Genomic DNA, 108,476 nt, shown 5'->3' with positions numbered 1-108,476 from the left:
AGGATGCGGCCGCCGGTCTCGCGGTCGCGGCGACCGTGGCCGACGCCCCGCCGCTCGACGCAGCCGAGCTCGCCGCCGCCCAGACCGCCTCGGTACCGGGCGGCACGAGCCCGCGCGTGCAGTTCGAGGTCGAGACCACCGTGCCGACCACGCACGGGCCGCTCCGGATGCGCGCCTACCGCGACCTGGAGACCGGCGCCGACCACGTCGCCATCCTCTCCGGCGACCTGCACGCGACAGGCCCCGACGGCCTCGTGGCGTCCCCGCTCGTGCGCGTGCACTCCGAGTGCCTGACCGGTGAGGCCTTCGGCTCGCTCAAGTGCGAGTGCGGCCCGCAGTTGGACACGGCTCTCGACCTGATCGCCGAGCACGGCGGCGTCGTCGTCTACCTCCGCGGTCACGAGGGACGCGGGATCGGCCTGATCAACAAGCTGCGCGCCTACCGGCTGCAGGAGGACGGGCTGGACACCCTCGACGCCAACGTGGCGCTCGGTCTCCCGGCCGACGCGCGCGACTACGGCGCGGCCGTCGCGATCCTCAACGACCTCGAGGTGCCGGCCATCCGTCTGCTCACCAACAACCCCGAGAAGGTGCGCCAGCTCGAGGAGCACGGCATCGACGTCGCCGAGCGCGTGCCGCTCGTGGTCGGGCTCTCCTCGTTCAACCAGCAGTACCTCGACACCAAGCGCGACCGGATGGGGCACGTGCTGCCCTCGGCGCACTGACGGCCGAGCACCTCCCCCACCATCCATCGCACCACCCCCAACGGAAGGACGGACACGCCATGAGCGGAGCCGGAGCCCCCGCCCTGGACGTCGACCTCGACGGCACGGGCCTGAACATCACCATCGTCGCCGGAACCTGGCACACCGTGATCACCGACGGCCTGATCGCGGGCGCCCAGGCGGCGCTCGACGAGGCCGGCGCGACGAGCACGCTCGTGCGGGTGTCCGGGAGCTTCGAGCTGCCGGTCGTCTCGAAGGCGGCGCTGGAGTCCGGCGCCGACGCGGTCGTCGCCCTCGGCGTGATCATCCGCGGCGGCACCCCGCACTTCGAGTACGTCTCGGATGCGGCCACCTCCGGCCTCACCCAGGTCAGCATCCTCACCGGCAAGCCGGTCGGCTTCGGCGTACTAACCCTCGAGGACGAGCAGCAGGGGCTCGACCGCGCCGGGCTGCCCGGCTCGAAGGAGGACAAGGGCCGTGAGGCCGCCCAGGCCGCGGTCGCCACCGCCGTCACCCTCCGCACCCTCCGAGGCCGCTGAGCACCTGTTGCCGGAGCGCCGCGATCCGGCGTGAATGATCCCAGGACGCCTGCCGCGACGGAGCGGGCCGAAAGGAGATCGTCATGGCCGAGATCACGGCCCACCACGGACTGTTCAAGGACACCAAGCTGCACGTGGACGACACCGGGGGCTCAGGTCGCCCGGTCGTCCTCATCCACGGCTGGCCGCTCTCCGGTGAGTCGTGGAAGGAACAGGTCCCGGTCTTCGAGGCCGCCGGCTACCGCGTCGTCACGTACGACCGCCGGGGTTTCGGACGCAGCGACAAGCCGCTCACGGGTTACGGGTACGACACCCTGACCGAAGACCTCCATACCCTCCTGGTCGAACTCGACCTCCAGGATGCGACCCTGGTCGGCTTCTCGATGGGCGGCGGCGAGGTGGCCCGCTACTTCTCGAAGTACGGGACGGAGCGGGTGCGCAGTGTCGTGTTCGCCTCCGCGGTGACGCCGTACATGCTCACGACCGCGGGCAACCCCGACGGGCCGCTCAGCCCGGCCGAAGCCGCGAAGATGACGGCGGGGCTGACGGCGAACCGGGAGTCGTTCTTCGACGGTTTCACACGCGACTTCTTCTCGGTCGACGGCACACTGGTCGTCAGCGAGGACCAGCGCCAGGAAGCCCTCGCCCTCGCCGCTCAGGCGAGCAAGGAGGCCGCTCTGGCCACGATGGCCTCGTTCGGCACCAGCGATTTCCGCGACGACCTGCCGCTGGTGACCGTGCCGACCCTAGTGATCCACGGCGACGGCGACGCGACCGTGCCGTTCGAGGGCTCGGGAGCCCGCACGCACGCGGCCATCCCGCAGAGCGAGCTGCACGTGGTCGCCGGCGGACCGCACGGAGTGAACGTCAGCCACCCCGAGGAATGGAACCGCGTGGTGCTGGAGTTCCTCGCAGACTGAACGGCCCGGCCCGGCCCTGCGACGGCCGCCGCCGCAGTGACCTGGGGTCAGGGCTGGGCGCCGACCCAGCCGACCGAGAGCGCGGCGGCCGTCGACGCGGCCTGCATCGCATCCGCGTCGCTCAGGCCGGCGGCGAGGCCGGCCGCGAGCGTGCCGCAGTAGCAGTCGCCCGCCCCGGTCGTGTCGACCACCTCGCTCACCACGCCCGCGGGAACGACGTGCTCGCCCCAGCGCGATCCGGCGCCGCCGAGGGTGACGAGCACCGACCGCGGCGTCAGGCCGTCGGCTGCGAGCAGCTCGTTCTCGTGCTCGTTGACGACGACGGGGTCGGCGAGGTCGAGCACGTCACCGGGCAGCGGGGCGAAGGGGGCGAGGTTGAGGATGACGCGGGCTCCGCGGGCGGCCGCGATCCGTGCGGCCTCGGCGATCACGTCCGTGTCGACCTCGAGCGAACCGAGCAGCACGTCTCCGGGCTGCAGCGAGTGGAGCGACGCCAGGTCGGCGACCGTCACGCGGCCGTTGGCCCCCGGCGAGACGATGATCGTGTTCTCGCCGCGGGCATCCACGGCGATCGCGGCGTGCCCGGTGGCGACGCCCGTCGTGCGGGCGATGTGGGTGGTGTCGACGCCGTAGGCCTGCAGGCGGCGGAGGTACGCGTCGCCGTCGGGGTCGTCGCCCACCCGGCCCACGAAGCCCACGCGGGCTCCGGCACGCGCCGCGGCGACGGCCTGGTTCGCCCCCTTGCCGCCGAAGTGCTTGACGAGGTCACCGCCCAGCAGCGTCTCCCCGGGAAGCGGGTGGCGCTCCACGGCGACCACGGAATCGATGTTCAACGAACCGACCACGACAACGGTACCCACGTGCACTCCTTCGAAAACGTCCTTCAGCATCCTACGGGGCGCGTAAACTAGGCGTTCGCGAGCGACCCTCGCCCTCTAGCTGACACCGGTGCCCGCGAAGACGCCCGACCGGCGTCAGCGGCCTTCTCCCGCGGCACCCCGTCCCTTCGACTCCTCGATTCCCTGAAAGCACGAGACGCCATGTCCTCCTCTGTCCTCGACGCGCCCCCCGCCGCACCGGCCAACACCCGCGGGCGCGTCATCCTCGCGAGCCTGATCGGCACCTCGATCGAGTTCTACGACTTCTACGTCTACGCGACCGCCGCCGTCCTGGTCTTCCCGGCGCTGTTCTTCGCGAACTCCGACCCCACGATCTCCCTGTTGCAGTCGTTCGCGGTGTTCGGCGTCGCCTTCGTCGCGCGGCCCGTGGGCAGCATCCTGTTCGGTCACTTCGGCGACCGGATCGGCCGCAAGCGCACCCTCGTGGCCTCGCTGCTCACGATGGGCATCGCGACCGTGCTGATCGGCTGCCTGCCCACCGGTCTCACGCCCGGCTGGGAGATCCTGGCCCCCGGATTCCTCGTGCTGCTGCGTTTCTGCCAGGGCCTCGGGCTCGGCGGCGAGTGGTCGGGTGCGGCGCTGCTCGCGACCGAGAACGCCCCGAAGGGCAAGCGCTCGATCTACGGAACCTTCCCGCAGCTCGGCGCGCCGATCGGGTTCATCATCGCCAACGTCGTGTTCCTCATCCTCAGCACCACCCTCGCGCCGGACGCCTTCCTCGCCTGGGGCTGGCGGGTGCCGTTCCTCGTCTCGGCCGTGCTCGTGATCGTCGGCCTCTACGTGCGGGTGCGCCTGGTCGAGACGCCGGCCTTCCAGAAGGTCGTCGAGAAGGGCGAGGTGGCCAAGCTGCCGCTCGCCCGCGTGTTCAAGACCAGCTGGCGCCCGCTCATCCTCGGCACGTTCATCATGCTGGCCACCTACGTGCTCTTCTACCTGATGACCACGTTCACGCTCACCTTCGGCACCACGGCCTCCTCGGTCGAGGTCGCGCAGGCCGCGGCCGAGAAGGCGGGCAAGGCCTTCGACCCCTCGACCTTCGTGCCGGGGCTCGGCTACGGGCGCAACGACTTCCTGATCATGCTCGTCGTCGGCTGCGTGTTCTTCGGCATCTTCACGCTGGTCTCCGGCCCGCTCGCCGAGAAGGTCGGCCGCCGCAACGCCCTGATCTGGACGACGGTCGGCATCGCCGCGTTCGGCCTGCTCTTCGTGCCGCTGTTCGCCGGCGGCTTCGTGGGCGTCATGGCCCTCCTCATCATCGGCTTCACGCTGATGGGCCTCACCTTCGGCCCGATGGGCTCCGAGCTGCCCGAGCTCTTCCCGGCGAACGTGCGCTACACCGGATCGGCGATCAGCTACAACGTGGCCTCGATCCTCGGTGCGGCCGTCGCGCCGTTCATCGCGGTGGCGCTCTGGCAGGCGGCGGACGGCAGCACGGCCCTCGTCGGCAACTACCTGTCGCTGATGGCCCTGATCACGCTGACCGCACTGCTGATCAGCAAGCCGCAGAAGGCCGACGACGTCGACTTCGCCGACCGGCTGAGCTGACAGGCGCGGGACTTATCCTGGAGGGCGAGCGGATCGGATCCGCTCGCCCTCCGGCGTTCGCGCCCATCGGTATCAGAAAGAAGAGCATGTCCAGTACGACGTCATCAGCCCCGCGGTCGCGGAGCCCGTTCGCGCGCGGCCGCAAGGCCGACGAAGGCCCCCGGGCCAAGTTCAGCCAGCTGCTGCCGTTCCTGTTCGAGCACAAGAAGGTGCTCGCGGTCGTCGTCGCGCTCAGCATCCTCGGGGCGGCCGCGAGCCTCGCCCAGCCACTGCTGGTCAGCCAGGTCATCACCGTCGTCGAAGCCGGCCGCCCGCTCGACATGCTGGTCTGGGCACTCGTCGCCCTGGTCGTCGTCTCCGGCGTGATCAGCGGCTTCCAGCACTACCTGCTGCAGCGCACGGGCACGAGCGTCGTGCTCTCGGCCCGCCGCCAGCTGGTCTACCGGATGCTGCGCCTGCCGATCAGCCAGTTCGACACCCGCCGCACCGGCGACCTCGTCTCGCGGGTCGGCTCGGACACGACGCTGCTCTACGCGGTGATCACCCAAGGGCTCGTCGACGCGATCGGCGGATCCCTGGTCTTCTTCGGCGCGATCGTCGCGATGCTCATCATCGACCCGGTGCTGCTCGGTCTCACGGTGCTCGTGATCGCGGTCTCCGTGGTCACCGTGGTGCTCATCTCCAGCCGGGTGCGCACGGCGAGCCGCCAGCAGCAGGAGAAGGTCGGCGACCTGGCCGCGGCCGTCGAGCGCTCGATCAGCGCGATCCGCACCGTGCGGGCCGCCAACGCGACCGAGCGCGAGACCGCGACCGTCGAGAAGGATGCTCAGGGGGCCTGGGAGGCGGGCGTCAAGGTCGCGAAGATCTCGGCCCTCGTCGTGCCGATCGCCGGCATCGCGCTGCAGGTGTCGCTCCTGGTCGTGCTCGGCGTCGGCGGCTTCCGGGTCGCCTCGGGCGCGATCACGATCGCGAGCCTGGTGTCGTTCATCCTGTTCCTGTTCATGATGATCATGCCGCTCGGGCAGGCCTTCGGCGCCCTCAACTCGGTGAACCAGGCGCTGGGTGCGCTCGGCCGCATCCAGGAGATCATCGACCTGCCGGTCGAGGGCCAGGACGACCGGGAGATCGCAGCCCTCGCCGCCCCCGGCTCGGCCTCGCCCGATGCCCCGGCGGTGGAGTTCGTCGATGTGCACTTCGCCTACGACGAGGTGCGGAAGGCGGGCGACTCCGGCCTGCAGGACGCCCCGGAGGACGAGGTGTCGACCGGCGTGCTGCACGGCGTGAGCTTCACGGCCCCGCGCGGCAAGCGCACGGCGATCGTCGGACCCTCGGGTGCCGGCAAGAGCACGATCCTCGCCCTGATCGAGCGCTTCTACGACCCGACCGCGGGCGCCGTGCGCTTCGGCGGCGTCGACGTGCGCCAGCTCTCCCGCACCGAGCTGCGCTCCCAGATCGGCTACGTCGAGCAGGATGCGCCGGTACTGGCCGGCAGCATCCGCCAGAACCTGCTGCTCGCGAGCCCCGACGCCACCGACGAGGACTGCATCGCGGTGCTGCACGCCGTGAACCTCGGCGAGGTGCTCTCGCGCTCGCCCGAGGGGCTGGATGCGGCGGTCGGCGAGGACGGCGTGATGCTCTCCGGCGGCGAGCGCCAGCGGCTCGCGATCGCGCGGGCGCTGCTCGCGGCGCCCCCGGTGCTGCTGCTGGACGAGTCGACCTCGTCGCTGGACGGCCTCAACGAGCAGATGCTGCGCGGGGCGATCGACGCCGTGGCCGAGAACCGGTCGCTGATCGTGATCGCGCACCGGCTCTCGACCGTGGTCGACTCCGACCAGATCGTCGTGGTCGACCACGGCCGTGTCGTCGGTGTCGGCACCCACTCCGAGCTGGTGGTCTCGACCCCCCTCTACCGAGACCTGGCCAAGCACCAGCTCTTGGTCTAGCGCCCAATGTCCGCGATCCGTCAGTTGTTGTCGCCATCCGAAGGATTTAGCGACAACAAGTGACGGATCGCGGACAGTCTGGGGTCAGCCTCGGGGGGTGGCCCGGCGGAGGACGAGGTAGCCGACGACCGCCGCGACGGCGGTGGGGATGAGGCCCCAGGCCACGACGCCCGCCGCCCCGGTCGACGCGAACCACGCGCCCACCGCCGGCCAGCCGGACCCCAGCGTGATCAGCACGGCCGCTCCCACGAGCACGACACCGAGGGTGGCGAAGAAGGCGAGCATCCCGTTCACGCGCCACCGCTGGTAGATCGTCGCGATCGCCGCGCCCACGAAGAAGAAGAACAGGAACGCCGACGTGAACAGCAACAGCCGCGTGTACCACGGCGCGTCCCAGCCGCCGAAGTAGACGACGGTGAACATCCGCCCGCCGAAGCCCCAGCCCTCGGTCGCCCGCTCGATCGTCGCGAGCACGGTGAACCCGACGCCGTAGAGCACCGAGAGCAGCACGAAGACGAGCGACGTGCCGAACCAGAACTCGCGCCGCGTGGCGCTCAGCCCCAGCGCGAGCGGGAAGTACTGCGCCATCGACAGCACGCCGAGCACGAGCATGTAGACGAAGAAGTAGAACGACGCGCCCGAGTACTGCAGCCCCTCCAAGGCGTCGGTGCGGTCGGCGGGGTCGGCCACCGACTGGTAGATGATCCACCAGATCACGAGGTTGACCAGGAAGATGAAGCCGAGGATCATCCACGGCACCCCGAACACGCTCATCCGGTTCGACAACTGCAGCCGGGAGACCGCGAGGATGCGGTGGGACCGGTGGGGTGCATCGGCGATGCCGGCCGCCGTGGCGGTCGCGGGCGGGCTGTACGAGGTCATGCGCTCTGCTCCTTGTCGAACGAGGTGGATGCGTCGGCCGAGGTGGCTGCGGGGACGCTGCCCGCCGTGGTCCGCACCACGAGCTGCTGCAGCGACACCGGGCCCACTTCGAGCCCGGCCGCGGAGGCCTCCGCCCGCTCGGCGGCGCTCAGGCGTCCGACGGTGGCCGTGGCCAGGCCGCCGAGGCGCTCGCTGTGCAGCACCTCGCGCCCGGCGGTGAAAGCGTCGACCGCGGCAGCGGTGCCGGCGATCGTGCTGGCCGACCCGCGGAGACTCTCCGCATCCTGGTCGATCACGATGGCGCCGTCGTCGATCACGATCACGTGCTCGAGCAGATCGCCGACCTCGTCGATCAGATGCGTCGAGAGCACGACGGTGCGCGGATGCTCGGCGTAGTCCTCGAGGAGGCGGTCGTAGAAGATCTGCCGGGCCACCGCATCCAGCCCCAGGTAGGGCTCGTCGAAGAAGGTCAGCGGCGCCCGGGACGCCAGGCCCGTGATGACGCCGATCGCCGAGAGCTGGCCGCGCGAGAGCTTCTTGATGCGGGTCTTCAGCGGCAGCCGGAAGTCGGCGACCAGGCGGTCGGCGAACTCGGCGTCCCACTCCGGGAAGAACCACGGAGCACTTCTGAGGACGTGCCGCGCCGTGAAGTCCTCCGGGTACTTCTGGCTCTCCTTGATGAAGCTGATCCGGCTGAGCACGCGGGCGTTCTCGACCGGGTCCTCCCCGAAGACGCGGATGCTCCCCGATCCGGCGAACTCCTGGCCGGTGAGCAGTTGCATCAGGGTCGTCTTGCCCGCTCCGTTGCGGCCGAGGAGACCGTAGATCGTGTTCTCCTCGATGGTCAGGTCGACGTGGTCGACGGCGGTGACGTTCTTGTAGCGCTTGGTGAGGCCTCTGGCCTCGACGACGGCGGTCATGCGTCGTTCTCCTCTCGGATCATGTCGACCAGCGCGGCGCCGGAGATGCCGAGCTTGGCGGCCTCCGTGACGAGCGGGCGGACGTACTGGGTCTGGAACTGCTCACGTCTCTTCGAGACCAGGCGCTCGCGCGCCCCCGTTGCGACGAACATGCCGATGCCTCTTCTCTTGTAGAGGATCCCCTCGTCGACGAGCAGGTTCACGCCCTTGCCGGCGGTCGCCGGGTTGATGCGATGGAAGGCCGCGAACTCGTTCGTCGAGGGAACCTGGCTCTCTTCGGGCAGAGTGCCGGCCAGGATGTCGTTCTCGATCAGCTCCGCGATCTGAACGAAGATCGGCCGCGAGTCATCCACGGTCGGCCTCCCTGGTTGGTTCATTAGTCATGTAACTAACCAACCAGGTCGGGCCTTCGGTGTCAAGAGTTTTCTGAATCGCCTAGGGAGCGCAGGAGTAGAGCTCGCTGATGGTCTCGACGGGTGTGCAGTTCGAGGTGACCCAGTCGCGGATCTCGGCGACGTCACCGGTGGAGAGGACGGGGCTCGACGTGCCGGCGCCTGCACCGGGTGCACCCGCGCCTGCGCCACCGCTCCCGCCGAACCCGCCGCCGGTGCTCGACATCAGCACGTACCGGAGCTCGCCCGAGGAGACCAGCGCCGTGAAGGCGTCGAACGACGGCGCCGGGTCGGCCCCGCTGAAGCCTCCGATCGGCAGCACCGCGTCGCCGTCGGTCTCGGTGATGTAGCCGGCGGCCGACTGGGCGCCGAAGGTGGCGAGGAGGTAGCGGGCTCCGTCGCGGTGCGCCTCGACGTAGGCGAGCACGGTGCGGTCGGTCGCGCCGGCGATCGCGCCGGCGGCTCCCCCGCCGCTCGCTCCCCCGTCGGCTGCCGGACGCGTCCCGTCCCGGGGGGCGTCCGTCGCGCCGCCCGGCGCAGCCTGTCCGCCGGTCCGGCCGGAGGCCCCCGCACCGCCGCCGTCGCGCGTACCGAAGCCGCTCGCGGCCGCGCCGGGCCGCCCTCCGCCCCCGAAGCCCGCGCTGAGGCTCGAGCCGCTGCCCGCGATCGGGTTGATCGAGTTCGCGTGGTTCATCACGTCGAGCGACCAGGCGGCAGGGGTCAGCAGCAGCGCGACGCCCGCCAGCACGGGGACGGCCGACCCCGCCACGATCCGCACGAGACGGCCGCGAGGCATCCCAGGATTCGAAGCGCGTGCCCGCCGCCGCTCCCAGACGAGCAGGATGCAGACCACGACCGCGATGACGGCCTGCGCGACCGCGACCGGGTACAGGTAGGTCGGCTGGTAGAGCCCGATGCCGAGAGCGGTGGCCGCCGCGACCAGGATCAGGGCGAGCTGAGGCCAGAGCACTCCCCGCTTTCGCGCCTGGGCGAACGCGAGCCCCACCAGAAGCCCCAGCGGCAGGGCCAGCGACGCCGTGTAGAACTGGTGCATCCCGGCGACCGCCGAGAACATCGCGCCGAAGACGAACAGCCAGCCGCCGAGGAAGACCAGCACCGGCCGGGAGAACCGCAGCACCGCGAGCACCACCACGGCGAGCACCGCGGCGGGGATGAGCCAGGCCCCCTGGGGCCCGACCTCGGCGTTGAACAGCCGGAGCGCCCCGGCGTCACCGGAGAACGGCGGGGTGAACGACCGGTAGGCGTCCGAGGTCGCGGTGGCCGAGAACCGGCCGAGCCCGTTGTAGCCGAACACCATCTCGAACGGGTTGTTGCTGTACGTGCCACCCACGTACGGCCGGCTGCCGGCGGGCACCGCCCAGACCAGGATGATCCAGGCCAGCGACAGCGCCAGGCTCACGACCCCGGCGATCGCCAGATCACGGACCTTCCGCCACCACGACTTCTTCACGCACAGGTACGCGGCGGCGAGTGCCGGCCAGACCGCCCACGCCTCGAGCATGTACATCTGGAAGGCGAGCGCGATGAAGGCTCCGGCCCCGACCAGCCAGCCCGCCGAGCCCCGGGTCAGCGCCTTCGACGCCGCCCAGGCCGCGAGCGCGAGGGCCAGCACGAAGAACGACTCCGGCTGGTTCGTGCGGGCGACGGCGGCCAGGATGGGCGTGGCCGCGACGGCCGCACCGGCGACGAGCCCCGCGGTCGGGGTGAGCAGGCGCTTCGCGGTGACCGCCACGAGCACGACCGTGACGACCGTCGCGATCGCGTTGGGAGCATCTACCGACCAGGTCGAGAACCCGAAGACCTTCACGAACAGCGCCGGCACCCAGTACGAACCGGGGATCTTGTCGAGCGACACCACACCGGTCGGGTCGACCGCCCCGAAGAGGAAGTTCGACCAGTTCTTGCTCATCGAGAGCGCGATCGACGCGTAGTACTCCGAGCGCTGGCCGAGCTCGAGCGCCCAGAGGCTGCTGAACGAGGCGAGGGCGGCGAGCAGCACCAGCCCGGTGTGCCAGGCACCCCAGTGCCGGCGGGTGCGGATGCGCGAGGCCCGGTCGTCGCGGCCGGGCGAGCCGGCGAGGGCGAGCGGTCCGGTGCGAGGGTCGAGGTCTCCAGTGAGTGCGGTCACAGGAGGGAAGCTACGGCCGCATCATGTGCCCCGGCATCGGCGCGGTTATGGGCGGGCTGTGAGGCCCGCCCGCAGCGCGGTCTACGCCTCCGGGATCATCCGCTCGAACATCGCCGGCCGCTCGACGTCCGGGTCGGGGCCGCTCCGCACGCCGGAGTCGAGCGCGTCGATGCTGGCCAGCTCGTCGCCCGAGAGCTCGAAGTCGCCGATGTCGAAATTCTCGGCGATCCGCACGGGGTTCACCGACTTCGGGATCGCCGAACGCCCCTCCTGCACGTGCCACCGCAGCATGACCTGGGCCGGCGTCTTGCCGTGGTCGGCCGCGATCGCCGCCAGGGTCTCGTCCTCCATCACGCTGCGGCGGTGCTCGCCCCAGCCCGGGTAGAAGGTGATGCCGCCGATCGGCGACCAGGCCTGCGTGAGGATGCCGAGGTCGTGATCGACCCCCTGCAACGCGGGCTGCGAGAAGTACGGGTGCAGTTCGACCTGGTTGACCGCCGGAACGACCTCGACCGCCGCGAGAAGCTGGTCGAGATGGGACGGGGTGAAGTTGCTGACGCCGATCGCGCGCACCCTCCCGTCGGCGAGCAGCTCCTCGAGCGCCTGGTAGGCGGCGATGGTCTGGTCGAAGCGGCTGGGTGCGGGCTGGTGCAGGATCAGCAGGTCGATCGTGTCGACGCCGAGCTTGCCGGTCGACTTCTCGAAGGCGTGCAGGGTGCGATCGTGACTGAAGTCGCTGACCCAGACCTTCGTCTCGATGACGACCTCGTCGCGGTCGACACCCGAGGCGCGGAGGCCCTCGCCGACCTGCCGCTCGTTCCCGTAGATGGCCGCCGTGTCGATGTGTCGGTAACCGGTCCGCAGGGCGGACTCGACCGCGGCGGCCGTCTCCTCGGCAGCGCTCTGGTAGACGCCGAGCCCGATCGAGGGGAGCTCGACGCCGTTGTTCAGGGTGAGGGTGGGAATGCTCATACCTGAACGCTACGCCGTCAGTTGGGGATCAGCGTGTACTTGGTCGACAGGTACTCGTGGATGCCCTCCGAGCCGCCCTCGCGGCCGAGCCCGGACTGCTTGATACCGCCGAACGGTGCCGCGGCGTTGGAGATCACGCCGACGTTCAGGCCCATCATGCCGGTGTCGAGCTTGGCGATCATCCGCTGTCCGCGGGCGAGGTTCTCGGTGAAGACGTAGGAGACCAGGCCGTACTCGGTGTCGTTCGCCAGCCGCACGGCCTCGTCCTCGTCGTCGAACTCGACGATCGAGACGACCGGGCCGAAGATCTCCTCGCGGAGGATCTCGCTGCCCGCGGGCACCGCGGTCACGACCGTGGGCTCGTAGAAGCTGCCGGCGCCCTCGACCCGGTGGCCGCCGGCGATCAGGTTCGCGCCGCGGGAGACCGCGTCCTGAACCAGCTCGTCGGCCTTGTCGACGGCGGCGTCGTTGATCAGCGGGCCGATGCCGACGCCTTCCTCGGTGCCGCGGCCGATGCGGAGGGTGCCGACGCGCTCGGCGATCCGGCGGCCGAACTCCGCGGCGACCGAGGAGTGCACGATGAAGCGGTTGGCGGCGGTGCAGGCCTGGCCGATGTTGCGGAACTTCGCCGCCATCGCGCCGTCGACGGCCTTGTCGAGGTCGGCATCGCGGAAGACGACGAACGGGGCGTTGCCGCCGAGCTCCATCGAGGTGCGGAGCACGTTGTCGGCCGCCTGCTTCATCAGCCCGCGCCCCACCGGGGTGGAGCCGGTGAAGCTGAGCTTGCGCAGGCGCGGGTCGGCGATGATCGGATCCGAGACGCCGCGCGAGTCGGAGGTCGTGATCACGTTGAGCACACCGGCCGGAAGGCCCGCCTCTTCGAGGAGGCGCGCGACGAAGAGCGTGGTCAGCGGGGTGAGGGCGGCCGGCTTGACCACGGCGGTGCAGCCCGCGGCCAGCGCCGGTGCGATCTTGCGGGTCGCCATGGCGAGCGGGAAGTTCCACGGCGTGATCAGGTAGCTGGGGCCGACGGGCCGCTGCGAGACGACCATCTGGCCGGTGCCCTCGGGGTTCGAGCCGTAGCGGCCCGAGATGCGGACGGCCTCCTCGGCGAACCAGCGGAGGAACTCGCCGCCGTAGGTGATCTCGCCCTGGGCCTCGGCCAGCGGCTTGCCCATCTCGAGCGTCATCAGCAGGGCGGCCTCGTCGCGCCGCTGCTGCAGCAGGTCGAAGGCGCCGCGGAGGATCTCGCCGCGGGTGCGCGGGGCGGTGGCGGCCCAGGAGTCGGCCGCCGCGACAGCGGCGTCGAGCGCGGCGATGCCGTCGGCCGGAGTGGCGTCGGCGATGGTCTTCAGCCGTTCACCCGTGGCGGGGTCGAAGACGTCGATCGTCGCGCCGGTGGAGCCGTCGACCCAGGCACCGCCGATGAACAGGCGATCGGGGATCGAGGCGAGGAGGTCGGTCTCGGAGACTGCGGTCATGATGAGTCCTTTCACGGCGGCGCACAGGGAGGTCTGACTGCGACACTACCCGCGCGGATCGTCATCGCTCGTGCCGGAGTGGCAGATTCTGCGGACGCCGGTGCCAGGATGTCAGGTTGCCGGGCCTGCTGGCGCCTGGTGGCGGCCTGGTGGTCAGGTGGTCGGCCCCAGATCGGCCGCTGCCAGGAGCGCCCAGAGCTCCGCGCGGTCCTGGAAGCGGTCGAGCTCAAGCCCCAGCACGGATTCGACCGACTGCATCCGGGTGCGCAGGCTGTGCCGGTGGATGCCGAGCTCGCGCGCGGCCGGATCCCACTGGCCGTTGTGCCGGAGCCAGACGCCCGCCTCCCGCAGCCGCTCGCGGCCGTCCTCCCTCAGGAGGAGCGGGTCGAGGCGCGTGCGTGCTACCTCGGCCACCGAGGCCGTGCTGAGGAGCCCGAAGAAGCTCGAGGAGACGAGGGCGGAGAAGTCGGCGATCCGCCCTGCTTCGGCGCGCTCGAGCGAGCGGGCGGCCTGCACGAGCCCCGAGTCCAGCCCGTCCCAGCCGACGACGTCGGAGACGCCCGCGCGTGCGCGCCGCTGTTCGAGCAGGCGCCGGAGCTCGGGCCACTTGGCGGCGTCGGCCAGCAGCACCACGGTCTCCTCGTGCTGCACGAGGAAGAGCCGGTGGCGCCGATCCGCGGCCCGCCGCTCGAGGGTGTCGAGCAGCGCGGAGGAGAGCTCGCCCGCCGGGAGCGCGGCGACCACGAAGCGGGTGCCGGGGAGGCCCGTCGGGATGTCCTTGAGGGCCCGGCGCACCGCATCCACCCGCCCGTCGCGGAGCATGTCGAACAGCTGCACCATCAGGGCGCGGAGGCTGAGCCGCAGCTCGCGGCTGCGCTCGAGCGAGACCTCGGCCAGGGCGACCAGGGTCGTGACCACCGAGAGGTCGGCCGGGTCGAACGGCTCGGCCCTCGCCAGAGCGAGCACGCCGAGCAGGCGCCCGCTGCCGCCGAGCGTCTGGATACTGAGGTGCAGGTCACCGGCCTCGCGGTCGAGCCGTGCGCGGCGCTGCTTGTGCAGGAGCTCGCGCACGTCGTCCTCGGCCCCGGCGAGGGCCGCCCGGGCTCGAGCGCCGACGACGGATTCGGCCGCCGACTGCTCGCCGTCGGGATCGAAGAGCGCGATGTCGCAGCCGAGCCCCGAGGCAGCCGCCCGGACGGCCGCGGCCAGCCCTCCTCCCGCCAGGGCGGCGAGCGAGACGGCGCGCTGGGTTCCGAGCGCCCAGTCGACCCGCGACCGCTCCTCGGCCGCCTGAACCTCGGCGATCCAGCGGGCGATGGCGATGAACGGGGTCGGGTAGGGCACCTCGACGAGCGGGAGGCCGAGCCGGGTGCAGGCGTCGACCAGCTCGGCGGGCACGCCGTGACGGACGACCTCGGTGCCGAAGCCGAGCGCGGCGACGCCCGCGGTGACGAGGCGGTCGACGTAGGCGAGGGCGAAGGCGGCGGGGTCCTTGGTGTCGGCGGAGTTCGGCGCGTCGGCGGCGTTTGGCGAGTCTGACGCGTCTGCGGTGTGGGCAGCACCGTCGGGCCCGTCACCCGGGGCCTCGCCGAACTGGCGGCCCGTGGTCAAGAGCATCTGCCCGGGCACGACGAAGGGGGTCGGATCCTCGAGGTCGGAGGCGTGCGCCCAGAGCAGCGACCGGTCCCCGGCCTCCGGCGTCAGCAGCCGGAGCGCGAACTCACGACGCTCCAGCAGGGCGTCGAGGGTGGCCGGCACGGTCAGCGGTCGACGTGGTCGGAGGTGATCAGGTCGGCGCCGGCGTGCGCGAGCTCGGCGATCGCCGCGCGGGAGGCCTCGGGAGACACGCCGGCGACCAGGTCGGTGATGATCCGCACCCGGCGGCCGTGCTCGAGCGCGTCCAGGGCCGAGGCGCGCACGCAGTAGTCGGTGGCGAGGCCCGCGACGTCGATCCGGGTGATGCCGTTCGCATCCAGCAGCTCGCGCACGGTGCCGCCCTCCTCGGTGACGCCCTCGTAGATCGAGTAGGCGGGCTCGCCCTGGCCCTTCCGCACGTGGTGGTCGATCGCGTTCGTGGTCAGGTCGTCGTGGTACTCGGCTCCCCAGGTGCCGGCGACGCAGTGCACCGGCCAGGTGGTCACGAAGTCGGGTTCGGCATCGCCGGCGAAATGGCCGCCGTTGTCGTTGTCGGGGTCGTGCCAGTCGCGTGAGGCGATCACGAACTCGTACGCATCCGGATGCGCGGCGAGCATCCGCGAGATCCCCTCCGCGACCGCTTCCCCGCCGGTCACACCGAGGGCGCCGCCCTCGATGAAGTCGTTCTGCACGTCGATGATGAACAGGGCCTTGGCCATCTCAATGCTCCATCCGCCGGGCGTCTCGGATCCCGGACATGTCAGTTGTTGGAGAGGTTGTCGCCGCACTCGTAGACCGCGGTGGTCAGGGCGTCGATCGCCGTCTTCGCGCTGTCGCCGACGTCGTCGAGGGCGAAGAAGGCGAAGGTCAGCGGCGTGCCGTCGGCGGAGTCGATGATCCCCGAGAGCGTGTAGCCGGTGTCGATCCAGCCGGTCTTGGCGATCACGCTGCCGGCCGCGGGGGACCCGTTGAACCGCCCGGCGAGCGTTCCGCTCTCGCCGGCGACCGGGAGCCCGTCGCGCACCACGCCGAGCGCGCCCTCGCCGTTGCGGATCTTGATGAACAGCGCGGTCAGGAAGTTCGGCGACACCCCGTTGTCGTCGCTGAGGCCGGAGCCGTCGACGATCGTGAGCCCGGAGGTGTCGAGGCCGTAGGTCGCGAGCGCCTGCGGGATGGCGGTGCGGAGCGCCTCGAACGAGTTGCCCACGCCGAGCTTCACGGCGACCAGCCGGGCCAGCATCTCGGCCTCGGTGTTGTCCGAGCGCAGCAGCGCATCCGGGATCATGGTCGACACCGGCGCCGAGAGCACCTGGCCGAGCTGCGGGGCGCCGGCGGGCGCGACGCCCTCGGCCAGGTCGGCCCCCGGCGTGCCGAGGGCGATGGCGAAGGCCTGTCCGGCACGGAGCACCGCGTTGTCCGACCGCGCGGACACGTTCGCCGAGGGCTCGGCACGGTCGCCGTCGACCTGGAGGCCGGTGACCTCGGAGGAGTAGCCGTCGCGCTGCTCCTTGCGGTTCCACGACGGCTGCCAGCGGTCGCCGGAGAAGACGCTGGCGTCGAGAACGATCGAGGTGATCGGGGTTCCCGCGGTGGAGGGGTCGGCCGCCCAGGCCGCCTTCACCTGGTCGGCCAGTTCGGGCAGGCTCGCGGCGTCGCGGTAGATGTTCGAGCCGCTGCTGGCGAGCGTGATGTCTCCGCCGCCGACCAGCACCACCTGGCCGGGGGCGGAGCCCTTCACGACCGTGGTCGGCACGCGGTGATCCGGGCCCAGCACCGCGAGGGCGGCCGAGCTGCTCAGCACCTTCATCACGCTGGCGGTGCGGGCGAAGGTGCCGGCGGAGCGATCGAAGAGGATGTCACCGGTCGTCGCGTTGCGCACGCTGCCGAGGAAGGTGCCGAGCCGGCCGTCGGTGGCGAGGTCGGCGACCGAGCAGGTGCGGACGGGGGCGGCGGCGGCCGGAGCCGCGGGGACCACGCGGGCGTCGGCGGCGGGGGTGGGCGTCGGGGCCGCTGCGCCGGCGGTGGGCGTCGCCGAGGTGGTGACGGGGGCGACGACGGCTTCGGGGGCGGCCTCGGCGCTGGAACCGACCGCGGCACCCGCGGCGAAGGCACCGCCGCCGAGCACCACGAGGGCGACGGCGGCTGCGGCGGCCGCCCAGGCGCGGGGGTGGCGGGCGAGGGAGAGGCGGAGGGGGGTGGGGCGAGCGGCTGCGGGTGTCACGGCAGACACAGCTGCCACAGTCGCGGCGGCGGGCTCGGCGGCCCGCGCCTCGGCCTCCCGTCGCGCGCGGCGCGAGACGGGCTGATCCTCAGGGGTGGGCGTGTCCGACATCGAGCCCATCGTACCTGCGCCTCCCCCGGGCTACTCGCCCGGGTAGCGGAGCCCGATCTGCTCCCGCACCTCGTCGAGCACGCGCATGATCGCCACCGACTCGGAGACCGGCAGCAGCGGGCTCTCGGTCTCGCCCGCGGTGATGACGCGCTCCAGCTCGATCGCCTGGTACTGCATGCCCCGCGACACGACCGGGTGCTCGAAATGCTCGAGCACCTCGCCGTCCGGAGTCACGACCCGGAACGAGGTGGGGTTGTACCACCAGGGCTCGATCTCGATGCGCGCCTCGGTGCCGATGATCGCGCCGGCGACGGGGCCGGCGGCGTCGATCGCGCTGTGCGACATCGACTGCCGGCCGCCCTCGTGCTCGAAGATGAGCGCGGTCTGACGGTCGACACCCGTGTCCGACATGGTCGCCGAGGCGAGCACTCGGGTCGGGATGCCCAGGATGTCGATCGCGAACGACACGGGGTAGATGGCGAGGTCGAGCAGGCCGCCGCCCCCGAGCTCGGGGTTGTTGATGCGGTGGGCCGGGTCGCTCGGCAGCTTCTGGTCGTGCTCGGCGATCACGGTTCGCACGTCGCCCAGGGTGCCCTCGGCGATGATCTCGCGGATGCGGACCATGTGCGGCAGGAACCGGGTCCACATCGCCTCCATGACGGCGACCCCCGCATCCGCCGCCGCCTCGGCGACCCGGGCGGCCTCGGCCGCGTTCAGCGTGAACGCCTTCTCGACCAGGACGTGCTTGCCGTTCGCGATCGCGAGCAGCGCGTTCTCGGCGTGCATCGGATGCGGGGTGGCCACGTAGATCACGTCGACCTCGGGGTCCGCGGCCAGGGCCTCGTAGCTCCCGTGCGCGCGAGGGATGTCGAAGCGCGCTGCGAAGGCATCGGCCGACTTCTGCGTGCGCGAGCCGACGGCGGCGACCGTGAGGCCCACGGCCTTCAGGTCGGTCACGAACATCTCGGCGATCCAGCCGGTGCCGAGGATCCCCCAGCGGATGGTGTCGGACATCGTCGTCTCCTTGTCGTTGACCGCGCCGTCGTCGACCGCGCTGGTGAAAGCCGAAGTCCCCCAACCCTCGCGGGTGTGGGGGACGAAGCGGGCCGCCTCCGGGAATCGAACCCGGGACCTATTCATTACGAGTGAATCGCTCTGCCGACTGAGCTAAGGCGGCCTGGCCGGCGCTCAGCGCTCGGCACAGCAACAAAGCATAGCCGATCTGCGGAGCACTCGTTCACACCTCGGAGCGGGTGACTCCGAGCAGTTCGCGGAGCCGCCCGTACGACCGGGCGAGCACCTCGGGCAGCGAGCCGAGCTCGGGATGCTCGGTCGAACTCAGCCAGGCGCTCCGAGCGAGGGTCAGCGCGAGCAGGCTGGTGAGGCGGGCGCGCTCGGCCCCCTCGACCGGGTCGTACTCCTCGCCCGTGTCCCGCGCGTCGGCGGCCAGCCGACGCTCGACCGCCGCGGCGATGACCGCCTCGGACTCGCGGAGCCGGTCCATCCGGAGCGCGAAGATCTGCGGGTACGCGACCATCACGCGCCGCCGGAGCTGGTGGAGCTCGGGATCGACCGCCCCCTCCTCGCTGGCCTGGTCACCCATGATGGCGAGCACGTCTTCCAGTGGATCCCCGTGCGGGCCGGCGTGCTCGAACGCCGCCGCCACCTCGTCGGTGAGGACGAAGGGCGGATCCCCGGCGAGCGAGTCCTCCTTGGTCGGGAAGTAGTTGAAGAAGGTGCGCGGCGAGACGTCCGCCTCACGGCTGATGTCGTCGATCGTCACCTGGTCCAGGCCCCGCCGGTCGACCAGGTGCAGCACCGCGAGCTGGATGCGACGCCGGGTCGCGCGCCGCTTGCGCTCCCGGAGGCCGAGCGAGTCGTCGTGGGTGAGGGCGGCCGCGGTCATCCTCAGCTCGTGCAGTTCGGGTCGGAGGCCGGGACGGTGCCCTGCAGGAAGTAGGCGTCCACCGCGGCGTCGACGCAGTCGGACGAGTTGTAGGCCGTGTGGCCGTCGCCCTGGAACGTCACCAGGTGACCGTTCTGCAGCTGGCCGGCCAGTGCCTGCGCCCACTTGTACGGAGTGGCCGGGTCGCCGGTCGTGCCGACCACGATGATCGGTTCGGAGCCGGCCGCGGTCACCGCCGCGGGGACGCGGGTGCTCGGGTAGACCCATTGCGAGCAGGGCACGTCGCTGTAGGTCCAGTAGGGCCCGACCGTCGGCGAGGCGGCGATCAGGTCGGTGTTCTGCTGGGCGATGACGGCCGGATCGGTCGACGCCGGGAAGTCGGCGCAGGAGATCGCATTGAACGACTCGATCAGGTTGTCGGCGTACGTGCCGTCCGGGTTGCGGCTGTTGTACGCATCCGCCAGCTGGAAGGCGTAGTCGGCCTGACCCTGCTCGACCGAGGTGAACAGGTCGTCGAGGTAGGGCCAGTTGCCCTTGTTGTAGAGGGGGTAGAAGACCGCGGTGAGCAGGTTGGCGGCGCCGAGCTGGCGGCCGTCGCTCGAGCGGACCGGGCTTGCCTCGACCTTGGCGAGGAGTGCCTGGATGCGGGTGAGGGCCTCGTCGGCCGAGCCGTCGAACCAGCAGTCGGAGCGGGTCGCGCAGTCGGCGAGGTAGTTCTTCAGCGCCGTCTCGAAGCCCGCGGCCTGGGCGATCGTGATGCCGAAGCCGTTGACCGAGGGGTCCTCGGCGCCGTCGAGGACCATCCGGCCGACCTTGTCGGGGAAGTTGCCGGCGTACTCGGCACCGAGCAGCGTGCCGTAGGAGTAACCGAGGTAGTTGAGCTTCGGGTCGCCCACCAGCGCCCGGAGCATGTCGAGGTCGCGGGTGGTGCTGTCGGTGTCGATGAACTGCAGCAGCGGGCCGGTGTTCGCGGCGCACTTGTCTGCGAAGTCCTTCCAGGCCGCCTGGTACGCCGCCATCCACTCGGCCGAGCCGCGGACCCCGGGGGTGACGTCGTAGAGGAACGCGTCGCGCTCGGAGTCGGTGAGGCAGTGCACGGCGTCGGAGTGGCCGGTGCCGCGGGGGTCGTAACCGATGACGTCGTAGGAGGCCTGGAGCGACGGATGCGCGGCGTAGTCGGCCGATTGCTGCACGAAGTCGTAGGCCGAGCCACCCGGGCCGCCGGGGTTCACGAACAGCGTGCCGAGCTTCTCGCCGGCGCCCGAGGAGGGCTTCTTGATCATCGCGAGCTTCACGGTGTCGCCCGAGGGGTTCGCCCAGTCCAGCGGCGCGGTCGCCTCGGCGCACTGGAAGCCGCCGCCGCAGGAGGACCAGACGAGCGACTGGCCGTAGAACGGCTTGAGCGCGGCCGGCACGTCTTCGGCGAGCGGGGTCGACGTGGCGGCCGGGGCCGAGCTGGCTCCCGGAGCGCCCTGATTGCCGACGAACCAGGTGGTGCAGCCGGAGAGCAGGAGTGTCGCCGCGACGATCGCGGCAGCGGCTCCGGCCAGCCGGGAGCGGCGACTCGGGGTGGGACGGGTCACTGAGGAACCTTTCGTGATGCGGATCGGGCCGCCTCGGCGACCGTGACGAGCATGGCTTCGAGTGCGAGGGCGGGGGCCACGTTAGCCGCTATCCTCCGGCGCGCGACCGCGATCGCGTCCATCGCCGCGAGGGTCGATGACGAATCGTTACTGCTCGCGACCTCCCTCACGCGGGGCGAGATCGACTCGTTGACGAGCTCGACCTGGGAGCCGAGCTGCACGATCAGGATGTCCCGGAAGAGCGAGAGCAGATCGGTCAGGATGCGGTCGATGCCGTCGCGGAGACTGCGGGTCGCCCGGCGCTTCTGATCCTCCTCCAGGCTCTTCATCTGGCCGCGGAGGGCCAGGGGGACGGCCTGGCCGGGCTCCACCCCGAGCGAGCGGAGAGCGGCGGCGCGCTCCTCGGCGTCGCGCTCCTCGGTGATGGCCTGGGCGTCGGCGCCGGCGATCTCGAGCAGGCGCGCGGCCCCCCGGACGGCGTCGCCCACGGTGGAGACGGAGAGCGCGAGGTCGATCGTCTCCTCACGGCGGGCGCGGGCCTCGTCGTTGGTGGCGAGCCGGTGCGCCATGCCGATGTGGCTCTGCGACTCGCGAGCGGCGCGCAGCGCGAGGTCGGGGTCGACCCCGTCGCGCTTGACGAGGAGGGCGGCGACGTCGTCGGTGCTCGGCACGCGGAGGCGCACCGAGCGCACACGGGAGCGGATGGTCGGCAGCAGGTCGGCCTCGCTCGGGGCGCAGAGAATCCACACCGTGCGCTCGGGCGGCTCTTCGAGCGCCTTGAGCAGCACGTTCGAGGTGCGCTCCACCATCCGGTCGGCGTCTTCGATGACGACCACGCGGTAGCGGGAGACCGAGGGCGAGAACTGCGAGGCGCTGACCAGGCGACGCACCTCGTCGATCGAGATGATGACGCGCTCGGTGGCGAGGATCGCGAGATCGGGATGCGTGCGGGCCGCCACCTGGCTGCAGTCGCTGCAGACGCCGCAGCCGCCGAAGCGGCACAGGAGTGCGGAGGCGAAGGCGTAGGCGAGGTTGGAGCGGCCGGAGCCCGGGGGGCCCGTGACGAGCCAGGAGTGGGTCATGGAGTCGGCGGGGGTGCCGGCGCGGGTAGCGGCCGGGGCGCCGCCCGTCGCGGCCGCTGCCGTGGGTGCTACGGCGGCGTCTGAGGCGGGGCTGTGCGACATCGGCGCCGAGTGCGCCGCGCTCTCGGCGGCGGCACGGAACACCTCAATGGCGGCCGATTGCCCCGTCAGGTCGTCCCACACGCTCATGAGATCAATCTATCGTCCGCCCCTGACAGCCGGCCGCCGTGACAGCTTCCTCGGAGCCCCGGTCTGGAGGAGCCCCGCTCCGGAGGAGCCCCGCTCCGGAGGAGCCCCGCTCTAGAGCAGAGGGGCGACGCGCTCCAGGATGACGGCCGCGATCTCGTCCGGGGGCAGCGAGGCGTCGACGACCAGGAAGCGCCCGGGCTCGGCGGCTGCGAGCTCGAGGAAAGCCGCGCGCACCCGCCGGTGGAAGTCGCTCTTCTCGGCTTCGAGACGGTCGAACCGCTTGTTGGCGCTGTCCAGCCGCTCGCGGGCACGGTCCTCGTCGAGGTCGAGCAGCACGGTCAGGTCCGGCAGCAGCCCCTCGGCCGCCCAGAGCGAGAGGTCGCGGATCTCGCCCGCATCCAATACCCGCCCGGCGCCCTGGTAGGCGACCGAGGAGTCGAGATAGCGATCCTGCACCACGATCTCGTCGCGTTCGAGAGCCGGGCGCACCTTCGTCGCGATGTGGTGGGCACGGTCGGCGGCGTAGAGCAGCGCCTCGGCCCGGGGGCTGATGTCGCCGCGGCTGTGCAGCACGATCTCGCGCACCTCGACGCCGAACTCGGTACCGCCGGGCTCGCGGGTGCGCACCACGACACGGCCCTGCTCGATGAGCCAGGCCTCGAGCGCGGAGGCCTGCGTGGTCTTGCCCGCGCCGTCACCGCCCTCGAGGGTGATGAAGAGGCCGGTCACTTCTCGGGAGCGGGTTTCGGTGCGGCGGTCTTGGCGGCCGTGGTCTTGGCGGCCGTGGTCTTCGCCGCGGTCGTCTTGGCTGCAGTCGTCCGGGTCGCCGGCTTCTTGGCCGCGGTCGTCTTCGCCGCGGTCGTCTTGGCCACCGGCTTCTTGGCCGCCGTCGTCTTCGCCGCCGTGGACTTCGCGGCAGGCTTCTTCGCGGCGGGCTTCTTGGCCGTGGGCTTCTTGCCCGTCGCCGGCCCCTTGGCGCGCTTGTCGGCGAGCAGCTGCACGGCACGCTCGAAGTCGACCTCCTCGACGGTCTCGCCGCGCGGGATGGTGGCGTTCGTCACGCCATCCGTCACGTACGGGCCGAAACGGCCGTCCTTCACCCGGATCGGCTTGCCGCTCTCGGGGTCGGCGTCGAACTCCTTGAGCGCCGACGAGGCACGGCGGGCGCCGTACTTCGGCTGCGCGAAGAGCTCGAGCGCTCCGGGGAGGTCGATGTCGAAGATCAGGTCTTCGCTCTCGAGCGAACGGGTGTCGGTACCCTTCTTGAGGTAGGGCCCGAACTTGCCGCCCTGGGCGGTGATCGGCTCACCGGACTCCGGGTCCTCCCCCACCGTGCGCGGCAGGTTCAGCAGGCGCAGAGCGGTGTCGAGGTCGATCGTCGCGAGATCCATCGACTTGAAGAGGGAGGCCGTGCGCGGCTTGACGGCGGCGGCCTTCTTGGCCGGGGCCTTCTTCGCGGGAGCCTTCGTGGCGGTCGCGGTCGCCGTGCCGGTCGCGGTGCTGCCGGCCGATGCCGAGCCCGCCGCATCCGCTTCGGCCTCGGGAACCACCGGGTCGAGCTCGGTGACGTAGGGGCCGAACCGGCCGTCCTTCGCCACGATCTCCTTGCCGTTGTCGGGGTTCACGCCGATGACACGGTCGGTGACGACGGGGGCGTCGACGAGCTCGCGGGCCTTCTCGGGGGTCAGCTCGTCGGGAGCGAGATCCTGCGGCAGGTTGACCCGGCGCGGACTCGCCTCCAGGTCGCCCGAGGGGTCGACGACCTCGAGGTAGGGGCCGTACTTGCCGATGCGCAGCGTGATGTCGTCGGTGATGGCCACGGAGTTGACCGCCTTGGCGTCGATCTCCCCCATGTTGTCGATGACGTTGCGGAGGCCGGGGTGGCCCTCGCTGCCGAAGTAGAAGCCGTTCAGCCAGTCGACGCGATCTTCCTCGCCGTCGGCGATCTTGTCGAGGTCGGCCTCGAGCGCCGCAGTGAAGTCGTAGTCGACGAGTTCGGAGAAGAAGTCCTCGAGCAGGCGCACGACCGAGAAGGCGGTCCAGCTCGGGACCAGCGCCTGGCCGCGCGGGGTGACGTACCCGCGGTCGATGATGGTCGAGATGATGGAGGCGTAGGTCGACGGACGGCCGATGCCGAGCTCGTCCAGCGCCTTGACCAGGCTCGCCTCGGTGTAGCGGGGCGGCGGGGTGGTGTCGTGACCGGCCGCATCCACCTCGACGGCGGCGAGGGCTTGGCCCTCCTTCAGCACGGGCAGCTTGGCCTCGGCGGGCTCGGCCGAAGCGTTGCGCTCCTCGTCACGGCTCTCCTCATAGGCGTGCAGGAAGCCGCGGAAGGTGATGACGGTTCCGGATGCGGAGAACTCGGCCGTCGTGGGGCCGCCGAGCTCGTCGACGGTGACCGGGCCGGCGGCGATGGTGACGGATGCCGTCGACCCCTTCGCGTCGGCCATCTGGGATGCGACGGTGCGCTTCCAGATCAGCTCGTAGAGGCGGAAGTCGTTTCCGCGCAGCACGCCGGACAGCTCGGACGGGGTCTTGAAGACCTCGCCGGCCGGGCGGACGGCCTCGTGGGCCTCCTGCGCGTTCTTGCCCTTGCCGCTGTACAGGCGCGGCTTGTCGGGGATGGTGTCGGCGCCGTAGAGCTTGGTGGCCTGGTTGCGCGCGGCGTTGATCGCCTGCTGCGAGAGCGACGGGGAGTCGGTTCGCATATAGGTGATGTAGCCGTTCTCGTAGAGCGACTGCGCGACGCTCATGGTCTGGCGGGCCGAGAAGCGGAGCTTGCGGGCGGCCTCCTGCTGCAGCGTCGACGTGGTGAACGGCGCGGCGGGGCGACGGGTGTAGGGCTTCGTCTCGAGCGCGGTGACGCGGATGTCGACGCCGTCGGCCTCGAGAGCAGCCTTCAGCGCGGTCGCGGCCGGCTCGCCGAGCGCGACTGCCTTACCCTTCAGCGTGCCGGATTCGTCGTAGTCGCGACCGCTGGCGACGCGCTCGCCGTTCAGGCGCACCAGGCGCGCTTCGAACTTGTCGACATCGGGATGCGCGGCATCCGGGGCGAGCTGGGCCGTCAGGTCCCAGTAATTGGCGCTCGTGAAGGCGAGGCGCTCGCGCTCGCGGTCGACGACCAGGCGGGTCGCGGCGGACTGCACGCGGCCGGCGGACAGGCCGGGGCCGACCTTGCGCCAGAGCACAGGGCTGACCTCGTAGCCGTAGAGGCGGTCGAGGATGCGGCGGGTCTCCTGGGCGTCGACGAGGGCGTCGTCGATCTGCCGGGTGTTGTCGCGGGCGGCCTCGATGGCCTCGCGGGTGATCTCGTGGAAGACCATGCGCTTGACGGGGACCTTGGGCTTCAGCACCTGCAGCAGGTGCCACGCGATGGCCTCGCCCTCGCGGTCTTCATCAGTGGCGAGGTAGAGTTCGTCGGCGCCGGCGAGCGCCTTCTTGAGTTCGGCGACGGTCTTCTTCTTGGCGTCGGAGACGACGTAGTAGGGCTCGAAGCCGTTCTCGACGTCGACGGAGAACTTGCCGAGGGATCCCTTCTTGAGCTCGGCGGGGAGGTTCTTCGGTTCGACCAGATCGCGGATGTGGCCCACGGAGGCAAGCACATCGAAGCCGTCGCCGAGGTACTGGGCGATCGACTTCACCTTCGTCGGTGACTCGACGATGACGAGCTTTCTCGGGCTGGCCAACTTTTCTCCTTATATATGTGGAACCGTTCAGGCACACCATACACACCCCTGACCGGGTGAATGCTAATCGGTCGAAATCGGCGGAAGACGCCCGAAGTCCCCTCCCATTGCGCTCCCGGGGCGGCAGGGCACAATGGGAGCGGAGCATCTGGAACGTCTTCAATGGAGAGGAGCTGATCACGATGACGCCTGTCGACAACGGCAGTTACACCGCGAAGTTCACCGACGGACCCCTGGAGGGCAAGACCCTCCGAACCGACTTCACCGACCAGGGCGAACCCCAGGCCCGGTTGAGCATCCCCGCGTCCTCGAGCGCGAAGAAGTATCTGTACCGGCGGGCCTCGGGCCTCGAGTTCGCCGACTCGGCCCGGCCGAGCGCGGTCGACTACCACTACATCGAGTCCGTCCTCGGCTGAACCCCGTTCTCCGGGCGCTTGTCGGGATGCGGCTGCCGTTCGGGCGACGGCGGGGCCGGCACGGGCGCTCGCGCTGAGCCGGAACCCGAGCGTCTCGGCCTCGACGCTCACCGCGGCCGTGGTCTGCGTGTCGACGGCGCAGGAGGCGAGTCGGGTGTCGAGGGCCTCGGCGACGGAGGCTGCCGCCTCGCACGGCACCCCGGTCAGGCGGCCGGACGCCACATCGGCGGCGGCGAGCGCCGCGGAGTCGGCGGCCCCCTGGAGCCGTTGATGCGCGACCACGACCTGCGCGGCCGCGGCACCCGCTCCGACGAGCATCCCGAGCGCGACGACGAGGAACAGCGCGAGCACGGACCCGGCCCCATCTTCTCTCGCCAGTGCCCTCAGCCGCCGGGGCCGGCGGGCGCTCATGACGTCATCGGGCCGTAGCGTGCTCATGGCGTCGCAGGGAGGGTGTCGTCGTAGGCGCAGCCGCGAGCGCCGAGGTCGATCGCGCCCGCCATCGGGCCCAGCGTCACGGATGCCGTAGCCGTGACGCAGACCAGGAGCCCGTCGCGGCTGACGGCGAGCGCCGCTCCCCCGACGGCATCCTGCAGACGGCTCGCCGCCCTGCTCTCGGACTCGCCCCGCCCCACCAGCCGAGCCGCGTCGGCCGCGGCATCCGTCAGACGCACCTGAGCTGCCCCGACCTGCACGGCGCCGGCGGCGAACGCGAGCACGAGCATCACCGCGGGGAGCACCATCGCGAACTCGGCGGCCACCGACCCCTCGTCGCCCTGCCAGCTATGCGGGCCAGGCGGATCACATCGCCGCGGTGAGCGCACGGTGCACCAGGTCGGTGAGCATCCCTTTGACCTCGTCGCCCCGAAGGATGACGAGCATCAGACCGCCGAACCCGACCGCGGCCAGGAGCACGATCGCATACTCCGCGGTGGCGGCGCCCGTATCGTCCCTGACCGCGAGCCAGAACGGGGCCGGCCGCCGCAGGGCCCGGTCGCCGCCGCGAACCGACCGGCCGGGCCGCGCCCCGGGAGCTGGGCGCGTAGGGAGGGAGAGGAGGGACATAGGACTTTCCTTTCATCGGTGCCGGAGAACGGATGCCCCGCGGCGGGTGGTCTGCATCGTCTTGGGGTTACAGGGGCAGGGCGGTTACGGGGAGGACGGCGGTGGGGAGGATCCCCAGGAGGACGGGCGCGATCGCGAGGAGGATGAAGGCGGGCAGCACGCACGCCCCGAGCGGGATCATCAGCCAGACCTCGAGCGCCGAGGCGCGGCGGAGGGCCGAAGAGACGGCGTCGCGACGGATGCGCGTCGCCTCGCTCCGGAGCAGCTCGACCGGCGGCGCACCCGCCCGCTCGGCCAGGGCTAGGACCTCCCGCGCCTCCTCGAGATCCCGTGTCACGAGCCCCGTGAGGCGATACGCCTCCTCGAGATTCCGCATCACGAGCCCCGTGCGGCGATACGCCTTCTCGACCAGCGCGATCGCGTGCGCCGGCGAGACGCCTCCTGTCGCCGCGACGGCCACGAGGTCGAGCGCGAGCCCGGGGCACGACGGGAGCGAGCGCGCGCGGCGGAGCAGCCGTCTACTCCACAGGTGACCGAGGAGCATGAGCCCGAGCCCCGCCGCGAGGCACGAGAGCCCGGCCGGTGTCTGGAGGAGGATGTGCATGGTATCGAGTCCGAGAAGCGATCCCCCGGCGACCGCCACCACGGGGAGGGCGAGCACCAGTCGCGCAGTCGCCGTCGGCCCGGCGAGGGCGGCCGCGGTCTGGCGTTCGACGGCTCCCGCCATCGACAACGACTCGGCGATGCGGCCGAGGCAGTCGCGGAGCGGGGCTCCCGCTTCCGTCGCCACCGACCAGGCCGCGGCGAGCATCTGCCACGACTCCGCGATCGGTGTCGGCAGGCGACCCGGAGCATGCCGGGCTCTCTGGCGGCTCACGGCGAGCACCGCCTCGATCGCTGCGGCCGGCCCAACGCCGTCCGCGACACGTCCGGCCACGGCGAGCACGACCGGATCGGCGCTCACCTCCCCCACGTACACCCACGCCCGCGCCGGCGTGACCCCCGCGCCCACGAGCGCGGCCAGCCGCTCGACCACCGCGCCCAGCTCCTCGCTGGCCGGCCTCCCCTCACCCCGACGCCCCATCACGCGGCCAGGGGGGTGATGGCGAGGCGGTCGCGGGAGTCGAAGGTCAGGCGGCCGAAGGACTCGATCTCGCGACCCGTCGACGTGCGGCGGAGGTGGCAGACGAGGCCGATCGCACTGACCGCCTGCCGTGCGATCGCCGCGCCGTCGAGGCCGGCGAGCGCACCGAGCGCCTCCAGCCGCGCCGGAACGTCGTCGAGGGTGTTGGCGTGCAAGGTGCCGGCGCCACCGTCGTGGCCGGTGTTGAGGGCCGACAGCAGCTCACGGATCTCGGCGCCACGGCACTCGCCGAGCACCAGCCGATCCGGACGCATCCGCAGCGCCTGGCGCAACAGCTCGGCCAGCCCGACCCCGCCGGCGCCCTCGAGGTTGGGCTGACGGGCCTCAAGCGCCACCACATGGGGATGGGCGATCCGCAGCTCGGTCACGTCCTCGATCACCACGATCCGGTCGGCCGGATCGGCGGAGGCGAGGAGCGCCGAGAGCAGCGTCGTCTTGCCGCTGCCCGCCGCACCCGTCACCAGCACGTTGGTGCGCGCCGCAACGGCTTCGTCGATCAGAGCCCGCCGAGCTCGCGACACCCCGGACGGCCCGGACAGCCCGGTCAGCGCGGGAAGCTCGGCCGGCGATCCTCCCCCGCCCGCCGCCCCGAACATCCCCCGCCGTTCCAGGTCGTCGAGCGAGGGAAAGCCGCGCTGCGGCACCCGCACCGAGAGGTGCGTGCCGCCGACCGCGATCGGGGGAAGCGCGACGTGCACCCGCATCCCCTCCACCCGCACGTCGGTGCAGGGCGACGCCTCGTCGACGTGCCGACCACCGCGCGCGACGAGGCGCACCGCGAAGGCGCGCAGGCTCTCCTCGCTCGGGCACGTCCACGGGGTCTCGCGGCGAGCGCCTCCCCCGCGGTCGACCCAGAGTTCGCGGTGGCCGTTGACGAACACGTCGGTGACGGCGGGATCGGCGAGAGTAGTGGCGAGCGGCCCGAAGACGGCTTCGAGGTGGGCGAGATCACGGAGTGTCGGCGGGTCGGGCAGGGCGGGCGGCGCGGGCGACGGAAGGAGTACCGGAGGCATGGCAGAACGGTACGAAGAAAGACGCGCCACCAGGACGGGCACCATCGATCTGTGGACACGAGCCCGCCACGAGCATCCGGTGCAGAACCCGACGACCGGATGGCCGAACAGCCGGATGGCCGGACAGCCAGATGGCCGAACAGCCAATAAAAGTGCCACGCCACCAGACGCAACGCCGCTTAAAAGAGAAGGGGCGGCACCCAATGGGGGGAAGGGTGCCGCCGCAGCAACGCTGGATTGGGGGGAATCACTATTGCGTTGCATCCGAACACGAGGTCCGGTGAGAACGAGTTTACCCGCTCGTAACATCGGCACAAACCACCCCAGCGAATTCTCAGTGATCTACGGCTGAACCGGGGTCCGCGCATCTTCCAGACTGTGCAACTCGGCGCAACGAAGGCACCCCCGGGCCGACGCGAGGGTGCAGTATCGTCGGGTACCGAGCGATCGCGAAGGAGCGAGTACGAGCATGACAGCCGACGACATCGACAACCTGCTGCACGAGGCCCGGCGGTTCCCGCCCCCCGCCGACTTCAGCCAGAACGCCGTGGCCACGGCCGAGCTCTACGAGAAGGCGCGCTCCGAGGGCGGCCCCGAGTTCTGGGCCGGACAGGCCCGCGACCTCCTGCACTGGCACAAGCCCTTCACGACGGCCCTCGACTGGTCGAACCCGCCCTTCGCGAAGTGGTTCGACGACGGCGAGCTGAACGTGGCCTACAACTGCCTCGACCGGCACGTGCTCGCCGGCAACGGCGACCGGGTCGCCATCCACTGGGAGGGCGAGCCCGGAGACTCGAAGAGCTTCACCTACGCCGAACTCACCGCGGAGGTGAAGAAGGCGGCCAACCTCCTCACCGCGCTCGGGGTCGAGCAGGGCGACCGGGTCGCGATCTACCTCCCGCTGATCCCCGAGGCGGTCATCGCGATGCTCGCCGTGGCCCGCCTCGGCGCTGTGCACTCCGTGATCTTCGGCGGTTTCAGCGCCGAGAGCATCCGTTCGCGGGTGGATGACGCGGGCGCCAAGCTCGTGATCACCGCCGACGGCGGCTACCGCAAGGGCAAGTCCTTCCCGCTGAAGCCCGCCGTCGACAAGGCGCTGGAACCGGACGCGGACGGCGGCACGAGCACCGTCTCGACCGTGCTCGTGGTCAAGCGCACCGGCGGCGACGTCGACTGGCACGACGGCCGCGACCTGTGGTGGGACGAGGAGATCGCCCAGGTCGACGCCGAGCACGAGGCCAAGCCGTTCCCGGCCGAGAATCCGCTCTTCATCCTCTACACCTCCGGCACAACCGGGAAGCCGAAGGGAATCCTCCACAGTTCCGGCGGCTACCTCACCCAGGCCTCGTTCACGCACAAGACTGTGTTCGACCTGAAGCCGGAGGAGGATGTCTATTGGTCGACCGCAGACGTGGGCTGGATCACCGGCCACTCCTATGTCGTGTACGGGCCGCTCGCGAACGGCGCGACCGAGGTCATCTACGAGGGCACGCCGGACACTCCGCATCCGGGGCGCTGGTGGGAGATCGTCGAGAAGTACAAGGTCTCGATCCTGTACGCCGCGCCCACGGCGATCCGCACGTTCATGAAGCTGGGTCGGCAGATCCCGCAGGAGTTCGACCTGTCGAGCCTCCGCCTCCTCGGCAGCGTGGGCGAGCCGATCAACCCCGAGGCGTGGGTCTGGTACCGCGACGTCATCGGGGCCGGCACGACCCCGATCGTCGACACCTGGTGGCAGACCGAGACGGGCGCGATCATGATCAGTGCGCTCCCGGGGGTGACGACGCTGAAGCCCGGCTCCGCCCAGGTCGCGATCCCGGGCATCGCCGTCGATGTCGTCGACGAGCGCCTGCGTTCGGCCGGGCCCGACCAGGGCGGGCTGCTCGTGATCACGCAGCCGTGGCCGAGCATGCTCCGCGGGATCTGGGGCGACCCCGAGCGCTTCATCGAGACCTACTGGTCGAAGTTCGGGCCCACGACCTATTTCGCCGGCGACGGCGCCCGCTTCGACAAAGACGGCGACATCTGGCTGCTGGGCCGGGTCGACGACGTGATGAATGTCTCAGGCCACCGCCTGTCGACGGCCGAGATCGAGTCGAGCCTGGTGTCGCATCCGATGGTCGCCGAGGCGGCAGTCGTGGGCGCATCGGACGAGACGACGGGCCAGGCGGTCGTCGCCTTCGTCATCACGAGGGCCAGCCAAGCGGATGCCGCGGGGGCCGACGACGCCGCAGCGGTGCTGCGGGCTCACGTCGCCGCCCAGATCGGCGCCATCGCGCGCCCGCGCCAGGTGTTCATCGTCAGCGAGCTGCCGAAGACGCGTTCGGGCAAGATCATGCGCCGCCTGCTGCGGGATGTCGCGGAGGGCCGCGAGATCGGCGACACGACGACGCTGGCCGACACGCAGGTGATGACGATCATCAGCCAGACGATGCGCTGACCCGGCGGGGGCGGTGGGGCCGGCGGGAGCCGCCGGTCCCCGCGCCTCAGCGGAACTCGGCGATGATCTCCACCTCGACCGGCGAGTCGAGCGGCAGCACCGCCACGCCCACCGCCGACCGCGCGTGCACCCCGGCGTCGCCGAAGACCTCCATCAAGAACTCCGACGCCCCGTTGATCACGCCGGGCTGGCCGGTGAACGACGGGTCGGACGCGACGAACCCGGTCACCTTGACGATCCGGGTCACCCGGTCGAGCGAGCCGATCGCGCTCTCCACGGCCGCGAGCGCGTTGAGGGCCGCGGTGCGGGCGAACTCCTTCGCCTCGGCCGGGGGCACGAGCGTGTCGGCACCCTCGCCGACCTTGCCCGTGCGGGAGAGGGCACCGCCCACGAAGGGCAGCTGCCCCGCGGTGAAGACGAGCGACCCGCTGACGACGGCCGGCACGTAGGCCCCGGCGGGTGCGGAGACGGTGGGGACGGTGACGCCGAGCTCGCTCAGGCGTGCAGAGATCTGGGACATGCGCCTACGCTAGCGCCCTGCCCCCGGCTACGCCGCGAGCGGCCGCTTGAGGTACGCCACGAGCCCACCCTCGGGCCCGGTCACGATCTGCACCAGCTCCCACCCCTCAGAACCCCAGGTGTTCAGGATTCCGGTGGTGTTGTGGATCATGAGCGGTGTCGTCACGTACTCCCAGTTCGGCACGGGCGGCCCTTCTCTCGGCTATTCCTAGGTTTGTCACTTACCCTTGATCCTATGTCTGCCCCGAAAGCCACGGCTAGCGGTGTGGTCGGAGCCATTCTGGGCATCGTGGGTATGAGCGCAATCGCGGGCATCCTCGTCACAGCCATGGTCACGCCCGCACTCGCTGTCACCGGCATTGCCGCGAACAACTCCATCGGTATGTTCGAGAACCTGCCGAGCTACATCAAGCCCGACGCCCTCGCCGAGAAGACCAACATCTACGCGAAGAAGAGCGACGGCAGCCCCGTGCTGCTCGCGTCGGTCTTCGAGCAGGACCGCGAAGAGGTCGGCTGGAACGACATCTCGCAGTTCGTGAAGGACGCGGTCATCGCGACCGAGGATCCGCGTTTCTACAGCCACGGTGGTGTCGACATCACGTCCACCCTGCGTGCGGCCGCGCAGAACGCCGCCGACACCGGTTCGAGCGGTGCGTCGACGATCTCGATGCAGTACGTGCGCAACATCCAGGTGCAGAAGGCCGAGGCCATCCAGGACGAGGCCGAGCGCGACGCCGCCTACAAGGAGGCGACGAAGACCACCCTCGATCGCAAGCTCAAGGAGATCAAGCTCGCGATCGGTCTGGAGAAGGAGTACTCGAAGGACGACATCCTCCTCGGATACCTCAACATCGCTCCGTTCGGCGGCCGGGTCTACGGCATCCAGTCGGCCGCCCAGTACTACTTCGGCGTCAACGCCTCCGACCTCACCCTCGCGCAGGCCGCGAGCCTCGTGGCCACGGTTAACGAACCCAACGGGCTCCGGATCGACATCCCGGCCGACCAGGGCACGAACATCGCCGACAACCAGGCGCGTCGCGACAAGGACGTCCTGCCGTCGATGCTCAAAGAGCACAAGATCACGCAGGCGCAGTACGACGAGGCGATCGCCACCCCGGTGACGCCGAACATCGTCGAGCCCTCGACCGGCTGCCAGACGGCCAACCCGATCGCGGCCGGCTTCTTCTGCGACTACGTGACGCACATCGTGAAGAACGACCCCGCCTTCGGTGCCGACGAGGACACCCGCTGGAACAACTTCAAGACCGGCGGCTACCAGATCTACACGACCCTCGACGTCGAGCTGCAGGGCGCGGCGATGAGCGCGGTCAACAACTACGTGCCGAAGACCTACGACTTCGACCTCGGCGCCTCGCTGACCACCGTGCAGCCGGGCACCGGCAAGGTGCTCGCCATGGTCCAGAACAAGGACTACAGCGCCGATCCCGAGGTGACCGCCTCGAACGCCGGCGCCTCGGCCATCAACTACAGCACCGACTTCGACTACGGCGGATCGACGGGATTCCAGGTCGGTTCGACCTACAAGATCTTCACCCTCGCGGAGTGGCTGAAGACCGGCCACTCGCTGAACGACATCGTGAACGGCAGTCCGGGCACGCTGAATCTCGCCCAGTTCAAGGACAGCTGCACCGGCGGCAACGGCGGTACCTACTCGGTGAAGAACGACGGCGGGGCGAACCCCGGCAACGTCTCGGTGCTGAACGCGACCCGAGACTCGGTCAACCTCGCCTACCTCCGGATGGCACAGAAGCTCGACCAGTGCGAGATCCGCAAGACCGCCGAGGCCTTCGGCGTGCACCGGGCGGACAACAACCCGCTCGTCGAGCTGCCCTCCGCGGTGCTCGGCACGAACGAGATCGCCCCGCTGACCATGGCCGCCGCCTTCGCTGGCGTCGCCAACGGCGGCGTGTTCTGCACCCCGATCGCGATCGACAAGATCCTCGACTCCTCGGGCAACGAGCTGCCGGTTCCCCAGAGCACCTGCACCCAGGCCGTCGACCCGAACGTCGCAGCCACGATGGCCTACGCCATGGCGACCGTGATCAACTCGGGTACGGCCACCGCGTCGAACCCGAACGACGGCATCCCGCACATCGGTAAGACCGGTACCACCGACTCCGAGAAGGACACCTGGTTCGTCGGAGCGTCGACGACGCTCGCGACCGCGGTCTGGGTCGGCAACGTGGTCGGCACCGTCTCCATCCGTAACACCTCGATCGACGGGGTGAGCGGCGGAAACGTGCGGCACGCGGTGTGGAAGCAGTACATGACGGATGCCGACGGCAAGTTCCCCGGTGGCGCCTTCCCGACGGCCGACACCAAACTGCTGAACGGCGTGCAGGTCCCGATCCCCAACCTCGGTGGGATGACCATCGACGCGGCCAAGGCGGCGCTGACCTCGGCCGGCTTCGACTTCCAGGACGGCGGAGCGATCGACGGAGCGGCAGCGGCCGGCGCGGTCGAGAGCTACTCGCCGAGCGGCACGGCCTCGAAGGGCTCGAGCATCACGGTCTACACCTCGAACGGTCAGCTCCGGACGATCCCGAACATCGTGGGCCTCTCGCCGAACGCGGCGCTGGGTGTGCTCTCCTCCTCCGGGATCGGGCTCAGCCAGGTGCAGTGGGACGGTCCGAGCGACAGCTCGGCGCGGGTCACCGGGACGAACCCCGGCGCCGGCAACCCGATCCGTGCCGGAAGCGACATCCTGCGCATCTCGACCGCCAAGGCCGGTTAGGCCGGACGAGATGCATCACACCGTGAGCACCCGCTCGTGACCACCGGCACACGGGCTGCCGCGACCGCCCTGGGCGTCGTCGCGGCAGCCGGCGCCGCCGCGTTCACCTACGGGGTCGTGGTCGAGCGCACCCAGTACACGCTGCGCACGGCGACGGTGGAGGTGCTGCCAGCCGGATCCACCCCGATCCGGGTGCTGCACCTCTCCGACCTCCACATGGCCCCGTGGCAGGAGGACAAGCAGCAGTGGGTGAGCGAGCTCGCCCGCCTGGCGCCCGACCTCGTGGTCGACACCGGCGACAACCTGGGCCATCGCGACGGCCTCACCGGCATCCGCTCGGCTCTGGATGCCTTCGCCGGCATCCCCGGCGTCTACGTCAACGGCTCGAACGACTACTTCGGACCCACCCTGAAGAACCCGCTGCGGTACTTCATGGGCCCGTCGAAGCACCCGGCGACGGTCGAGCGGCTCGACACCCCGGCTCTGGAGGGCTACTTCGCCTCGTTGGGGTGGAAGAACCTGAACAACCGCGCGGTCACCCTCGAGATCAACGGCACGATCATCGACTTCTTCGGAGTCGACGACCCGCACCGGCATTTCGACCGGCTCGACCGAATCCCGGGAGCACTCGACGAGCTCCGCGAGGAGGACGACCGGGGGCCCCGCGTCACGATCGGTGTCGCCCACGCTCCGTACCAGTACGTGCTCAACTCCTTCGTCACCCACGGGGCCGAGGTGATCTTCGCCGGTCACACGCACGGCGGCCAGGTCTGCGTGCCGGGCTTCGGGGCCCTGGTCACCAATTGCGACATCCCCCGCGACCAGGTCAAGGGGCTGAGCCTCTGGCGACGCGGCTTCCACTCCGCGTACCTCAACGTCTCGGCGGGCCTCGGAACCTCGATCTACGCGCCGTTCCGTTTCGCCTGCCGCCCCGAGGCGACGCTGCTCACGCTCGCGCCCAAGCCCTGACCAGAGGGCCGGCGCGGAGGCGTTCTCGGGACGCCGGATTATCGGCTATCCTTATTGAGGCCTCAGCTGCGGAGACGTAGCGAACCACTTCGGGGTGTGGCGCAGCTTGGTAGCGCGCCTCGTTCGGGACGAGGAGGTCGTGGGTTCGAATCCCGCTACCCCGACAGTAAGAAAACGAGAAACCGGCTGGAGACTGAGTCTCCGGCCGGTTTCTCGTTTCCCGGTCGCCCCGTGTCCGAGGGTGATACGGAGGATGAAAACGAGCTCGAGCATCCGGAGGGATCTTCGGCCCGACGTACTCTCGAACAGTTCCGACCAGCGGAGCGGGAAGTCGGGAGTCGTCGTGGAGCTAGTGACCGTCATCGGGATCATCGCCGCATCCTGGCTCGCCATCGCCACGGCCATCGCCGTCGTCATCGGCAAGTCGATCTCGCTGCGCGACCGCGTGCGCTGACCCGTCAGGTCACGCCCGTCAGGTCACGCCCGTCAGGTCACGCCCGGCCGAGAACCCCGTGCGACTCCTCGAGGTAGCAGGCGCCGCAGAGCGACTCGTACGTCACGTCCTGGCCGTCGATCGCGACCTGCTCGCCGTCGAAGACGTACCGGTCGCCGATCCGCCGGGCGTTGAAGATCGCCTTCCGGCCGCACCGGCAGATCGTCTTCAGTTCTTCGAGGCTGTGCGCCACCTCGAGCAGACGGATGCTGCCCGGGAAGCCGGCGGTCTGGAAATCGCTGCGGATGCCGTAGGCGAGCACAGGGACACCGTCCATGATCGCGATCCGGAGGGCGTCGTCGACCTGGGCCGGAGTGAGGAACTGCGCCTCGTCGATCAGCAGGCAGCTGATGTCGACCCCGGTCTCGCGAAGGGCTCGGGCACGGCGTTCGGCGAACTCGGCGCGCACGTCGGTGTCGGGAGCGATCAGAAAGTCGGCATCCCGCGTCACACCGAGCCGCGAGACGATCCGCATGTCGCCCTTGGTGTCGATGGAGGGCTTCGCGATCAGCACGTGCTGACCGCGCTCCTCGTAATTGTAGGCAGCCTGGAGCATCGCGGTGCTCTTGCCGCTGTTCATCGCCCCGAACCGGAAATACAGTTTCGCCACCCGAATACCCTAGCTCGCGCATCGCACTCGCCGGTCGGGGGTGAGCGTCCGGGTGAATTGCCAGCCGAAATGCAGGGCTCATGGGGAAATCGGGCGCACCATGGTCACATCAGTTCACCCGAATTGGAGACTGGCCGCCGAATCCCCATCCTCGGCCGGTCTCGTGGCCGGTCGTGCGGTTCCCCATCCGCGACCGGCCACTTCTCTGTCCGGCGCCAGAACAGCATCCGGCGTCAGAACAGCATCCGGCGTCAGAACAGCATGGGCTGCGAATCCCCGACGGGCCCGAAGCTCGGCAGCACCGACGCCGGCGCGAACCCCACCGGCGCGAATCCGCCTGGGGCGGATCTCGTCGGCGCGGCCTGCGACCACGAGGGTCCTCCGGTCGTCCCGGCCGGACGCGCGCGATTCAGCCCGTGCTTCCGCATCAGCGGCTTCGCCCGGGCCGCGAGCCACTCGCGGTACTCCTTGGGCGCATAAGCGCCCTTGGCGTAGATGCGGGCGTACGGCGAGACGAGTTCAGGATGCTCGCGCTCGAGCCAGGCGAAGAACCACTGCCTGACCCCCGGCTTGAGGTGCAGCGCCGAGTAGACCACGCTCGAGGCGCCGGAGGCTGCCGCCATCCCGAACGCGCGGTCGAGGTGCTCGACGGTGTCGGTGAGCAGCGGCAGCACGGGCATCAGGAACACCTGGCACTCCAGGCCCCGCTCGCGCACGGCCGAGACCGTGGCCAGCCGCGCCTTGGTGCTCGGCGTGCCTGGCTCGATCGACTGCTGCAGCTCGTCGTCGTAGATCGCGATCGACATCGCGATGCTGACCGGCACGACCTCGGCCGCCTCGGAGATCAGGTCGAGGTCGCGGCGGAGGAGCGAGCCCTTCGTGAGGATCGAGAACGGGGTGCCCGACCCGGCCAGGGCCCGGATGATCGACGGCATCAGGGCGTAGCGGCCCTCGGCGCGCTGATAGGGATCGGTGTTCGTGCCGAGTGCGACCGCGGGATGCTTCCACGACTTCTTCGCGAGCTCGCGCTCGAGCACCTCGCCGACGTTGACCTTCACCACGATCTGCTGGTCGAAGTCCTTGCCCTCGTCGAACTCGAGGTAGGAGTGCGTCGGACGGGCGAAGCAGTAGACGCAGGCGTGCGAGCAGCCGCGGTAGGGATTGATCGTCCAGGCGAAGGGCATGACGGTGCTGGCGCCGGGCACGTGGTTGAGCGCGCTCTTGGCGAGCACCTCGTGGAACGTGATGCCCGCGAACTCCGGGGTCTGCACGCTCCGCACGAGGTTGTTCAGCCGGGCGAGCCCGGGGAGAGCCGTGGGTGCCTCGGCGACGAGGGTCTGTCCGTTCCAGCGCATGCTCTATTCGAACACATGTTCGAAACTGGTGCAACCGGTCAGGCCTGGTACAGCTCCAGCGGCTGCCCGTCGGGGTCGAAGAAGAACATCATCGCGGCGCCGGTGTGGGGGTCGGTGCGGAGCTCTTCGCAGCGCACGCCCTTCTCCAGCAGCTCGGCCCGCGCATCCGCCACCGAGTCGACGGCGAAGGCCAGGTGCCGGAGGCCGGTCGACTCGGGCCAGCTGCGCCGCTCGGGCGGGTCGGGGAAGGAGAACAGCTCGATCAGGTACTCGCCGTTGAGGGCCAGGTCGCCCATCCACGAGTCGCGCTCGGCGCGGTAGACCTCGCTCAACAGCGTGCAGCCGAGCACGTCGAGATAGAAGGCCTTCGACCGTTCGTAGTCGGTCGCAATGACGGCGATGTGGTGCACGCGCTTCAGCTTCACCCGAGCATTCAAGCACGCCGCGGGCAAAAATTTAGCGGGATGAGAGGACCCGATACTCTCATCCCGCAAGGAGGCGTCAACGGTCCCGTCATGTTCAGCCGTTACCCTTACGGCCATGATCCAGGACCGTCTAGGACGTCCCCGTTGGCCTCACATTACACTGTCGGGCCTCCGGGAGAAGACCCAGGGCGCCGCCAATTCGACATCCGGCGCAACCTGGCGTCAGATTTTATTCTCCTCGTAACATGCGCGTTGGCTGGGAGGATTACTCTCGGTCTCGTGAACGAGATTGTGATCCACCGCAAGAGCGAGACCATCGCGATCCTCTGCCGCCCGGAAGACGATCCGGAGACGAGCACGCCGCTCGCCACCGTGTATCTGATGAAGGACGGCTGGCACATGAAGCTCACGCATCGGCACGACCGCTTCGCCTGGAAGGGGCCCTTCGAGGCTCCCGAAGACGCGATCGAGCACTACACGCCCGCCGATGCGACCGGGCCCATCATGAGGATCGCCGTCTGACGCGACGGCACTGAGGCATCCGCGGGGGTGGATGCCTCCTACCACTGCGGCCTCCGCCAGCTCGCCGCCAGGCTGCCGCCAGGCCACCGGCGGGTCACTCAGGGTCTCAGATAGACGCCCGCACGGCGCATCAGGCACGCGAGCAGGATCCAGAACGCGAGCGCCGCCACGGTGAAGCCGAGCTGGGCGTCACCCGCGATGGCGAAGTTCTGAGCGAGCTCTTCGGCGATCGGTACCCCGGATGCGGTGGGCCGCTCGAGCACGCTCATCACGACGTGCGACCCGAAGTAGACCAGCAGGCTGTTGCGCCCGAGGGCCACCAGCGGCCAGATCGCCACCCGGGTCACGGGGCCGAGCCGTCGGCGGTCGGCGATCAGGTGGCCGACGAGGAGCGCGATGGTCGTCACGGCGGCGACGCGGAGCGCGAACGGCGGGGTCCAGAGCCGTTTCATCACGAGGGGGACGTCACCGGTCACGAGCTCGGGCACCCAGAGCGAGAGCTGCGCTAGGAGCGCGAAGGCTAGCGCAAGGGCGCCGAGAGGCAGGATGGCGGCCGTCACCCCGCCGCGAGGCCCGCGAGTCGCGGTCGCCACACCTCCGCCCGGAGGGCGGGTCAGGGCAGCAGGGCGCGACGAGCGCCGCCGGACGGCGAGCAGCACGTGTCCCGCCGTCGCACCCGCCGACGCGCTGATCAGGGCTCCCAGCAGCGCGACGAGCCCGACGGGGTCGTACCCCGCCGCCCCCTGGTGATACAGGTGGATGCCGCCGAAGAGCATCGGGTCGATCACCCCCGACGGGTTGCAGGTCGCAGACAGCACGCCGCCCTCGCATCCCCTCGCCCAGACCGCGAGGAGCGTCGCGTGGCCGGCCGCGAGCACGACCGTCGCGATCCCCCAGGCGATCCAGCCGCGGAGCACGAGGTGCAGCAGCCCGATCACCGCGACGACGCCGGCGTACAGCTGGAGCACCCCGGTGAACCACCAGGTCTCCCCCACCCAGGAGTCGAGGGCGATCGCGTTGTAGACGAGCCCCACCAGGAGCAGCACCGCCACCCGCCGCGCGAGCGGCCCGAGCTTCACCCGCCGATGGAACGCGAACGCGAGCCCGCACCCGGTGAGGGTGACGAACACCGGGAAGATCACATCCATCGGCTGCACACCGTCCCAGGGCGCGTGCGCGAACCACGGCTCGGTCGCGAGCAGGGAGTTGACCGTGATGCTCGCGACGAGCATGACGCCGCGGACGAAATCGAGGCTCGTGATGCGGGGCTGGTCAGCGGAAGGGGCCATTCACTGAGAATACCTCAGCAAGGCAAACGGCCTCAGGGGCGGGGCGGGGCGGGGGCGCGACGGGCGAGGTCGGCGTGGGTGTAGCTGGCCGCGGGGTTGCGGCCGAAGCGGTCGCGGAGGGCCGCCGTGAGCACGTGGCGGAGGTGGGTTGCGCGGGAGGCGCGGATGACCTTGCCGCGCATCAGGTAGGCATCCAGGAGCGCCAGCCGGGGCGCCCAGATCGGGCTGCGGCGACGATTCATGACACCGGCCGCGGCGGTCAGGTGCAGGAACGCCTGCGTCGTTCCGATCGCACTCGCGAGATCGACCCCCGGGGCGATCGACGGCAGTGAAGGACGTTCGCCGGTGGGGCCGTCGGTGGTCATCGCGACCAGGCCCCGCAGATCGCTGTAGGGCGGCACGTACGGCAGGAAACGGCCGAAGTCGATCTTCTGCTGCGCGATCTCGTCGAGCGGGGCGTCGTCGCCGAGCCCCATGAAGCGCTCGAAGGTGAAGCGGCTCCGCGGGTGGAAGGCCGTGACGGTCGCGGCGAAGCCCACGTTCACCACCAGCAGATCCGGGATGCCGAGCACGCGGGCATGCCGGGCGATCGTCGTGCCGATCTCCGGATGCGTGGTCTCCGACTCATCGAAGACCAGGGTCGCCCCGGCCAGGAACTCGGCCGCGTTCTCGACCGTCACGCCGTCGTGGTACCGGTGCACCACCGCATCCGGGTTGATGTCGCGCACCTGCTCACGGAAGACGTCGACCTTCGAGCGGCCGTAGGTGGACGCCGACGCCCCCGGCACCCGGTTCGCGTTCTGCGGCTCGAATTCCTCGGGATCGGCGACGGCGAAACTGGCCACGCCCATCCGGGCGAGCTTGGTGCCGACCTGGAAGCCGACACCGCCGACCCCCGCGATGGCGACCCGGGAGTTCATCAGGGCCGCCTGTTCCGCTTCGCTCCAGAACCCGTAGTTGCGCGAGAACTCGGGCGCGTCGAGCGACTTCATCCGCCCTCGACCACAGCCTCGGCAGAGAAGGACGGGGTGGGGGCCGCGACGACCGCCGGGACGGCTGAGCCCGCGGCAGCGGCCGCAGCGGCCTCGCGCTGCACTCGGGAGATCCGGCCGAAGTACTCCAGGGCGCCGTCGGCGGCCACGAGCTGGCCGAGGATCGTGGCGTTCCGCTCTGTGATCCGCTCGGCCGACCCGGCGAGGTCGAACTCGACCGGGAGGTTGTAGTCGAGGTAGTGCTCGATGTACCGGGGCTCGCCGATCCGCGAGATCGCCAGCACGCCGGCGAGGTGGCGCTCGAGCCACGGCTCGATCACCGCGAAGGTGCGGCCGACGTCGTGCGAGGAGAAGTACGAGGACATCAGGGCGAACAGGTGCCACTGCACCAGTTCCTGCATCGCGACGCGCTCGTGCCGGGCGATCACGCGAGACACCTCGACGCTGCCGAGGTCGAGCGGATCCTCCGCGAAGAGCTCCGGGCAGAACTCCTCGACGGGCAGCGGCCGGTCGACGCCGTCGGCCCCCTTGATGATCGTGCGCGCGACGCCGACGATCCGGACGCCTTCCGGCGCGTTCTCGAGCACCGCGAAAGTGACGGAGCGGGCGTCGTCAGCGTCGCGATCGGTTCCGTCGTCCGAGAGATCGGACGGGTCGAGCTGACCGGTCTGCTCCACGTAGACCCGGCGGCGGAACTCGAAGTGCTGGTGGTAGGCGTCCTCGAACCCGGGGAGGGCGACGCCGTTGATCCCGATGATGCCGGTGGCGAGGCGCGCTTCGGGATCGGTCAGGAAGGCCGGGGACCCGACGATGACCGGGATGACCGCAGCATTGCTGACGGATCGATCAATACGCGACACCGCTCGACCTTCGCGCTGGGACCCGTACAGTCGTCATCCGGACCACTTCGAATCCTCCGTCGTAACAAGGGGCGGATGGCCGTCCGGCGTGTCCGCGCGGCGCACGCAGCCGTTTGACCCGAGCATAGAAGCGCGGCATGTCGTTTGCAACTTGAGACAAGATGTCCCAAGATGATTCCGGAAAGGGCAATCATGTCTGAGAACAGCTGGTCCAAGTCGGCCGCGGGTCGCGTTCGCGTCCCCAAGGACGAGGTGCGCACCAAGCTTCTCGACACCGCCCTCGCCCTCGTGCAGAGCAACGGCCTCACCGTCGGCTTCGAGCACCTGCTGATGGACGACCTGATCAAGGCCGCCGGCGTGCCCCGCAGCTCGGTGTACCGCATCTGGGAGTCGAAGGAGGCCTTCTTCGAGGAGCTCCTGAGCGAGGTCGCCAACCAGGTCTCCCCCGGCCGCGCCGACGAGGAGTCATTGGTCGCGACCTGGGAGTACCTCGGTTTCCGCGCGGACGAGCTGCGCACCGCCGAGGGCCGCCGCCGCATCCTGGTCGACGTCACCGGGATCGCGGCCGAGCAGAACTTCGAGTCGGTCACCTCCTCGGTGCAGTGGCGCACCTACGTGGCCCTCTCCAGCACCGCCCTCTCCTACCCCGACCAGCGGGTGCGCGAGCGCATCATCGAGGCGCTCCGCAACAGCGAACTCGCCTTCCTCGACCAGATGGAGGTGTTCTACCGCAACATCGTGCCGGCGGTGGGCTACCGTCTGCGGCCCGACCTCAACGACGACTACCGGCCCCTGGTGGTGGCCGCGGCCGCGATCATCGAGGGCCTGGGCATCGCTCGCACCACGATCCCCGACCTGGTCGAGGCCCGCTACAACGTCGACAACGACGGCCGGCCGGCCGAGGTCTCGCTCGCGGCGATCTCGTACCACGCCATGATCATGGCGTTCATCGTGCCCGACCCGAACTACGACGCGGATGCCGCCATCGCGCGCCTCTCGGGCGGCATCGACGAGATGCCCGTCGTGCAGCCGCGCAGCCGCGGCATCGACGACTAGCCAGGCAGCCCGACTAGCCAGGCAGCCCGACTAGCCAGCCTCCGCCTCATAGGCGAAGAGCAGCCTGAGCTCCCCCTCCTCGGCCGTGACGGTCGAGCGCCCGAACACCGACCCCATCACGGTCAAGAACGTCCCGAGCCGGAACCGGGCTCCCGCCTCGGTCCCGTCGTACGGGAACCGCAGCAGCACGCTCCGATGCCGGCCCACCGCATCCACTCGAAGCCGCACCGGGTCGCCGGGCTCCCCGAACTCGCCGGAGGCCCGCAGCCGCAGCACCGCGGTCGTCAGGGCCCGCAGCGCCACCTTCTGCTCCATCGACAACTCGTCACCCCGCCCCGCCTCGTCGCGCACGACGAGTTCGCCGGGGTTCGCCCTCGCCATCCGCTCGAGCCAGGGCAGGCCCATGTCGGTGATGATCACCGAGCGCAGCACCGCCGACATCCTCCGCGCCCGCAGGATGTCGGCCTCGCCGACCGCGTCGCGTTCCAGGATGCCCGTGAGGAACGGCACGAGCTCGACCGAGAGGGCGTTGCGTCCGGTCTCGCGCAGCAGTTCGCGCACGCGGATGCGCACCCGGCGCGTCAGCCCGCCCACCTCCTTCGCGGCCGACTCCGCCTCTCGCGAGAGCGCGAGGCTGGCCCGGTAGGAGAAGACGGCTCCTGCGGCCCCGAAGAGGATGACGGGGGTGGCCGCGATCACGGCGGCGGTCGTCGAGGCCGGGATCGAGCTCGTCGGCGCCTCGAGCGCGGAGGTGACCCCGACGGCGAGCGCCGACACCGCGGTCGCCGCGGCGAGGTCGCGCCCGGGCCGGAACTCGGCGAAGGCAAGGATGAGGACGCCGACCACGATCGGCCCCCACCTGTCCCAGATCAGGTCGGCGGAGTCCCAGCTGCCGACGGCCGAGGCGATGTTGGCGAGGTTCACGGTGACCACGGCGGCGGCGAAGCCGCGGAACCGCACCGGGGTGCGGACGGGATCGGTCACGACGACGAGGATCGACGTCGCCACGACGAGCAGCAGCAGCGCGGCGGAGGCGGCAGCGGCGTCGGTGATGAGGTCGGCGCCGATCACTGTCCTGAGGATGGCGTAGACCAGCACACCGGCACCGGCGACCCCGATCAGGGGATAGATCGCCCCGGCGCTGATCGGGTCGAAGCGGTGCGGAGCGCTCCGCCAGGCGAGGAAGCCCCTCATGGTCGCGTCGCCTCCCCCGGCCAGCGGTGCTCGGGAGCGACCGGGAGGGTGAACAGGTAGGCGGTTCCGCTGCCGGGCGAGGTCCAGAGCTTGACCTCGCCCCCGACGTCCTGGATGCGGCCGCGGATCGACTGGGCCACCCCGAGACGGTCGGCCGGGACCGCGGTCTCGTCGAAGCCGGAGCCGGCGTCCGCGACCATCACGACCACCGCATCCGGAGCGCCGTCGACCCCGATCTCGGCGCGGTCCGTGCCGGAGTGCTGCTGCACGTTGACGAGGGCCTGCCAGAGCGCGAGCGCGGTCGCGGTCACGACCTCGGGCGTCAGCCGGTGGAGGGAGGCGATGTCGCCGCCGACCTCGATCACGAGGCCCTCGCTCCGCATGCCGTCGATGACCTCGGCGACGAGCCCGGGGAGCGTGCCGCGGTCGGGGCCCGCGGTGTGGCTCGGCCACCAGGCGCCCTCCTCGATCATGGTCAGGTCGCGGCGGATGGCGCCCCGCTGGGTGTCGCTGAGCGGGCCGGGCTCCTGGTGGGAGAGCACGGTGAGCTCGCTCAGCACGGTGTCGTGGAAGAGCGCGACGACCTGCGCCTCGAGCTCCTGCTGGTAGGCGATCGCGTCCGACTCGCGGCGGGCTCGTTCGACGGCCCGGAAATCGACGGCCGAACGCCGGCGGAACACTAGGTTGGACACCCCGACCGCCAGGATCACGAAGGTCGAGAAGGCGGTCATCGAGTCGAAACGGGGGAAGATCCCCGTGCAGATCGCGGTGAGGAGCACGGCCGTCTGCCCGAACAGGTAGGCCAGCGCGATGAAGACGATCGACCGGGCGCCGAGCACGGTGGGGGCGATCGTGTAGACGAAGGCGATCTGCGGCAGGGCCAGGAGGAACGGCGACTCGGCCAGCGCGGGTGGGGCGTTCATCAGGATGATCCCCGCGTACGCGCCGATGCACGCCGAGCCGGCGACGAGGTAGAGCACCATCACCGGCACGGTCCGCCTCAGATGGGCGAGCACCATGAGCCCGGCCAGCGGGACGAGCAGGAGGAGGGCCGCCCAGGAGTCGTGGTCCGGCGAGGCGATGTTCCGCAGCACGACGAGGACGGCCGCGATCACCAGGGCGCTCGAGCCGAGGCCGAGGGTGGCGCTGGAGAGGGCGGCGGCGGAGCTGCGCGCACTCGCTCCCTGCGGAAGTGCCGGCACGTCCCCTCCCCCCGAGGTCCTGCGAGAAGTGTGTCACGACCGGCCGTCGCCGTTCGTTAGACGATCGTCTGTAAACAGTGTGTTTCCATCCTATTTCGCGGGCCTTCCGGCCTCGCCCGCGCCGATAGCGTGCTGAGGATCCCCCCTTTTACCGAGTAGGAGACCTGTGTCCGCATCACATCCGCGGTGGAGGGCGGCAGCCGTGTTCACGGCCGTCGTCGCCGCCGTGACTCCCGCCTTCCTGAGCGCTCCGGCGTTCGCCGCCCCGGCGGCCCCCGCAGCGGTGTCAGCAGCCGCCGCCCTGTCCATCGCCTCACCCGTCGCAGCCGGTGACGACTTCACGGTCACCGAGGTGCCCGGCGGCTACCAGGTCACGAAGACCCTGAGCGAGCCGATCGAGGTGCGCAGCGACGTCCCGACCCTGTGGGCCGACGGCGTCGAGCTGGGCGCCGCGACCGAGTCGCTGGACGGCCTGACCCTGACAGTCACGACCCCCGACGAGGCCGCGGCCACCGCGACCGTCGTCGACCAGGGCTGGCTCGGTTCGGGCGACCCCGCCGTCGCGGCCGACGTCGACCGCTCCGCGGCCGAGCAGCTCGCCACCCAGCTGCCCTCGACGCTGGTCAACCCGGTGCTCGCCGCCGACCCGACCGCGGCCGGCAGCTACGCGGTGAAGCGCCTGGACTACAACCTCGGTGACGAGGCCGAGGACATCCGCGGCTTCAACCGGAAGGGCGAGATCCGCGCGGCCGTCTTCATGCCGGAGGGCGTGACGGGCGAGGCTCCCGTCGTCGTCTTCCTGCACGGCCGGCACACCTCCTGCACCGGCGGCACGCGCAACCCGCTCGCCTGGCCCTGCGGACCGAACCAGGTCGACGTCGCCAGCTACCTCGGCTACAACGACGCGGCGCAGATCCTCGCGTCGCAGGGCTACGCCGTCGTCTCGATCTCGGCGAACGCGATCAACGCACTCGACGGCACGCTCGCCGACGACACCGGTGCGCTCGCCCGTGCCCAGCTCGTGATGGATCACCTCGCGCTGCTCCGCGCCGCGAACGAGGGCGTCGACAACGGCCTGAGCCCCGAGCTCAAGGGCCACCTCGACCTCGGCAACGTGGGCCTGATGGGCCACTCCCGCGGCGGTGAGGGCATCATGCGTGCCGCCCTCCTCAACCTGCAGCAGGGCGAGCCCTACGGCATCAAGGCGGTCCTCCCGCTCGCTCCGACCGACTACACCCGCATGACGGTGCCCGGCATCCCGACCGCGGTCGTCCTCCCCTACTGCGACGGCGACGTCGAGGACCAGATGGGCCAGAAGTACATCGACGACTCCCGTCACGCCTACGGCGACGACGTGTTCCGCTCCTCGGTGCTCATCATGGGGACGAACCACAACTTCTTCAACACCGCGTGGACCCCCGGCAAGTACCCGGTCGCGACGAGCGACGACTGGTCCATCATGGACTCCCGTCAGACCGACCCGACCTGTGGCGCCAACGTCTCGACCACCCGCCTGAACAGCGACGAGCAGTACCAGGCCGGCAACGCTTACATCGCCGCGTGGTTCCGCCTGACCCTGGGCGGCGACGACGAGTTCATGCCGATGTTCGACGGTTCGGATGCGAAGCCCGCCTCGGCCGGTTCGAAGGCCGACGTGCGCGTCTCCGCCACGCATGCCCCGAGCGACCGCACGGACATCAACCTGTTCACGGCTCCCGACCAGACCATCCAGGCGACCGGCGCCGGCACCTACCAGGCGTGCGTCAGCATGAGCCCGCTAGACGTGCCGTCGACGCTGCCGTACTGCGTGACGAAGCTCGGCTTCGCCCAGGCGCCGGACTACGGCTTCCTCAGCACCCCGTACGGCAACGGCCGTGCGACCTCGGTGCCGTCGACCCCGTCGCTGCACTTCACCTACACCGCTCCGGCCTCGGCCACTGCGGCAGCCGGTCAGCTCCGCATCCCGGTCCCGGCCGCGGCCTCGGACTTCAGCGCTCACGAGAGCCTGTCGTTCCGGGTCTCTCCGGATGACTCGGTCGCGGTCGGTGGCAGCACCGACCTCACGGTGACCGTCGTCGACTCCAAGGGGGGCACGGCCTCCGTCACCGCCTCGAGCTTCGGCGACGCCCTCCGGGTGCTGCCGGGTTCGGTCGACCCGCTCCGCAAGGTGCTGCTGCAGCAGATCGAGATCCCGACGACCGCCTTCACGGGCGTCGACATCACCACCGTGCAGCAGGTGCGCCTCACCGCGCCCCGGGCGGCCGGCGGCGTGCTGCTCTCCGACCTCAGCCTGCTGAAGCCGGTCACGCTCGGTACGCCCGAGCTCTCGACCCGACCGTTCGTCTCGATGACCGACGTCAAGGTCGAGGAGGGCGCCGGTGTCAGCTACGCCGATCTCCCGGTCGTGCTCTCCCGCCCCGCCGAGGTGCCCACCACGGTGTACGTCAGCGCGATCGCCCCGAACGGCTCGAGCAAGGTGCTCTCGGCCATGCAGCAGGTCGACTTCGCGGTCGGCGAGATCTGCAAGCCGGTCACCGTCGCGGTGCAGGGCGACTCGACCGCGGGTTCCGCCGCGTCGGCGAGCTACATCACCAACGTGTCGAACACCCAGCAGGGTGCGACCCTCGGCGAGGCCTTCGGCAGCATCCTGGTCCGCGAGGACGACGGTGTGGTCACGGGCGGCCAGCCCGGCACCCCGCTGCCTCCGGTCGGCACGCAGGGCGACGCCTGTGCCGAGGCGCTCGCCGCCCCGGGCACGCTGACCCTGTCGTCGGCGACCGCGCACCCGGGTGACACGATCACCGTCACGGGGTCCGGGTTCCGGAGCGGCGAGTCGGTCTCGCTGACCCTCGCCGGTGCATCCGTCGCCGCCCCCGTGGTCAGCACCGACGGCTCGGTGTCGTTCACGGCCACCGTCCCCGCGGATGCGGCCTTCGGCGAGGCGGCCCTCACGGCCGTCGGCGCCGGGTCGGCGTTCACGGCCACGGCCGCGCTCCAGGTGACCATCCCGGTCGACCGGATCGCGGGCGCGGACCGGTACGAGGCCTCCGTGGCCGCATCCATGGCCGGCTTCCCCGAGGGCGCGAAGACCGTCTTCGTCGCGTCGGGCGAGTCGTTCCCGGATGCGCTGTCGGCGGCGCCCGCCGCCGCGGTCGCCGGTGCGCCGATCCTGCTCACCCAGGCCGGCTCGGTCTCGAGCGCGGTCTCGGATGAGATCGGACGCCTCAAGGCGTCCTCCATCGTGATCGTGGGCGGGCCGAACACCATCAGCCCGGCCGTCGAGGCGGAGCTGGCGAAGATCGCCCCGGTCGAGCGCCTGCAGGGCACCGACCGCTACGCGACCTCGCGAGCGATCGCGGAGTCGGCGTTCGGCACCGGGTCCGGCGCGGAGCCGGGCGCGAGCACCGCGGTGCTGGCGGCGGGGTCGAACTTCCCCGACGCACTGTCGGCGGGTTCGGCGATCGCCGGTCAGGGTCCGGTGATCCTGGTCGACGGCACCGCATCCGCTCTGGATGCGGCCACCACCGACCTGCTGAAGGAGCTGAAGGTGACCGACATCGTGATCGCCGGTGGTGAGGGGTCGGTCTCAGCCGGCATCCAGACCGCCGCGGCCGGTATCGCGACCACCGAGCGTCTGTCGGGTGCGGACCGGTACGCGTCGTCGCGGGCGATCAACGCGCACTTCTTCACCTCGGCCGACCGGGTCCTCCTGGCGACGGGTGAGAAGTTCCCGGATGCGCTCGCCGGGTCGGCGCTGGCTCCGAAGCTGGGTGCTCCGCTGTTCACGGTCCCGTCCGGGTGCGTCCCGGCCGAGACCCTGGCGCAGATCACCGCGCTCGGCGCCCGCCAGGTCACCCTCCTCGGCGGGGTCGCGACCCTGACCGAGGCCGTCGAGGACCTCACCCCCTGCACCGCAGGCTGAGCCCCGCCCCGCCGATCGGCTGGACGACATGACGAAGGCCCGCTCCCCGGTTCCCCACACCGGGGAGCGGGCCTTCCCCTTTCCCTCGCGACTCCCAGGTGCCGGGGACCGCCGGCACTACGCTGACGCCATGCCCACGCGCCAGCAGCAGAAGGCGGAGACCCGCTCCGCCATCCTCCACGCCGCCGCGACCGAGTTCGCGACGCAGGGCTTCGCCGCCGCCACCTTCTCGAGCATCGCGGCGCGGATGGGCCGGCCCAAGTCGGCGCTCAGCTACTACCAGTTCCGTTCCAAGGACGAGATGGCCTGCGCGATCGTCGAGGAGCAGTTCGCGGTCTGGGAGCGCTTCCACGCCGCCGCCCTGGCGCAGGCGCCGGCCGGCCTGCCGCGACTGCTCAGCCTCCTGCTGACCACCGCGCTCGACACCCGCTCGGGCCCGTACGGCGGCGCCACCGTGCGACTGCTGCTCGAGCGCACCCGGCGGGGCATCGACCTCCCGGAGCCGCCCTTCGACTGGACCGCGTTCATCCGCGGCGAGGTCGAGGAGGCGGTCGCCTCGGGCCAGCTGCCGCCCTCCTCCTCCGTCCAGGAGGTGGCCGACATGATCACCAGCACGAGCTTCGGCGTCTACGAGGCCGACAACCAGGGCCTGCGCCCCGTCGACCTGCGCGTCGAGCTGCCTCAGATGTGGCGGAAGCTGCTGACCGGGCTCGGCGCCCGCGACGCGGACGGCCTGATCTCCGCGGTCGTCGACCTCTCGACGGAGCCGTCCTGACCGCCCCGGCCGGCCCGCGCGAACCCGGCCCGCGCACGCCCCGCCCGAGCCCCGGCCGCCTGCGCCCCGCCCGACTGCGCCTGGCCGCCGCCGTGCTGCTGGCGGTCTACGCTGTCGTGGTCCTCGTGATCGTCGCCTGGCCCACACCGGTCGACGCCGGCAGCCAGGGCGAGTGGCTGAAACACGTGCTGAAGGCCCTGCACGACCGGAGGCTGCTGGTCTTCCTGGGCTATCCGCAGGTCGAGTTCCTGGCGAACGTCGTGATGTTCGTGCCTCTGGGGCTGCTGGGCGGTGTCGTGCTCGGCCGCGGGCGCTGGGGATGGATCATCCTGGCCGGGTTCGCCGCGTCGGGCCTGATCGAGACCCTGCAGTTCTTCTTCATCGCCGGACGGTACGGCACGGTCGACGACGTCATCGCGAACACGCTCGGCACGCTCGTGGGCGCCCTCGTCGCTCGCCGGATCCTCCGGATATCGAATTCATCACGGATCGGGCATTCAGCGAGTTCCTAGCCGACCGGGGATACGGTGGTGAAGTGCGTTCAGTATTCCGAGTGGTGACAGCGAACCCTTCGCTGATCAGATTCCTGATCATCGGCGGGGCTTCCTTCGTCATCACGATGGTCATCAACTACGGGTTGAAGATCTTCGTCATCCCCGATCAGCCCGTCACGGCGCTGGCGATCGGCACCATCGTGGCCACGATCTTCTCCTACTGGATGAACAAGAAGTGGTCCTTCGACGACCGGGGCGAGCTGCGCACCTGGCACGAGATGCTGCTCTTCGCCGCGGTCAGCCTGATCGGTATCGGCCTGAACTCGGCTCCGCTGTACGTCTCGCGGTACTTCTTCGGTCTCGCGACACCGAACGTCTCGCTCCTCACGCAGGAGATCGCCGACTTCGCGAGCGGCGCCATCCTCGGAACCCTGATCGCCATGGCCTTCCGCTATTGGGCGATGAACCGCTTCGTCTTCCCCAAGGCCCGCGTCACCACGCCGGCCGCCGCCGCGGCGGTCGCCGCTGCGAAGGGCCTCGCCGCGGTCTCCACCGCGACCGCCAGCACGGCCGCACAGGCCTCGCGCCCCGCCGCCGACTAGGCCGGATCCCGCCCGCCCGGGTCGCTTGAGACTTGGGAGTTGGAGTCTCAACGCTTTTTGGCTAGCCTCACTTCATGCCGTGTACGGCCCCGTCTGTTTCGGGTTCAGGCCGGGCCGTACACCGCTTCTCTCACCGGGTTCTCCTTCGCGGTCCCGACGTGAAATTGTTAAAAGCATGTGAACTGTGAATCAATTCACTATGAATGCCTGTAGATGAACCGATAGGCATAAGGCATGCCTTCGTTGAAGAACAGCACACAGTCCGATTCCCATCCCAGGCGGGGTCGATACAGGCCCGGGCGATTCGGTCGCCTCGGTGGAGCCGTCGTCGCGGCCACCGCACTCGCCCTCTCCCCCGTCTTCGCTCCGGCCGCCGCCTTCGCGGCACCGGGTGTCGACGAGATCAGCATCGTCGACGGCGAGACCGCCCCGGTCTTCGGCTACGCCGACGCCGTGCGTGAGCACATCAAGATCCCCGTCGCGGGTGTCGATCAGGACGGTGACGGCGTCGACGACGTCACCTCGATCGAGATCATCCGCCCCGCCGCCTCCGAGGCGGGCCTCAAGGTGCCGGCGATCATCGACGCCAGCCCGTACTACACCACGGTCGGCCGTGGCAACGAGTCGCAGCTGATCGCCGACACGGACGGCGACGGCATCAACGACGTCTGGCCGCTGTTCTACGACAACTACTTCGTGCCCCGCGGCTACGCCGTGATCCTCGCCGAGATGGATGGCACGGGCTACTCCACCGGGTGCCCGATGCAGGGCGGCCCCGGCGACATCGCGAGCATGAAGGTCGTCATCGACTGGCTGCAGGGCCGGGTCGCGGGCTACGACAACTCCGGCGCCGCGGTGACCGCCGACTGGCACAACGGCAAGGCCGGCATGATCGGCAAGTCCTACGACGGCACGCTGGCCAACGGTGTGGCCGCCACGGGCGTCGAGGGCCTGACGACCATCGTCCCGATCTCGGCCATCTCGAACTGGTACGGCTACTCCCGCACCGGCGGCATCCGCCACAACACGCACTACCCGGCCAGCCTGTCGAACACGGTCACGAACCCCGACCGGCGCGCGCTCTGCGCCCCGACCCGGGATGCGATGAACCTCGTCGACGGGGACGCCACCGGTGACATCAACGACTTCTGGGCGGCGCGCGACTACCGCACCGACGTCGGCGACGTGAAGGCCTCGGTCTTCGCCGTGCACGGCCTGAACGACGACAACGTGCGGATGAGCCAGCTCGGCGACTACTGGACCGAGCTCGGCGAGCAGAACGTGCCGCGCAAGATCTGGCTGGCCCGACTCGGTCACGTCGACCCGTTCGACTACAACCGCGCCGAGTGGGTGCAGACGCTGCACCACTGGTTCGACTACTGGCTGCAGGGCGTGCCCAACGGCATCATGGATGAGCCGATGGCGACCGTGGAGACCATGGAGCCCGGCGTCTACGAGGACTACACCAGCTGGCCCGTCCCCGGCACCGAGGACGTCGAGCTGAAGCTCGCGGCCACGACGGCGGGTTCCGCCGGCACCCTGCAGCTGCAGGACAGCACGGGGCTCCCGACCGTGAGCTTCACGGGCCCGGCGAACTCGCCGAACGAGAACACGCTGATGACCGCACCCGAGGGTCAGCAGGCCTCGCGCCTGTCGTTCCTCTCGCAGCCGCTCACGGAGCCGCTGCACGTGTCGGGCCAGGCGATGATCGACCTCACGGCGTCGCTCAGCCAGGACCAGTCGAACCTCGGCGCACTGCTGGTCGACTACGGAACCGCGACCCGCATCCCGCGGAGCCCCGGTGACGGCGTCGTGAACACCGCGGTGCGTTCGTGCTGGGGAGAGCAGAGCGCGAGCGACAACGCGTGCTACCTCGAGGTCGAGCGCCGCTCGTCCACCGTGGAGCAGTGGCGCGTCGCCCGCGGCGCCCTCGACTCGTCGAACCGCGACTCCCTGATCGAGGGGCAGGCCACGCCGGTCGTGCCCGGCCAGCCGTACACGTTCAGCTGGCCGCTCGAGCCGTACGACCACGTCTTCGAGGCGGGTCACCGCATCGGCGTCGTGCTGACCACGAACCTCTCGGGCTTCGTGGCCGGGTCGCCGAGCGCGACCGTCTCGCTCGACACCACCGTCAGCTCGATCACCCTCCCGGTGGTCGGCGGCACGGCTGCCGCCGTCGCCGCGGGCGGCCTCGGCGTGCCCGACCCCTCGACCGTCGCCTTCGACCTCGGCGGACACGGCACGGCGATCGCCCCGCAGACGGTCGTCTACGACGGCACCGCGACCGAACCGGCCGAGCCGGCCGAGGCGGGCTTCGTCTTCCAGGGCTGGTTCGCCGACGAGGCCCGGACGGTCCCGTTCGACTTCGCGACCCCGATCACCGCGGACACCACCGTGTACGCGCTCTGGTCGACCGTCGCGGACGCGGTGCGGAGCCTCCAGGTCACGGCGAGCGCGCTGAGCGTCGACCAGGGCGGTTCGGTCACCCTGACCGCGACCGGCTTCGACGCCGACGGCGAATCGCTCGGCGACGTCACCTCCGCGGTGACGTTCTCGAGCTCGGTCGCGACCGACGTGATCGAGGGCGCCACCGTGCGTTTCCCGCACGCCAGCCCGCACGTGATCACGGGAACGCTCCGTGACGTGTCGGCGAGCGTGACGATCGAGGTCGTGCCGGCCGCCGTGCCGACGCCCACCGCCACCCCGTCCCCGACGGGCACCCCGAGCCCGAGCGCCACGTCCGCCCCGGCGGGCACGGGCACCGGATCGGGATCGGCCACGGGCGACCTCGCGTCGACCGGAGCCACGGTGATGATCCCGCTCGCGATCGTGGTCGCGCTGCTGGTGCTGGGCGGCGGAGCCGTCCTGATCACCCGTCGCCGTCGCCACGCGGCGGATGCGGGACCGAGCGGCTCGGAGGAGTAGCCTCCCGGCGGATCTCCGCCCCACGGCCCGATGGCCGGGCATTGCGTCGTGAGACGCGGTGCCCGGCCATCGGCCTGTCCGGCCCGGGACGGGCTGCGGAGCTGCTGCGGTCTAGCCGCGTACGCCGAGCTGCCCCAGGTGCTCGGCGAGACCGTCGAGGGCGCTCTCCCAGCCGTCGAAGAAGTCCGAGTCGCCGCTCATGCCGTCGACGCCCGTGATCTCGAAGGTCAGCCGGGTGAGTTCGCCGAGATCGGCGATCGTCACGGTGACCAGCGGGGCATCGGCGGGCGAGGCCGCCGGATCGCCCCAGGTGAAGGCCAACCGCGTGAACGGTTCGACCTCGACGTAGACCCCTCCCGTGGGGTAGGAGTCGCCGGTCGTCTCGTCGACCATCGTGTACCGGTAGTGCTCACCGACACGGGCGTCGATGCTCACGGTGTCGCGCGGGGTCGTGAGGCCGCGGGGATGCCACCAGGCGGCTGCCTCGTCGGCATCCGTCCAGGCCGTCCAGATGGCCTCGGGGGTGGCGTCGAATTCGCGGGTCAGGGTGAATCCCTGGGATTCGTCTCTCATCGTGGTGCTCCTTCGCTTCGGATGGGCGTTCGTCAACCCCGTCTGCTCCGGCGTCGAGCGCGCGAGGTGCCGGGTAAACTCGAGGTCATGGGGAATCGGCTGTCGCGCACGGAGCGCGCCCGCCGGATCGTGATCGTGCGCAGGGTGGCCAAGGGCCTGATGCGCCTCGCCGGCGCCTGCGCGATCGCGGGTCTCGCCGTGAGCGCGATCCCGGGCATCCGGCTGCCGGGCTGGATCTTCGGCCTCGGGATGCTGTGGGCCGCGATCATCGCCGGCATCCTGTGGGCGATCAGTCACGCCCGCGAGCGCTGACGGCGCGTCACGGGCGCAGGTCGTCAACCGGAGGGGTTCTCGACCGGAGATCCGTCGGGTTCAGTGCCCGTCTCGGGGTCGACGGTCTCGGGGTCGGGGGTCGAGGGGTCGGTCTGGGGCTCGGGCTTGGGGTCGCTCATGCTGGTCTCCGATTCTGAAAAGTGATGATTCCGTCAGTCAACGCCGATCACCGGCATCCCGCATCCATTGCCGCCGTACCGCACCATTGCCGCATCCCGCACCCATTGCCGATAACGACGGAAGGGAGAACGCTTCAGGGTATGGAACGCATCCACTATGCCAACGACTCGCTGCTCACCGGGCACGCCATCGCGAAAGCCGTCGTCGACTACGCCGAAGCGCTCGCCAAGAACAACACGTCGGGGTCGATGGAGATCCCCGTCCGGCACGAGGACGGATCCCTCGGCCGAGCGAACCTGCTCCTCGGCCCGGCGAGCCAGGTGGTCACCGAGACCGAGGAGTCGGACCTCGACGACGTCGTCGACGACGAACTCGTGGCACGGCTGCGCGCCTTGATCGGCGACCTCGCGCCCGCACGGCCGCAGGGCGAGCCCGTCTCCGAGCAGACGGACACGCGGGACTACGACGACCTCTGAGCCCGGCAGACGTGTGAGTTCCCGGGAAGACGACAGCCCCCGGCCCCTCGTCACGGGACGGGGATCCGGGGGCTGCCTGGATTCATCTGAACCATCTCGTCACTGATGATTACTTCTACGAATGTAGGCCGGTATCGGCTGGTTTCCCAGGGGCTTCCCGTGCGGCAGGGGCGCGAGTAGGCTCCGCCTCCGGTCCGCCGCCCGGAAGACCGAGCAGGGTCGCGACGAGGCCGGCGAGCGGGCCTTCGAGCTGGTCGGTCGTGGCCGACGAGAGCGGCTCGAGGCCCGACGAGCGCCGGAACAGAGCGACCCCGATGCCGGCGGCCAGCACGAGCTGGGCCCGGAGCAAGGCGTCGTCGCTCGCGCCTCCCGCTCTCCCGGCCGCTCCGGCCAGCATCCCGGCGAATTCGCGCAGCGCCTCCTTGCGGATGACGTCGGCACGATCGTCGCCCGAGGAGCGGAGCAGGAGCAGCAGTTGCAGCGACTGCTCCCCGTCCGGCGCCTCGGTGAGGGTGCGGACCACGGCGTCGATCAGGCCCTTCGGCGTGCCGTCGGAGGACGGCGTGCGTCCCGCGTCCTCGGCGACCCGGGCGAGGCAGGCCTCGAACAGGCCCTCCTTGGAGTCGAAGTACCGATTGATCAGGGCGACGTTGACGCCGGCGTCGGCGGCGATGTCGCGCACCGTGGTCGGCACGTACCCGTCCCGGGCGAAGCGCTCGCGGGCGGCGTGCAGCAGTCGGCGCCGGGTGTCCTCGGCATCGCGCGGGCGGGGCGGGGTCGTCGTCATCGAAGGTCCTCTCTCGCGGACACCGTATCGGGTCAGGCTGCGGACATCCTTCGACCGTAGGCGATCCCGGCTCCGATGTAAACGCGGGTTGACTTATTGTGACCGCCAGAGGAAGCTTGTGTAAACCCACGTTTACACCCCCCCATCTCACCCCAGGAGAACGATGTCCCGCACGACCGAGGAGCCGTCGACCGGCTCCGTCTCCCTCGCCTCCGGCACGCGGCGCCCGAACACGGTGCTCGTGGTTCTGTACCTCTCGCTGGGAGGGCTCTCGTTCGCCGTGCTGCAGTCGCTCGTCGCCCCGGCACTCGCGACCATCGGGCAGGATCTCGGGGTCGCCACGAGCGACGCGTCCTGGGTGCTGACGGCGTACCTGCTCTCGGCCGCGGTGCTGACGCCCATCCTCGGCCGGCTCGGCGACATGGTCGGCAAGCGCCGGGTGCTCATCATCGTGCTCTCGCTGCTGCTGGTCGGGACCGTGCTCGCCGCGGTCGCGCCGAACCTCGGTGTGCTGATCGTCGCCCGCGCCCTGCAGGGGGCCGCCGGAGCGATCATGCCGCTCTCGATCGGCGTCGTCCGCGACGAGCTGCCCAAGGAGCGCGTCAGCGTCACGATCGGCCTGCTCTCGGCGATCTTCGGCATCGGCGCCGGGGTCGGCATCGTCGCCGCGGGACCGATCGTCGAGAACCTCTCGTGGCACTGGCTGTTCTGGCTGCCCGCCGTGCTCATCGTCGTCGCCCTGCTGGGCGTGATCTTCGGAATGCCCGAGTCACCCGTGCGGTCGCCCGGCCGTCTCGACCTGCTCGGCGCCGGCATCCTGGGCGTCTCGGTGGTGTCGATCCTGCTCGCGATCAGCGAGGGTGAGCGCTGGGGCTGGGGCTCCTTCGCCACGATCGGGCTGCTGGTGCTGGGCGCGATCGCCGCGGTCGTGTTCGTGCTCGTCGAGCTGAGGGTCAAGGAGCCGCTGATCGACATGCGGCTGATGCGGATCCGCGGCGTCTGGACGGCCCACCTCGTCGCGCTCGTCTTCGGCTTCGCGATGTTCGGCACCTTCGTGCTCGTGCCGACCCTGCTGCAGCTGCCCAGCGCGACGGGATACGGATTCGGCGAGAGCGTCTCGCAGGCCGGGCTGTTCCTGCTGCCCACCGTCATCATGATGGTGATCTTCGGGCCGGTCGCGGGCATCCTGGTGCGGAAGGTCGGGCCCAAGCCCCCGCTGCTGCTCGGCGGCGTGTTCGCCACCGTGGCGTTCGTGCTGCCCGCGATCGCCCACGGCGAGCTCTGGCAGGTGGTGGTCTCCGGGCTGTTCACCGGAGCCGGGATCGGCCTGGCCCTCGCCTCCGTCTCGAACGCGATCATCGAGAGCGTGCCCGCGACCAACACCGGCGAGGCGATCAGCGTCAACACGATCGCGCGCACCATCGGCAGCAGCGTGGGCACGGCCGTGATCGCGGCGATCATCTCCTCGCACAGCACGCCCCAGGGCCTGCCGACCGACGACGCGTTCACGATCGGGTTCTGGGCCTGCGCGGCCGTCGCGGTGCTCGCGATCATCGCCGCGGCGCTGGCGCCCTCCCTCGCCCAGCGCCGCGCCCAGGCCGCCGCCATCGGGGTCGAGGACTCGGGTCGCTGAGCCCGGTACCCCGTTCGGCCTCGGCCCGACCCGTTCGGGGGCCTATCCGGGCGTTCGGGCACGCCCTAACCTGGCGGTGCAGCCGCCGCACGTCCCACCCGCTCGCGTCGGCTCCGAACGCTGGGCCGGAGACATCGATCGTCATCGCCCTCCGGTCCAGCGGACCGATGAGGAGGCTCCCTTGCCTGACAGCGTCACCCGGTACGGCGCACAGAAGTTCGGCTCGGCGTCGGCCCGCCCCAGGATCGTGAGCGTCTACCGCGGTGCGGGAGGCTGGACGGCACCGCCGGACCGCATCCGGCTCACCCGCGGAACGGCCGAGGAGCTGCGGGAGCTCGGGTACACGATGGTGCGGGTGCGCCTCCGGTTCCGCACGCACGAGGTGTTCATCCGCCGCTACCTCGACTCCTGAGGTCGCCGACCTCGACTCGCGAGTTCGCACGGTTCCGACGACTGTCGCAGGACAGGAACGCGCGGCCGGAGTAGAAAGTACTCAGCTAGCAAAGGAGCCACCATGGCACAAGATGATGTGGACACCTATCACCAGGACGGTTCCTGGTACAACCGGAACTCCGGCGAATCCCGCAACGTGAGCGGCCCCTTCCGCACGAAGGAAGAGGCGATCGAGGCCGGGCGCCGCTACGGCGGTCACCGCCGGCCCGAGCACCACGAGCACCACGGGCACAAGCCGGACGAGGAGTAGCCTGCCGAGCGGCCGGCCGGGCGTGGATGTACCGCCCGGCCGGCCGTTCTCAGTTCTGCGCAGGCGTCAGCTCTGCGCTCTTCTCAGCCACGGGAGGCGGCCTGGTGGGCCGCCCAGGCCGACGCGACCATCTCGCGGAGGTCGTGCCGCATCCGCCAGTCGAGGTCGCGTGCGGCGAGCTCGCCCGAAGCGACGATGCGGGCCGGGTCGCCGGGGCGGCGCGGGCCGATCTCCGGGACGAAGGCGATGCCGGTGACCTCGGCCACCGTGTCCATGATCTGCCGCACCGAGACGCCCTCGCCGCTGCCGAGGTTGTAGGCCGGGAGGAGCTCGTCCCCCACCTCGAGGCGCTTCGCCGCGGCCACGTGGGCCAGTGCGAGGTCGGCGACGTGGATGTAGTCGCGCACGCAGGTGCCGTCGGGGGTGTCGTAGTCGTCGCCGTTGATCCTCGGCACCCGGCCCTCGCTCAGGGCGTCGAAAACCAGCGGGAACAGGTTGTGCGGGCTCGAGTCGAACAGTCTCGGCGACCCCGAGCCGACCACGTTGAAGTAGCGGAGGGCCGTCGCGTGCAGCCCGGCGGCCGTGGCCTGGTCGCGCAGCAGCCACTCGCCGACCAGCTTCGACTCGCCGTAGGGCGACTCGGGGGCCTTCGGGGTCTCCTCGGTCACGAGCAGGGTGTCCGGCGTGCCGTAGACGGCCGCGCTCGACGAGAAGACGACCCGGTCGACGCCGGCCGACTGCATCCGCTCGAGCAGCACCGCGGTGCCCGTGACGTTCTGCTCGTAGGTGTGCAGCGGGCGGGTGACCGAGACCCCGGCGTACTTGTAGCCGGCGACGTGGATGACCCCGGTGACCGCGTGCTCGTCGAGTGCGCGGGCGACCAGTTCGCCGTCGAGGATGCTGCCCCGCACGAACGGCACCGATTCGGGCACGAAGCCCGCGTGCCCGCTGGACAGGTCGTCGAGCACGACGGCGGGCATCCCCGCCTCTGTGAGCGCCTCGACCACGTGGGCGCCGATGTAACCGGCGCCTCCGGTCACGAGCCAGGTCATCGTGCCTCCTCCGTCCCCGCGAGGGGGGTCTCGGCGCGGGGTGAAGCGGCCGGTTCGATCCGCTCGGCCCCCTGCGACGGTGTCACCTCGAACACTACCGGCGCGCGGTAGCCGCCCCGTTCGAAGGCCTCGAGCTGCGCCGCGCGGAGGGCGTCGACCTTGTCGCGGCGGATCAGGGCGATCGACGAGCCGCCGAATCCCCCGCCCGTCATCCGCGACCCGATCGCTCCGGCCAGCCGCGCGGTCTCGACGGCGAGGTCGAGCTCGGGCACCGAGATCTCGAAGTCGTCGCGCATCGAGGTGTGGGAGGCATCCAGCAGGTCGCCGATCGCACCCGGGCCCTGGTCACGCAGCCGGGCCACGAGTTCGAGCACCCGGGCGTTCTCGGTCACGATGTGGCGGACACGACGGAAGGTCTCGTCGTCCATCAGGGACTCGGCCCGCCCGAGGTCGCCGACCTCGACGTCGCGGAGCGAGGGGACCCCGAGCAGGCGCGCCCCGAGTTCGCAGGAGGCACGCCTCGCCGCGTAGCCCCCGGTCGCGTGGGCGTGGGAGACGCGGGTGTCGGTGACGACGATGGTGAGGTCCTGGTCGTCCAGACCCAAGGGCACCGCCTCGGTCGCGAGCGACCGGCAGTCCAGCAGCACCGCCGAGCCGGCCTCGCCGAGCAGCACGGCCGACTGATCCATGATCCCGGTGGGGGCGCCGACGGCCTCGTTCTCGGCCTGGCGCCCGATCGTGGCCAGGGTGCCGCGGTCGTACCCGAGGCCCCAGAGCTCGTCGATCGCGATCGCGACCACCGACTCGATGGCGGCGGAGGAGGACAGGCCGGCGCCGATCGGGATGTCCGAGACCAGGTAGAGGTCGAGGCCGTGCACCGCGGCGAGGTCGGCGCCGTGGCGGCCGGCGGCCCAGACGACCCCGAGGGGGTAGGCCGACCAGCCGTCGAGGGCGTCGGGGGCCAGGTCGTCGATCGCGAACTCGACGACGTCGACGTCGACGTCGACGTCGACGGCGGTTCGGGCCTGGGCTTCGGCTTCGGCTTCGGCCCCGGAGCTGTCAGCGGCAGCAGCCGGCGCCGACGCGCTCGCCACCCGGATGCGGCGGTCGGTGCGGGGCGCCGCGGCCATCACCGTGTGCCGGTCGATCGCGAAGGGGAGCACGAAGCCGTCGTTGTAGTCGGTGTGCTCGCCGATCAGGTTCACTCGGCCGGGTGCCGACCAGAGGGATTCGGGCGCGCGGCCGTAGAGGGCGGCGAAGCCCTCGGCGGCCTCGCGGGCGAGGGCGCTCTCGGCGTCGGTGGCGGTCATGCTCGGGTCTCCTGAGTGGTGGTGGTAGTGATCGTGGTGTTCGCGGTCGCGGTCGTCGCGGTGGGCACCGGGGTGTCCGCATCCGCGCGGGCGAGCGCCTCGCGGAGCAGTCCCGCCGAGACCTCCGGCGGGACGTCGCCGATGAAGGCGCCCATCGCCGACTCCGAGCCGGCGAGGTACTTCATGCGGTCGGCGGCCCTGCGGGGCGAGGTGATCTGCAGCATCAGCCGGATGTCGTCGCGATGCTCGTGCACCGGTGCCTGGTGCCAGGCCGCGATATAGGGCGTCGGGGTGTCGTAGAGCGCGTCGAGCCCGCGGAGCAGTCGGCGGTAGATCACGGCGAGCTCGTCGCGCTCCTCGGGCGTGGTGCCGGCGAAGTCGGCGACCTGGCGGTGCGGCAGCAGGTGCACCTCGATCGGCCAGCGCGCGGCGAAGGGCACGAAGGCGGTGAAGTGGCGGCCGGCGATCAGCACGCGGTCCGATCCCCGCTCGGAGTCGAGGATGTCGGCGAACAACGTCGGCCCGTAGCGCTCGATCGACGAGATCAGCTTCTCGGTGCGGGGCGTGACGTAGGGGTAGGCGTAGATCTGGCCGTGCGGGTGGTGCAGCGTCACACCGATCGCCTCGCCCCGGTTCTCGAACGGGAACACCTGCTGCACCCCGGGCAGCGCCGAGAGAGCGGCCGTGCGGTCGGCCCAGGCCTCGATCACGGTCCGCACCCGGCCGACGGGCAGCCCGGCGAGCGATCCCTCGGTGGCGGGGCTGAAGCAGACGACCTCGCAGCGGCCGATCGAGGGGGTGACGCGGCCGAGGCCGACGCGGCGGAGCATCCCGAGCTGGTCTGCCGGGTCGCTCCCCGGCGAGGCCAGGTCGGGGCCGAACGAGGGCGACTTGTTCTCGAACACCGCGACGTCGTAGTCGCTCGGCACCTCGGTGAGGTTGCCCGGGGTCGACGGCGCGAGCGGGTCGAGGTGCTTCGGCGGGAGCATCACGCGGTTCTGGCGTGCCACGGCGATCGAGATCCACTCGCCGGTCAGCGCGTCCTGCCGCATCTCGGCCACGGGCGGGCGGGGCTGCGGCGGCCGCGCGTCGGCGGCGCGCTCGGGCGGGAGGAGGGTGTCAGCGTCGTCGTAGTAGACGAGTTCGCGGCCGTCGGAGAGCGTGGTGGCGCGCTTGACGACGCCGCCGGTGAGGATCTGCACCCCTCGATTACGGCACTTATGAAAACGAAAGTCAAGCCGCGCATCCGCTTTCACTTCTGTAAGCTCGAGCCATGGACGGATCCGTGCCGCAGCCCACCGCCGTTACTACCGTGCCCGCTGCGACTGCCGTGCCTGCTGCGCCGGCCGCTGCCCGGCGGGTCCGCCTGATCGAGCTCGTGTCGGCCACCGGCTTCGCCCGTGTGGCGGTGCTCAGCCGCGAGCTCGGCGTCTCGGAGGTCACGGTGCGGAGCGACCTCGCGGCCCTCGAGCGCGACGGCGTGCTCGACCGAGTGCACGGCGGGGCGATGCTCCGCGGCCTCGCCGATCGTAGCGAGCCCCCGTTCGAACTGGCCCGCGAATCCTCTGCCGACCAGAAGCAGCGGATCGGCCGCGCGGCCGCCGCCCTGGTCGAGAGCGGCTCGAGCGTGCTGCTCGACGTGGGCACCACCACCGCCGCGGTGGCCGACGCACTGCTTCGCCGGGCCGAGGAGGACGGGCTGGAGGACGTCGTGGTGATCACCAACGGTCTGTCGATCGCCCTGGCGCTCGAACCGGCCATCCCGCGCTTCACGGTCGTGGTCACCGGCGGCACCCTGCGCCCGCTGCAGCACTCGCTGGTCGCGCCCTATGCGTCGATGCTGCTGACGGGCATCCGCGCCGATCTCGCCTTCATCGGCTGCACCGGTGTGGATGCGGCGGCGGGCGTCACGAACGTCAACCTGCCCGAGACCGAGCTGAAGCGCGCCATGCTGGCCGCCGCCGACCGGGCCGTCGTCGTCGCCGACCCGTCGAAGCTGGGGCGCACGAGTCTCGGGGTGATCGGAGCCCTCGACCGCTTCGAGCAGCTCGTCACCGCGGCGCCCGACGAGGGCCGCCCGACGTTCGAGGCCGAGCTCGCGCGGCTGCGGGCCGAGGGGCTCGACGTCACCGTCGCTGAGTGAGCGGGCCGCGGCGCGAGACCGGGCCTGCACCGGCGTCTGGCCTGCCGCTCACACCGCGCGCAGCATCCACTCCAACCGCACCGAGCCGCCCGGCTCGAGCACGAGCAGGTCGACCCCCGAGTTGAACGCGTCCGGCGGGCAGGTCATCGGTTCGAGGGCGAGCGCGTGCCGACGGGTCTCGGCGGGTCCCGCATCCGCCGTGTAGAGCTGAACCCACGGGGCCTCCGACACCGGCCAGCGCGCCTCGACGCCGTGGCCGTCCGGGCCGGTGAGGCGGGCGGTGACGACTCCGTCGCGGTCGGGCGCGAGGGCCGTGAAGGCGTTGTTCAGTTCGGTCTCCTCGATCAGCCGGGGACGCCGGAAGTCGAAGGCGCCGTCGGCGCGCCCACCGCCAGGCCCGTCGTCGCGCCGGTTGTGCCCGTCGACCGGCACGACCCCGTCGGGCAGCAGGCGGTCGGCCGTCACCCGCAGCACCTCGGAGGCGGGCAGCTCGAGCACCCAGTCGTCCACCGCACCGGGCACGGGCTCCCCCGCCACCAGGTACGGATGCGCCCCCGCGCCGAACGGGGCGGGGGTCGCGCTCTCGTTGGTCGCCGTGATCCGCTGCGTGAAGCCCTCGGCCGAGACCGCGAACTCGACGTCGACCCGCACCCGCCAGGGGTAGCCGGGCTGGGGCTGGATGCGGGCCGACAGCACGAGCCGGTCGTCCTGTGCATCCACCGGTGCGAAGTCGAGCCAGGTCACGAGCCCGTGGGCCGCCGTGCGGAGCTCGGGTTCGGTGATCGGCAGCTGGTGCTCCTCGCCGCCGAACCGGTAGCGGCCGTCGGCGAGCCGGTTGGGCCAGGGGGCGAGCACGCCGCCCCGGAGCGCGGGCCGCAGCTCGTCGGCGTCGAAGGGCACGATCAGGTCGCGGGCCGGGCCGGCACCGGTGCCGCCGGCGCTGCCGGCATCCATCCGCAGCGCGCGAAGGCTCGCGCCCACGCTCGCGATCTCGGCCGTGTAGCCACCGGCACGGATGCTCCACCCGGCTCCCGAGACCGGCGTGCGATCCGTGCCTTCCGGGCGCCCCGAGCTGTCCGCCCCGTCGCTCACGCCTCCCCCTCCTCCCGGAAGAACAGGAGCAGCTCGGGCAGGCTCGTGGCGAAGTAGTCGGTCACGCCGTCCTCCCGCACCGCGGCCGGCGGCGTGTACCGCGGCCGCGCCTCACCGAGGGTGGCCGGCGGATCCGTGAGCGGCAGCCCGAGGGCCTCGTGCACCGCGTCCCAGGCCGCGATCGCCCGCCCCTCGCCGCCCTCCCAGGGGTGGAAGGAGCGGGTCGAGAGAATCGTGAGGGCCTTCGCCGCCGCACCCTCGGCGACCAGCAGCCCGACGTACTCGATCGTGAAGTCGTCGCGGGTGAGCACGAGGTCTTCGAGCGGCGCGAGCCGGTCGCAGCGCTCGCGCGGGGACCGGCCGAGCGCGCTCGCCAGCTGGTCCTGCTCGTAGAGCAGCCGCGCATCCCTCGGCGCCACCGCGACGGCCTGCTCGTAGCGCCGCCACGCGAGGTCGTCCTCGTGCGCGATCGTGTACGCGGCGAGCCCCGCGTTCCGGAAGAGCACCGGATGCGACAGCCCGAGCGCGATGGCCTCGTCCCAGTCAGCGAGCGCCTCGCGCCGGCGGCCGTGCGCGTAGAGCAGCATGCCGCGGAGGAACCGCGCCACCGCATCCTGCGGGTCGGCGGCGATCGAGGTCTCCAGCGCATCCAGGGCGTCGAGCCCGTAGGGGAAGGCCCAGGTGAGGTCGGCGCGCTGTGCGGCCGAGCGCTCGGCGGCCGCGCCCGCCGGATCGCCGAGGCGGTCGCGGAGCTCGGCGGCCGTGTAGTGCGCGATCGGGGCGAGGTTTCCGGCCGGGGTGGCGGGCGCGGCGGCGGCGAGGCCGATGACGTCCAGCGCCTGCTCGAAGGCTCCGGCGGCGCGCAGGTCGAGGCCGACGTCGAGCAGGATGCCGGCGTCGGCGACCTGGGCGTCTACGAGCTGAGCATCGGCGATGTCCGCAGACCGGCCGGCGAGCATCCTGAGCGTCGGGTTCAGCGGTTCGATCTCCAGGCCGGCGTCGAGCATCCGGTCGGCCTCACTGGCCCGGCCCGAGCGACGGAGCAGGATCGCGTGCAGTGCCGTGCGCCGGCTGTCGGCCCCGACCACGCCCTCGAGGGTCTCGAGCACGCGGAGCGCGGAGCGCGTGCGACCTCGCCGGCCGAGCGAGGCGGCGAGCTCGTAGCCGGCCGCCGCGGCCCAGGCGCCGTCCCAGCCGGCTTTGCCGAACTGCCGTTCGGCCTCCTCGTCGCGGCCCAGCCGGCGCAGGACGAGGCCGGCCAGGTAGAAGGCCTCGGCATCGGGCGGGTTGGCGTTACGGCGCGTGAGGCGGGTGAGGGCGAGCTCGACCCGGTCGAGCGCCTCGCGGTAACGGCCCTGCCGGTAGTCGTGGTCGGCCAGCGCGAGGTTGGTGCGCACGTCGCCCGGATCGCGGACGAGCGCCTCGCCCCAGTAGGCCAGGGGCGAGCGGGTCGGATGCCGGTACTGGCTGAGGTGCAGCCCGGTCAGGTAGAGCTCCTCGACCGAGTCGATGTCGGCGGGCGCCGGCGGCTCCTCGGCCACCCAGGGCTCATCCTCGGCCGCGTCGCTCGGCTCCCAGCGCACGAGCAGCCGGCCGTTCTCGTCGAGCAGCTCGGCGGCGGGGCGACCGCCCTCCGGCAGCGATCCGGCGAGCTGGGCCCCGTCGAGCTGGGCCCGGGCGGGAAGCGTCCCGGTGATCGTCTCCGGCCGTCCCGGCACCAGGTCGGCCGTCCGCGACGCCACGACGGTGTCGCCGTCGAGCAGCCGCAGCACGGCGCGAGGCCGGGGCGAGGTCACCGCGAAGGACGCCTCGAAGAAGCCGCCGGCACCCGCACCATCGGCAACACCGGCGGCAGCACCGGGTGCGGCGTCCCGCGACACGTGCACCGCGGCATCCGGAGTCGCTTGGTGGGCCGCCCCGATCGCGGGGATCGGGAACCAGTACTGGCTGAACACCTTGGTCTCCCCCGGCAGCAGCCAGGTGAAGTCGGGCTGGTTGTCGGTGTAGACGCCGGCCATCAGCTCGATGTAGGGCCCGTCGCCGTCGGTCAACTGGTCGTCCCAGGCGTGGCCGAACGGCGAGTCGCCCCAGGTCCACTGCTTCTTGCCCGGCGAGAGCCGTCGCTCGGCCCAGTGCACGAAGCCGGCACCTGCGGCATGGTCGTAGCCGCCGAAGAAGTCCTGCTGCGAGTCGACGACCATGTACGAGGTCGGCACCGGGATGTTGCGGTAGAAGTCGATCCTGTCGGCCGGCGGATCGGCCTCGGGTGCCGCCTCGGCGAGCGCCGGGTAGTCGACGCCGTAGTAGGGCCGGTCGGCTGCCGGGAAGGCCGTGATCGCGCGCCGGGCGTGGTCGGCCACGTAGCGCACGTCCTCCGGGAAGAAGGACTGGTAGTCGTCGTGCACGAGGGCCGCCACGTTCGCCCACCAGAGGAAGCTCTGCCGTTCCGAGGTGCGGTTGTGCAGCCGCACGACCAGCTCGATCACGCTGCTGTCCGGCCGCAGCCGGATGCCGTGCTGGGCCGCCATCCGCGCGAACGGGTCGTGATCGGCGCACCACACCGTCACCGAGCCGTCGTCGCCCTGCTCGATCGACGTCGACACCGGCAGGTAGGTGGCCGGGCGGTGGTGCTGCGGCCAGTTGAACTCGACGCCGCCGCTGATCCAGGGCCCCGCGAGCCCGACCAGGGCCGGCTTGATCACGTTGTTGCGGTAGAAGAAGTCGTACGAGGTGGTCTTGTCGTAGCCGATGTGGATGCGCCCGCCGAGCTCGGGCAGGATCACCAGTCGCAGATAGGCGTTCTCGAGGTGGATGGCCTCCCAGTCGCGCATCCGCCCCTCGTCCGAGACGTGGTCGACGAACGGGATCGGGTAGACCTTGCCGCTGGAGCCCTGGTAGACCCGGTGGTCGAGGTACATCGGGTAGGCGCTCGGGGCGCCGGCGTCGTAGGTGCGGATGCGGAGGGGCTCGCTCCAGGCGACGGGCCGGCCGGCCTCGAGGTCGGCTCGCAACGCCTCGGGAGCCTCGGGCAGCACGATCTTCTCGTCGTCCTGCACGGCGGTCATCGGTTCAGCGGACATTTCGGCCCCGTTCGGTAGGGTGTGACTGAGGGAGAGCATGTACGAAACGACGACGGAGTCCACCCCGCACTATCGGAAGGACGGGTTCCCGAACCAGCGCCTGTGCGTGGTTCCGCGCCCGCAGGTCGAGGCCGCGGCCCAGCGGCCGGGCACCCGTCAGCTGCTCGTGACCGACGCCGGCTACTTCCCGGCGGCCGAGCACCACCGCCGCCTGCGGGCCAAAGGCGCCGCCGAGACGATCGTGATCCTGTGCGTGTCGGGGAGCGGGACCGTGACCGTCGACGGTCAGGTGCATCCGGTCACCGCGTCCTCGTGCGCGGTCATCCCGCCGGGCACTGCGCACGACTACGCCGCCGACGACGACGACCCATGGACGATCTGGTGGCTGCACGTCCGCGGCGCCGATGTCGGCGAGCTGATCGGCTCGGTGCTCGGCGACCAGCATCCGGTGACCCGGCTCCGCTCGATCGACCGCGTCGCCGCGCTCTTCGACGAGCTCGTCACCGCGCTGGAGGGACGGATCTCGCCGATCCACCTGCTGGCGGCATCCGGCATCGCCTGGCACCTGCTCAGCCGGCTGGCGGCCGACAGCATCCTGCCCGCCTCCGGTTCGTCGCTCGAGCGCGCCATGCGCTACCTCGAGGCCCGCGTCGAGGGCAACATCAAGGTCACCGAGCTCGCCGCCATCGTGGGGATGTCCCCGTCTCATCTGAGTGCTCTCTTCCGCAATGCCACGGGCGGAGGGCCCGCGGCCTTCCACACGTCGCTCAAGATGGGCCGCGCCCGCACCCTGCTGGACACCACGTCGCTGCCGATCAGCGATGTGGCGACCGCGGTGGGGTACGCGGATCCGCTCTACTTCTCCCGCCAGTTCCGCCGTCTGCACGGCGTGAACCCCTCGGCCTACCGCTCGCAGCACAAGGGCTGACCGCTAGCCGGGGATGCCGATGCGGCGCTCGCCCGACCGCAGCTGCTGGATGACGACCGCGACCACGAGCAGCGTGCCCTGGGCGACGTTCTGCCAGAAGGTGTTCACCCCGATCAGGGTCATGCCGTTGGTCAGCACGCCGAGCAGGATCACCGCGAGGATGGTTCCGGCGATCGCGCCCTTGCCGCCCTTGAGGGCCGCGCCGCCCAGGGCCGCGGCCGTGATGGCCTGCAGCTCGAGGCCCTCGGAGCCCGAGATCGGCTGGCCGGATCCCGTGCGGGCGGTGATCAGCACACCGGCGATCGCGGCGACCGCGCCCGTGACCATGTAGACGCCGATGATGTAGCGGTTGATGTTGATGCCACCCAGGCGCGAGGCGATGTTGTTGCCGCCGACCGCGTAGATGTTGCGGCCGATGGTCGTGTAGCGCAGCACCACGTGGGCGAGCACCGCCACCACGATCAGCACCCAGATCAGGGTCGGGATGCCGAGCAGGGTTCCGCGGGCGAGGAAGACGAAGAACGGGTCGGCACCGGTGTAGCCCTGGGCGCGGCCGTCGGAGATCAGCTGAGCGATGCCCTTGAAGGCGGCGAGCGTGGCGAGCGTCGCGATCACCGGGTTGACCCGGCCGAAGACGATGATGCAGCCGTTCACGAGCCCACAGGCCACGCCGATCGCGACCGCGCCGAGCACGCCGAGGGCGGCCGAGGAGGTGGCGGTGAAGATCATCGCCGAGGCCACCGAGGTGAGTCCGGCGATCGAGCCGACCGAGATGTCGAGCGCGCCGAGGATGATCACGATCGTCTGCACCACGGCCAGCAGCCCGACGATCGCGATCGCCGTGCCGATCACCTTGAGGTTCGGCACGGTGAAGAACAGCGGGTTCTGGATGCCGATGATCGCGACCACGAGGGCGATCGCGATGATGAGCGAGATGTTCTGCACGCCGATCGCGGAGACGACCCGCTTGAACGGCGACACGCGGTCGTGCTCCTGCTCGCCCTGGGGCGGGGTCGCCGAGGATGCGGCCGGCGAGGTGCTCGCGGCGGTTCCGGTCGTGGTCACGGGGATGTCCTTTCGGGTGGTGGAGCTCATGCGAGGACCTCGTCGTCCATCGCGAGGGCCAGGATTCGTTCTTCTGTGGCATCCGCCCGCGGCAGTTCGCCCGCGATGCGGCCGCCCGCCATGACGTAGATGCGGTCCGAGACGCCGAGCACCTCGGGCAGTTCGCTGGAGACGACGACGACCGCCACGCCCTGGTGGGCGAGTTCGTCGATGATCGCGTAGATCTCCGACTTGGCTCCGACGTCGATGCCGCGGGTGGGCTCGTCCAGCAGGAGGAGTTTCGGTTTGGTCGCGAGCCAGCGGGCCAGCACGACCTTCTGCTGGTTGCCGCCGGAGAGGTTGCCGACGAGCTGTTCGGTCGACGGGGTGCGGATGCGCAAGCGCGTGACATATTCCTGCGCGAGCGCCCGCTCGGCCCGGTTGTCGACGAAGATCCAGCGCGAGACCGACTTCAGCACGACGAGCGCGGCGTTGTCGCGCACCGAGCGCTGGAGGAGGAGGGCCTCGGCCTTCCGCTCCTCGGGCGCGAAGCCGATGCCGGCGCGGATGCTGTCGGCCGGTTGACGGATGCGGCGGGCCTGCCCCGAGATCACGATCTCGCCCGAGGTGACCGTGTAGTCGCCCGCGATGGTCTTCATCAGCTCGCTGCGGCCGGCGCCCACGAGACCCGCGATGCCGACCACCTCGCCGGCACGCACCGTGAGGTCGATGCCGTCGACGAACTGGTTGCCGACCCCGCGGAGCTCGAGCACGGTGTCGCCGAGCGGAGCCGGGTCGCGGTGGAAGAACTGGCTCAGGTCGCGGCCCACCATCATCCGCACCAGCTCTTCGTGGCTGGTCTCGTCGACCCGCTTCGTGCCGACGAAGGCGCCGTCCCTGAGCACGGTGATGCGGTCGGCGAGCCGGAAGATCTCGGCCATCCGGTGCGAGACGTAGGCGATGGCGATGCCCTCGGTCTGCAGCTGGCGGATGAGGGCGAACAGCAGGCCCACCTCGTCGTCGCCGAGCGAGGAGGTCGGCTCGTCGAAGCAGATGATCCGGGGCCGGCTGACGACCGCGCGCATGATCTCGACGATCTGGCGCTGGGCCGGGGAGAGCGAGGAGCCGAGCGCCTCGGCGCGGATCACGCGGTCGAAGCCCCAGCGCTTCAGCTCCTCCCGGGTGCGGCGGAGGAGGGCCCGGCGGTTGAAGCCGACGGTGCCGAGGTTGCCGACGAAGATGTTCTCGGCCACCGAGACGGCCGCGATGATCTCCGGCTCCTGGGCGATGACCCGGAGGCCCGCGGCACGGGCGTCGGCCGGGTCGGTGAAGACCACGGGCCGGCCGTCGATGATCAGCTCGCCGTCGTCGGGACGGTAGTCGCCGTTGAGGATCTTGAGGAGGGTGGACTTGCCGGCGCCGTTCTCGCCCATCAGCGCGGTCACCTCGCCGGCGCGCAGCTCGAGCTCGACGCCCTTGAGGGCGCGGACGGGGCCGAAGTTCTTGGTGATGCCGGTGGCGCGGAGCGCGATCGGATCGGTGGGGTGCTGAGGGTCCTGCGACATTGCCTGTCCTCGTCGTGATCGGGGTCGAGAGGGTGATCGTGGTCGTGATCGGGTGATCGCGGTCGTGATCGGGTGATCGGCGCAAGGCCGATCGGGGCGTGGGAGCGGGGGCGGCTGTTCTCGGGGAACGGCCGCCCCCGCCCTCAGTGCCTAGGTGCAGACGACGCCTTCGGACTCCCAGTTGGACGAATCCACGATCTCGGTATTCGCGATCGACTGGGGCGGAAGGGCGGTGCCGTTACGCAGCAGGTCGATCATCGAGCCGACCGCGGCCTTGCCGACCTCGATGCCCGAGATGAACAGGGCGGCCTTGTTGCCCGTGTCCTGGCCGGCCTTCCAGTCCTTGCAGGTCAGGTACGCGCCGAGGCCCACACCCACGATGTCGGAGGCGGAGACGCCGGAGTTCTGCAGCGCCGTGACGACGCCGGTCTCGTTCTCGTCGTTGCAGCCCCAGACGACCCAGTGCTTGACGCCCGCGTTCGCCGTGATGATGGCGCCCGCCTTGTCCTGCGCATCCGTCGCCGAGTTGTCGGTGCCCACGTTGATGATCTCGGGGCCGCCGGGGACGGCCTGGGTGAAGGCGCTCTTCGCGCCGTCGACCCGCTGCTGGCAGACCGAGAGGTCCTCCTTGTAGGCGGAGAGGATGCGGGTGTCGGCGGGGCTCCAGCCGGCGGCCTGGTAGAGGCGGGCCGCTTCGGCGCCGACCTTCTCGCCCATGGAGGTTCCGTCGAATCCGGAGAACGGCGCGGCCTGGCCGGTGCTGTCCTGGATCGTGTCGTCGGCGGCCATGATCGGGATGCCGGCGTCGTTGGCGAGCTGGATCACCTGCGGGCCGATCTGCTGGTCGGGCACGACGATGATGATGCCGTCGACCTGCTGCGCGATCGCGGCCTCGACCTCGGAGATCGCCTTGTTCGAGTCGGTGCCCAGGTCGACGACGTTGATGGTGACGTCGCCGGCGGCCTCGGCCGCCTCCTTGGCTCCGTCGGCCTCGTCGATGAAGTACTGCTGGTCGCCCTGCTTCTGCAGGAGGGCGATGGTGAGCGCTCCGTCCTTGGGGCCGGCCGGGGCGCCGGAGGCGGCGCCTCCCCCGGTCTCCATGCCCGAGGTGCAGGCGCTGAGCGCCAGGAGAGCGACGGCCGCGACACCCGCCGCGGCGGCCCGCTTCCACGGGCTGCGTGCTGTGTTGATCTTCATCCGCGTTCCTATCTTCATTGATTGCCGGCGGGGGTGCCGGAGGGGATGCCCGCTCGCCGATGGACGTGAGCGCTCCCCCCAAGCTACGGTGCCGCGCGGAACCCGCGGAGGACTATCGAACTGAGGATGTGGACGATTCTCTGATCAGGTCGGCCGTCGGGCCGGACCACCCGGAGAGGGCTGCGAGCTGCCTGCAAGGTGACTACGAGGTGCCTGCGCGGTGACCGCGCGGCGCGGAGCGGCTCAGCGCTGGCCGCGGAACAGGCGCAGGATGACGATCGCCGACACCCAGACGATCCCCACCGAGGCGAGCCCGAGCAGACCCAGGTAGAGCAGCTCGAGGGCGAAGTACGGGTGATCGGTCATGGGTCCACTCCTCTGTGAATCGTTGCGGCCGATGCTAGTCCGGCCGGGCCGGCACGGCACCGGGGGTGCGGGATCCGGATGCGGCGGGATAATGAGACGGAGCCGGCACCGACGCCGGGTACCCCTCACGACGACCCGATCGAACCGTCTTGCGAGGTCTGCAGTGCAGTCGAAAGTGCAGTCGAACACCCGCCGGCTCCGGCGCATCACCCTGGTCGCGGTCGTCGCGGCCACCGTCACGGCCCTGTCCGTCCCCACCGCCGCCTCCGCGGCCGCTCCCTACCCGAGCGACTCGACGCCACCCGATCTCGTGCCGCTGCTCAGCGGGTTCAGCGACTTCTGGCAGTCCGACGGCCTGAAGGACCTTCACGGCACCGTGGTCGACCCGGCCGTGCTGGCCCGGAACGACGAGCTCGTCACCTGGATCAACAACAACGCCACCCCGGAGCAGCAGTTCAAGGCACTGCAGGACTCGGAGTACCAGCAGGACGGCCTGACCTACGACCAGTCCGTGACGATCGCCACCGGCCTCGGCTCGGTGCTCGGGCCCCTTTACTCCGAGGGCCGCCAGAACGGCTCCCTGCCGCTGATGGATGCGCTGATCAACAGCGAGGACGGTACGAGCGGCGCCTACGTCAGCCCCGATCCGGCCAAACAGGCCTACAGCTATCCCCGGCCCTACATCTCCAGTGACGCGGACGCCGCGCCGATCCCGGGCGACGACCCCGAGTGCGACCCGGCCGTGACCAACGCCTCCCCGCTGCAGGCCAACCGGATCGGCAAGCCGTACGCCGATGCCGTGGGCACGCTCGAGATCGTCCGGATCCCGGATGTCGTGGACACCACACACGCCTACTCCCCGAACGACGTCGCGCTGAGCGGCGGGTACGCCGATGCCGGTATCTGCACGGCCGGCGCCTTCCCGAGCGGCCACACCACAACGGCCTACCAGGCCGGGATCACGCTGGCGACCCTGCTGCCGGAGCTCGCGCCGGAGATCTTGTCCCGCGCATCGGAGAACGGCAACAACCGGCTGGTGATCGGCGTGCACTCGCCGCTCGACATCGTCGGAGGGCGGATCAACGGCGAGGCGGCCCTCGCCGCCCGGTGGTCGGACGCGCAGTACCGCACCGAGGTGCTCGAGCCCGCCCGCAGCGAGCTGACCGGCTACCTCGAGCAGCAGTGCGGGGCGACCCTGGTCGTCTGCATCGCCGCGGGCACGCCCTACCAGGCCGACCCTTACGGCGGAGCGGCCATGCCGGGCGGAACCGCGCAGGTCGTGACCGACCGGGCCTCAGCGGTCGCGGTCTACGACGAGCGGTTGACCTACGCGTTCCCGCAGGTGGGCACCCCGGGCCTCGCGCCCGCGGTACCGGCCGGGGCGGAGAACCTGCTGCTGACCACCTTCCCCACCCTCACCGACGCCCAGCGCACCGCGGTGCTCGCCCAGACCCAGATCGACTCCGGCTACCCGCTGGACCGCTCGGCCTCGGGCGAGGGCTCGTGGCAGCGGCTCGACCTGGCCGCGGCGATGAGCGCGACCGTGCAGCTCGGCGCCGACGGCTCGGCGACCGTGCTGGCAGTGGGCGGCGACGCCACCGTGCTCGCGGCACCGGCGCCCGCTCCGACTCCTGCGCCTGCTCCCGCGCCGGCTCCGGCCCCGGTGCCGGCGGCCGCGCCCGCACTGGCGGCGACGGGCGCTTCGCCCGGCGACGTCGCCCCGTGGGGTCTCGGCACGCTGATCTCGGGCGGAGTGCTGCTGCTGGCGGCCGGCCGGGCCGGGGCACGCCGTCGCGCGATCCGCTGAGTCACGGGTGCCCCCGCCCCGCCCCGGTACGGACGGGTGGGGCGGGGGCACCTCACGGCCCAGCCCCGGTCTCTCGGCGACCCGCCCGGGAGCGGGGCATGGGCTAGCCTGGCTGCGGTGGTCGAGGAGCGGAGGTGGCCGGTGAAGACGCCCTCCCGGGTCACTCTGAGCGACGTCGCCGCCGCGGCCGGGGTCTCGCTCGCCACCGCCTCTCGCGCCCTCAACGGCAGCGAGCGCACGGTCACTCCCGAGCTCGTCACCCAGGTGCGCGCCGCCGCCGACCGGCTGGGCTACGTCGTGGATGCGCGGGCCCAGGAGATGGCGAGAGGCCTCAGCGCCGGCGTCGGCCTCGTGCTCGGCGACATCGCCGACCCGTACTTCGCCGGCATCGCCTCGGGCGTGATCGCCGCGGCCGCCGAGCGGGGCCTGGTCGTGACCATGTCGGCCATCTCAGCCAGCGGCCGGAGCGAACGGGAGATCGTCGGCCTGCTGCGCTCCCAGCGCCCACGCGCCATCGTGCTGGCCAACAGCCGTCCTCGGGAAGGGCTCGACGACGACGGGGTCGCCGCCGACCTCGCCGCCTACCGCTCGGCCGGAGGGGGCACCGCGATCGTCGCCGACGTCGAGGGCCGCCCATCCGGAACCGTCGCGGTCGACAACGCCGCCAGCGCTCGGGCACTCGCGGTCGCACTGGCCGGGATCGGCTACTCCTCGTTCGCCGTGCTCGGCGGGGCACCCGACCTCGACACCCCGCACCGCCGGGCGACCGGATTCCTCGCCGGGCTCGCCGACGCCGGGGTGGCTCCGCCCGAAGGCGGCGTGCGGTACGGGGAGTTCACGCGCGACGGCGGATACGCGGCCATGGCCGAGCTGCTGGATGCGGGCGCCCGCCCCGAGTGCGTCTTCGCGGTCACCGACATGATGGCGGTCGGCGCGATGGCGGCCATCCGGTCGCGGGGCCTCCGGCCCGGCGCCGACATCGGGGTCGCGGGCTTCGACGACATCACGATGCTGCAGGACGTGAGTCCGTCGCTCAGCACCGTGCGGCTGCCGCTGCACCTCCTCGGCCGGGTGGCGCTCGAGACCGCGCTCACCGAGGCGGATGCGCCGGGCGGCTCGGTCGCAGCCGAGGTCATCCTGCGCGACAGCACGCCGCCGCGCTGACCCGCTGACCCCTGACTGGTGACCGTTAACCCGCTAACCCCGGCGCCAGGGCCCGCTCAGCCCGCGCCGAACCGGTCGGCCAGGCGCTCCCCCGCCGTGGTGAGCCAGCGGGCGGGCTCGCGGAGCGCCGCCTCGGACGAGCCGGCGGCGTCGGTGAGCGAGACCTGGTCGACGAAGGCACCCGACCCCGAGGCGCCGGCGATCTGGCCGGCCACGAGCGCACAGGGCACGCCGAGCCCGGCGGCGAGCGCCCGCAGCGAGCCGGTCGCCTTGCCGCCCTCCGACTGGGCGTCGTACCGCCCCTCCCCGGTGATCACGAGCGAGACGCCCGAGACCGCCGCAGGCAGGCCGATCACCTCCCCCACGTGCCGGGCCCCCGAGACGAGCGACGCGCCCCAGGCCAGCAGCCCGAACCCGGCCCCGCCGGCCGCCCCGGCCCCGGGAGTCGCCGGATCCACCGGCAGCACGTCCCCGAGCATCCGGGCGTAGCGGGCGAGATTCGCCTCGGCGGCGGTGGCGACCGAGGCCGTGACCCCCTTCTGCTCGCCGAACACGGCGATCGCCCCCTCGGGCCCGAGCAGCGGGTTCGTCACGTCCGAGAGCACGATCACCTCGGTGCCGGCCGGCGGGCGCCGGAGCCCGGAGACGTCGATCCGGTCGAGCGCATCGAGACCACGGTTGCCCGGCGCGATCGGCTCGCCGCCCGCGTCGAGCAGGCGGGCGCCGAGCGCAGTCAGGATGCCCTGCCCGCCATCCGAGGACCCGCTGCCCCCGAGCGTCAGCAGCAGCACCCGGCACCCGTGGTCGAGCGCATCGGCGACGGCCTCGCCGAAGCCGGTGCTCTGCGCGTCGAGCGGGAGCGGCCGGTCGAGCAGGGTGATCCCGCTGGTCGCGGCGAACTCCACGACGGCGATCGACCCCTCCGGCGAGGGGATCTCGAGCCAGCTCGCGGCGACCGTGCGGCCGTCGGGCCCCGTGACGTCGAGGGCGTGCAGCACCGAACCGGGACGGGCCGCGCGGATCGCGTCGAGCGTGCCCTCTCCTCCGTCGGCCAGCGGCAGCTCGACCACCTCGTCGGCGGGCCGCCGCGTGCGCCAGCCGGCCGCGATCGCCGCCGCGGCATCCGCTGCGCTGATCGAGCCCTTGAAGGAGTCGGGCGCGACGAGCACCCTCATGCCTGCGGCCCCCGCGCCGTGCCCGGGAGCCGGCTCAGAGCCACGGCTCGACGAGCTCGGCGTAGCGCCGCGCCATCGTGGCCACGACCTCGGCGCCCGGCGCCGCCCACACCTCGGCGTTGAAGATCTCGACCTCGACGTCGCCGTCGTACCCCGCGGCCGCCACCGCGCGGGTGAACGCCGGGAAGTCGATGTGGCCGTCGCCCATCATGCCCCGCGAGAGCAGGGTGTCGGCCGGAAGCGGCGTGATCCAGTCGCAGACCTGGTAGCTGAGGATGCGCCCGGCCGCGCCGGCGCGCGCGATCTGCGCCTCGATCCCCGGTTCCCACCAGAGGTGGAAGGTGTCGACGATCACGCCGACCTCCTCGGGAGCGAACTGCAGGGCGATGTCGAGCGCCTGGCCCAGGGTCGAGACCACGCCGCGGTCGGCCGCGAAGATCGGGTTCATCGGCTCGATACCGAGCACGACCCCCGCGGCCGCCGCCTCGGGCGCCAGCGCGGCGATCGCCTCGACGGCACGCGAGCGCGCACCCTCCAGGTCCTTCGAGCCCTCGGGCAGACCGCCGGGCACGAGCACGAGGGTCGGCGCCCCGAGCGTCGCCGCCTCCTCGATCGCCCGCAGGTTCTCGTCGTGGGCGAGGCGGCGGGCGGCCGGGTCGATCACGGTGAAGAAGCCGCCCCGGCAGATCGTCGAGACCCGCAGCCCCGAGTCGGCGATCCACTCGGCCGCCGTGGCGAGCCCCACCTCGGCGAGGGGCTCGCGCCAGACGCCGAGCGCCGGCAGCCCGGCCGCGACGGCGCCGTCGATTGCCTCGCGCAGCGACCACTCCGCTGTCGTGCGCTGGTTCAGCGAGAGGCGCGCGAGCCTCGGGTCGCCCTTCTCCGGTGTCGGGATGCTCGCGGTCAGGCCGCTCGGCACGTCCCGCTCGGTCATCGCCCGGCTCCCAGCGTGCGGGCGAGGAGGTCGAGCCGGTCGGCGGCGAGCTCGGGATCCGGCAGCAGCCGGGCCTCGTTCAGCAGCTCGAACACGCGCGCCAGGTGCGGCAGGCTGCGCGCCGACTGCAGGCCGCCGACCATCTGGAAGCCCTCCTGCCGGCCCGTGAGCCAGGCCGTGAAGGCGACGCCGACCTTGTAGTGGAACGTCGGCGCCTCGAAGATGTGCCGCGAGAGCGCCAGCGTCGGCGCCATCTCGGCGTCGTACCGGGCGAGATCCCCGTCGTCCAGGGCCGACAGGGCCGCCGAGGCCGCGGGCGCGATGGCCGCGAAGGCGCCGAGCAGGGCGTCCGAGTGGCCCTGGTCGTCGCCGCGGATGAGCTCGGGGTAGTTGAAGTCGTCCCCGGTGTAGAGCCGCACGCCCTCGGGCAGCAGGCGCCGGAGGCCGATCTCGTGGTCGGCCGAGAGCAGCGAGACCTTGACCCCGTCGACCTTGGCCGCGTGGCTCCGCACGAGCTGGAGGAACGTCTCGGTCGCGGCCCCGATGTCGGACGAGCCCCAGTACCCCGCGAGGTTCGGGTCGAAGGCCTCGCCGAGCCAGTGCAGCACCACCGGCTCGGAGACCTGGCCGAGGATGCGGTCGTAGACGGCGAGGTAGTCGTCGGGCCCGGCCGCGGCGCGGGCGAGGTGGCGACTGGCCATCACGATGACCTGCGAACCGGTGCCCTCGACGAACGCGACCTGCTCGAGGTAGGCCTCGAGCACCGCGTCGAGCGAGGCCGTGGTGCCCGCGGCGGCGGCCTGCGCCACGTCGGCCAGCTGGTCGGTGCCGGCGCCCGAGGCGATGCGCGCCCCGGCGGCGGCCGCCTGTGCGGCACTCCGTGCGACGAGCTCCTGGATGGCCGGCCAGTCCAGCCCCATGTTGCGCTGGGCCGTGTCCATCGCCTCGGCGACCCCGAAGCCGTAGCGGAAGAGGTGCTCGCGGAACCCCAGCGTCGCATCCCAGTCGATCACCGCGGGGGCGCCAGGCACGTTCTCGCCGCGCGGGTCGGCGACCACGTGCGCCGCGGCGAACGCCACGCGCGAGCGGTAGGGCTCGGGATGCTCCGCCCACTCCCGGGGCTCGTTCAGCTCGATCTCGCGCCGTCCGTCGCGGGTCGGGATCACCACCCGGCCCCCGGTCGTCACCGCTCCGGCCGTCACCGCACCCGTCGCCACTGCACCGGCCGTCACCGCTCCGCCCGTCACGCCCGCACCTGCTCGATCTCGATCCGCCGGCCCTCGGCCGAGGACTGCAGGGCGGCATCCACCAGCTGGAGGCCCCGCACGCCGGCCGCGAGGTCGTAGGCGTGCGGACGACCGGCCACGACGTCGGCGAGGAACTGCTCCCACTGGGCGCGGAACCCGTTCGAGAACTCCTGGTTGTCGGGGATCTGCGTCCACTGCGACCCGAAGTCCTGATCGGTCGGCAGGTCGGGGTTCCAGACCGGCTTGGGGGTGTTGACGCGCGGCTGCACCTTGCAGCCGAACAGGCCGGCGACCGCCGAGCCGAGCGTGCCGTCGACCTGGAACTCGACGAGCTCGCCGCGGTCGACCCGCACCGCCCAGCTCGAGTTGATCTGGGCGATGATGTCGCCGGCGAGCTCGAAGGTGCCGTAGGCGGCGTCGTCGGCGGTGGCCTCGTAGCGGTTGCCCTGCTCGTCCCAGCGCTCGTGGATGTGGGTGACCGCCTTGCTGCTGACGGCCTCGACGCGGCCGAACAGGTTCTCGAGCACGTAGTTCCAGTGGCAGTACATGTCGAGGGTCATGCCCCCGCCGTCCTCGGCGCGGTAGTTCCAGCTGGGGCGCTGGGCCGGGAGGTAGTCGCCCTCGAAGACCCAGTAGCCGAACTCGCCCCGCACGCTCAGGATGCGGCCGAAGAAGCCGGAGTCGATCAGGCGCTTGAGCTTCTGCAGGCCGGGCAGGTAGAGCTTGTCGTGCACCACCCCGTTGATGATCCCGGCCTCTTCGGCGGCGGCCACCAGCTCGAGACCGTCGGCGACCGTGTTGGCGATCGGCTTCTCGGTGTAGATGTGCTTGCCGGCGGCGATGGCCTGAAGGATCGCATCCTTGCGGGCGCTCGTCACCTGGGCGTCGAAGTAGATGGTGGCCGTCTCGTCCCGGAGCGCGGCGGCGAGGTCGGTCGTGTACTCGGCGACGCCGTGCAAGGCAGCGAGCTCGGCGAGCTTCTCGGCGTTCCGCCCCACGAGGATGGGCTCGACCTGGATTCGGTCGCCGTTCGGGAGCAGCACTCCCCCGTCGTCGCGGATCGCGAGGATCGACCTCACGAGGTGCTGCCGGTAGCCCATGCGCCCGGTGACGCCGTTCATGATGATGCGGAGCGTCTGCGTCGACATGCTCTCTCCAGTCTGGGAAGTAAGGGGTTGGAAGGAGGGATGGAACGGAATGCGAGAGATCCAAGTCACCGCGGAAAGCGCTTTCCCGCTCGCGAGACGAGCATACGACGAACCCCGCCAGAAAGTCCACACCCCGTCAATGTGTCTGGTGGTATCGCCGGTGGTATACCCTTGGCTCGAGATTGGGGTGCTGATGATCGACAGTTCCAAAGCCGAGCCGCTCTGGGCGCAGACCGCCGATTATGTGCGCGAGCACATCGCGACCGGCGACTACCTCGAAGGAATGCGCCTGCCCCCGGAGCGCGAGCTCTGCCTCACCCTCAACGTCAGCCGCGTCACGCTGCGGAAGGCCCTGATGTCGCTGGTCGAGGAGGGCGTGCTCAGCGCCTCGCACGGCCGCGGCTGGTACGTCGCGACCGGTGCCCAGGCCGAGCCGGCCGCCGGCGACTGGCCGAACTCCCTCGAGTCCTTCACCGAGACGGCGGCCCGGATGGGGCTGGTCTCGGACTCCATCGTGATCGATCAGCGGATCTCGCCCGCAAGCCTCGACGAGGCCGAGGAGCTCGCCGTCGCACCGGGCACCCCGCTCCTCCGCCTCGGCCGCGTGCGCCGCCTCGACGGCGTGCCGATCGCGATCGACCACACCCGGCTCCCCGCCGCCCTGATCCCGGGCGGCGATCACATCGACTTCACGACCGCCTCGCTCTACGCCGTGCTCGACGAGTGCGGCACCGACATCACCCGCTCCGAGGCGACGATCGAGGCGCGGGATGCCGACGAGGTGATCGCCGGCCACCTCGGCATCGACGCCGGCCGGCCGATCCTCGTCATGAGGCAGCTCTCCGTCGACGCGCGCGACCGGCCGGTGCTCATCTCGACGATCGAGTACAGCGGCGACCGCTACCGGCTCCGCACGGTGTTCACCCGCTCGAAGCCGGCGCGGCGCTACTTGCCGTAGCCCTGGCTGAGGCCCTGGATGAAGTTCCGCGAGAACACGGTGAACAGGATGATCAGCGGCAGCGCCCCGAGGGTGAGGGCCGCCAGCAGCGCCGGGTAGTCGCTCTGGAACTGCCCGACGAACTGCTGCACCCCGAGCGTCACCGTCTGGTTCTCCTTGCTGGGCGCGAGGATCAGCGGGAACCAGAGGTCGTTCCAGATCGGCAGCATCGTCACCGAGGCGACGGCCGCGAGACCCGGCCGCACGAGCGGCAGCACGATCGAGAGGGTGCGGAGCTCGCCGGCGCCGTCGATCTTCGCCGCCTCCTTCAGCTCGGTCGGCACGCGCCGGAAGTAGGTGGCCATCAGCGCGATCGCGAGCGGCAGGCTCATCGCCGTGTAGACCAGGATCAGCGCGGTCAGCGTGTCGACGAGGTGCCAGGCGACCATGGTCTGGAGGATCGGCACGGTGCCCAGCCGGATCGGCAGCATGATCCCGATGATGAAGAAGCCGGCCAGCACCGGGGCGAGCTTCACCTTGTACTCGGTGATCGCGAACGCCGCGAAGGTGCTGAGCACGAGCGTGAGGCCGGTGGAGACGACGGTGACGACGATGCTGTTGCCGTAGTTGAGCGCGAAGTTGCCGCGCTTGAACACGTTCGCCCAGCCGTCGAGGTTGAAGGTCTCGGCCGTCGGCAGCGCGAACGGCCCGTTGAAGATGCCGGGCGTGGTCTTGAACGAGTTCATCACCACGACGAGGATCGGGGCGATCGCGATCACGACGAACACGATCAGGAGCACGTGCACCACGAGGGCGCCGGGATCCCGCCGGGAGGGCTTGGTGAGGCCGAGGCCTTCGGCCCTGGCCTTGCGGGCGGTGGTGGCAGAGGTCATGAGCGGGTCCTAGAGTTCGTAGTTCTTCAGCCGGCGCTGCACGACGAAGAAGTAGAGGGCCGTGATGATCAGGATGAGGAAGAACACGACCGAGGCCACCGTGGCGCCGAGGTCGGGGTCGGCCACCTGGCCGCTGGAGCCGAAGAAGGTGCGGTAGAACAGCGTGCCGAGGATGTCGGTGCTGTAGTCCGGGCCGGGCGCCGAGCCGTTCAGGGCGTAGATGATGTCGAAGCCGTTGAAGGTCCAGATGTAGGTGAGGATCGCGATCAGCCCGAACTGCGGAGCGATCAGCGGGAACTTCACCCGCCAGAAGGTCGACCAGGCGTTCGAGCCGTCGAGCTTCGCCGCCTCGAGGATGTCGTCCGGGATGGCGATCAGGGCGGTGTAGAGGAAGATCATCGGGATGCCGACGTACTCCCAGACCGACATCAGGGCGATCGTCGGGAGAGCCGTGTTCTCGTCGCCGAGCAGCGGGAAGTCGACGATGCCCCAGAGCGGGTTGATGATGAGCCGCCAGACGAAGCCGACGATCACCACCGACAGCGTCGCCGGGATGAACAGCAGCGTGCGGTAGACGCCGCGCGACCGGCGGAGCGTCGAGGAGGTCAGGAGCGCCGCCATCAGGAGGCCGATCGGCAGTTCGACCAGGAGGTGCACGCCGAAGAACTCGAAGTTGTTGACCAGCGCGTTCCAGAAGCGCTCGCTGGTCGAGCCATTCGTGAACAGGTAGACATAGTTGCCGAAGCCGACGAAGGTCGACGTGCCCTTGCCGGACTGGAAGAAGCTGAGGACCACCGAGGCGATCAGGGGGATGACCAGGAAGCCGGCGTACACCACGAGGGCGGGGCCGCTGAACAGGATCAGATTGCGGTAGGAGCGGGCGGTGCGCTTCATCTGACTCTCTTGGTTCGGGCCGGTGCGGGTGAGCGCACCGAGGGCGGGAGGGGCCGTGCCGGGCGACCTCGGCCGCCCGGCACGGTGGTGGGTTCTACTGACCCGGCTTGTACCAGGTGTCCAGACCCGCCTGGAGCTCGGCGGTCGCATCCTTCGCGCTCAGGTCGGAGTTGTACATGTTCTGCAGGGCGACCCAGATCTCGTCGTCGAGCGGGGGCGTCCCGGCACTGAGGCGATCCAGGGCCAGGCGGGGCGTGAGCTCCGCGTCGGTCTTCAGATCGGCGAACTTCTGGGCCAGCGGGTCGTCGTAGGTTACCGGCTCGTCGCCCATGGCGAAGAATCCCGGCAGCTTGTTGACGTACAGGCTCTGGAACTCCGGCGTCGCGAGCCAGTCGAGGAACTGCTGCGCCGCCTCCTGGTGCTCCGTCTTGGCGTTCATGCCGATGCCCTGGTCGGGCATCTCCTGCTGGTACCGCTGGTCGCCGGCCTTGGCGACGGGAGCGCCGAAGACGCCGACATCCAGCCCCGTGGCGGTCGCGGCACTGATGTCCCACGAGCCGTCGGGGATGATCGCGGCCTTGCCCAGCGTGAACAGCTGCATCATGTCCTCATAGGTGAGGGACTCGTAGCCGGCCGGGAGGTACGGCTTCAGCGAGTCGAAGGCGTCGAAGGCGGCGACGAAGTCGGGATCGGTGAGCTTCTGGCTGCCGTCGATCAGCCCGAGCCGGCCCTCTTCGCCGTTCCAGTAGTTCGGCCCCATGCTGTAGAGCACGTTGTAGGCGAGCTGCCAACCGTCGGCCGAGCCGAGGGCGAGGGGCTCGTACTTGCCACTCTGCTTGATCGTGTCGAGCACGTCGAGCAGCTCGGCCTGGGTGGTCGGTACCTTGAGGCCCAGCTCGTCGAAGATCGCGGTGTTGTAGTAGAAGCCGGCGAGCACGGATGCGGTCGGCACGCAGAACGGGTTGCCGTCGGTGTCGGTCCAGGCCGCGAGGGCGGTCTCGTCGAAGTGCGAGACGGCGTCGGTGCCCTTGAGCGGGGCGAAGTAGCCGTCATCGATCCAGGCGCGGTTGACGTCGAACGGGCGGCACATGATCAGGTCGGCGCCGGTGCCACCCTCGATCTGCGACTGGATGGCCGCGTTGTAGTCGTCGGTGCCGACGGGGGCGTAGTCGACGGTGATCCCGGGGTGGGACGATTCGAACGCGGGGAGGATCTCGTCCTCCCACATCGCCGTGTCCTCGGTACGCCAGGTGGCGAGCGTGAGGGTCACGTCGCCGCCGGCGGCGTCGGTGGACGACGAGGATCCGCCCGTGGAGCATCCGGCCAGACCGAGCATGACAAGGCTTGCTGTGGTGATCGCTATGGGCACGAGTTTGGATCGCACGGCGCCTCCTTCTTCTTCTAGTGGTTTGTGATTGCGGGATTTCGACAGCATATACATCGAGTACATGAGGTTACAAGAGGTCTTAATGTAACGAACATGTTTCGCCTGATTGTCTCGTTCTTGTTTCTAGAGGTATTGTTTCGCTCATGACAGGAATCGGAATCCTCGGCTCGGGCTTCATCGCCGAGTGCTACGCCGACGCGCTGCAGGACGTGCGCTCGGCCGACCTGGTGGCGAACTACTCGCGCACCCCGGAATCCGCCGCACGGTTCGCCGAGCGGTGGCGCATCCCGAACAGCCACGAGACGCTGGAGGGGCTCGCCGCCGATCCGGCCGTCGACGTGGTGGTCGTCGCACTGCCGAACGAGGTGCACGTCGAGGCGGTGCGCGCCGCCGCCCGCTTCGGCAAGGCCGTCATCTGCACCAAGCCCCTCGCCCGCACCGCTGCGGAGGCGGCCGAGATCGTCGCCGTCGTCCAGGAGTCCGGCATCTGGCACGGCTACGCCGAGAGCTCGGTGTTCTCGCCGAACATCGTGAAGGCCCACGAGATGGTGGCCGCCGGTGGGATCGGCGAGGTGCTGACCATGCGCGCCCGCGAGGGTCATTCCGGCCCGCATGCCGCGCACTTCTGGGATGCGGAGACCGCGGGCGGCGGCGCCCTGCTCGACATGGGCTGCCACACCGTGGAATCCGCCCGCCACTTCTTCGGCAAGGACAACCGGGTGGTCGACGTCATGGCCTGGGGCGCCACCCTCGTCCACGGCGACAAGACCACCGGAGAGGACACGGCGACCGCCTGGCTCCGCTTCGCGGGAGGCCAGCTGGCCACGATCGAGTCGTCGTGGATCGAGAAGGGCGGCATGGCGCTCCGCCACGAGTTCGTCGGCAGCGGCGGCCGCATCATCACCGACACCTCCCAGACCCCCGTCTGGGGCTTCATCGAGAAGCCGATCGGCTACCTGGTCGAGAAGGCGGATGCCGACACCGGCTGGGTCTACCCGGTTCCGGAGGAGACGCGGGCCTACGGCTTCTCGCAGCAGTTCCGGCACTTCATCACGCACTTCGAGGCCGGCACCGCCCCCTCCGAGACCTTTTACGACGGATTGATCGTCAACACGATCATCGACGCCTGCTACCGGTCCATGCGCACCGGGCAGTGGGAGCCGGTCGTGTACCCGTGACGACCCCCGCATCCGCTCGTCCCCCCATCCTTCCCCTGCCCCGAGAGGACTCCGCCGTGAGCACACCCGTCCCCGACCTGACCGAGCGTCTGGCCCCCGCCCTGCGCACGATCACCGCCGACGAGATCGAGCGGGTGCGCACCGCCCTCGACGAGGCGGGGCTGCTCGGCGCCGACACGCACGTGGCCTACCTCGGCCTGGCCGAGCCGGACAAGCGGCCGCTGATCGCGGGCGGGCCGGTGGATGCGGCGACCCGGCGCATCCGGGTGATGCTGGTCGACATGGGCACCGCGGTCTCGCAGGACGTGATCGTGGTCCCGGCCACCGGCACGGTCGTCTCGGTGCATGACCTCGACCCCGTCACGGACGGGCAGGCGCCGGTGGTGCTGCTGGAGTTCTCGCTGGTCGAAGAGCTCGTCCATCAGGATGCGCGGTGGCTGGCCGCGATGGCCAAGCGGGGCCTGACCGATGTCAGCACGCTGCGGGTGAACCCCCTCTCGGCCGGCGTGCTCAGCACGGATGAAGCCGGTCGCCGGTTGCAGCGCTGCTTCACCTTCCTGCAGAAGACCCCCGACGACCTCGGCTGGGCCCACCCCGTGGACGGGGTCACCGTGATCGTGGACGTCGCGAACCGGGAAGTGCTCGAAGTCCACGACTACGTCGAGTTCCCCGTCCCGGAGGAGGACGGGAACTTCCACCTTCCCTCCTGGGTGAACGAGACCCCACGGGCGGGGATGAAGCCGATCCAGATCACCCAGCCCGAAGGACCCAGTTTCACCATCGACGAGGACGGGGTCCTGGACTGGTTGGGGTGGCGGGTGCAGGTCGGGTTCGACCAGCGCGAGGGCCTCGTGCTGCACAACATCGGCATCCGCGACCCTGCCACCGGCGCCCAGCGGCCCGTGCTCTACCGGGCGTCGATCGCGGAGATGATGGTCCCCTACGGCGACCCCGCACCCCAGCGCTGGTTCCAGAACTTCTTCGACTGCGGCGAGTACCTCCTCGGCGGGTTCGCGAACTCCCTCGAACTCGGCTGCGACTGCGTCGGCGACATCACCTACCTCGACGCGGTCATGGCCGGCAACGACGGCCACGCCCGGATCGTGCCGCAGGCGATCTGCATCCACGAGGAGGACGCCGGGATCCTCTGGAAGCACTCGGACAACTGGAACGGATCCAGCGATTCCCGCCGCAACCGCCGCCTGGTGATCTCGTTCTTCGTGACCGTCGGCAACTACGACTACGGGTTCTACTGGTACTTCTCCCTCGACGGCAGCATCCGCCTCGAGGTCAAGGCCACCGGCGTCGTCTTCACCTCCGCCTACCCCGCACCGGGCTACCCGTTCGCCTCCGAACTCGCGCCCGGGCTCGGTGCCCCGTACCACCAGCACCTGTTCAGCGCCCGCCTCGACACCATGATCGACGGCCCGGACAACGCCGTCGATGAACTCGAAGCCGCCCTCGTGCCCCGCGGCCCCGGCAACCCCACCGGCACCGGCTTCACCCAGACCGTCACCCGCCTGGCCACCGAGAAAGACGCCCGACGCATGGCCGACAACGCCCGCGGCCGCGTCTGGCACATCGTCAACCCCACCGTCGACAACCGGCTCGGGAACCCCGTGGGCTGGGTGCTCGCCCCCGAAGGCCAACCCGCGCTCCTCGCCGACACCGACTCCGACATCAACAAGCGCGCCACCTACGCCACGAAACACCTCTGGGTCACCGCCTACGACCCCGACGAGAACTATCCCGCCGGCGACTTCGTCAACATGCACCCCGGCGGCTCCGGCCTCCCCGAATGGGTCGAGCAGGACCGCCCCATCGACGGCGCCGACATCGTGCTCTGGCACACCTTCGGCCTCACCCACTTCCCCCGCCTCGAGGACTGGCCCATCATGCCCGTCGACACCGCCGGGTTCACCCTGAAGCCCCACAACTTCTTCGGGCGCAACCCCACCCTCGACATCCCCGAGACCACCAGCGACCACTGCGCCCCGGGACACGACCACCACCAGGAACACCCGCACCAGAACGGAGGCCACGCGTGAAGGGCTACATCCCCCTCGTCGAGGCGCGTCGGAAGCAAGCCGAACAGCTCGACGACGCGATCGCACGGATCGCCGAGAACGCACTCGCCCTCCAGGCCGCCGGAGCGCTGAGCGGCCCCGGGCCGATCTTCGTGGGCATCGGCGCGAGTCTCGCCGCGGCCGCCGCCCCGGTCTGGGCGCTGCGGAAGCGCGGCATCCACTCGTGGCGGCTCGGCGCGGGCGACCACCCGCTGCCGTTCCCGGAGAGCGTGCATCCCATCATCGGGATCTCGCAGAGCGGGAAGAGCTCGGAGACCCTCGCGGTGCTCAAATCCGTCGAGCCGGCGCTGCGCTTCGCGGTCGTCAACAACGACCCCTCCCCCATCTCGTCGGTCGTCGACCGGGCGCTCGTGCTCGGCAACATCCCCGACAGCTACGCCTCGACGATCGGCTACACGGCGACCATCGTCGCCCTCGGCATGATCGCCGATCTCTGGGACGGCGGTGAGCTCGACCCGCAGTGGGCCCTGCTGCCCGGTGACGTGCGGGCCGTGGAGGCCCAGCTCGCCCAGCGCTCGATCTCGATCGCCTCGCGCTTCGCCGCCGCGCCCACCGCCGACTTCGTCGGGGCCGGTCCCGCCGTGGGCTCGGCCGAGGCCGGGGCCCTGCTGTTCCGCGAGGTCGCGCGGGTACACTCCACAGCGATGAGCACCCGCCAGTACCTGCACGGATCGATGGAGTCGGCCGGCGACGGGATGCACATCGTGCTCGGCGACGAACGGGAGATCGACCTGGCCCAGACACTGAGCGCCGCCGGCCACCGCGTGGTGCTGATCACCTCGCAGGACGTGCCGGAGACCGAGTCGCTCACCGTCATCCCGCTGCCGCGGCGGCACGCGGCCCAGCGGGCCATCCTCGAGGCGCTCGTCATGCAGGCCTTCGCCAACGACATGGCCTTCGTGCGCGGCATCGACGTGGAGGAATTCGTCTTCCACAACGCCGACACCAAGGTCGAGACCTCCTCGTCGGGCACCGTCGCATGACGTTGTTCATCGGACTCGACATCGGCGGCACCAAGGCCGCCGTGCGGGCGGAGGACGGCGCCCGCCGGCTCGTGACCGAGACGACGCTGCCCTCCCACGACTGGGACGCCGAGCCGGTCGAGCACGGGGTCGCCTGGATCGCGGCGGCGCTCGAGACGCTCGCGCCCGCGCTGCCCGGCCCGGTCTCGGCGCTCGGCATCGGCGCGCAGGGCCTGGACAACACGGCACTGATGCTCGAGTTCGGCACAGCGCTGACGAACCGGTTGCGCGTCCCCACGGTCGCCGTCAACGACGCGGCGCTGATCGCGCCGGCCGCGGGGCTCGAGCACGTGATCGGCCTGATCGCCGGGACCGGAGCCATCGGGGTCGGCTGGGACGAGGACGGCTCCTTCCTCACCGCCGGAGGCTGGGGCTCGGTGATCGGCGACGACGCCGGGGCCGCCGGCATCGTGCGCGAGGCCGTGAAGCGCGCGCTCGCGCGACACGACGACGGGATCGACGCGGGCATCGATGCCGGGATCGGGGCAGCGGCCGCGGCAGCGGCCGCGGACTCGGGCGGGGTCGCTCGCCCGGACGGCACCGGCACCGCCGACCCGCTCCTCAGCATCCTGCTCGAGAGCTTCGGGGTGGCCGACGCCGAACGCCTCGCCCGCGCCGTCAACGACGACCCGACGACCGAGAACTGGGGCCCGCACGCGCCCGCGGTCTTCCGGGCCGCCGAGAACGGCTCGGTCGAGGCCGCCCTGGTCATCGACGGCGCCGCCAGCCACCTGGCCCGGCTCGTCGACCAGCTGCTCGCCCACGGGGCGATCGGCTCGGACGTGATCGCGGCCGGCTCGGTCGTGACGGCGCAGCCCGTGCTCTTCGACCGGATGTCGGCGCTCGTCACCGCGCGCCACCCCGGCCTCGCTGTCGCCCTGCTCGACCGCGCACCCGTCACGGGTGCCGTCGAGCTCGCGGCGCGCCTGGTCGGCGCCGGAGCCCTCCCGGCTCGATGACCGGGTTCGTCGCCTCCGGCGGCGTCCGCGCGCGCCCTGTGGGGCGGGCGCCGCATCTGATGGTGTGGCCGCACGCCGTGATGGCGGGCGGGATGCTCGTGCTCCTGCTCGCGGCCGCCGGGTCGCGCTCCGGTGTGTCGCTCGCGGTCGCGGCCGCGTGCATCCTGACCTCGCTGCTGATCGCCCCGAGGGCGCGCACCGCCGCTTGGGCCCGGGAGGCGATCCTCGACCTGTGGGCCATGGCGCTGCTGACGCTGCCGATGGCCGGGGCGACAGCCGCCGCCGAGCCGGCCGCCGGCGGGGCGGGTGCGATGTGGGGGCATCATGCCACCGGCTCCGCCCTGACCCCGTGGGGGCTCGCGACCGACCCCGCGGTGGTGCTCGTGGTCTGGTTCGTGGTGCGCGCCGCGGTGATCGCCCTCCGCCGAGCCCGCGGCGGATCGCTGGTGCCGGGGACCCTGGTGTTCGGGCTGACCGCCGTGCAGCTGGGGCTCATGCTCCTGCTGCACTGACCCGCCCCGGGCATGCCGGCGCCCGGCACCGGCGACCGCCCTGGCCGCCGGTACCGGGCGCTGCGGGATCAGGCCTGCCAGACCGTCTTCGCGTTGACGAACTCCTTGATGCCGAGATCCGAGAGCTCGCGGCCGTAGCCCGAGTCCTTCACCCCGCCGAAGGGCACGGCCGGGAACGAGGCCGTGAGCCCGTTGACGAACACACCGCCGGCGTCGATCTCGCGACCCAACCGCTCGATCTCGGCGGCGTCGTTCGTCCACACGCTCGAGCTGAGCCCGAAGTCCGAGTCGTTCGCCCGCTCGATGGCCTCGTCGATGCCGTCGACCCGGTAGAGGCAGGCCACCGGTCCGAAGCACTCCTCACGGAAGATCCGCATCTCGGGGGTGACATCCGTCAGCACCGTCGCCGGGTAGTACCAGCCCGGCCCCTCGGGCAGCGTGCCGCCGGTGAGCACGGTCGCTCCCTTGGCCACCGCGTCCTCGACCAGCTCGTGCACGTCGCTCCGCCCGCGCTCGGTGGCGAGCGGCCCGAAGGTCGTCGACTCCGCGCGCGGGTCTCCGGTCGTCGTCGCGGCCATGCCCTCGACGAAGCGGCCGGCGAAGTCGTCGTAGACGTCGGAGTGCACGTAGTAGCGCTTCGAGGCGATGCACGACTGGCCCGAGTTCTGCACCCGCGCGGTCACGCCGAGCTCCGCGGCGCGCTGCACGTCGGCCGAGGGCAGCACGATGAACACGTCCGTGCCCCCGAGCTCGAGCACCGTCTTCTTGACGTTGCGGCCCGCCGCCGCAGCCACCGAGGCGCCGGCCGCGACCGATCCGGTGAGCGTGGCCGCACGGATGCGCCGGTCGTCCAGCAGCGGCGCCACCTGCGCGCCCTCGATCAGCAGCGTCTGGAATGCCCCGTGCGGGAACCCGCCGCGCTCGAACAGCTCGCCCAGGTAGAGCGCGCTCTGCGGCACGTTCGAGGCGTGCTTGAGCAACCCCGTGTTGCCCGCCATCAGCGCGGGGGCGGCGAACCGCATGGCCTGCCAGAGCGGATAGTTCCACGGCATCACCGCGAGCACCACGCCGATCGGATCGAAGCGCACGCTGAGCCCGGAGGCCCCGGCCTTCGCCGGGTCGACGGGCTGCTCCGGCGCGAGGTAGCGCTCGGCGTTGTCGGCGTAGTGCCGCATGCCGGTGGCCGACTTGAGCGCCTCGTAGCGGGCCGTCGCCAGCGTCTTGCCCATCTCGGTGGTGATCAGCGAGGCGACCGTGTCGACCTCGGACTCGAGGATGTCGGCGGCGGCGCGCATCCACCCGGCCCGCTGCTCGAAGGTCGTGCCGGCGAGCTCGAGGTAGGCCGCGTGCGCCGCCGCGATCCTCTCCTCGATCTCGGCCGGCGTGTGCGGGGTGAACTCCTTCAGGGTCTCCCCGGTCGTGGGGTCGATCGTCGCGATGGTCATCGGTGTGCTCCTTCTCGGGTCGCCGCCGGAACGCGGTCGGCGACCCCGGTGGTGAGGATGTGGTCGGCCTGGCGAAGCACCAGGGCCATGATCGTGAGGGTCGGGTTCGCCGCCGCACTCGTGGTGAACAGCGAGCCGTCGGAGACGAACAGGTTCGGGATGTCGTGGCTGCGGCCGTAGCCGTCGACGACGCCCGCGGCGGGGTCGTCGCTCATCCGTGCCGTGCCCATGTTGTGCCCCGAGGGCATCGCCGGGGCGCGCGTGGTGCGCACGGCGCCCACGGCCCGGAAGAGCTTCTCGGCCTGCTCGTAGCCGTGCCGCCGCATCGCCAGGTCGTTCGGATGGTCGTCGTAGTGCACCTCGGGGACGGGCAGCCCGAGGTCGTCGAGCACGGCGCCGCTCAGCGTGACCCGGTTGGACTCCTGTGGCATGTCCTCGCCGCAGATCCAGATGGCCGCGGTGCGGGTGTAGGCCTCGATCTTCGAGGTGAACTCCGGCCCCCAGCCGCCCGGCTCCATGAAGGTGCTGAACGAGGGCAGGCCCTGCGCGATCATCTCGAGGTAGTACCCGCCCGCGAAGCCGCGCGAGGGGTCGTGGCGCGACTCGTCGTTGACGATGCCCGCCATGGGCTCGCCGCGGTACATGTGCACCTCGTCCGGGAACTCGGCGTAGACCACACCCGTGGTGTGCCGCATGTAGTTGCGGCCGACCAGCCCCGACGAGTTCGCCAGGCCGTCGGGATGCCCGGTCGTCGCCGAGAGCAGCAGCAGGCGCGGGGTCTCGATCGCGTTCCCGGCCACCGAGACCAGGGCGGCGCGCTGCCGGTGCAGCCCGGTGCGGTCGGCGTAGACGACCCCGTCGGCCCGGCCGTCGCGGCCGATCGTGATCTGCACGGCCCGCGCCTCGGTGCGGAGGTCGAGGAGGCCGGTCGCGAGCGCCTTGGGGATCTCGCTGACCGACGGGTTCCACTTCGCCCTGCTCTTGTCGCCCTGCTGGCAGAAGCCGTCCTGAAGGGTGCCGGGCCGGCCGTCGTAGGGCTCGACGTTCGTGGCGTAGGGGCCGGTGGCGTAGTGCTCGTAGCCGATCGCCTTCGCCCCGTTCGCCAGCACCTTGTAGTTGTTGTTCGCGGGCATCGGCGGGCGGCCCTGGCGATGGGAGGTGCCCATCGCCCGCTCGGCCTCTTCGTATCGCTCGTCGAGGTCGTCGAGGTCGACCGGCCAGTCGCGGAGGCTCGTGCCGGGCACCCGGCCGTACGTGCTCGCCGCGCGGACCTCGTGCCGCTTGAACCGCGGTGTGAGCCCGGTCCAGAACAGCGACGTGCCGCCGACGCCCTTGCCCATCCAGGCCGGGCTCGCCGGGAAGTCCCGGGCCAGCGACCAGTCGCCGGTGGCCAGCCGCGGGTCGGTCCAGGTCAGCTGCTGGTAGGCGATCCGCTCGTCGTTGACGAAGTCGTCGGGGTCGATCCACGGTCCCGCCTCCAGCAGCACGACCTTACGGCCGGCGCGCACCAGGGCGAGGGCGAGCGTCGCCCCACCGGGTCCCGAGCCGATGATGACCGCGACGTCGTCGTCGTCGTGTGAATAGCCGGTCATGCGACCTCCTCCTGTCTCCGGGCCGCGAGCGGCCCCACCTCGGTCATCGGCAGCGGGCTCTCCTCGATCCGCGGCTCGGGCAGCCAGGCGAGGTCGTCGAAACCGCGCGAGAGGTAGCCGCCCTTCTCGAACGAGGCGCCCGGGAAGCCGATGTACTCCCAGGTCTCCTCGTCGTCGTACAGCTCCCAGGCGATCACCGCCCGGGTGGTGCGGAAGAACGGGGTCTGCTCGCGCTCGGCGAGCAGTGCCTGCAGCGTGCCCTCGTCCGCATCGGGGATGCTCGTGGCCTCGCGCACCCCGGCCAGCCCGTCGGTCAGGGCGTGCAGCACGGCGGGCTGCCGGGCGGCCTGGGCGATCAGCGCGTCGACCGCCCGTTCGTAGGGGCCGTCGCCGAGGCCGGCGTGCGGATAGAGGGCGCGGGCGATGGCGACGAGGTCGCGCCGGTCGTCGGCGGTCAGCAGGTCGCTCACGGCATCACCCGGTCCTGCCAGACCTGCGGGAAGCCGGGGAGGTCTTCGCCGCCGAAGGAGGCGTACTGCCCGTCGGGCATTCCGTCGTTGGTCTTCAGCACCGCGTCGAGCTCGTCGCCGGTCACCGGGATCTGCGGGAGCACCCAGTCCTTCGGGATGTCGGTGCCCTGGAACAGGTCGCCCATCGCGATCAGGGCCGTGCGCCACTGGTAGGCCGAGTAGACCGAGGCGAAGCCGTCGATCCCGGTGTCCTTCCAGGCCCGCAGGTAGGCCAGGTTGTCCTCGCCGGTGACGATCGGGATGTCGACCCCGGCATCCTCGAAGGCCTCGATCGCGGGGACCGCCTGGTCGCCCAGGTCGACCCAGACCGCGTCGACCTTGCCCTTGGCGATCTCGTCGGTGATCGTGCTCTTGATCTTCGAGGGGTCGGCACCGGTGATGTAGTCGGTCACCTGGATGCCGGCGTCGTCGAACACGTGCTGCGCCGCGGCCCAGCGCTGCTCGAAGACGTCGACGCCGGGGGCGGTCCGGAGAGCCACCACGTGCGCCCCGTCGCCGACCTTGCCCGCGATGAAGCCGGCGGAGTCCATACCCCAGGCCATGCCGCCGACCGAGTGCACGAAGGAGGTCTCGCAGTCGGTGCCGGCGCCGCGGTCGAAGATCACCACGGGCTTGCCGGTGTCGCAGGCGCGCTGCACGGCGGAGGCGGTCGCCTGCGGCGAGTTCGGCGCGATGATGTAGCCGTCGCAGTCGCCCTCGCTGATGAAGTAGTCGATGTCGGCGACCTGGGTGTCGTCGCTGTCCTGCGCGTTGCGGGTCTCGAGCTGCGAGATCACGCCCTGGTCCTTCAGCACCTGCAACTGCTGGTTCATCGTGATCCAGCCGGTCTGGCGCCAGGTGTTGCTGAGGGCGGCGTTCGAGAAGCAGACCTTGCCGGCGCGGTCGAGTTTGTAGGCGGAGGCGTCGACCATGTCGCCCTTCAGATACTGCAGGTAGGGCTGGCTCGGGTCGCCCTCGAAGCTCGCCGTGCGCTGGGTGTCCTCGGTGTCGAACTGGGCCTGGTCGAACCACGGGTTCGCCGCGGCGGCGGTTGAGCTGCTGTCACCCGCGCCGGCGCCCGCGCCGCCGGCCGCGCCCGTGTTGCCACCCGGCGCGCATCCGGCCAGCGACACCGCGAGAGCTGCTCCGGTGGCCAGCACCACGGTTCTGGTGAGGATTCGTTTCTGCACTGTCATCCCTTTCGTCGGCCGGCAACGCTGCCGGTCCCGGTGTGGTGCGCCGCGCCGCCCTGGGGGGCGCGCCGCGGCACGATGGTTCGGAGGCGTGCCCAGCGGATGAGGGGCACACCGAGCGCGACCAGGATGATCGCGCCCTGCACCGCGGGCCGCCACGTGGAGGCGACCCCGGCGAAGTCGAGCAGGCTGAAGAGCACCTCGAGCACGAATGCTCCGGCGACCGCCGACAGCACCCAGCCGCGGCCGCCGCTCAGGGCCACGCCCCCGAGCACGACCGCGGTGATCGCGGTGAACTCGTAGCCCTGACCGACCACCGGGCTGACCCCGGCGTAGCCGATCAGCAGCACGGCGGCCACCGTCGAGGCGATCGCGGAGATCGCGAAGGCCCGGATGCGGAGGAAGGCGACCGAGGCGCCGGTGAGCGCGGTCGCGCGGGAGTTGTCGCCGGCGGCGGCGAGCATCCGGCCGAACGGGCTGCGCACGAGGAGCACGGCCAGCACGATCAGCACGGCAAGCACGATCACCGAGAACGGGAGGAAGCCGAGCACCGGGATGCCGTCGATGCCGCTGCGGCCGATGGCCCGGAAGGCGTCGGTCGGATTGCCGCTCGGGGCGCCGCCGGTCGAGTAGAAGGTCAGGCCTGAGATCACCAAGGCGGTGCCGAGGGTGGCGATGAAGCTGGGCACCCGCAGGAAGGTGACGATCAGGCCGTTGACGAGGCCGACGACGAGGGCGACCAGGATCATCAGGGCGAGCACGGGGAGGATCATCCCGGCGTCCTGGCCGATCAGGTTGCCGGCCAGCACGACCTGGGCCGAGATCACGGCTCCCATCGAGAGGTCGAGCTCACCCGAGAGGATCACGAAGTACTGGCCCAGGGCGACGATCGCGATCGGGGCCGTGCGGCCGATGAACCGGGTGAACTGGCCCTCGCCCGCGAGCTGCGGGTTGAGGGCGAAGAGCGCGGCGAGGAGGAGGGCGAGCAGCACGAACACCGCTCCGCCGGGGGTGACGATGCCGCGGCGGAAACGCTGGGCCAGGGGCGAGCGCCTGCCGGTGTAGCGCGGGACGGCGTCGCCGCGGGTGGGGGTGGCGTTGGTGCCGTTGCCGTTGCCGTTGTTGCCGTTGTTGTTGCCGGGGCCGGTGGTGATCGTGGCGGTCATCGTCCGCTCCTTCCGGTGGTCTCGGGGTGGGCGGCGATCGGGCCGACTTCGACGTCGCTCCGGTTCACAGGGCCGGGGTCGGCGGTCTCGGCCCCTCCGCGATCGATCGCCGCCCGGGTCGGGCCGCCCGGGAAGCGCACGATGCTCGACAGGCCCTTGCGGCGGGCGTAGACGGCGACTGCCGCGACGATCACGACGCCGCGCACGACATCCTTCAGATAGGGGTTCACCTCGAGGATGCCGAGCAGCGAGTCGATGCTGGCGAAGATGAGGATGCCGCCGAGCGTGCCCCAGAGCGAGCCCCGGCCGCCGGCGAGGGCGGCGCCGCCGAGCACGACGGCCGCGATCGAGAGCAGGTCGTAGCCGCCCTGGCCGCCGACTCCGGGGCTGCCGACGCCGAGCCGGGCGACGATCACGAGCCCGGCGATGCCCGAGAAGAGCCCGGAAAGTGCGTGCGCCAGGAGCACCGGCGCGGCCGTGCGCACGCCGGAGAGCCGCGCCGCGTGCGGGTCGCCGCCCACCGCGTAGAGGTGCATCCCGGTGCGGGTGCGCGTGAGCAGCACGGCGGTGCCGAGGAAGAACGCGAGCAGCACGATGGAGAGCACGGGCACGAAGCCGATCGAGGCGGAGCCCAGCGACACCAGCTGCGGGGAGGCCTGGCCCGTGCTGCCCTGGTAGTTCGTGAAGAGGTAGCCCGAGATGATCAGCCCGACGCCGAGCGTCGCCATGAAGCCGTTGATGCCGACCAGCCCGACGAGCACGCCGTTGACCAGGCCGAGGACGGTCGTGGCCACGAGGGCGACGAGCACCCCGGTCGCGAAGGCGTCGGGGCTGCCCTGCATCGTGCCGGCGGCGAGCACGCTGGACAGGCTGACCAGGAACGGCACCGAGAGGTCGAGACTGCCGACCAGGATGACGAGGGTCTGCCCGATCGCGACGAAGCCGAGCACGGTCGTCGCGGTGAGCAGGGCCGAGAGGTTGCCGGGCGAGAAGAAGGAGCGGCCGGCGAGCGCCGACAGCACGGCGCAGGCGATGAGCACGACGACGAGCACGAGGTAGACGGTCGCGGTGGTCGAGCCGCGGAGGCGGCGGACGGTGGTGGCGGCGCGGCGCGGGCTGGTGGCGGCAGCGGCAGCCAGGTTGCCGGAGCGGTTGCCGGAGGGGGTGCCGGACTGGTTCGTGGTAGGGGCGCTCATGCGACGGCCTCCCCGATCGGCAGGCCGCTGGCGGCTCGGGCGATCGACTCCTCGTCGGATCCCCCGGGCAGCTCGGCGGCGATGCGGCCCTCGTGCAGCACCAGGATGCGGTCGGCCATGCCGATCAGCTCGGGCAGCTCGCTCGAGACGAGCACGATCGCGAGCCCCGCGGCGGCGAGACGCCGGATGACCGTGTAGACCGCGAGCTTGGCGCCCACGTCGATTCCCCGGGTGGGCTCGTCGAGCAGGATCACCCGCGGTTCGGTGAGCAACCATTTCGCCAGCACGACCTTCTGCTGGTTGCCGCCGGAGAGGTAGCGCACCTCTTGATCGGGGCCGCGGGCGGCGAGCTCGAGATCGTCGAGGAGGGCGGTGAGCCGAGCGACCCGGCCCGAACCGCCGGAGGCCAGTGCTGCACCGCCGGAGGCCTGTGCGGCACCGCCGCCGGCCCGCGGCGTGCGCCGCACCGCGCGCGTCACCGAGAGCGCGTTGTCGAGGATGGTCTGGCCGAGGGCCAGCCCGGTGCCCTTCCTGTCCTCGGTGAGGTGGGCGACGCCGGCGCGGATGGCGCGGGCCGGCGTGCCCGAGGTGAGCTCGGCGCCGTCCAGCCGCATCCGGCCCCGGGAGAAGGGCACCGCACCCGAGATGCCCTCGAGCACCTCGGTGCGCCCGGCCCCCTGGAGGCCGGCGAGGCCGACGATCTCGCCGGCGCGCACGGTGAGGTCGATCGCGTCGACGGAGCCGTTGCCGCATCCGTCGAGCTGGAGCACGACCTCGCCCGGCGCGTCGCCGTCGCCGCGGGCGGGGAAGACGGTGGAGAGGGAGCGGCCGACCATCAGGCGCACCAGCTCGTCCTCGGTGATGGCCGAGGAGTCGGTGGTGGCGACCAGCGCGCCGTCCTTCAGCACCGTGATCCGGTCGCAGAGGTCGAAGATCTCGCGCAGGCGGTGCGAGACGTAGAGCACGGCCACGCCGCGATCGGCGAGGCGGCGGATGATGCCGTAGAGCAGGTCGACCTCGTGCTCGGCCAGGGCCGCGGTCGGCTCGTCCATCGAGATCACGCGCGGCTCGTAGCTCAGGGCCTTCGCGATCTCGACGATCTGCTGCTGGGCCACCGAGAGCGCACCGACCCGGTCGGCCGGGTGGATGCCGTGCACCCCCATCGACTCGAGCAGCTCGGCGGCCCGCCGGTTCATCAGCGACGCGGAGACGACCCCGCGGCGGCGGGGTTCGCGGCCGAGGTAGATGTTCTGGGCGACGGTGCGCTCGGGCAGCAGCGTGAACTCCTGGAAGACGGTCGAGATTCCCGCGGCGTAGGCGGCGGCCGGATGTGCGAACGAGACCGGGCGCCCCTCGAGCTCGATCGTGCCCTCGTCGGCCTGGTCGACGCCGGCGAGGATCTTCATCAGGGTCGACTTGCCGGCGCCGTTCTCGCCGACGAGCGCGTGCACCTCGCCGGCCTCGACGGTCAGGTCGACCCCGGAGAGGGCGCTGAAGCCGAAGAATCTCTTCGAGACGCCGGCGATCTGCAGGACTGGCATGGGTTTCCTCACATCATCGTGATTGCGCGGAATGCGCTTTCCACCTCGGTTTCGTCGAGAGTAGAACGTGGCTCGTTCGGCTGTCAAGGATTATCGATAATGTGTGAGGATGTCCAGGGGGACTACCATCGGAGACGAGAAGGGGGCACGCGTGAGCAATCAAGCCCGACCGGCGAGCGGCTCGACCCGTCTCGCCCGGCTGACCGTCGCCGACCAGGTGCGCGACTACCTCGTCGTCGAGATCTCCGAGGGGCGACTCGCTCCCGGCAGCCCCATCCGCGAGCTCGAGATCGCCGAGCTGCTCGGCACCAGCCAGACCCCCGTCCGCGAGGCGCTCCGCGAGCTCGCGGCCCTCGGCTTGATCGACGTGCGCCGGCACGTCGGGGCGCGGGTGCGGGACATGGCCGAGCAGGATCTGGTCGACAGCGTGCCCGTGCGGGCGGCCCTCGAATCCCTCGCCGGGCGGATCGCGGTGTCGGTGCCGCAGCCGGCGCGCGACGCCATCCAGCTCGCGTACGACGATCTGCTCGAGGCGGCCGAGGGCGGGGATCCGCTCGTCTACGCCAAGGCCAGCACCGAGTTCCACCGCTCGGTGGTGCGCGCGGCCGGAAACGATGCGCTCGAGCGCGCCTGGAACTCGCTCGGCATCGAGGTCATGACGATCATGGCGACGGCGAACCACGACGGCCCGCTGGTCGAGGCGGCGCGGGCGCACGCCGAGATCGTCGAGGCCATCGGCTCAGGCGATGCCGATCGCGCCGAGCGCGTGCTCCACGACCACCAGGACCACTACCTCCCCACGACCCGCCGCCCGGCCTGAGCTGGGGGCGTGCTGAGCGCGCCCGGCCCGTGAGTCGCACGCGCCGCGCCTAACCACCCGCGACGTTCTCGCCCGGCCGCCGACCGTCGGCCGCTCGAACCGAGAGTCGGGGAACGGCCGCGCCGAAACGACGATGAGGCCGCCCGGGTGGGCGGCCTCATCGAAGGGTGCGGCGCGCGACGGTCAGCCGGCGCGCGCCGCGAGGTGGTCGGATCAGACCGTGGCGCGACGGCGGAGGAGGGCCAGGGCGAGACCGCCGAGGACCAGGCCACCGGCGAGAGCGCCGAGGGGTGCCGCGTCGGAGCCCGTGGCCGCCAGACGTGCGCCGCCGGCGCCCGTGGTCGTCGTGCCGGTGCCGGTACCCGGGTTGGCCGGGGTGGTCGGCGTGACCGGGGTGGCGGGGTCGGCGACGACCGTGAAGGCGGCGGTCACGGAACGGCCGCTGCGGTCGCCCGAGATGCTGAGCGAGTAGTTGCCGACGAGGATGTCGCCCGAGAGGGTCAGAGGTCCGGCGAAGCTGCCGTCCTCGTCATCGGCGAACAGGCCGTTCGCGTCGAGGTCGACGGGCTGGCCGTCGGGGCCGGTGAGCGCGAAGGTCAGGCCCTCGTTGGGGCTGAAGCCGGTCGCCGAGACGGTGACGCCCTTGTCGGGGTTCGTGACATCCGACAGCGTCAGCGAGGCGGGATCGATCGTGAGCGTGACCGGGATGAGCGCCACGGGAGCCTCGGCGAAGTAGAACAGCACCGAGAGGGGTCCGAAGCCGGGAACGGGCTGACCGTTCAGCGTCTGGGTGAAGGTGGCTCCGACTCCGCCGGTCGCCTCCGTGCCCGCACCGGGCTCGAGGCGGCTGAAGTCGGTCTCGATCGAGAACGTTCCGTCGGCGCCGACGAAGCCGCGGCCCGCCACAGCGGTGGTGAGGCTGCGGGCGCCGTAGGTGATCACGATCTCGGCGCCGGGCTCACCGGTTCCGGTGAAGGTCGGGGTGGTGGAGTCGACGGTCTGGGTGACTCCGGGGTAGGTGACCTCGAACGGGTTCGCCGGGTTCGGGGCGACCTGGAGCGAGAAGGTCAGCGGACGCGCCTGCAGCACCGTGCCGTCGGCAGCGACCTCCTGCACGACGCTCACGACCTGCGTCTGGCCGACGCCGAGGAGGTCGAAGTTCGCGATCGCGGTCCAGGTGCCGTCGGCGTTCCGCTGGTTGCCGCCGTAGATGGCAGTGTGCTGGGTGCCGTCGCCGGTCACGTACTGCACGTCGACGTGGTTGCCGTCGGAGAGCCCGACGCCCGCGAACTGCGCGGTGTTCGGCAGGTACTCGGGGACGTTGAGCTGCCCCTGCGACGGCGTGGTCACATCGAACCCCGCGTCGGCGCTGGCGGCGGTGGTCGTGATCAGGACGGGGGCGACCACGATGACGGCAGCGGCGCCGATCATCGCGAGGCGGGACGCGACGGAGCGTCTCGCAGAAGGCAGGATTTTCACAGAGATTCCTTAACCGGAGTAGGGATGGGCATGCGTACGCGAACGCGCCCTCTCACGCTATGCGGAGGATCCTCCCACCCCAAGGGGGTTCCACGGGGGCCGCATCGTGGTAACTTGCGGCCCCCGCATCCAGAACTCCGCTCAGGCGCGCGCCGCCAGGGCTCGGCGGCGGCGCAGGAGGAGGCCGCCGAGGAGTGCGGACGGGGCCAGCGCCCCGAGCACCAGCTCGCCCGTGACGGGCGCCCCGGTGTCGGCCAGGCGCGTCGAGTTGCCGGCCGGGACCACGGGTGTGGGTGCGGCGGGCAAGGCCGCGAGCACGGCGTAGGCGTTGATCATGCCGGCGCCCTGCCAGTTCTCGGTGCTGCGCCCGTAGTCCCAGGCCTGCGCCGGGACCGGCGTGGCCGTGCGCTCGAACGCCGAGCGGACCGCGTCGCCCGAGCTCTGCGGCGAATGCTGCAGGGCGAGCGCCGCGACGCCGGCGGCGTTGGGTGCCGCCGCCGAGGTTCCGCCGAAGTAATAGGCGCCGGTCTCGGTGAGCTGATTGAAGAACGTCGTCTGCGGGTTGTCGACCGAGGTGATGTCGGGCTTCGAGTGCGGCCGGGAGTCGGCGAGCGGCTCGGCGGGGACGGCGTCGGCGCGTACCGGGCCGAAGTAGTACTGCACCGGTCCGATGCCCGAGTACGGCTCCATCACGGTGGGTTCGAGGGCGGAGGTCGCCCCGACCGTGAACACGGACGGGTCGGTCGGGTGGCCGAAGATCGTCGATCCGATCGTGACGCCCTCGGGCGCGGCCCGGTCGATCGCCAGGACCCCCGCACTGTCGAGCTGGAAGATCATCTTGAACCGGGGAGTCGGCGCGGGCTCCGTTCCCTTCATGAGCCGCACGACCACCACCCGCAGATCCAGCTGTCCGGTGCGCAGAGCATCGATGGAGAGGAGTGTTCCGGGCTTCGTCGCATCCGGCAGAACCGGCTCCCCGACGGTCTCCCAGACGAGGGCTCCCGGGGTGCCGTCGGCCGCGGGCGGCCCCGGGACCTGCTGCAGCAGCAGCGGGACGAGGAGGGTCGATACGCGGTCAGCGGGCTCTGCCCATTGCAGGGCAACGGTGGCCGGATTCTTCGCGTAGACCATGAAGTCGACACCGAGTTCGGCGGGTCCGGCGCCCACGACGCTGCCGTCGCCGAAGTCGTTGCAGTCGAGTGCCGCGCTCACCCCCGCCTCGGCGGCCCAGGTCAGAACGGCCGCGGGACAGTCCGTCGGCCGATATGCATCCGCCTCCCAGGAACCGGTGGGGCGGTTCTCCTCCTCGCCGACGTAGCCGATGCTCGACTCGTTCTGGGCCGCCGAGAAGTACAGGATGCCTTGCGCGCGGAGCGCCTCGATCTTCTGCGCCACCGCGCCCTGCTGGAACCACGGCTCGGTGGGGAGCACGTCGTCGTCGACGATCACCCGCGCGCCGTTGTCGGCGAGCTTCTGGATGCGGTCGGCGTACTCCGCCTCGGTGTAACCGGCCGCCGCGAACAGCAGGGTGGCACCCGGGGCGATTCCGTGCACGGTCTGGGCCATTGCACGGCCCTCGTCGTCGGCGGGGGTGTCGTCGATCAACACGTTCACGGGCGTGGTGTAACCGCAGGGGTTGCCGGGGCCGGGGAGGGAGCCGGCGGCGATGTCCTGCGCCTCGTCGGAGACGGCGCTGTTGTCCGGGCCGAGCGCGTTGAACGAGTTCGAGAGGATGCCGACGGTCACGCCGGTGCCGTCGACTCCGAAGGCGGCGCGCGCGATGTCGGCGCGGAGCGGGGCATCCGAGTTGACCGGGATGCTGCGGCAGCTCGCTGGTGCGGTCGGGGTGGCGGCGGCCGCAGGTGCGGCGGACGCTTCGAGGGCGGCGCTCGCACCGGCGTGACGGGGCCGGACGACCGCGGCGACCGAGACGACTCCGGCGAGCGCCGCGGCGTCGTCGAAGGATGCGGTCGGCAGGTACACGACCACGGTCGGGATGCTGGTGGTCACCGAGCGGATGTTGCCGAGCGACTGCAGCGTGGGCACCGCGGCCTGCTGTGCGGCGGCCGACGAGAACCGCACCGACACGGCGACGCGGCCCTGCTCGTCGAGCGGGACCGAGCCCGGGCCCGACTGGGTGAACCCGGCTGCGAGTCCGGCGGCGGCGTTCGGGGCTTCGTCGGTCGGGGCTTCGTCGGTCGGGGCGGATTCCGCGGCCTCGGCGAGCGCCAGGAGCGAGGGCGCGATGACGCCGTCCCCGCCCAGGAGTCCTGCGACACCGGAGGGGTCCGAGGAGTCGGCCCGGACAGCGGCAGCGGCAGCGAGCGTGCCGGCATCGGGCGCCGGGGTGCCGACCGCGCCGGCCGGGGCCAGCGCTCCCAACGGAAGGGCGACCGCGCCCACGATCGCTCCGGCGACGAGGGCCAATCGGCCCAGGGTTGTTCTCGGCATCTGTGCGTTCCCCCGCATTCGGACGACCCCCGGCATGGAAGCGGCAGCAGGTCGTCGAGTCCTGATTTCCCCCAAGCGTATAGTCCTGGCGAACGCCCTGTCCGCCTCGCCTTACCCCCAGAACGTGTCACGTCGCTCGACCCGGACCCGTCGAACGCCAGCCCGCGTGGCGCTACCGGAGCGGGGGTGACAACTGTCGATGAGTCGCTGGACCCGCATCCATTCGCCGCGTAATCTCAGGGGGACGCCGTCGACGACGGCCAGGACGGGGGGCTCGGATGTCGACCGCGCGTGCACGCCGAAGCAAGAAGCGCCGGGCGCAGTCCGCGGCCCGCCGCACGCGCGAGCAGGCCGCCGCGAAAGCGGCCGCGACGCCGATCAGCCCCGGTCGCCGCAAGGCCGGCGAGCGCGTCTACCGTTTCAGCGACGACTTCATCAGGCGGGCGACGATCATCCTCCTGGTATCGATCCCGGTGCTCCTCGTGGTCGGCTTCCTCGTCTCGTTCATCTCCTGGACGATCGTGGACCAGGCCGGCGAGGATGCGGAGAACGCGATCGGCCCGGCGATCGGCGCGTGGATCATGGTCGCCTCGGTGCTCCTCCCCCTCGCGATCGCGGCGGCGCTCGGCGGCGAGGCGCTCGTGCGCGGCGGCTTCGCCGTGGGCCTCACACTCGTCACCGGCATCGGGATCTTCGCGATCTCGCCGGTCTTCGACCAGGCCTGGTTGCAGCCGTGGGGCATCGGCCTGACGGTGTTCGGCGCGCTGCTGTTCTTCATCATCGGCGCGATCCGCAAGGTACCGATGTGGCTCGGGTACGGGGTGCCCGCCTCGCCCAAACTGGTCGAGCTCTCGACCGGCACGCTCCCCGGCGAGTCCTCCCCCGGCGTGCTCGACGACGACCGCCCGGGCGGCCGCCGCTGAGCCCGACTCTTCCCCGGTGCTGCACGAACGGGCTGAAGATCGCAGTCATACGTGCACTATGCACGTAGAGGCACGATCTTCAGCCCGTTCGAACAAGGCACCCGCCCGCCTGGCACCGAAGGCCGCCCCGGATACGCTCGGAGGATGCCTGCCTCCCCGCTCCCGGAGTCCCTTCCCGCCCCGACCGAGGTCGAAGAGCTGCTCGCCGCCGCGGCGAACGACCCGGCTGCGGTGCCCGCGTTCCTCACGGCGCTGCTCGAGGCCACGGTCATCGTTCCCGGCACTGCGACCGACGACGGCCTCGCGACCCTCGCCGACCTGCGTGGGCCCGACGGCGCATCCGTTCAGCCGTTCTACACCTCGGTAGAACGGATGCGCGAGACACTCGCGGCGGTGCCCGGCTTCCAGACCGCGTACCTCGCACTCCCGTGCCGCACCTTCTGGGAGACGACCCGCGGCGCCACCCTCGTGCTCAACCCGCACTCCTCGCACGGAAAGCAGTTCCTGCCCGGCGAGATCGGTCAGCTGCTGGATGGCGCGGCGACCCTCACGCCCCGGGTCGTGCCGGTCGCGACCCGCGTGCTCGTGGGGCAGCCGGCGCACGTGCCGCCGGGGATGACGGAGGCGCTCTCGGCGCTGTTCGCGCGGCATTCCGAGGTCGACGAGGCCGTGCTCGGGTGGAAGGTGACGCCGGAGGGCGAGGCGCCGGGCGAGTCGTCCGGCAGCGCCACTCCTGACGCCGCCGGCGGCGGGTACCGGTCACCCGAGCGCCGACTGGACGAGAGCTACCTGGTTGTCGTCGTCGGCTCGCCCGATGCCCGTGACGCACTGAACCCCGAGCTCGGTCAGGCCCTCGTGACCTACTCGCTCAGCGCCCCGGTCGACGTGCAGTTCGTCGCACCGCGGGAGGGGCACCTGCTCGACGGCATCCCGCCGTTCTACCGGCGCAAGCGCGGCTTCCTCCGCCGTCGCTAGCTGCCACCGCGCGCAGCGCGCGCCCGCGCGAGGATCGCCGTGACCACCGCCGTCTTCGCATCGGCGTACTCGTTCATGTCGGCCCAGTCGCGCGCGATGAGCGACCGCTTCGTCGATTCGTAGAGGGCGCGGTCCGCCGCATCCGACCGCAACCGGTCGCGGAACAGCAGATAGTTCTCGACCGCCGCATCTCCGTCGGGCCACACGTGCAGGTGCACGTCGCGAGCGGGGCTCCGCAGCATCCGATGGCCCGGCTCGCGCACGCGCAGCTCGTACCCGGCACCGATCAGCGCATCCAGGTACCGCCCCTCGTCGGAGACGTCGTCGACCGTCACGAGCAGGTCGATGATCGGCTTGGCGGCGAGCCCCGGCACCGAGGTCGAGCCGATGTGCTCGACCAGGCGGGCGGTGTCGCCGAGGGCGGTGCGGATGCGATGGCGGTGCTCGGCGGCGGACGTCGCCCAGGCCTCGTCGTAGTCCTCGAGCACGAGCTCGCGCTTCTCGCGGCCGCCGACGAGCTGCAGCTCGCCGAGCCGGGCGCTGATCGCGGCCTGCGAGCGCTCCCCCGCCGTTCGCCGCGCGTGCGTCTCGACGACCTCGAACCCGGCCGTCGTCAGCCGCTCGGCGAGCTCGTCGACGGGCCAGCGGTAGGCGGGGAGCACGGCGTGGGCGAACTCCTCGAGCACCGGGCCCTCGAAGAAGCCGACGAGCAGGGCGCCGCCGGGGCCGAGTGCCCGGCCGAACTCGCGCAGGGCGGCGTCGATCGTGTCGGGGCGGTGGTGGATGAGCGAGTACCAGGCGAGGACTCCCCCGAGCGTGCCCGCCGGAACCGGCAGCGACTCGAGGCGGCCCACGTCGAAGCGGAGGCCCGGGTACTCGGCTCGGGCGCGGTCGACGAACGACGGTACGAGGTCGATGCCGCGGGCGGACAGGCCCCTCGAGGCGAGGAACGCGGTCCATTGGCCCGGGCCGCTGCCGGCGTCGACCACGTCGCGCGACGCCGAGGCGACCCCTGCCGCTGGCCCTGCCGCCGCCCCGGCCGCCCGCGCGCCGGCATCCCGCGCTGCGATCGCGTCGGCCCACGTGCCGACGATCTCCCGGTCGGACGGGTGCACCGCATCCATCGACCCGAACCGCGCCGTGTACTCGGCCGCCCGATCGGAGTAGGCCCGGGACACGTCGTCGATCACGCAGTCGAGTCTAGGCACGGTGCGCTCCCACTCCCGGGGAGTACGTTTCGGAGCATGAAGTTTCGACACCTCGGCAACAGCGGACTCAAGATCTCCGAGATCATCTACGGCAACTGGCTCACCCACGGTTCTCAGGTCGAGAACGACATCGCGACGCAGTGCGTGCGCGCTGCACTCGACGCGGGCATCTCGACCTTCGACACGGCGGACGCGTACGCGAACACCGTCGCCGAGCAGGTCCTGGGCGACGCACTGAAGGGCGAGCGGCGCGAGTCGCTCGAGATCTTCACGAAGGTCTACTGGCCCACCGGCCCCAAGGGGCACAACGACACCGGACTCTCGCGCAAGCACATCCTCGAGTCGATCGACGGCTCGCTCACCCGCCTCGGCACCGACTACGTCGACCTCTACCAGGCGCACCGCTACGACTACGAGACCCCGCTGGAAGAGACGATGCAGGCCTTCGCCGACGTCGTGCGGCAGGGCAAGGCCCTCTACATCGGCGTGAGCGAGTGGAACGCCGACCAGCTGCGGGCCGGACACGACCTCGCGCGGTCGCTCGGCATCCAGCTGGTGTCGAACCAGCCGCAGTACTCGATGCTCTGGCGCGTGATCGAGGAGCAGGTCGTGCCCACCTCGAAGGAGCTCGGCATCTCGCAGATCGTCTGGTCGCCGGTGGCGCAGGGCGTGCTGACCGGCAAGTACAAGCCGGGTCAGCCGCTGCCCGAGGGCTCGCGGGCGACGGACGAGAAGGGCGGGGCCGACACGGTCAAGTCGTTCCTGACCGACGACATCCTGCAGCGCGTGCAGCAGCTCGAGCCGATCGCGTCGTCGCTCGACCTGACGCTCGCGCAGCTCGCGGTGGCCTGGGTGCTCTCGAACGAGAACGTGGCCGGTGCGATCATCGGCGCCTCGAGGCCCGAGCAGGTCGAGTCGAACGCGCAGGCCTCGGGCGTCGAGCTCGACGCCGACGTGCTCGCGCGGATCGACGAGGTCATCGGCTCGGTCGCCGAGCGCGACCCCGCGAAGACCGTCTCGCCGCCGCAGCGCGTGGTCTGAGCCTCGCCTCTCATTCGAATGGAATGAGATTCGGGGGGTACGAGTGCACTATGCACTCGTACCCCCCCGTTTTTCATTCCGTTCGGAACGCACCACCCGCGTGAGCGGGGTGCTTTGAGGTCGAAGCACGTACGCTGAGGGGATGGCAGACGAACCGGCAGCCCTCGACCCCGCCCAGCTGAGCGCGTACTTCTCGCTGATCGAGGTGAGCAGCCTGCTCCGGCACGCGGTCGAGGGGCAGCTGCGAGAGGCCGGCGGGCTGAGCTACGTGCAGTTCCAGCTGCTCGCGACCCTGGGCGATGCGCCCGCGGGCAGCCGGCGCATGACGGATCTGGCCGACGGCGTCGTCTACAGCCGCAGCGGCCTCACCCACC

The 108,476-nt window shown here is 71.1% G+C and carries 95 protein-coding genes, 2 tRNA genes and 1 pseudogene; 38 read left to right on the top strand and 60 right to left on the bottom strand.

The annotated features are described in order from the left end of the window. The 3 genes from ribA to HSO01S_RS16785 form a co-directional block, all read left to right on the top strand. Nucleotides 1–725 (top strand): GTP cyclohydrolase II (ribA, locus tag HSO01S_RS16795; protein WP_245636045.1); only part of this gene is annotated, 725 nt, incomplete at its 5' end. Nucleotides 726–784: 59 nt separating this feature from the next. Beyond that, nucleotides 785–1,264 (top strand): 6,7-dimethyl-8-ribityllumazine synthase, encoded by a 480-nt coding sequence (gene ribH, locus HSO01S_RS16790; protein ID WP_066043462.1) that lies wholly within the window; start codon nucleotides 785–787, stop codon nucleotides 1,262–1,264. A gap of 83 nt (nucleotides 1,265–1,347) precedes the next feature. Continuing rightward, nucleotides 1,348–2,184: an alpha/beta fold hydrolase gene (locus tag HSO01S_RS16785; RefSeq protein WP_066043461.1), complete on the top strand. Its 837-nt coding sequence runs from the start codon at nucleotides 1,348–1,350 to the stop codon at nucleotides 2,182–2,184. Nucleotides 2,185–2,231: 47 nt separating this feature from the next. Here HSO01S_RS16785 and HSO01S_RS16780 read toward each other — a convergent pair whose 3' ends face one another. Further along, nucleotides 2,232–3,044 carry a ribokinase gene (locus HSO01S_RS16780; RefSeq protein ID WP_245636044.1) on the bottom strand — a complete coding sequence of 271 codons (813 nt, stop codon included), beginning with the start codon at nucleotides 3,042–3,044 and terminating at the stop codon, nucleotides 2,232–2,234. Nucleotides 3,045–3,224: 180 nt separating this feature from the next. Here HSO01S_RS16780 and HSO01S_RS16775 point away from each other — a divergent pair, with 180 nt between their 5' ends. Both HSO01S_RS16775 and HSO01S_RS16770 read left to right on the top strand, forming a co-directional pair. Further along, complete coding sequence (locus tag HSO01S_RS16775; RefSeq protein WP_066043459.1) at nucleotides 3,225–4,628, top strand: MFS transporter; 1,404 nt, start codon at nucleotides 3,225–3,227, stop codon at nucleotides 4,626–4,628. Nucleotides 4,629–4,714: 86 nt separating this feature from the next. Beyond that, nucleotides 4,715–6,571, top strand: coding sequence for an ABC transporter ATP-binding protein (locus HSO01S_RS16770; protein ID WP_066043458.1), 1,857 nt, complete (start codon nucleotides 4,715–4,717; stop codon nucleotides 6,569–6,571). Nucleotides 6,572–6,655: 84 nt separating this feature from the next. Here the strand turns inward: HSO01S_RS16770 and HSO01S_RS16765 are convergent, their stop codons facing one another. The 16 genes from HSO01S_RS16765 to topA form a co-directional block, all read right to left on the bottom strand. Then, nucleotides 6,656–7,453 carry a hypothetical protein gene (locus tag HSO01S_RS16765; RefSeq protein WP_066043457.1) on the bottom strand — a complete coding sequence of 266 codons (798 nt, stop codon included), beginning with the start codon at nucleotides 7,451–7,453 and terminating at the stop codon, nucleotides 6,656–6,658. Beyond that, nucleotides 7,450–8,373 carry an ABC transporter ATP-binding protein gene (locus HSO01S_RS16760; RefSeq protein ID WP_066043456.1) on the bottom strand — a complete coding sequence of 308 codons (924 nt, stop codon included), beginning with the start codon at nucleotides 8,371–8,373 and terminating at the stop codon, nucleotides 7,450–7,452. The genes HSO01S_RS16765 and HSO01S_RS16760 overlap by 4 nt, the downstream gene beginning before the upstream one ends. Further along, nucleotides 8,370–8,750, bottom strand: a complete 381-nt coding sequence (locus tag HSO01S_RS16755; protein WP_066043455.1) for a GntR family transcriptional regulator — start codon at nucleotides 8,748–8,750, stop codon at nucleotides 8,370–8,372. The genes HSO01S_RS16760 and HSO01S_RS16755 overlap by 4 nt, the downstream gene beginning before the upstream one ends. A gap of 58 nt (nucleotides 8,751–8,808) precedes the next feature. Then, a complete protein-coding gene (locus tag HSO01S_RS16750) occupies nucleotides 8,809–10,914 on the bottom strand; it encodes an ArnT family glycosyltransferase (RefSeq protein ID WP_066043454.1) in 2,106 nt (701 codons plus the stop codon). Nucleotides 10,915–10,995: 81 nt separating this feature from the next. After that, nucleotides 10,996–11,886, bottom strand: coding sequence for an aldo/keto reductase (locus HSO01S_RS16745; protein ID WP_066043453.1), 891 nt, complete (start codon nucleotides 11,884–11,886; stop codon nucleotides 10,996–10,998). Between the two features lie 17 nt (nucleotides 11,887–11,903). Next, nucleotides 11,904–13,367: an NAD-dependent succinate-semialdehyde dehydrogenase gene (locus tag HSO01S_RS16740; RefSeq protein ID WP_066043452.1), complete on the bottom strand. Its 1,464-nt coding sequence runs from the start codon at nucleotides 13,365–13,367 to the stop codon at nucleotides 11,904–11,906. 153 nt (nucleotides 13,368–13,520) lie between these two features. Next, nucleotides 13,521–15,125, bottom strand: coding sequence for a PucR family transcriptional regulator (locus tag HSO01S_RS16735; protein WP_066043451.1), 1,605 nt, complete (start codon nucleotides 15,123–15,125; stop codon nucleotides 13,521–13,523). A gap of 2 nt (nucleotides 15,126–15,127) precedes the next feature. Beyond that, nucleotides 15,128–15,721, bottom strand: coding sequence for an isochorismatase family protein (locus HSO01S_RS16730; RefSeq protein WP_066043450.1), 594 nt, complete (start codon nucleotides 15,719–15,721; stop codon nucleotides 15,128–15,130). Nucleotides 15,722–15,762: 41 nt separating this feature from the next. Then, complete coding sequence (gene dacB / locus HSO01S_RS16725) at nucleotides 15,763–17,334, bottom strand: D-alanyl-D-alanine carboxypeptidase/D-alanyl-D-alanine endopeptidase (protein ID WP_084361785.1); 1,572 nt, start codon at nucleotides 17,332–17,334, stop codon at nucleotides 15,763–15,765. A 30-nt stretch (nucleotides 17,335–17,364) separates the two neighbouring features. After that, nucleotides 17,365–18,348 (bottom strand): Gfo/Idh/MocA family protein, encoded by a 984-nt coding sequence (locus HSO01S_RS16720; protein ID WP_066043449.1) that lies wholly within the window; start codon nucleotides 18,346–18,348, stop codon nucleotides 17,365–17,367. A gap of 90 nt (nucleotides 18,349–18,438) precedes the next feature. Beyond that, nucleotides 18,439–18,511, bottom strand: a tRNA-Thr gene (locus HSO01S_RS16715). A 60-nt stretch (nucleotides 18,512–18,571) separates the two neighbouring features. Beyond that, complete coding sequence (locus HSO01S_RS16710) at nucleotides 18,572–19,240, bottom strand: TetR family transcriptional regulator (RefSeq protein ID WP_066043448.1); 669 nt, start codon at nucleotides 19,238–19,240, stop codon at nucleotides 18,572–18,574. Nucleotides 19,241–19,242: 2 nt separating this feature from the next. After that, a complete protein-coding gene (locus HSO01S_RS16705) occupies nucleotides 19,243–20,823 on the bottom strand; it encodes an alpha/beta hydrolase (RefSeq protein WP_245636043.1) in 1,581 nt (526 codons plus the stop codon). After that, a complete protein-coding gene (locus HSO01S_RS16700; RefSeq protein ID WP_066043446.1) occupies nucleotides 20,820–22,094 on the bottom strand; it encodes a DNA polymerase III subunit delta' in 1,275 nt (424 codons plus the stop codon). The genes HSO01S_RS16705 and HSO01S_RS16700 overlap by 4 nt, the downstream gene beginning before the upstream one ends. Before the next feature lie 111 nt (nucleotides 22,095–22,205). Beyond that, entirely contained in the window at nucleotides 22,206–22,823 is a 618-nt protein-coding gene (gene tmk / locus HSO01S_RS16695; protein WP_066043445.1) for a dTMP kinase, read from the bottom strand. Next, the gene (topA, locus tag HSO01S_RS16690; protein WP_066043444.1) at nucleotides 22,820–25,780 is read right to left on the bottom strand and encodes a type I DNA topoisomerase; all 2,961 of its coding nucleotides are present in this window, start codon (nucleotides 25,778–25,780) and stop codon (nucleotides 22,820–22,822) included. Before topA ends, tmk begins: the two co-directional genes overlap by 4 nt. A 182-nt stretch (nucleotides 25,781–25,962) precedes the next feature. Here topA and HSO01S_RS16685 point away from each other — a divergent pair, with 182 nt between their 5' ends. Further along, a complete protein-coding gene (locus tag HSO01S_RS16685; RefSeq protein ID WP_066043443.1) occupies nucleotides 25,963–26,196 on the top strand; it encodes a hypothetical protein in 234 nt (77 codons plus the stop codon). Nucleotides 26,197–26,307: 111 nt separating this feature from the next. Here the strand turns inward: HSO01S_RS16685 and HSO01S_RS19555 are convergent. Further along, nucleotides 26,308–26,514: pseudogene (locus HSO01S_RS19555) on the bottom strand (pilus assembly protein TadG-related protein); the annotation flags it as partial. On the opposite strand from HSO01S_RS19555, the gene HSO01S_RS19550 reads away from it, so the two are divergent. Then, nucleotides 26,467–26,625 carry a hypothetical protein gene (locus HSO01S_RS19550; protein ID WP_245636042.1) on the top strand — a complete coding sequence of 53 codons (159 nt, stop codon included), beginning with the start codon at nucleotides 26,467–26,469 and terminating at the stop codon, nucleotides 26,623–26,625. The pseudogene HSO01S_RS19555 and the gene HSO01S_RS19550 sit on opposite strands and share 48 nt — an antisense overlap. Nucleotides 26,626–26,630: 5 nt before the next feature. On the opposite strand, the gene HSO01S_RS16680 is transcribed toward HSO01S_RS19550, so the two are convergent. The 4 genes from HSO01S_RS16680 to HSO01S_RS16665 all read right to left on the bottom strand — a co-directional run bounded on the left by HSO01S_RS16680 (nucleotide 26,631) and on the right by HSO01S_RS16665 (nucleotide 29,418). Beyond that, nucleotides 26,631–26,957: a TadE family type IV pilus minor pilin gene (locus HSO01S_RS16680; RefSeq protein ID WP_245636041.1), complete on the bottom strand. Its 327-nt coding sequence runs from the start codon at nucleotides 26,955–26,957 to the stop codon at nucleotides 26,631–26,633. 40 nt (nucleotides 26,958–26,997) lie between these two features. Beyond that, entirely contained in the window at nucleotides 26,998–27,261 is a 264-nt protein-coding gene (locus HSO01S_RS16675; protein ID WP_084361784.1) for a DUF4244 domain-containing protein, read from the bottom strand. A gap of 67 nt (nucleotides 27,262–27,328) precedes the next feature. Then, entirely contained in the window at nucleotides 27,329–28,297 is a 969-nt protein-coding gene (locus tag HSO01S_RS16670) for a type II secretion system F family protein (RefSeq protein WP_066043441.1), read from the bottom strand. 47 nt (nucleotides 28,298–28,344) lie between these two features. After that, nucleotides 28,345–29,418, bottom strand: a complete 1,074-nt coding sequence (locus HSO01S_RS16665) for a TadA family conjugal transfer-associated ATPase (RefSeq protein WP_084361782.1) — start codon at nucleotides 29,416–29,418, stop codon at nucleotides 28,345–28,347. A gap of 469 nt (nucleotides 29,419–29,887) precedes the next feature. Here HSO01S_RS16665 and acs point away from each other — a divergent pair, with 469 nt between their 5' ends. Then, nucleotides 29,888–31,858, top strand: coding sequence for an acetate--CoA ligase (acs, locus tag HSO01S_RS16660; RefSeq protein ID WP_066043440.1), 1,971 nt, complete (start codon nucleotides 29,888–29,890; stop codon nucleotides 31,856–31,858). A gap of 46 nt (nucleotides 31,859–31,904) precedes the next feature. On the opposite strand, the gene HSO01S_RS16655 is transcribed toward acs, so the two are convergent. After that, nucleotides 31,905–32,378 carry a RidA family protein gene (locus HSO01S_RS16655; protein WP_066043439.1) on the bottom strand — a complete coding sequence of 158 codons (474 nt, stop codon included), beginning with the start codon at nucleotides 32,376–32,378 and terminating at the stop codon, nucleotides 31,905–31,907. 27 nt (nucleotides 32,379–32,405) lie between these two features. Beyond that, the gene (sp36, locus tag HSO01S_RS18875; protein WP_157079130.1) at nucleotides 32,406–32,561 is read right to left on the bottom strand and encodes a Sp36 family protein; all 156 of its coding nucleotides are present in this window, start codon (nucleotides 32,559–32,561) and stop codon (nucleotides 32,406–32,408) included. A gap of 111 nt (nucleotides 32,562–32,672) precedes the next feature. On the opposite strand from sp36, the gene HSO01S_RS16650 reads away from it, so the two are divergent. The 3 genes from HSO01S_RS16650 to HSO01S_RS16640 all read left to right on the top strand — a co-directional run bounded on the left by HSO01S_RS16650 (nucleotide 32,673) and on the right by HSO01S_RS16640 (nucleotide 36,265). Next, nucleotides 32,673–35,132 carry a transglycosylase domain-containing protein gene (locus tag HSO01S_RS16650; protein WP_157079129.1) on the top strand — a complete coding sequence of 820 codons (2,460 nt, stop codon included), beginning with the start codon at nucleotides 32,673–32,675 and terminating at the stop codon, nucleotides 35,130–35,132. A gap of 36 nt (nucleotides 35,133–35,168) precedes the next feature. Then, nucleotides 35,169–36,101, top strand: a complete 933-nt coding sequence (locus HSO01S_RS16645; RefSeq protein WP_066043437.1) for a metallophosphoesterase — start codon at nucleotides 35,169–35,171, stop codon at nucleotides 36,099–36,101. A gap of 90 nt (nucleotides 36,102–36,191) precedes the next feature. Then, a tRNA-Pro gene (locus tag HSO01S_RS16640) sits at nucleotides 36,192–36,265 on the top strand. A gap of 327 nt (nucleotides 36,266–36,592) precedes the next feature. Here HSO01S_RS16640 and HSO01S_RS16635 read toward each other — a convergent pair. The 3 genes from HSO01S_RS16635 to HSO01S_RS16625 all read right to left on the bottom strand — a co-directional run bounded on the left by HSO01S_RS16635 (nucleotide 36,593) and on the right by HSO01S_RS16625 (nucleotide 38,984). Further along, entirely contained in the window at nucleotides 36,593–37,204 is a 612-nt protein-coding gene (locus HSO01S_RS16635) for a thymidine kinase (RefSeq protein ID WP_066043436.1), read from the bottom strand. 251 nt (nucleotides 37,205–37,455) lie between these two features. Further along, entirely contained in the window at nucleotides 37,456–38,559 is a 1,104-nt protein-coding gene (locus HSO01S_RS16630) for an Rv2578c family radical SAM protein (protein WP_066043435.1), read from the bottom strand. 38 nt (nucleotides 38,560–38,597) lie between these two features. Then, nucleotides 38,598–38,984, bottom strand: coding sequence for a VOC family protein (locus HSO01S_RS16625; RefSeq protein WP_066043434.1), 387 nt, complete (start codon nucleotides 38,982–38,984; stop codon nucleotides 38,598–38,600). Between the two features lie 279 nt (nucleotides 38,985–39,263). On the opposite strand from HSO01S_RS16625, the gene HSO01S_RS16620 reads away from it, so the two are divergent. Further along, on the top strand, nucleotides 39,264–39,506 hold the full coding sequence (locus HSO01S_RS16620; protein ID WP_066043433.1) for a hypothetical protein: 243 nt from the start codon (nucleotides 39,264–39,266) through the stop codon (nucleotides 39,504–39,506). Between the two features lie 98 nt (nucleotides 39,507–39,604). Here HSO01S_RS16620 and HSO01S_RS16615 read toward each other — a convergent pair whose 3' ends face one another. The 3 genes from HSO01S_RS16615 to HSO01S_RS16605 are packed head-to-tail and all read right to left on the bottom strand — an operon-like array spanning nucleotide 39,605 to nucleotide 42,647. Continuing rightward, entirely contained in the window at nucleotides 39,605–40,795 is a 1,191-nt protein-coding gene (locus tag HSO01S_RS16615) for a heparan-alpha-glucosaminide N-acetyltransferase domain-containing protein (RefSeq protein ID WP_066043432.1), read from the bottom strand. 32 nt (nucleotides 40,796–40,827) lie between these two features. Then, complete coding sequence (locus tag HSO01S_RS16610; RefSeq protein WP_066043431.1) at nucleotides 40,828–41,787, bottom strand: ThiF family adenylyltransferase; 960 nt, start codon at nucleotides 41,785–41,787, stop codon at nucleotides 40,828–40,830. Further along, nucleotides 41,784–42,647: a hypothetical protein gene (locus tag HSO01S_RS16605; protein ID WP_174523001.1), complete on the bottom strand. Its 864-nt coding sequence runs from the start codon at nucleotides 42,645–42,647 to the stop codon at nucleotides 41,784–41,786. The genes HSO01S_RS16610 and HSO01S_RS16605 overlap by 4 nt, the downstream gene beginning before the upstream one ends. Nucleotides 42,648–42,839: 192 nt before the next feature. Between HSO01S_RS16605 and HSO01S_RS16600 the strand changes: the two genes are divergently transcribed. Then, entirely contained in the window at nucleotides 42,840–43,703 is an 864-nt protein-coding gene (locus HSO01S_RS16600; RefSeq protein ID WP_169800003.1) for a TetR/AcrR family transcriptional regulator, read from the top strand. A 30-nt stretch (nucleotides 43,704–43,733) separates the two neighbouring features. On the opposite strand, the gene HSO01S_RS16595 is transcribed toward HSO01S_RS16600, so the two are convergent. Together HSO01S_RS16595 and HSO01S_RS16590 are read right to left on the bottom strand one after the other, a co-directional pair. Further along, nucleotides 43,734–44,897 (bottom strand): hypothetical protein, encoded by a 1,164-nt coding sequence (locus tag HSO01S_RS16595; protein WP_066043430.1) that lies wholly within the window; start codon nucleotides 44,895–44,897, stop codon nucleotides 43,734–43,736. After that, a complete protein-coding gene (locus tag HSO01S_RS16590; protein ID WP_066043429.1) occupies nucleotides 44,894–46,099 on the bottom strand; it encodes a sensor histidine kinase in 1,206 nt (401 codons plus the stop codon). Before HSO01S_RS16590 ends, HSO01S_RS16595 begins: the two co-directional genes overlap by 4 nt. 166 nt (nucleotides 46,100–46,265) lie before the next feature. Here HSO01S_RS16590 and HSO01S_RS16585 point away from each other — a divergent pair, with 166 nt between their 5' ends. The 5 genes from HSO01S_RS16585 to HSO01S_RS16565 all read left to right on the top strand — a co-directional run bounded on the left by HSO01S_RS16585 (nucleotide 46,266) and on the right by HSO01S_RS16565 (nucleotide 54,817). Next, nucleotides 46,266–50,021 (top strand): cell wall-binding repeat-containing protein, encoded by a 3,756-nt coding sequence (locus HSO01S_RS16585; RefSeq protein WP_157079128.1) that lies wholly within the window; start codon nucleotides 46,266–46,268, stop codon nucleotides 50,019–50,021. 130 nt (nucleotides 50,022–50,151) lie between these two features. After that, nucleotides 50,152–50,796, top strand: coding sequence for a TetR family transcriptional regulator (locus HSO01S_RS16580; protein WP_066043427.1), 645 nt, complete (start codon nucleotides 50,152–50,154; stop codon nucleotides 50,794–50,796). Next, nucleotides 50,709–51,308 carry a VanZ family protein gene (locus HSO01S_RS19150; RefSeq protein WP_084361777.1) on the top strand — a complete coding sequence of 200 codons (600 nt, stop codon included), beginning with the start codon at nucleotides 50,709–50,711 and terminating at the stop codon, nucleotides 51,306–51,308. Before HSO01S_RS16580 ends, HSO01S_RS19150 begins: the two co-directional genes overlap by 88 nt. A gap of 44 nt (nucleotides 51,309–51,352) precedes the next feature. Then, nucleotides 51,353–51,892, top strand: a complete 540-nt coding sequence (locus tag HSO01S_RS16570; RefSeq protein WP_169800001.1) for a GtrA family protein — start codon at nucleotides 51,353–51,355, stop codon at nucleotides 51,890–51,892. A gap of 234 nt (nucleotides 51,893–52,126) precedes the next feature. After that, nucleotides 52,127–54,817 carry a CocE/NonD family hydrolase gene (locus tag HSO01S_RS16565; RefSeq protein WP_066043425.1) on the top strand — a complete coding sequence of 897 codons (2,691 nt, stop codon included), beginning with the start codon at nucleotides 52,127–52,129 and terminating at the stop codon, nucleotides 54,815–54,817. 111 nt (nucleotides 54,818–54,928) lie between these two features. Here HSO01S_RS16565 and HSO01S_RS16560 read toward each other — a convergent pair whose 3' ends face one another. Next, complete coding sequence (locus HSO01S_RS16560; RefSeq protein ID WP_066043424.1) at nucleotides 54,929–55,390, bottom strand: SRPBCC family protein; 462 nt, start codon at nucleotides 55,388–55,390, stop codon at nucleotides 54,929–54,931. Between the two features lie 87 nt (nucleotides 55,391–55,477). Here HSO01S_RS16560 and HSO01S_RS16555 point away from each other — a divergent pair, with 87 nt between their 5' ends. Together HSO01S_RS16555 and HSO01S_RS16550 are read left to right on the top strand one after the other, a co-directional pair. Next, nucleotides 55,478–55,702, top strand: a complete 225-nt coding sequence (locus HSO01S_RS16555; RefSeq protein WP_066043423.1) for a hypothetical protein — start codon at nucleotides 55,478–55,480, stop codon at nucleotides 55,700–55,702. A 281-nt stretch (nucleotides 55,703–55,983) separates the two neighbouring features. Further along, nucleotides 55,984–56,319 (top strand): hypothetical protein, encoded by a 336-nt coding sequence (locus tag HSO01S_RS16550; protein WP_066043422.1) that lies wholly within the window; start codon nucleotides 55,984–55,986, stop codon nucleotides 56,317–56,319. Between the two features lie 115 nt (nucleotides 56,320–56,434). Here HSO01S_RS16550 and HSO01S_RS16545 read toward each other — a convergent pair whose 3' ends face one another. After that, nucleotides 56,435–57,106, bottom strand: a complete 672-nt coding sequence (locus HSO01S_RS16545; protein WP_218003830.1) for a TetR/AcrR family transcriptional regulator — start codon at nucleotides 57,104–57,106, stop codon at nucleotides 56,435–56,437. Between the two features lie 163 nt (nucleotides 57,107–57,269). Here HSO01S_RS16545 and HSO01S_RS16540 point away from each other — a divergent pair, with 163 nt between their 5' ends. The 3 genes from HSO01S_RS16540 (at nucleotide 57,270) to HSO01S_RS18455 (ending at nucleotide 59,442) form a co-directional block, all read left to right on the top strand. Continuing rightward, nucleotides 57,270–58,739, top strand: a complete 1,470-nt coding sequence (locus tag HSO01S_RS16540) for an MFS transporter (RefSeq protein WP_066043421.1) — start codon at nucleotides 57,270–57,272, stop codon at nucleotides 58,737–58,739. 181 nt (nucleotides 58,740–58,920) lie between these two features. Next, nucleotides 58,921–59,151 carry a hypothetical protein gene (locus HSO01S_RS16535; protein WP_066043420.1) on the top strand — a complete coding sequence of 77 codons (231 nt, stop codon included), beginning with the start codon at nucleotides 58,921–58,923 and terminating at the stop codon, nucleotides 59,149–59,151. A gap of 102 nt (nucleotides 59,152–59,253) precedes the next feature. Continuing rightward, the gene (locus HSO01S_RS18455; RefSeq protein ID WP_084361776.1) at nucleotides 59,254–59,442 is read left to right on the top strand and encodes a DUF2188 domain-containing protein; all 189 of its coding nucleotides are present in this window, start codon (nucleotides 59,254–59,256) and stop codon (nucleotides 59,440–59,442) included. Nucleotides 59,443–59,525: 83 nt separating this feature from the next. Here HSO01S_RS18455 and galE read toward each other — a convergent pair whose 3' ends face one another. The 3 genes from galE to galT are packed head-to-tail and all read right to left on the bottom strand — an operon-like array spanning nucleotide 59,526 to nucleotide 63,006. Then, the gene (gene galE / locus HSO01S_RS16530) at nucleotides 59,526–60,494 is read right to left on the bottom strand and encodes a UDP-glucose 4-epimerase GalE (RefSeq protein WP_066043419.1); all 969 of its coding nucleotides are present in this window, start codon (nucleotides 60,492–60,494) and stop codon (nucleotides 59,526–59,528) included. Then, the gene (gene galK, locus HSO01S_RS16525) at nucleotides 60,491–61,804 is read right to left on the bottom strand and encodes a galactokinase (protein WP_066043418.1); all 1,314 of its coding nucleotides are present in this window, start codon (nucleotides 61,802–61,804) and stop codon (nucleotides 60,491–60,493) included. The genes galE and galK overlap by 4 nt, the downstream gene beginning before the upstream one ends. Beyond that, nucleotides 61,801–63,006 carry a galactose-1-phosphate uridylyltransferase gene (galT, locus tag HSO01S_RS16520; RefSeq protein ID WP_169800000.1) on the bottom strand — a complete coding sequence of 402 codons (1,206 nt, stop codon included), beginning with the start codon at nucleotides 63,004–63,006 and terminating at the stop codon, nucleotides 61,801–61,803. Before galT ends, galK begins: the two co-directional genes overlap by 4 nt. Nucleotides 63,007–63,077: 71 nt before the next feature. Here galT and HSO01S_RS16515 point away from each other — a divergent pair, with 71 nt between their 5' ends. Then, a complete protein-coding gene (locus HSO01S_RS16515; protein ID WP_084361775.1) occupies nucleotides 63,078–63,947 on the top strand; it encodes a DeoR/GlpR family DNA-binding transcription regulator in 870 nt (289 codons plus the stop codon). A gap of 48 nt (nucleotides 63,948–63,995) precedes the next feature. Here the strand turns inward: HSO01S_RS16515 and HSO01S_RS16510 are convergent, their stop codons facing one another. After that, the gene (locus tag HSO01S_RS16510; protein ID WP_066043417.1) at nucleotides 63,996–65,039 is read right to left on the bottom strand and encodes an aldose 1-epimerase family protein; all 1,044 of its coding nucleotides are present in this window, start codon (nucleotides 65,037–65,039) and stop codon (nucleotides 63,996–63,998) included. Then, the gene (locus tag HSO01S_RS19345; protein ID WP_157079126.1) at nucleotides 65,036–68,119 is read right to left on the bottom strand and encodes a DUF5107 domain-containing protein; all 3,084 of its coding nucleotides are present in this window, start codon (nucleotides 68,117–68,119) and stop codon (nucleotides 65,036–65,038) included. Before HSO01S_RS19345 ends, HSO01S_RS16510 begins: the two co-directional genes overlap by 4 nt. A 37-nt stretch (nucleotides 68,120–68,156) precedes the next feature. Between HSO01S_RS19345 and HSO01S_RS16500 the strand changes: the two genes are divergently transcribed. Then, on the top strand, nucleotides 68,157–69,047 hold the full coding sequence (locus HSO01S_RS16500) for an AraC family transcriptional regulator (protein ID WP_066043415.1): 891 nt from the start codon (nucleotides 68,157–68,159) through the stop codon (nucleotides 69,045–69,047). A 3-nt stretch (nucleotides 69,048–69,050) separates the two neighbouring features. On the opposite strand, the gene HSO01S_RS16495 is transcribed toward HSO01S_RS16500, so the two are convergent. The 4 genes from HSO01S_RS16495 to HSO01S_RS19655 form a co-directional block, all read right to left on the bottom strand. Next, nucleotides 69,051–70,142: an ABC transporter permease gene (locus HSO01S_RS16495; RefSeq protein WP_066043414.1), complete on the bottom strand. Its 1,092-nt coding sequence runs from the start codon at nucleotides 70,140–70,142 to the stop codon at nucleotides 69,051–69,053. Next, entirely contained in the window at nucleotides 70,139–71,656 is a 1,518-nt protein-coding gene (locus HSO01S_RS16490; RefSeq protein WP_066043413.1) for a sugar ABC transporter ATP-binding protein, read from the bottom strand. The genes HSO01S_RS16495 and HSO01S_RS16490 overlap by 4 nt, the downstream gene beginning before the upstream one ends. A gap of 150 nt (nucleotides 71,657–71,806) precedes the next feature. Further along, the gene (locus HSO01S_RS16485) at nucleotides 71,807–72,853 is read right to left on the bottom strand and encodes a substrate-binding domain-containing protein (RefSeq protein ID WP_066043412.1); all 1,047 of its coding nucleotides are present in this window, start codon (nucleotides 72,851–72,853) and stop codon (nucleotides 71,807–71,809) included. A 243-nt stretch (nucleotides 72,854–73,096) separates the two neighbouring features. Beyond that, on the bottom strand, nucleotides 73,097–73,219 hold the full coding sequence (locus HSO01S_RS19655; RefSeq protein WP_281177835.1) for a hypothetical protein: 123 nt from the start codon (nucleotides 73,217–73,219) through the stop codon (nucleotides 73,097–73,099). Between the two features lie 163 nt (nucleotides 73,220–73,382). Between HSO01S_RS19655 and HSO01S_RS16480 the strand changes: the two genes are divergently transcribed. Both HSO01S_RS16480 and HSO01S_RS16475 read left to right on the top strand, forming a co-directional pair. Beyond that, nucleotides 73,383–75,026, top strand: coding sequence for a phosphatase PAP2 family protein (locus HSO01S_RS16480; RefSeq protein WP_218003829.1), 1,644 nt, complete (start codon nucleotides 73,383–73,385; stop codon nucleotides 75,024–75,026). Between the two features lie 141 nt (nucleotides 75,027–75,167). Continuing rightward, nucleotides 75,168–76,190, top strand: coding sequence for a LacI family DNA-binding transcriptional regulator (locus HSO01S_RS16475; RefSeq protein ID WP_066043411.1), 1,023 nt, complete (start codon nucleotides 75,168–75,170; stop codon nucleotides 76,188–76,190). Between the two features lie 56 nt (nucleotides 76,191–76,246). On the opposite strand, the gene HSO01S_RS16470 is transcribed toward HSO01S_RS16475, so the two are convergent. From HSO01S_RS16470 to HSO01S_RS16455, 4 genes are all read right to left on the bottom strand, one after another. Beyond that, on the bottom strand, nucleotides 76,247–77,365 hold the full coding sequence (locus tag HSO01S_RS16470; RefSeq protein WP_066043410.1) for a glycerate kinase: 1,119 nt from the start codon (nucleotides 77,363–77,365) through the stop codon (nucleotides 76,247–76,249). Nucleotides 77,366–77,399: 34 nt separating this feature from the next. Next, on the bottom strand, nucleotides 77,400–78,299 hold the full coding sequence (locus tag HSO01S_RS16465; protein WP_066043409.1) for a sugar phosphate isomerase/epimerase family protein: 900 nt from the start codon (nucleotides 78,297–78,299) through the stop codon (nucleotides 77,400–77,402). Continuing rightward, a complete protein-coding gene (locus HSO01S_RS16460; RefSeq protein WP_218003833.1) occupies nucleotides 78,296–79,468 on the bottom strand; it encodes a DUF993 family protein in 1,173 nt (390 codons plus the stop codon). The genes HSO01S_RS16465 and HSO01S_RS16460 overlap by 4 nt, the downstream gene beginning before the upstream one ends. Before the next feature lie 74 nt (nucleotides 79,469–79,542). Next, nucleotides 79,543–80,694: a Gfo/Idh/MocA family protein gene (locus tag HSO01S_RS16455; RefSeq protein WP_066043408.1), complete on the bottom strand. Its 1,152-nt coding sequence runs from the start codon at nucleotides 80,692–80,694 to the stop codon at nucleotides 79,543–79,545. 193 nt (nucleotides 80,695–80,887) lie between these two features. Here HSO01S_RS16455 and HSO01S_RS16450 point away from each other — a divergent pair, with 193 nt between their 5' ends. Further along, a complete protein-coding gene (locus tag HSO01S_RS16450) occupies nucleotides 80,888–81,652 on the top strand; it encodes a GntR family transcriptional regulator (protein ID WP_066043467.1) in 765 nt (254 codons plus the stop codon). Here HSO01S_RS16450 and HSO01S_RS16445 read toward each other — a convergent pair. The 3 genes from HSO01S_RS16445 to HSO01S_RS16435 all read right to left on the bottom strand — a co-directional run bounded on the left by HSO01S_RS16445 (nucleotide 81,640) and on the right by HSO01S_RS16435 (nucleotide 84,802). Continuing rightward, nucleotides 81,640–82,524, bottom strand: coding sequence for a carbohydrate ABC transporter permease (locus HSO01S_RS16445; RefSeq protein WP_084361772.1), 885 nt, complete (start codon nucleotides 82,522–82,524; stop codon nucleotides 81,640–81,642). The genes HSO01S_RS16450 and HSO01S_RS16445 overlap by 13 nt on opposite strands. A 9-nt stretch (nucleotides 82,525–82,533) precedes the next feature. Continuing rightward, nucleotides 82,534–83,418, bottom strand: coding sequence for a carbohydrate ABC transporter permease (locus HSO01S_RS16440; protein ID WP_066043407.1), 885 nt, complete (start codon nucleotides 83,416–83,418; stop codon nucleotides 82,534–82,536). 94 nt (nucleotides 83,419–83,512) lie between these two features. After that, complete coding sequence (locus HSO01S_RS16435; protein ID WP_169799999.1) at nucleotides 83,513–84,802, bottom strand: ABC transporter substrate-binding protein; 1,290 nt, start codon at nucleotides 84,800–84,802, stop codon at nucleotides 83,513–83,515. A gap of 146 nt (nucleotides 84,803–84,948) precedes the next feature. Here HSO01S_RS16435 and HSO01S_RS16430 point away from each other — a divergent pair, with 146 nt between their 5' ends. Genes HSO01S_RS16430 through HSO01S_RS16410 form a run of 5 tightly spaced genes read left to right on the top strand, consistent with a single transcriptional unit; the run spans nucleotide 84,949 to nucleotide 90,563 of the window. Next, nucleotides 84,949–85,983, top strand: coding sequence for a Gfo/Idh/MocA family protein (locus tag HSO01S_RS16430; RefSeq protein ID WP_066043405.1), 1,035 nt, complete (start codon nucleotides 84,949–84,951; stop codon nucleotides 85,981–85,983). Nucleotides 85,984–86,039: 56 nt separating this feature from the next. Further along, nucleotides 86,040–88,031, top strand: a complete 1,992-nt coding sequence (locus tag HSO01S_RS16425) for a primary-amine oxidase (RefSeq protein WP_245636040.1) — start codon at nucleotides 86,040–86,042, stop codon at nucleotides 88,029–88,031. Further along, a complete protein-coding gene (locus tag HSO01S_RS16420; RefSeq protein WP_066043404.1) occupies nucleotides 88,028–89,053 on the top strand; it encodes an SIS domain-containing protein in 1,026 nt (341 codons plus the stop codon). Before HSO01S_RS16425 ends, HSO01S_RS16420 begins: the two co-directional genes overlap by 4 nt. Further along, nucleotides 89,050–90,051 carry an N-acetylglucosamine kinase gene (locus HSO01S_RS16415; RefSeq protein ID WP_066043403.1) on the top strand — a complete coding sequence of 334 codons (1,002 nt, stop codon included), beginning with the start codon at nucleotides 89,050–89,052 and terminating at the stop codon, nucleotides 90,049–90,051. The genes HSO01S_RS16420 and HSO01S_RS16415 overlap by 4 nt, the downstream gene beginning before the upstream one ends. Continuing rightward, nucleotides 90,048–90,563, top strand: coding sequence for a hypothetical protein (locus tag HSO01S_RS16410; protein WP_066043402.1), 516 nt, complete (start codon nucleotides 90,048–90,050; stop codon nucleotides 90,561–90,563). Before HSO01S_RS16415 ends, HSO01S_RS16410 begins: the two co-directional genes overlap by 4 nt. 68 nt (nucleotides 90,564–90,631) lie before the next feature. Here HSO01S_RS16410 and aldh read toward each other — a convergent pair whose 3' ends face one another. The 7 genes from aldh to HSO01S_RS16375 are packed head-to-tail and all read right to left on the bottom strand — an operon-like array spanning nucleotide 90,632 to nucleotide 99,205. Next, entirely contained in the window at nucleotides 90,632–92,008 is a 1,377-nt protein-coding gene (gene aldh / locus HSO01S_RS16405) for an aldehyde dehydrogenase AldH (RefSeq protein ID WP_066043401.1), read from the bottom strand. Then, entirely contained in the window at nucleotides 92,005–93,600 is a 1,596-nt protein-coding gene (locus HSO01S_RS16400; RefSeq protein WP_066043400.1) for a GMC family oxidoreductase, read from the bottom strand. The genes aldh and HSO01S_RS16400 overlap by 4 nt, the downstream gene beginning before the upstream one ends. After that, the gene (locus HSO01S_RS16395) at nucleotides 93,597–94,070 is read right to left on the bottom strand and encodes a hypothetical protein (RefSeq protein WP_066043399.1); all 474 of its coding nucleotides are present in this window, start codon (nucleotides 94,068–94,070) and stop codon (nucleotides 93,597–93,599) included. The genes HSO01S_RS16400 and HSO01S_RS16395 overlap by 4 nt, the downstream gene beginning before the upstream one ends. Beyond that, nucleotides 94,067–95,299: a substrate-binding domain-containing protein gene (locus HSO01S_RS16390; RefSeq protein ID WP_245636039.1), complete on the bottom strand. Its 1,233-nt coding sequence runs from the start codon at nucleotides 95,297–95,299 to the stop codon at nucleotides 94,067–94,069. Before HSO01S_RS16390 ends, HSO01S_RS16395 begins: the two co-directional genes overlap by 4 nt. 2 nt (nucleotides 95,300–95,301) lie before the next feature. Continuing rightward, nucleotides 95,302–96,468 (bottom strand): ABC transporter permease, encoded by a 1,167-nt coding sequence (locus HSO01S_RS16385; RefSeq protein ID WP_084361770.1) that lies wholly within the window; start codon nucleotides 96,466–96,468, stop codon nucleotides 95,302–95,304. Further along, complete coding sequence (locus HSO01S_RS16380; protein WP_084361769.1) at nucleotides 96,465–97,664, bottom strand: ABC transporter permease; 1,200 nt, start codon at nucleotides 97,662–97,664, stop codon at nucleotides 96,465–96,467. Before HSO01S_RS16380 ends, HSO01S_RS16385 begins: the two co-directional genes overlap by 4 nt. Further along, nucleotides 97,661–99,205 carry a sugar ABC transporter ATP-binding protein gene (locus HSO01S_RS16375; RefSeq protein WP_066043397.1) on the bottom strand — a complete coding sequence of 515 codons (1,545 nt, stop codon included), beginning with the start codon at nucleotides 99,203–99,205 and terminating at the stop codon, nucleotides 97,661–97,663. Before HSO01S_RS16375 ends, HSO01S_RS16380 begins: the two co-directional genes overlap by 4 nt. A gap of 151 nt (nucleotides 99,206–99,356) precedes the next feature. Here HSO01S_RS16375 and HSO01S_RS16370 point away from each other — a divergent pair, with 151 nt between their 5' ends. After that, nucleotides 99,357–100,025 (top strand): GntR family transcriptional regulator, encoded by a 669-nt coding sequence (locus HSO01S_RS16370; protein ID WP_169799998.1) that lies wholly within the window; start codon nucleotides 99,357–99,359, stop codon nucleotides 100,023–100,025. 213 nt (nucleotides 100,026–100,238) lie between these two features. On the opposite strand, the gene HSO01S_RS16365 is transcribed toward HSO01S_RS16370, so the two are convergent. Then, a complete protein-coding gene (locus HSO01S_RS16365; protein WP_157079125.1) occupies nucleotides 100,239–101,504 on the bottom strand; it encodes an LPXTG cell wall anchor domain-containing protein in 1,266 nt (421 codons plus the stop codon). A 141-nt stretch (nucleotides 101,505–101,645) separates the two neighbouring features. Continuing rightward, nucleotides 101,646–103,955, bottom strand: a complete 2,310-nt coding sequence (locus tag HSO01S_RS16360) for a S8 family serine peptidase (protein ID WP_157079124.1) — start codon at nucleotides 103,953–103,955, stop codon at nucleotides 101,646–101,648. A gap of 278 nt (nucleotides 103,956–104,233) precedes the next feature. Between HSO01S_RS16360 and HSO01S_RS16355 the strand changes: the two genes are divergently transcribed. Continuing rightward, a complete protein-coding gene (locus tag HSO01S_RS16355) occupies nucleotides 104,234–104,878 on the top strand; it encodes a hypothetical protein (protein WP_066043394.1) in 645 nt (214 codons plus the stop codon). A gap of 144 nt (nucleotides 104,879–105,022) precedes the next feature. Further along, nucleotides 105,023–105,853 carry an SseB family protein gene (locus HSO01S_RS16350; RefSeq protein WP_066043393.1) on the top strand — a complete coding sequence of 277 codons (831 nt, stop codon included), beginning with the start codon at nucleotides 105,023–105,025 and terminating at the stop codon, nucleotides 105,851–105,853. On the opposite strand, the gene HSO01S_RS18445 is transcribed toward HSO01S_RS16350, so the two are convergent. Beyond that, nucleotides 105,850–107,043, bottom strand: a complete 1,194-nt coding sequence (locus HSO01S_RS18445) for a GrpB family protein (RefSeq protein WP_218003828.1) — start codon at nucleotides 107,041–107,043, stop codon at nucleotides 105,850–105,852. The genes HSO01S_RS16350 and HSO01S_RS18445 overlap by 4 nt on opposite strands. 54 nt (nucleotides 107,044–107,097) lie before the next feature. On the opposite strand from HSO01S_RS18445, the gene HSO01S_RS16335 reads away from it, so the two are divergent. After that, entirely contained in the window at nucleotides 107,098–108,102 is a 1,005-nt protein-coding gene (locus HSO01S_RS16335; RefSeq protein ID WP_066043392.1) for an aldo/keto reductase family protein, read from the top strand. A gap of 142 nt (nucleotides 108,103–108,244) precedes the next feature. After that, a partial coding sequence (locus tag HSO01S_RS16330) for a winged helix DNA-binding protein (protein ID WP_505689153.1) occupies nucleotides 108,245–108,476 on the top strand: 232 nt, incomplete at its 3' end.

The organism is Herbiconiux solani NBRC 106740 (assembly GCF_001571005.1).
GTDB classification, from domain to species: domain Bacteria; phylum Actinomycetota; class Actinomycetes; order Actinomycetales; family Microbacteriaceae; genus Herbiconiux; species Herbiconiux solani.
Note: the sequence above shows the minus strand (reverse complement) of the source record. Positions and strands in the feature narration are given on the sequence as shown.

Coding starts and splice junctions, on each gene's coding strand:
- ribH (WP_066043462.1), top strand. CDS start 785: ATGAGCGGAGCCGGAGCCCCCGCCCTGGACGTCGACCTCGACGGCACG.
- HSO01S_RS16785 (WP_066043461.1), top strand. CDS start 1,348: ATGGCCGAGATCACGGCCCACCACGGACTGTTCAAGGACACCAAGCTG.
- HSO01S_RS16775 (WP_066043459.1), top strand. CDS start 3,225: ATGTCCTCCTCTGTCCTCGACGCGCCCCCCGCCGCACCGGCCAACACC.
- HSO01S_RS16770 (WP_066043458.1), top strand. CDS start 4,715: ATGTCCAGTACGACGTCATCAGCCCCGCGGTCGCGGAGCCCGTTCGCG.
- HSO01S_RS16765 (WP_066043457.1), bottom strand. CDS start 7,453: ATGACCTCGTACAGCCCGCCCGCGACCGCCACGGCGGCCGGCATCGCC.
- HSO01S_RS16760 (WP_066043456.1), bottom strand. CDS start 8,373: ATGACCGCCGTCGTCGAGGCCAGAGGCCTCACCAAGCGCTACAAGAAC.
- HSO01S_RS16755 (WP_066043455.1), bottom strand. CDS start 8,750: ATGAACCAACCAGGGAGGCCGACCGTGGATGACTCGCGGCCGATCTTC.
- HSO01S_RS16745 (WP_066043453.1), bottom strand. CDS start 11,886: ATGAGCATTCCCACCCTCACCCTGAACAACGGCGTCGAGCTCCCCTCG.
- HSO01S_RS16740 (WP_066043452.1), bottom strand. CDS start 13,367: ATGACCGCAGTCTCCGAGACCGACCTCCTCGCCTCGATCCCCGATCGC.
- HSO01S_RS16730 (WP_066043450.1), bottom strand. CDS start 15,721: ATGGCCAAGGCCCTGTTCATCATCGACGTGCAGAACGACTTCATCGAG.
- dacB (WP_084361785.1), bottom strand. CDS start 17,334: ATGTCGGACACGCCCACCCCTGAGGATCAGCCCGTCTCGCGCCGCGCG.
- HSO01S_RS16720 (WP_066043449.1), bottom strand. CDS start 18,348: ATGTCCGACACCATCCGCTGGGGGATCCTCGGCACCGGCTGGATCGCC.
- HSO01S_RS16710 (WP_066043448.1), bottom strand. CDS start 19,240: ATGACCGCGGCCGCCCTCACCCACGACGACTCGCTCGGCCTCCGGGAG.
- HSO01S_RS16700 (WP_066043446.1), bottom strand. CDS start 22,094: ATGAGCGTGTGGGACGACCTGACGGGGCAATCGGCCGCCATTGAGGTG.
- HSO01S_RS16685 (WP_066043443.1), top strand. CDS start 25,963: ATGACGCCTGTCGACAACGGCAGTTACACCGCGAAGTTCACCGACGGA.
- HSO01S_RS19550 (WP_245636042.1), top strand. CDS start 26,467: ATGCGCGACCACGACCTGCGCGGCCGCGGCACCCGCTCCGACGAGCAT.
- HSO01S_RS16675 (WP_084361784.1), bottom strand. CDS start 27,261: ATGTCCCTCCTCTCCCTCCCTACGCGCCCAGCTCCCGGGGCGCGGCCC.
- HSO01S_RS16665 (WP_084361782.1), bottom strand. CDS start 29,418: ATGCCTCCGGTACTCCTTCCGTCGCCCGCGCCGCCCGCCCTGCCCGAC.
- acs (WP_066043440.1), top strand. CDS start 29,888: ATGACAGCCGACGACATCGACAACCTGCTGCACGAGGCCCGGCGGTTC.
- HSO01S_RS16655 (WP_066043439.1), bottom strand. CDS start 32,378: ATGTCCCAGATCTCTGCACGCCTGAGCGAGCTCGGCGTCACCGTCCCC.
- HSO01S_RS16650 (WP_157079129.1), top strand. CDS start 32,673: ATGAGCGCAATCGCGGGCATCCTCGTCACAGCCATGGTCACGCCCGCA.
- HSO01S_RS16630 (WP_066043435.1), bottom strand. CDS start 38,559: ATGCGCTGGAACGGACAGACCCTCGTCGCCGAGGCACCCACGGCTCTC.
- HSO01S_RS16615 (WP_066043432.1), bottom strand. CDS start 40,795: ATGGCCCCTTCCGCTGACCAGCCCCGCATCACGAGCCTCGATTTCGTC.
- HSO01S_RS16610 (WP_066043431.1), bottom strand. CDS start 41,787: ATGAAGTCGCTCGACGCGCCCGAGTTCTCGCGCAACTACGGGTTCTGG.
- HSO01S_RS16600 (WP_169800003.1), top strand. CDS start 42,840: ATGTCTGAGAACAGCTGGTCCAAGTCGGCCGCGGGTCGCGTTCGCGTC.
- HSO01S_RS16595 (WP_066043430.1), bottom strand. CDS start 44,897: ATGAGGGGCTTCCTCGCCTGGCGGAGCGCTCCGCACCGCTTCGACCCG.
- HSO01S_RS16580 (WP_066043427.1), top strand. CDS start 50,152: ATGCCCACGCGCCAGCAGCAGAAGGCGGAGACCCGCTCCGCCATCCTC.
- HSO01S_RS16565 (WP_066043425.1), top strand. CDS start 52,127: ATGCCTTCGTTGAAGAACAGCACACAGTCCGATTCCCATCCCAGGCGG.
- HSO01S_RS16560 (WP_066043424.1), bottom strand. CDS start 55,390: ATGAGAGACGAATCCCAGGGATTCACCCTGACCCGCGAATTCGACGCC.
- HSO01S_RS16555 (WP_066043423.1), top strand. CDS start 55,478: ATGGGGAATCGGCTGTCGCGCACGGAGCGCGCCCGCCGGATCGTGATC.
- HSO01S_RS16550 (WP_066043422.1), top strand. CDS start 55,984: ATGGAACGCATCCACTATGCCAACGACTCGCTGCTCACCGGGCACGCC.
- HSO01S_RS16545 (WP_218003830.1), bottom strand. CDS start 57,106: ATGACGACGACCCCGCCCCGCCCGCGCGATGCCGAGGACACCCGGCGC.
- HSO01S_RS16540 (WP_066043421.1), top strand. CDS start 57,270: ATGTCCCGCACGACCGAGGAGCCGTCGACCGGCTCCGTCTCCCTCGCC.
- HSO01S_RS18455 (WP_084361776.1), top strand. CDS start 59,254: ATGGCACAAGATGATGTGGACACCTATCACCAGGACGGTTCCTGGTAC.
- galE (WP_066043419.1), bottom strand. CDS start 60,494: ATGACCTGGCTCGTGACCGGAGGCGCCGGTTACATCGGCGCCCACGTG.
- galK (WP_066043418.1), bottom strand. CDS start 61,804: ATGACCGCCACCGACGCCGAGAGCGCCCTCGCCCGCGAGGCCGCCGAG.
- HSO01S_RS16515 (WP_084361775.1), top strand. CDS start 63,078: ATGGACGGATCCGTGCCGCAGCCCACCGCCGTTACTACCGTGCCCGCT.
- HSO01S_RS19345 (WP_157079126.1), bottom strand. CDS start 68,119: ATGTCCGCTGAACCGATGACCGCCGTGCAGGACGACGAGAAGATCGTG.
- HSO01S_RS16500 (WP_066043415.1), top strand. CDS start 68,157: ATGTACGAAACGACGACGGAGTCCACCCCGCACTATCGGAAGGACGGG.
- HSO01S_RS16495 (WP_066043414.1), bottom strand. CDS start 70,142: ATGAGCTCCACCACCCGAAAGGACATCCCCGTGACCACGACCGGAACC.
- HSO01S_RS16490 (WP_066043413.1), bottom strand. CDS start 71,656: ATGTCGCAGGACCCTCAGCACCCCACCGATCCGATCGCGCTCCGCGCC.
- HSO01S_RS16485 (WP_066043412.1), bottom strand. CDS start 72,853: ATGAAGATCAACACAGCACGCAGCCCGTGGAAGCGGGCCGCCGCGGCG.
- HSO01S_RS19655 (WP_281177835.1), bottom strand. CDS start 73,219: ATGACCGATCACCCGTACTTCGCCCTCGAGCTGCTCTACCTGGGTCTG.
- HSO01S_RS16470 (WP_066043410.1), bottom strand. CDS start 77,365: ATGAGGGTGCTCGTCGCGCCCGACTCCTTCAAGGGCTCGATCAGCGCA.
- HSO01S_RS16465 (WP_066043409.1), bottom strand. CDS start 78,299: ATGACCGAGCGGGACGTGCCGAGCGGCCTGACCGCGAGCATCCCGACA.
- HSO01S_RS16455 (WP_066043408.1), bottom strand. CDS start 80,694: ATGTCGACGCAGACGCTCCGCATCATCATGAACGGCGTCACCGGGCGC.
- HSO01S_RS16450 (WP_066043467.1), top strand. CDS start 80,888: ATGATCGACAGTTCCAAAGCCGAGCCGCTCTGGGCGCAGACCGCCGAT.
- HSO01S_RS16445 (WP_084361772.1), bottom strand. CDS start 82,524: ATGACCTCTGCCACCACCGCCCGCAAGGCCAGGGCCGAAGGCCTCGGC.
- HSO01S_RS16440 (WP_066043407.1), bottom strand. CDS start 83,418: ATGAAGCGCACCGCCCGCTCCTACCGCAATCTGATCCTGTTCAGCGGC.
- HSO01S_RS16430 (WP_066043405.1), top strand. CDS start 84,949: ATGACAGGAATCGGAATCCTCGGCTCGGGCTTCATCGCCGAGTGCTAC.
- HSO01S_RS16415 (WP_066043403.1), top strand. CDS start 89,050: ATGACGTTGTTCATCGGACTCGACATCGGCGGCACCAAGGCCGCCGTG.
- HSO01S_RS16410 (WP_066043402.1), top strand. CDS start 90,048: ATGACCGGGTTCGTCGCCTCCGGCGGCGTCCGCGCGCGCCCTGTGGGG.
- aldh (WP_066043401.1), bottom strand. CDS start 92,008: ATGACCATCGCGACGATCGACCCCACGACCGGGGAGACCCTGAAGGAG.
- HSO01S_RS16400 (WP_066043400.1), bottom strand. CDS start 93,600: ATGACCGGCTATTCACACGACGACGACGACGTCGCGGTCATCATCGGC.
- HSO01S_RS16385 (WP_084361770.1), bottom strand. CDS start 96,468: ATGACCGCCACGATCACCACCGGCCCCGGCAACAACAACGGCAACAAC.
- HSO01S_RS16380 (WP_084361769.1), bottom strand. CDS start 97,664: ATGAGCGCCCCTACCACGAACCAGTCCGGCACCCCCTCCGGCAACCGC.
- HSO01S_RS16375 (WP_066043397.1), bottom strand. CDS start 99,205: ATGCCAGTCCTGCAGATCGCCGGCGTCTCGAAGAGATTCTTCGGCTTC.
- HSO01S_RS16360 (WP_157079124.1), bottom strand. CDS start 103,955: ATGCCGAGAACAACCCTGGGCCGATTGGCCCTCGTCGCCGGAGCGATC.
- HSO01S_RS16355 (WP_066043394.1), top strand. CDS start 104,234: ATGTCGACCGCGCGTGCACGCCGAAGCAAGAAGCGCCGGGCGCAGTCC.
- HSO01S_RS16350 (WP_066043393.1), top strand. CDS start 105,023: ATGCCTGCCTCCCCGCTCCCGGAGTCCCTTCCCGCCCCGACCGAGGTC.
- HSO01S_RS16335 (WP_066043392.1), top strand. CDS start 107,098: ATGAAGTTTCGACACCTCGGCAACAGCGGACTCAAGATCTCCGAGATC.